The 113,332-nt window shown below is 59.8% G+C and carries 106 protein-coding genes, 1 rRNA gene and 2 pseudogenes (2 of these 109 only partly in view); 57 read left to right on the top strand and 52 right to left on the bottom strand.

Annotated elements, in window-relative coordinates:
* Positions 1 to 115, bottom strand: a 16S ribosomal RNA gene (locus ACOERD_RS20665) (it extends 1,347 nt beyond the left edge of the window).
* Positions 116 to 890: 775 nt separating this feature from the next.
* A complete protein-coding gene (locus tag ACOERD_RS20670) occupies positions 891 to 1,922 on the bottom strand; it encodes an IS110 family transposase (protein ID WP_419737763.1) in 1,032 nt (343 codons plus the stop codon).
* A 315-nt stretch (positions 1,923 to 2,237) separates the two neighbouring features.
* Between ACOERD_RS20670 and ACOERD_RS20675 the strand changes: the two genes are divergently transcribed.
* The 4 genes from ACOERD_RS20675 (at position 2,238) to ACOERD_RS20690 (ending at position 6,162) form a co-directional block, all read left to right on the top strand.
* Positions 2,238 to 2,984: a 5-oxoprolinase subunit B family protein gene (locus ACOERD_RS20675; RefSeq protein ID WP_419740286.1), complete on the top strand. Its 747-nt coding sequence runs from the start codon at positions 2,238 to 2,240 to the stop codon at positions 2,982 to 2,984.
* Entirely contained in the window at positions 2,984 to 3,982 is a 999-nt protein-coding gene (locus tag ACOERD_RS20680; RefSeq protein WP_419740287.1) for a biotin-dependent carboxyltransferase family protein, read from the top strand. Before ACOERD_RS20675 ends, ACOERD_RS20680 begins: the two co-directional genes overlap by 1 nt.
* Before the next feature lie 12 nt (positions 3,983 to 3,994).
* Complete coding sequence (locus ACOERD_RS20685; RefSeq protein ID WP_419740288.1) at positions 3,995 to 4,756, top strand: LamB/YcsF family protein; 762 nt, start codon at positions 3,995 to 3,997, stop codon at positions 4,754 to 4,756.
* 158 nt (positions 4,757 to 4,914) lie between these two features.
* The gene (locus tag ACOERD_RS20690) at positions 4,915 to 6,162 is read left to right on the top strand and encodes a hypothetical protein (RefSeq protein WP_419740289.1); all 1,248 of its coding nucleotides are present in this window, start codon (positions 4,915 to 4,917) and stop codon (positions 6,160 to 6,162) included.
* Between the two features lie 68 nt (positions 6,163 to 6,230).
* Here ACOERD_RS20690 and ACOERD_RS20695 read toward each other — a convergent pair whose 3' ends face one another.
* Positions 6,231 to 7,622: a D-alanyl-D-alanine carboxypeptidase family protein gene (locus ACOERD_RS20695; RefSeq protein WP_419740290.1), complete on the bottom strand. Its 1,392-nt coding sequence runs from the start codon at positions 7,620 to 7,622 to the stop codon at positions 6,231 to 6,233.
* Between the two features lie 280 nt (positions 7,623 to 7,902).
* Positions 7,903 to 8,604 carry an HAD family hydrolase gene (locus ACOERD_RS20700; RefSeq protein WP_419740291.1) on the bottom strand — a complete coding sequence of 234 codons (702 nt, stop codon included), beginning with the start codon at positions 8,602 to 8,604 and terminating at the stop codon, positions 7,903 to 7,905.
* 93 nt (positions 8,605 to 8,697) lie between these two features.
* On the opposite strand from ACOERD_RS20700, the gene clpS reads away from it, so the two are divergent.
* From clpS to ACOERD_RS20745, 9 genes are all read left to right on the top strand, one after another.
* Positions 8,698 to 9,039, top strand: a complete 342-nt coding sequence (gene clpS / locus ACOERD_RS20705) for an ATP-dependent Clp protease adapter ClpS (protein ID WP_170378718.1) — start codon at positions 8,698 to 8,700, stop codon at positions 9,037 to 9,039.
* A 26-nt stretch (positions 9,040 to 9,065) separates the two neighbouring features.
* Positions 9,066 to 9,194 carry a hypothetical protein gene (locus ACOERD_RS20710; protein ID WP_419740292.1) on the top strand — a complete coding sequence of 43 codons (129 nt, stop codon included), beginning with the start codon at positions 9,066 to 9,068 and terminating at the stop codon, positions 9,192 to 9,194.
* A 111-nt stretch (positions 9,195 to 9,305) separates the two neighbouring features.
* Complete coding sequence (gene istA, locus ACOERD_RS20715; RefSeq protein ID WP_419737605.1) at positions 9,306 to 10,814, top strand: IS21 family transposase; 1,509 nt, start codon at positions 9,306 to 9,308, stop codon at positions 10,812 to 10,814.
* Positions 10,801 to 11,532 (top strand): IS21-like element helper ATPase IstB, encoded by a 732-nt coding sequence (gene istB / locus ACOERD_RS20720; RefSeq protein WP_419737606.1) that lies wholly within the window; start codon positions 10,801 to 10,803, stop codon positions 11,530 to 11,532. The genes istA (ACOERD_RS20715) and istB (ACOERD_RS20720) overlap by 14 nt, the downstream gene beginning before the upstream one ends.
* A gap of 467 nt (positions 11,533 to 11,999) precedes the next feature.
* A complete protein-coding gene (locus ACOERD_RS20725; protein ID WP_419740293.1) occupies positions 12,000 to 12,389 on the top strand; it encodes a VOC family protein in 390 nt (129 codons plus the stop codon).
* A gap of 125 nt (positions 12,390 to 12,514) precedes the next feature.
* On the top strand, positions 12,515 to 13,303 hold the full coding sequence (locus ACOERD_RS20730; RefSeq protein ID WP_419740294.1) for an exodeoxyribonuclease III: 789 nt from the start codon (positions 12,515 to 12,517) through the stop codon (positions 13,301 to 13,303).
* Positions 13,304 to 13,379: 76 nt separating this feature from the next.
* Entirely contained in the window at positions 13,380 to 14,297 is a 918-nt protein-coding gene (gene trxA, locus ACOERD_RS20735; RefSeq protein ID WP_419740295.1) for a thioredoxin, read from the top strand.
* Positions 14,298 to 14,324: 27 nt separating this feature from the next.
* Entirely contained in the window at positions 14,325 to 14,966 is a 642-nt protein-coding gene (locus tag ACOERD_RS20740; protein ID WP_419740296.1) for an LON peptidase substrate-binding domain-containing protein, read from the top strand.
* Positions 14,963 to 15,148: a Trm112 family protein gene (locus ACOERD_RS20745; RefSeq protein WP_170460087.1), complete on the top strand. Its 186-nt coding sequence runs from the start codon at positions 14,963 to 14,965 to the stop codon at positions 15,146 to 15,148. Before ACOERD_RS20740 ends, ACOERD_RS20745 begins: the two co-directional genes overlap by 4 nt.
* Positions 15,149 to 15,173: 25 nt before the next feature.
* On the opposite strand, the gene ACOERD_RS20750 is transcribed toward ACOERD_RS20745, so the two are convergent.
* Complete coding sequence (locus tag ACOERD_RS20750; RefSeq protein WP_419740297.1) at positions 15,174 to 16,436, bottom strand: FAD-dependent monooxygenase; 1,263 nt, start codon at positions 16,434 to 16,436, stop codon at positions 15,174 to 15,176.
* 51 nt (positions 16,437 to 16,487) lie between these two features.
* Between ACOERD_RS20750 and ACOERD_RS20755 the strand changes: the two genes are divergently transcribed.
* Positions 16,488 to 17,816: an amidase gene (locus ACOERD_RS20755; RefSeq protein WP_419740298.1), complete on the top strand. Its 1,329-nt coding sequence runs from the start codon at positions 16,488 to 16,490 to the stop codon at positions 17,814 to 17,816.
* A 173-nt stretch (positions 17,817 to 17,989) separates the two neighbouring features.
* On the opposite strand, the gene ACOERD_RS20760 is transcribed toward ACOERD_RS20755, so the two are convergent.
* Entirely contained in the window at positions 17,990 to 19,171 is a 1,182-nt protein-coding gene (locus ACOERD_RS20760; RefSeq protein WP_419737600.1) for an ISNCY family transposase, read from the bottom strand.
* Positions 19,172 to 19,341: 170 nt separating this feature from the next.
* Between ACOERD_RS20760 and ACOERD_RS20765 the strand changes: the two genes are divergently transcribed.
* From ACOERD_RS20765 to ACOERD_RS20775, 3 genes are read left to right on the top strand one after another with little or no spacing between them, the layout of a single operon-like run.
* A complete protein-coding gene (locus ACOERD_RS20765) occupies positions 19,342 to 20,523 on the top strand; it encodes an aminotransferase class I/II-fold pyridoxal phosphate-dependent enzyme (RefSeq protein ID WP_419740299.1) in 1,182 nt (393 codons plus the stop codon).
* 14 nt (positions 20,524 to 20,537) lie between these two features.
* Entirely contained in the window at positions 20,538 to 23,471 is a 2,934-nt protein-coding gene (locus ACOERD_RS20770; RefSeq protein ID WP_419740300.1) for a DNA translocase FtsK, read from the top strand.
* A gap of 39 nt (positions 23,472 to 23,510) precedes the next feature.
* Positions 23,511 to 24,107 carry a LolA family protein gene (locus ACOERD_RS20775; RefSeq protein ID WP_419740301.1) on the top strand — a complete coding sequence of 199 codons (597 nt, stop codon included), beginning with the start codon at positions 23,511 to 23,513 and terminating at the stop codon, positions 24,105 to 24,107.
* 10 nt (positions 24,108 to 24,117) lie between these two features.
* Here ACOERD_RS20775 and ACOERD_RS20780 read toward each other — a convergent pair whose 3' ends face one another.
* A complete protein-coding gene (locus ACOERD_RS20780) occupies positions 24,118 to 24,699 on the bottom strand; it encodes a lytic transglycosylase (RefSeq protein ID WP_419740302.1) in 582 nt (193 codons plus the stop codon).
* Between the two features lie 60 nt (positions 24,700 to 24,759).
* Positions 24,760 to 25,641, bottom strand: coding sequence for an AEC family transporter (locus tag ACOERD_RS20785; RefSeq protein ID WP_419740303.1), 882 nt, complete (start codon positions 25,639 to 25,641; stop codon positions 24,760 to 24,762).
* Positions 25,642 to 25,721: 80 nt separating this feature from the next.
* Here ACOERD_RS20785 and hspQ point away from each other — a divergent pair, with 80 nt between their 5' ends.
* The gene (gene hspQ / locus ACOERD_RS20790) at positions 25,722 to 26,048 is read left to right on the top strand and encodes a heat shock protein HspQ (RefSeq protein WP_419740304.1); all 327 of its coding nucleotides are present in this window, start codon (positions 25,722 to 25,724) and stop codon (positions 26,046 to 26,048) included.
* A gap of 28 nt (positions 26,049 to 26,076) precedes the next feature.
* On the opposite strand, the pseudogene ACOERD_RS20795 reads toward hspQ, so the two are convergent.
* The 3 genes and pseudogenes from ACOERD_RS20795 to ACOERD_RS20805 all read right to left on the bottom strand — a co-directional run.
* Positions 26,077 to 27,651 (bottom strand): annotated as a pseudogene (locus tag ACOERD_RS20795) (gamma-glutamyltransferase family protein); the annotation flags it as partial.
* 228 nt (positions 27,652 to 27,879) lie between these two features.
* Positions 27,880 to 28,248 carry an ATP-binding protein gene (locus tag ACOERD_RS20800; protein ID WP_419740305.1) on the bottom strand — a complete coding sequence of 123 codons (369 nt, stop codon included), beginning with the start codon at positions 28,246 to 28,248 and terminating at the stop codon, positions 27,880 to 27,882.
* A 101-nt stretch (positions 28,249 to 28,349) separates the two neighbouring features.
* Entirely contained in the window at positions 28,350 to 28,688 is a 339-nt protein-coding gene (locus ACOERD_RS20805; RefSeq protein WP_419740306.1) for an STAS domain-containing protein, read from the bottom strand.
* A gap of 100 nt (positions 28,689 to 28,788) precedes the next feature.
* Here ACOERD_RS20805 and ACOERD_RS20810 point away from each other — a divergent pair, with 100 nt between their 5' ends.
* From ACOERD_RS20810 to rarD, 11 genes are all read left to right on the top strand, one after another.
* Positions 28,789 to 29,961, top strand: coding sequence for a thiolase family protein (locus ACOERD_RS20810; protein ID WP_419740307.1), 1,173 nt, complete (start codon positions 28,789 to 28,791; stop codon positions 29,959 to 29,961).
* 74 nt (positions 29,962 to 30,035) lie between these two features.
* On the top strand, positions 30,036 to 30,488 hold the full coding sequence (locus ACOERD_RS20815) for a GAF domain-containing protein (RefSeq protein ID WP_419740308.1): 453 nt from the start codon (positions 30,036 to 30,038) through the stop codon (positions 30,486 to 30,488).
* A gap of 141 nt (positions 30,489 to 30,629) precedes the next feature.
* Positions 30,630 to 31,199 carry a helix-turn-helix domain-containing protein gene (locus ACOERD_RS20820; protein WP_170375545.1) on the top strand — a complete coding sequence of 190 codons (570 nt, stop codon included), beginning with the start codon at positions 30,630 to 30,632 and terminating at the stop codon, positions 31,197 to 31,199.
* Positions 31,199 to 31,822, top strand: coding sequence for a LysE family translocator (locus ACOERD_RS20825; RefSeq protein ID WP_419740309.1), 624 nt, complete (start codon positions 31,199 to 31,201; stop codon positions 31,820 to 31,822). Before ACOERD_RS20820 ends, ACOERD_RS20825 begins: the two co-directional genes overlap by 1 nt.
* A 4-nt stretch (positions 31,823 to 31,826) precedes the next feature.
* Positions 31,827 to 32,207 carry a GFA family protein gene (locus ACOERD_RS20830; RefSeq protein ID WP_170375541.1) on the top strand — a complete coding sequence of 127 codons (381 nt, stop codon included), beginning with the start codon at positions 31,827 to 31,829 and terminating at the stop codon, positions 32,205 to 32,207.
* A gap of 16 nt (positions 32,208 to 32,223) precedes the next feature.
* Complete coding sequence (locus ACOERD_RS20835) at positions 32,224 to 34,671, top strand: GcvT family protein (protein ID WP_419740310.1); 2,448 nt, start codon at positions 32,224 to 32,226, stop codon at positions 34,669 to 34,671.
* Positions 34,672 to 34,768: 97 nt separating this feature from the next.
* Positions 34,769 to 35,821, top strand: a complete 1,053-nt coding sequence (locus ACOERD_RS20840; RefSeq protein WP_419740311.1) for an alcohol dehydrogenase family protein — start codon at positions 34,769 to 34,771, stop codon at positions 35,819 to 35,821.
* A gap of 12 nt (positions 35,822 to 35,833) precedes the next feature.
* Positions 35,834 to 36,727 (top strand): homocysteine S-methyltransferase family protein, encoded by an 894-nt coding sequence (locus ACOERD_RS20845; protein ID WP_419740312.1) that lies wholly within the window; start codon positions 35,834 to 35,836, stop codon positions 36,725 to 36,727.
* A 17-nt stretch (positions 36,728 to 36,744) separates the two neighbouring features.
* Entirely contained in the window at positions 36,745 to 37,728 is a 984-nt protein-coding gene (locus tag ACOERD_RS20850) for a helix-turn-helix domain-containing protein (RefSeq protein ID WP_170719704.1), read from the top strand.
* 89 nt (positions 37,729 to 37,817) lie between these two features.
* Positions 37,818 to 40,271 (top strand): GcvT family protein, encoded by a 2,454-nt coding sequence (locus ACOERD_RS20855; RefSeq protein WP_419740313.1) that lies wholly within the window; start codon positions 37,818 to 37,820, stop codon positions 40,269 to 40,271.
* 169 nt (positions 40,272 to 40,440) lie between these two features.
* Positions 40,441 to 41,427 (top strand): EamA family transporter RarD, encoded by a 987-nt coding sequence (gene rarD / locus ACOERD_RS20860; protein WP_419740314.1) that lies wholly within the window; start codon positions 40,441 to 40,443, stop codon positions 41,425 to 41,427.
* Here the strand turns inward: rarD and ACOERD_RS20865 are convergent.
* On the bottom strand, positions 41,418 to 42,128 hold the full coding sequence (locus tag ACOERD_RS20865; protein WP_419740315.1) for an SGNH/GDSL hydrolase family protein: 711 nt from the start codon (positions 42,126 to 42,128) through the stop codon (positions 41,418 to 41,420). The two genes, rarD and ACOERD_RS20865, sit on opposite strands and share 10 nt — an antisense overlap.
* Before the next feature lie 2 nt (positions 42,129 to 42,130).
* Complete coding sequence (locus ACOERD_RS20870; protein ID WP_419740316.1) at positions 42,131 to 42,541, bottom strand: nuclear transport factor 2 family protein; 411 nt, start codon at positions 42,539 to 42,541, stop codon at positions 42,131 to 42,133.
* A gap of 95 nt (positions 42,542 to 42,636) precedes the next feature.
* Between ACOERD_RS20870 and ACOERD_RS20875 the strand changes: the two genes are divergently transcribed.
* Positions 42,637 to 43,290, top strand: a complete 654-nt coding sequence (locus ACOERD_RS20875; protein WP_419740317.1) for an RluA family pseudouridine synthase — start codon at positions 42,637 to 42,639, stop codon at positions 43,288 to 43,290.
* Here the strand turns inward: ACOERD_RS20875 and ACOERD_RS20880 are convergent.
* Entirely contained in the window at positions 43,287 to 43,478 is a 192-nt protein-coding gene (locus ACOERD_RS20880) for a hypothetical protein (RefSeq protein ID WP_419740318.1), read from the bottom strand. The two genes, ACOERD_RS20875 and ACOERD_RS20880, sit on opposite strands and share 4 nt — an antisense overlap.
* Before the next feature lie 109 nt (positions 43,479 to 43,587).
* On the opposite strand from ACOERD_RS20880, the gene ACOERD_RS20885 reads away from it, so the two are divergent.
* The 4 genes from ACOERD_RS20885 to ACOERD_RS20900 all read left to right on the top strand — a co-directional run bounded on the left by ACOERD_RS20885 (position 43,588) and on the right by ACOERD_RS20900 (position 46,556).
* Positions 43,588 to 44,280, top strand: coding sequence for a helix-turn-helix transcriptional regulator (locus tag ACOERD_RS20885; protein ID WP_419740319.1), 693 nt, complete (start codon positions 43,588 to 43,590; stop codon positions 44,278 to 44,280).
* Positions 44,281 to 44,406: 126 nt separating this feature from the next.
* Complete coding sequence (locus ACOERD_RS20890; protein WP_170661536.1) at positions 44,407 to 45,078, top strand: OmpA family protein; 672 nt, start codon at positions 44,407 to 44,409, stop codon at positions 45,076 to 45,078.
* A 126-nt stretch (positions 45,079 to 45,204) separates the two neighbouring features.
* Positions 45,205 to 45,750, top strand: a complete 546-nt coding sequence (locus ACOERD_RS20895) for an NAD(P)H-dependent oxidoreductase (protein ID WP_170552461.1) — start codon at positions 45,205 to 45,207, stop codon at positions 45,748 to 45,750.
* An 11-nt stretch (positions 45,751 to 45,761) separates the two neighbouring features.
* Entirely contained in the window at positions 45,762 to 46,556 is a 795-nt protein-coding gene (locus ACOERD_RS20900) for an FAS1-like dehydratase domain-containing protein (protein ID WP_419740320.1), read from the top strand.
* Here ACOERD_RS20900 and ACOERD_RS20905 read toward each other — a convergent pair.
* Positions 46,548 to 47,582: an NAD(P)/FAD-dependent oxidoreductase gene (locus ACOERD_RS20905; RefSeq protein WP_419740560.1), complete on the bottom strand. Its 1,035-nt coding sequence runs from the start codon at positions 47,580 to 47,582 to the stop codon at positions 46,548 to 46,550. The two genes, ACOERD_RS20900 and ACOERD_RS20905, sit on opposite strands and share 9 nt — an antisense overlap.
* A 55-nt stretch (positions 47,583 to 47,637) precedes the next feature.
* Between ACOERD_RS20905 and mnmD the strand changes: the two genes are divergently transcribed.
* Together mnmD and ACOERD_RS20915 are read left to right on the top strand one after the other, a co-directional pair.
* Positions 47,638 to 48,303 carry a tRNA (5-methylaminomethyl-2-thiouridine)(34)-methyltransferase MnmD gene (gene mnmD / locus ACOERD_RS20910; protein ID WP_419740321.1) on the top strand — a complete coding sequence of 222 codons (666 nt, stop codon included), beginning with the start codon at positions 47,638 to 47,640 and terminating at the stop codon, positions 48,301 to 48,303.
* Positions 48,300 to 49,169, top strand: coding sequence for a DMT family transporter (locus tag ACOERD_RS20915; protein ID WP_419740322.1), 870 nt, complete (start codon positions 48,300 to 48,302; stop codon positions 49,167 to 49,169). Before mnmD ends, ACOERD_RS20915 begins: the two co-directional genes overlap by 4 nt.
* Here ACOERD_RS20915 and ACOERD_RS20920 read toward each other — a convergent pair.
* The gene (locus ACOERD_RS20920; protein ID WP_419740323.1) at positions 49,143 to 51,116 is read right to left on the bottom strand and encodes a transglycosylase SLT domain-containing protein; all 1,974 of its coding nucleotides are present in this window, start codon (positions 51,114 to 51,116) and stop codon (positions 49,143 to 49,145) included. The two genes, ACOERD_RS20915 and ACOERD_RS20920, sit on opposite strands and share 27 nt — an antisense overlap.
* A gap of 134 nt (positions 51,117 to 51,250) precedes the next feature.
* Between ACOERD_RS20920 and dapA the strand changes: the two genes are divergently transcribed.
* Positions 51,251 to 52,123 (top strand): 4-hydroxy-tetrahydrodipicolinate synthase, encoded by an 873-nt coding sequence (dapA, locus tag ACOERD_RS20925; RefSeq protein ID WP_419740324.1) that lies wholly within the window; start codon positions 51,251 to 51,253, stop codon positions 52,121 to 52,123.
* 71 nt (positions 52,124 to 52,194) lie between these two features.
* On the opposite strand, the gene ACOERD_RS20930 is transcribed toward dapA, so the two are convergent.
* The 5 genes from ACOERD_RS20930 to ACOERD_RS20950 all read right to left on the bottom strand — a co-directional run bounded on the left by ACOERD_RS20930 (position 52,195) and on the right by ACOERD_RS20950 (position 58,489).
* Complete coding sequence (locus tag ACOERD_RS20930) at positions 52,195 to 53,082, bottom strand: dimethyl sulfoxide reductase anchor subunit family protein (RefSeq protein ID WP_419740561.1); 888 nt, start codon at positions 53,080 to 53,082, stop codon at positions 52,195 to 52,197.
* Positions 53,082 to 53,831, bottom strand: a complete 750-nt coding sequence (locus ACOERD_RS20935; protein WP_419740325.1) for a 4Fe-4S dicluster domain-containing protein — start codon at positions 53,829 to 53,831, stop codon at positions 53,082 to 53,084. The genes ACOERD_RS20930 and ACOERD_RS20935 overlap by 1 nt, the downstream gene beginning before the upstream one ends.
* Before the next feature lie 91 nt (positions 53,832 to 53,922).
* Entirely contained in the window at positions 53,923 to 56,742 is a 2,820-nt protein-coding gene (locus ACOERD_RS20940) for a molybdopterin oxidoreductase family protein (RefSeq protein WP_419740326.1), read from the bottom strand.
* A gap of 27 nt (positions 56,743 to 56,769) precedes the next feature.
* Entirely contained in the window at positions 56,770 to 57,801 is a 1,032-nt protein-coding gene (locus ACOERD_RS20945; protein WP_419740327.1) for a YeiH family protein, read from the bottom strand.
* Between the two features lie 55 nt (positions 57,802 to 57,856).
* Complete coding sequence (locus tag ACOERD_RS20950; protein WP_419740328.1) at positions 57,857 to 58,489, bottom strand: phosphate acyltransferase; 633 nt, start codon at positions 58,487 to 58,489, stop codon at positions 57,857 to 57,859.
* Between the two features lie 80 nt (positions 58,490 to 58,569).
* Between ACOERD_RS20950 and ACOERD_RS20955 the strand changes: the two genes are divergently transcribed.
* Both ACOERD_RS20955 and ACOERD_RS20960 read left to right on the top strand, forming a co-directional pair.
* Positions 58,570 to 59,700: a tyrosine-type recombinase/integrase gene (locus ACOERD_RS20955; RefSeq protein ID WP_419740329.1), complete on the top strand. Its 1,131-nt coding sequence runs from the start codon at positions 58,570 to 58,572 to the stop codon at positions 59,698 to 59,700.
* A gap of 62 nt (positions 59,701 to 59,762) precedes the next feature.
* The gene (locus tag ACOERD_RS20960; RefSeq protein WP_419740133.1) at positions 59,763 to 60,809 is read left to right on the top strand and encodes a tyrosine-type recombinase/integrase; all 1,047 of its coding nucleotides are present in this window, start codon (positions 59,763 to 59,765) and stop codon (positions 60,807 to 60,809) included.
* A 432-nt stretch (positions 60,810 to 61,241) separates the two neighbouring features.
* Here the strand turns inward: ACOERD_RS20960 and ACOERD_RS20965 are convergent, their stop codons facing one another.
* Positions 61,242 to 62,423 (bottom strand): ISNCY family transposase, encoded by a 1,182-nt coding sequence (locus ACOERD_RS20965; protein ID WP_419737631.1) that lies wholly within the window; start codon positions 62,421 to 62,423, stop codon positions 61,242 to 61,244.
* A 41-nt stretch (positions 62,424 to 62,464) separates the two neighbouring features.
* Here ACOERD_RS20965 and ACOERD_RS20970 point away from each other — a divergent pair, with 41 nt between their 5' ends.
* Positions 62,465 to 62,731 (top strand): hypothetical protein, encoded by a 267-nt coding sequence (locus ACOERD_RS20970; RefSeq protein WP_419740330.1) that lies wholly within the window; start codon positions 62,465 to 62,467, stop codon positions 62,729 to 62,731.
* A 629-nt stretch (positions 62,732 to 63,360) separates the two neighbouring features.
* Here the strand turns inward: ACOERD_RS20970 and istB (ACOERD_RS20975) are convergent.
* Both istB (ACOERD_RS20975) and istA (ACOERD_RS20980) read right to left on the bottom strand, forming a co-directional pair.
* Positions 63,361 to 64,092 carry an IS21-like element helper ATPase IstB gene (gene istB / locus ACOERD_RS20975; RefSeq protein ID WP_419737606.1) on the bottom strand — a complete coding sequence of 244 codons (732 nt, stop codon included), beginning with the start codon at positions 64,090 to 64,092 and terminating at the stop codon, positions 63,361 to 63,363.
* The gene (istA, locus tag ACOERD_RS20980; RefSeq protein WP_419737605.1) at positions 64,079 to 65,587 is read right to left on the bottom strand and encodes an IS21 family transposase; all 1,509 of its coding nucleotides are present in this window, start codon (positions 65,585 to 65,587) and stop codon (positions 64,079 to 64,081) included. Before istA (ACOERD_RS20980) ends, istB (ACOERD_RS20975) begins: the two co-directional genes overlap by 14 nt.
* Before the next feature lie 1,013 nt (positions 65,588 to 66,600).
* Between istA (ACOERD_RS20980) and ACOERD_RS20985 the strand changes: the two genes are divergently transcribed.
* Positions 66,601 to 66,753, top strand: a complete 153-nt coding sequence (locus ACOERD_RS20985; protein ID WP_419740331.1) for a DDE-type integrase/transposase/recombinase — start codon at positions 66,601 to 66,603, stop codon at positions 66,751 to 66,753.
* Between the two features lie 297 nt (positions 66,754 to 67,050).
* On the opposite strand, the gene ACOERD_RS20990 is transcribed toward ACOERD_RS20985, so the two are convergent.
* Positions 67,051 to 68,793: an IS1634 family transposase gene (locus ACOERD_RS20990; RefSeq protein ID WP_419737624.1), complete on the bottom strand. Its 1,743-nt coding sequence runs from the start codon at positions 68,791 to 68,793 to the stop codon at positions 67,051 to 67,053.
* Here ACOERD_RS20990 and ACOERD_RS20995 point away from each other — a divergent pair.
* On the top strand, positions 68,786 to 68,935 hold the full coding sequence (locus ACOERD_RS20995; protein WP_419740332.1) for a hypothetical protein: 150 nt from the start codon (positions 68,786 to 68,788) through the stop codon (positions 68,933 to 68,935). The two genes, ACOERD_RS20990 and ACOERD_RS20995, sit on opposite strands and share 8 nt — an antisense overlap.
* Positions 68,936 to 68,995: 60 nt before the next feature.
* Positions 68,996 to 69,244: pseudogene (locus tag ACOERD_RS21000) on the top strand (IS6 family transposase); the annotation flags it as partial.
* Positions 69,245 to 69,388: 144 nt separating this feature from the next.
* On the opposite strand, the gene ACOERD_RS21005 reads toward ACOERD_RS21000, so the two are convergent.
* Positions 69,389 to 70,420, bottom strand: a complete 1,032-nt coding sequence (locus ACOERD_RS21005; protein ID WP_419737763.1) for an IS110 family transposase — start codon at positions 70,418 to 70,420, stop codon at positions 69,389 to 69,391.
* Between the two features lie 233 nt (positions 70,421 to 70,653).
* On the bottom strand, positions 70,654 to 71,292 hold the full coding sequence (locus ACOERD_RS21010) for a Crp/Fnr family transcriptional regulator (protein ID WP_419740333.1): 639 nt from the start codon (positions 71,290 to 71,292) through the stop codon (positions 70,654 to 70,656).
* 313 nt (positions 71,293 to 71,605) lie between these two features.
* On the opposite strand from ACOERD_RS21010, the gene ACOERD_RS21015 reads away from it, so the two are divergent.
* From ACOERD_RS21015 to ACOERD_RS21050, 8 genes are all read left to right on the top strand, one after another.
* Positions 71,606 to 72,640: an ABC transporter substrate-binding protein gene (locus ACOERD_RS21015; RefSeq protein WP_419740562.1), complete on the top strand. Its 1,035-nt coding sequence runs from the start codon at positions 71,606 to 71,608 to the stop codon at positions 72,638 to 72,640.
* Between the two features lie 47 nt (positions 72,641 to 72,687).
* Positions 72,688 to 73,785, top strand: coding sequence for an ABC transporter ATP-binding protein (locus ACOERD_RS21020; RefSeq protein ID WP_419740334.1), 1,098 nt, complete (start codon positions 72,688 to 72,690; stop codon positions 73,783 to 73,785).
* A gap of 6 nt (positions 73,786 to 73,791) precedes the next feature.
* Entirely contained in the window at positions 73,792 to 74,691 is a 900-nt protein-coding gene (locus ACOERD_RS21025; RefSeq protein WP_419740335.1) for an ABC transporter permease, read from the top strand.
* A 123-nt stretch (positions 74,692 to 74,814) separates the two neighbouring features.
* Positions 74,815 to 76,323, top strand: a complete 1,509-nt coding sequence (istA, locus tag ACOERD_RS21030) for an IS21 family transposase (RefSeq protein ID WP_419737605.1) — start codon at positions 74,815 to 74,817, stop codon at positions 76,321 to 76,323.
* Positions 76,310 to 77,041 (top strand): IS21-like element helper ATPase IstB, encoded by a 732-nt coding sequence (istB, locus tag ACOERD_RS21035; RefSeq protein WP_419737606.1) that lies wholly within the window; start codon positions 76,310 to 76,312, stop codon positions 77,039 to 77,041. Before istA (ACOERD_RS21030) ends, istB (ACOERD_RS21035) begins: the two co-directional genes overlap by 14 nt.
* 388 nt (positions 77,042 to 77,429) lie before the next feature.
* Positions 77,430 to 78,587 (top strand): aromatic ring-hydroxylating oxygenase subunit alpha, encoded by a 1,158-nt coding sequence (locus tag ACOERD_RS21040; RefSeq protein WP_419740336.1) that lies wholly within the window; start codon positions 77,430 to 77,432, stop codon positions 78,585 to 78,587.
* A gap of 18 nt (positions 78,588 to 78,605) precedes the next feature.
* Positions 78,606 to 79,079 carry a hypothetical protein gene (locus ACOERD_RS21045; protein ID WP_419740337.1) on the top strand — a complete coding sequence of 158 codons (474 nt, stop codon included), beginning with the start codon at positions 78,606 to 78,608 and terminating at the stop codon, positions 79,077 to 79,079.
* Between the two features lie 12 nt (positions 79,080 to 79,091).
* The gene (locus tag ACOERD_RS21050; RefSeq protein ID WP_419740338.1) at positions 79,092 to 80,150 is read left to right on the top strand and encodes a 2Fe-2S iron-sulfur cluster-binding protein; all 1,059 of its coding nucleotides are present in this window, start codon (positions 79,092 to 79,094) and stop codon (positions 80,148 to 80,150) included.
* 398 nt (positions 80,151 to 80,548) lie between these two features.
* Here the strand turns inward: ACOERD_RS21050 and guaD are convergent, their stop codons facing one another.
* The 5 genes from guaD to xdhA form a co-directional block, all read right to left on the bottom strand.
* Entirely contained in the window at positions 80,549 to 81,877 is a 1,329-nt protein-coding gene (gene guaD / locus ACOERD_RS21055) for a guanine deaminase (protein ID WP_419740339.1), read from the bottom strand.
* A 64-nt stretch (positions 81,878 to 81,941) separates the two neighbouring features.
* Positions 81,942 to 83,543, bottom strand: coding sequence for a xanthine/uracil/vitamin C permease (locus ACOERD_RS21060; protein ID WP_419740340.1), 1,602 nt, complete (start codon positions 83,541 to 83,543; stop codon positions 81,942 to 81,944).
* Positions 83,544 to 83,586: 43 nt separating this feature from the next.
* On the bottom strand, positions 83,587 to 84,465 hold the full coding sequence (xdhC, locus tag ACOERD_RS21065) for a xanthine dehydrogenase accessory protein XdhC (protein ID WP_419740341.1): 879 nt from the start codon (positions 84,463 to 84,465) through the stop codon (positions 83,587 to 83,589).
* Between the two features lie 3 nt (positions 84,466 to 84,468).
* On the bottom strand, positions 84,469 to 86,787 hold the full coding sequence (xdhB, locus tag ACOERD_RS21070) for a xanthine dehydrogenase molybdopterin binding subunit (RefSeq protein ID WP_419740342.1): 2,319 nt from the start codon (positions 86,785 to 86,787) through the stop codon (positions 84,469 to 84,471).
* Positions 86,788 to 86,802: 15 nt separating this feature from the next.
* Positions 86,803 to 88,266: a xanthine dehydrogenase small subunit gene (gene xdhA / locus ACOERD_RS21075; protein WP_419740343.1), complete on the bottom strand. Its 1,464-nt coding sequence runs from the start codon at positions 88,264 to 88,266 to the stop codon at positions 86,803 to 86,805.
* Between the two features lie 154 nt (positions 88,267 to 88,420).
* On the opposite strand from xdhA, the gene ACOERD_RS21080 reads away from it, so the two are divergent.
* The gene (locus ACOERD_RS21080) at positions 88,421 to 89,323 is read left to right on the top strand and encodes a LysR family transcriptional regulator (RefSeq protein WP_419740344.1); all 903 of its coding nucleotides are present in this window, start codon (positions 88,421 to 88,423) and stop codon (positions 89,321 to 89,323) included.
* 41 nt (positions 89,324 to 89,364) lie between these two features.
* Here the strand turns inward: ACOERD_RS21080 and ACOERD_RS21085 are convergent, their stop codons facing one another.
* Positions 89,365 to 90,597, bottom strand: a complete 1,233-nt coding sequence (locus ACOERD_RS21085) for a urate hydroxylase PuuD (protein WP_419740345.1) — start codon at positions 90,595 to 90,597, stop codon at positions 89,365 to 89,367.
* Positions 90,598 to 90,698: 101 nt separating this feature from the next.
* Here ACOERD_RS21085 and ACOERD_RS21090 point away from each other — a divergent pair, with 101 nt between their 5' ends.
* Positions 90,699 to 91,610 (top strand): LysR family transcriptional regulator, encoded by a 912-nt coding sequence (locus ACOERD_RS21090; RefSeq protein WP_419738671.1) that lies wholly within the window; start codon positions 90,699 to 90,701, stop codon positions 91,608 to 91,610.
* Positions 91,611 to 91,622: 12 nt separating this feature from the next.
* On the opposite strand, the gene uraH is transcribed toward ACOERD_RS21090, so the two are convergent.
* Positions 91,623 to 91,976, bottom strand: a complete 354-nt coding sequence (uraH, locus tag ACOERD_RS21095) for a hydroxyisourate hydrolase (RefSeq protein WP_419738670.1) — start codon at positions 91,974 to 91,976, stop codon at positions 91,623 to 91,625.
* Positions 91,977 to 92,122: 146 nt separating this feature from the next.
* Here uraH and puuE point away from each other — a divergent pair, with 146 nt between their 5' ends.
* Together puuE and ACOERD_RS21105 are read left to right on the top strand one after the other, a co-directional pair.
* On the top strand, positions 92,123 to 93,535 hold the full coding sequence (gene puuE / locus ACOERD_RS21100; protein WP_419738669.1) for an allantoinase PuuE: 1,413 nt from the start codon (positions 92,123 to 92,125) through the stop codon (positions 93,533 to 93,535).
* Entirely contained in the window at positions 93,532 to 94,017 is a 486-nt protein-coding gene (locus ACOERD_RS21105; protein ID WP_419740346.1) for an ureidoglycolate lyase, read from the top strand. Before puuE ends, ACOERD_RS21105 begins: the two co-directional genes overlap by 4 nt.
* A gap of 346 nt (positions 94,018 to 94,363) precedes the next feature.
* On the opposite strand, the gene ACOERD_RS21110 is transcribed toward ACOERD_RS21105, so the two are convergent.
* On the bottom strand, positions 94,364 to 95,065 hold the full coding sequence (locus ACOERD_RS21110) for a hypothetical protein (protein ID WP_419740347.1): 702 nt from the start codon (positions 95,063 to 95,065) through the stop codon (positions 94,364 to 94,366).
* Between ACOERD_RS21110 and ACOERD_RS21115 the strand changes: the two genes are divergently transcribed.
* A complete protein-coding gene (locus ACOERD_RS21115; RefSeq protein ID WP_419737624.1) occupies positions 95,058 to 96,800 on the top strand; it encodes an IS1634 family transposase in 1,743 nt (580 codons plus the stop codon). The two genes, ACOERD_RS21110 and ACOERD_RS21115, sit on opposite strands and share 8 nt — an antisense overlap.
* Positions 96,801 to 97,078: 278 nt before the next feature.
* Here ACOERD_RS21115 and ACOERD_RS21120 read toward each other — a convergent pair whose 3' ends face one another.
* From ACOERD_RS21120 to ACOERD_RS21135, 4 genes are read right to left on the bottom strand one after another with little or no spacing between them, the layout of a single operon-like run.
* Complete coding sequence (locus ACOERD_RS21120) at positions 97,079 to 97,675, bottom strand: hypothetical protein (protein ID WP_419740193.1); 597 nt, start codon at positions 97,673 to 97,675, stop codon at positions 97,079 to 97,081.
* Positions 97,665 to 97,841: a hypothetical protein gene (locus tag ACOERD_RS21125; protein ID WP_419737950.1), complete on the bottom strand. Its 177-nt coding sequence runs from the start codon at positions 97,839 to 97,841 to the stop codon at positions 97,665 to 97,667. The genes ACOERD_RS21120 and ACOERD_RS21125 overlap by 11 nt, the downstream gene beginning before the upstream one ends.
* 45 nt (positions 97,842 to 97,886) lie before the next feature.
* Positions 97,887 to 98,582 (bottom strand): DUF4376 domain-containing protein, encoded by a 696-nt coding sequence (locus tag ACOERD_RS21130; protein WP_419740348.1) that lies wholly within the window; start codon positions 98,580 to 98,582, stop codon positions 97,887 to 97,889.
* 43 nt (positions 98,583 to 98,625) lie between these two features.
* Entirely contained in the window at positions 98,626 to 100,743 is a 2,118-nt protein-coding gene (locus ACOERD_RS21135; RefSeq protein ID WP_419740349.1) for a hypothetical protein, read from the bottom strand.
* Between the two features lie 338 nt (positions 100,744 to 101,081).
* On the opposite strand from ACOERD_RS21135, the gene ACOERD_RS21140 reads away from it, so the two are divergent.
* Positions 101,082 to 102,113 (top strand): IS110 family transposase, encoded by a 1,032-nt coding sequence (locus ACOERD_RS21140; protein WP_419737763.1) that lies wholly within the window; start codon positions 101,082 to 101,084, stop codon positions 102,111 to 102,113.
* Between the two features lie 6 nt (positions 102,114 to 102,119).
* Here ACOERD_RS21140 and ACOERD_RS21145 read toward each other — a convergent pair whose 3' ends face one another.
* The 13 genes from ACOERD_RS21145 to ACOERD_RS21205 all read right to left on the bottom strand — a co-directional run.
* A complete protein-coding gene (locus ACOERD_RS21145) occupies positions 102,120 to 105,557 on the bottom strand; it encodes a host specificity factor TipJ family phage tail protein (protein ID WP_419740350.1) in 3,438 nt (1,145 codons plus the stop codon).
* The gene (locus tag ACOERD_RS21150) at positions 105,554 to 106,018 is read right to left on the bottom strand and encodes a hypothetical protein (RefSeq protein WP_419737945.1); all 465 of its coding nucleotides are present in this window, start codon (positions 106,016 to 106,018) and stop codon (positions 105,554 to 105,556) included. Before ACOERD_RS21150 ends, ACOERD_RS21145 begins: the two co-directional genes overlap by 4 nt.
* 13 nt (positions 106,019 to 106,031) lie before the next feature.
* Positions 106,032 to 106,535, bottom strand: coding sequence for a DUF1833 family protein (locus ACOERD_RS21155; protein ID WP_419740351.1), 504 nt, complete (start codon positions 106,533 to 106,535; stop codon positions 106,032 to 106,034).
* Positions 106,532 to 106,936, bottom strand: a complete 405-nt coding sequence (locus tag ACOERD_RS21160; RefSeq protein ID WP_419737943.1) for a hypothetical protein — start codon at positions 106,934 to 106,936, stop codon at positions 106,532 to 106,534. Before ACOERD_RS21160 ends, ACOERD_RS21155 begins: the two co-directional genes overlap by 4 nt.
* A complete protein-coding gene (locus ACOERD_RS21165) occupies positions 106,936 to 108,249 on the bottom strand; it encodes a phage tail tape measure C-terminal domain-containing protein (protein ID WP_419740352.1) in 1,314 nt (437 codons plus the stop codon). Before ACOERD_RS21165 ends, ACOERD_RS21160 begins: the two co-directional genes overlap by 1 nt.
* Positions 108,250 to 108,791: 542 nt before the next feature.
* Positions 108,792 to 109,562, bottom strand: coding sequence for a hypothetical protein (locus ACOERD_RS21170; RefSeq protein ID WP_419740353.1), 771 nt, complete (start codon positions 109,560 to 109,562; stop codon positions 108,792 to 108,794).
* A 147-nt stretch (positions 109,563 to 109,709) separates the two neighbouring features.
* Positions 109,710 to 110,237 (bottom strand): DUF6631 family protein, encoded by a 528-nt coding sequence (locus tag ACOERD_RS21175; RefSeq protein WP_419737939.1) that lies wholly within the window; start codon positions 110,235 to 110,237, stop codon positions 109,710 to 109,712.
* 4 nt (positions 110,238 to 110,241) lie between these two features.
* The gene (locus tag ACOERD_RS21180) at positions 110,242 to 111,024 is read right to left on the bottom strand and encodes a hypothetical protein (protein ID WP_419740186.1); all 783 of its coding nucleotides are present in this window, start codon (positions 111,022 to 111,024) and stop codon (positions 110,242 to 110,244) included.
* Positions 111,025 to 111,048: 24 nt separating this feature from the next.
* Positions 111,049 to 111,480 carry a phage tail terminator protein gene (locus ACOERD_RS21185; protein ID WP_419740354.1) on the bottom strand — a complete coding sequence of 144 codons (432 nt, stop codon included), beginning with the start codon at positions 111,478 to 111,480 and terminating at the stop codon, positions 111,049 to 111,051.
* Positions 111,477 to 112,046: a phage virion morphogenesis protein gene (locus tag ACOERD_RS21190; protein WP_419737936.1), complete on the bottom strand. Its 570-nt coding sequence runs from the start codon at positions 112,044 to 112,046 to the stop codon at positions 111,477 to 111,479. The genes ACOERD_RS21185 and ACOERD_RS21190 overlap by 4 nt, the downstream gene beginning before the upstream one ends.
* Positions 112,043 to 112,483 carry a phage protein Gp36 family protein gene (locus tag ACOERD_RS21195; RefSeq protein ID WP_419737935.1) on the bottom strand — a complete coding sequence of 147 codons (441 nt, stop codon included), beginning with the start codon at positions 112,481 to 112,483 and terminating at the stop codon, positions 112,043 to 112,045. The genes ACOERD_RS21190 and ACOERD_RS21195 overlap by 4 nt, the downstream gene beginning before the upstream one ends.
* Positions 112,480 to 112,998, bottom strand: coding sequence for a hypothetical protein (locus ACOERD_RS21200; protein ID WP_419740355.1), 519 nt, complete (start codon positions 112,996 to 112,998; stop codon positions 112,480 to 112,482). The genes ACOERD_RS21195 and ACOERD_RS21200 overlap by 4 nt, the downstream gene beginning before the upstream one ends.
* A 12-nt stretch (positions 112,999 to 113,010) precedes the next feature.
* Positions 113,011 to 113,332 carry the final stretch of a hypothetical protein gene (locus ACOERD_RS21205; protein ID WP_419740356.1) on the bottom strand. The gene runs 770 nt beyond the window's last position, so the window shows 322 of its 1,092 coding nt (coding positions 771-1,092); its start codon lies off the right edge, out of view — the gene reads right to left on this strand; the stop codon is at positions 113,011 to 113,013.

Here is a 113,332-nt window from a genome sequence, read left to right on the forward strand (position 1 = left end):
ATATTCCCACGCGTTACTAACCCGTCCGCCGCTCACCCCGAAGGGCGCGCTCGACTTGCATGTGTTAGGCCTGCCGCCAGCGTTCGTTCTGAGCCAGAATCAAACTCTCAAGTTGAAAAGCAGTTGCCTGCTTATCCTTGACGTTCGAACCTCTGCACATCTTTGATTGCGCTACCGCCTATTCGGCTACTTGAGCGCGATTAGGCAATACCCCTACCCGGCTAGGCAGGGTGCAACCAAAAGTCATCTGTTTGTCTGTGCTTCAGCTTCATAGAAACCAAAGTACCGAACAAACAGTGAAGCTGACACTGGATCATCGGCCCCGATCACTCGAGAAACCTACCAGCGCGATATACAGACATTCAATCCGTCGAAACGAACCAAACCGCCCACATATCTCTTCAGTTATCCATCAATGTCAAAGAACAAACACCCAGAGCCAAAAACCAGACCGTTGCGCCAATCCCTCAGCGCGCCCGCCTAAAACTCAACCTCAGATGCCCCCAGTCTATCCTGAGCGTCCCCGCCGCCTCAGCAGCGCCCCAGCGCCTCAGCAGCGCCGGTGAAGGGGGTTCTAAGGTTTACCCCAGAAAGCCGCAAGTGGAAAATTACATATCGGCGTATTTTTTTGCTATTTCTTATTTATAAGCATAAAATCAATGAGTTATATAATGGCTTCAAGCGCCAAAACAACCAGATTCAGGTGCGTCATCCAAGGAACACCATAGCCCGACCAGAACCCCACAATGGCAAACCACAACATCTTGGGCCAAGTTAACCCACGGATACAATAAAGCCCGACTCGCCCCCGCGAGTCGAATCCGGTGATAGGCTTCAAAAACTCCGTTTTGCGCGTCGGTGTAGATCACTCTTTCCTCCTATGATGATTGTCAAGCATGACATTGATTTTGTTTGATTTTAAATTCGACAAAATCGTCGAAGACCCAGCCGTTCTTGAGCGTGTCATAGATGATCTTGAGCAGCTTGCGGGCAGTGGCTATGATCGCCTTGCCCGCGCCACGGCGTTCCTTGATGCGCCGATAATGGCTGTTGAGATATCCCGAATAGCGGATCGCGATGAGCGTACATTGCACCAGCGTGGTGCGCATGAGCTTGTTGCCGCGCTTCGTGATCCGCCCGTGATGTTCGGTTTCGTTTGAGTTGCTCACCTTGGGCACGATGCCGACATAGGCGGCCAGCTTGTCCGCGTCGGAGAAGTCTTCAACCCTGCCGATCCCCGCCAGCAGGACCGCGGCAGATCGCGCACCGATCCCCTTGATGCTGGTGAGCCCCTCAAAGCCTTTCATGGCCGAGGCGGCCTCCTCGATGGCCTTGTCGAGACGGCTCAGGGTTTCGGTCAGGCCGAGCGCCTGGTCCCGCAATGCCGCCAGTTCGACCTGCTCAAGCGGTGTGAAGCGGCTGAGATCCAGGTCGCGCAGGCGCTTCTTGCTGGACAACCCTTCCTTCTTCAGCTTCATGCCGTGGCGGACAAACATCGCGTGGATGCCGTTCAGCAGCATGGTGCGCTGTTTGACCAGCATGTCACGCGTCCGGGTCAGCGAGGCCAGTTCGCTTTCCTGAGTGGACTTGAGCCGGGTTTCCGGCAGCATGTCCTTCGACAGGAAAAACGCCAGGGCGCGGGCATCGTTGCGATCGGTTTTCTTCACCGATGTGCGGATCACTTTAAACTGGCGCGGGTTGACCACAACGATCCGGCCGACACAGGGTTCCACCTCACCGCAGAACCAGGCCGTGTTGCCGGTGGCCTCGACCGCCAGTTCGTCATCCGCATCAAGGCTCTGACAGAACTGCTCAAGCGCCTGCGCGGACAGTTGAAAGGTTTGGAATGTTTCCGATCCGTCCGTCTCACGCCGACAGATCGTGAAGGAATTCGTATGAAGATCGACACCTATGTAAGCCATGGCTATACTCCCTGCTCAAGGAGGCGGAGCCCCCAATGGGGCGTGAACGGCCAAACCAAGCTCCTATGCAGGATCACCGGCCAAAACCGGGCCCTATGGGGGCTGTTCGGAAACAGGCGAAGGCTAAGCTCCACTACAGGGTCACAATGCCCTACGAAAACATCCAGCCTGAGACCTATCCGCCTCCCCGAATCCTCTAACAGATTCAGGGCGTTTGGCCGATCACAAATCATTCATACCCCCTCTACTTGCGCATTTCATTGGGATGCGGTCTGGTTCCCGAATGACAAGACACAACCCAATCTCGGCCCACCAATGACTGAATGTCTTTCCTACCCACTAGTACGCACCGTCGGGCTCGACGGGGCTTTGGTGACATTTGCAGACAAGATGGATGAGGCCGCAAACCGCGCGGCCCTGGCGTTTCGGGCGCAGGTGGACAGCTTAGCGCTGCACGGGCTTATAGAGACATCGGCCTCTCTGGGGTCTGCATATGTGCGCTTTGACCCTCAGGTGGTTTCACATCTCGAGATCACAAGCCAACTGCAGCAGATCCTGAACCAGCAGGACTGGTATAGTGCCCTTCTACCACAGGGCCGAAGACTATGGCGGGTGCCAACCTTATATGGCACGGACCTTGCCCCACAGCTGGAGGACGCCGCACATGTTGCTGGGCTGGACCCGGCCGAGGCTGTCCGGCGGCTTAGTCAGACACAAGTGCGGGTGCTGACCATCGGCTTTGCGCCGGGGCAACCCTATCTCGGGCCGCTGGGACCCGAATTCAACATACCGCGCCTGCAGGAGCTGACGCCCATGGTGCCCGAGGGCGCTCTCGTTCTGGCGATCTCACAATTTGTACTGTTCTCCGGCCCAACACCGACTGGGTGGCGGCATGTCGGCCAAACGGCGTTTCGCTGCTTTCAGCCAGACAAGGATCAAGCATTTACCTTGCGGCCCGGTGATGAGCTTCAGTTCACCTCTGTCTCGCGCGATGAGCTTGAGGCAATCCGCGCCAATAATGACGACGGCCTTGGTGGCGCAACCTGTCAGGAGATCGCCTGATGACTCTGATGGTTCATCGCATTGGACCGTCTTGTACGGTTCAAGATCAGGGGCGCATCGGCTATTTGGATCAGGGTCTCTCTCGGTCCGGAGCAGCCGATATTCTGGCGCTGCATGAGGGTGCAGCCCTGCTGGGACAAAGCCCCGATCTGGCCGCGCTGGAAATGGCAGGCATGGGTGGCACGTTCGAAGCGACGGAACTCACAAGGATCGCTCTGACCGGCGCATCGATGCAGGCGAGCATCGACGGCTCCCCGATCGTCTGGAACGCGTCACATGTTCTTGAGCAAGGGCAGACTCTGACAATCGGTGCGACCTTGCACGGCAACTACGGCTACCTGCATTTGGAGGGCGGCATTGAGGCCGAGCTGTTCCTCGGCTCGCGCGCGACACATCTGACCGCTAAGATCGGTCGCGCCGTTGCGGTGGGTGATGAGTTGCCCGCCGGGAAGACTGCGGGCGATGGCAGAATGAAGCTGCCCCCTTCGGACCGGTTCAACGGTGGCACTCTTCGCGTCGTCGCCAGCTTTCAAACCGCGTTGTTCGATGATGAAACGCTGGATCGCTTTGCGCAGACAGAGTTCACGCGTGGCGCGCGGGCCAACCGTATGGGGATGCAACTGGAAAGCGATGGACCGGGCTTTGCGGCCAAAGATCAGCTCAATATCCTGTCCGAGGTGATAACGCCCGGCGACATTCAGATGACCGGCACCGGCAACCCCTTCATTCTGCTGCCCGAATGCCAGACGACCGGAGGCTACCCCCGGATTGCGACCGTCTTGCCCTGCGACATGCCCAAGGCGGCGCAGACCCCGGCGGGCGGGACGGTACGATTTGAATTCGTGACTCTGGAACAGGCTGTAGAGATTGATGCTGCGTTTCGCGCGGATCTTGCGCGCCTTCCTGGCCGCGTGGAGCCTCTGGTCCGCAACCCTCATGACATCCCGGACCTGTTGTCCTACCAATTGATCGGCGGAGTGATCTCTGCCACCGACTAAGGAGACTATCTGATGCCGCGCGTGGATCTGAACGCCGATATGGGCGAGAGCTTTGGCCCCTGGAAGATGGGCGATGACGAAAGCCTGCTGAAGATCATTACATCCGTGAATATCGCCTGCGGGTTTCATGCAGGTGACTGGGACGTGATGGCCAAGACCATGACATTGGCCGCTGAGAACAATGTAGGCATCGGGGCGCATCCCGGCTTTCCCGACCTTCAGGGGTTTGGGCGGCGCAATATGAAAGTGCCCCATGACAGCCTGCGCAATCTGGTTCGCTATCAGCTGGGCGCGGCATTGGGTATGGCCACAGCAACTGGCACAAAGGTGCGACATCTGAAACTGCACGGCGCTTTGGCCAATATGTGTTCGGTCGACTTTGAAATGGCGCGCGCCTGTTACCAAGGTGCGCTGGATGTCGATCCGGATATCATCATAATGGTACTGGCGGTCACCAAGCAGGAAGAAGCCGTGCGAGAGCTAGGCTGCAAATGGGTGGGCGAGATCTTCGCCGACCGAGCCTACAATGACGATGGCACTTTGGTGGATCGCAGCGTGCCCGGCGCAGTGATCCACGACCCTGAGATTGCCGGCCCGCGCATCCTGAACATGGTGCTCGAAGGGGCCATCATCACCGAATCCGGCAAACGGCTGGAGACGTCCATCGACACGATCTGCCTGCATGGGGACGGCCCGACTGCCGTGCAGATCGCCCGTTCGGTCCGGGAAAACCTGCTCGAAGGCGGGGTCGAGGTGACAAAATTCACCCGATAGACATCAGCCCGTAATCCTGGGTCCCTATTCTATGGCTGTTGCCTGAATTCAGTTGAGCGCATAGCATGCCCGCAAGTGCATGTTCTGAATACCGTATTTCTAGCAACGCTATTGGCTGGCCCCGCGCTCGCCGCCAGATGCCCGGCAAGGAGGCGTACATGTCTTTCGATCTGATGTCTTACACACCCCGAGGTGACAAAAAGAACTCGGACTTCTTTCACGAATACCTTCCGATGATCTACGAGCGCAGGACCAACTCGGGCGTCGCGGATCAGGTCGGGCCGATGCGCGCGATTGTCATCCAGGTCGAATCCACGGCGCTGTTCGATACGATGGTCGAGCTTTATGTGATGACGCCCTACCGCCACTCGGCCAGCTATCTGGGGCGGACACACAAGTTCGCGGTCCTGCATTCGCATCCCGACTATCCGGCGCTGATCCTGATGGCCCCTTTGAGCGACAGTTTCGAGGACTTCATCCCGCGCATCAACCGGATGTACCCGCTGGCCCGCCCAACCCCGCAAACGCGGTATGTGGGTGAGGTTTTTGCCGCCTGCGATCTGAAAGATCTTGGCAAATCTCTCGAAGAGCAGAACATCCGGTTTGAATATGCAGGCGATACGGAAAACCCGTTCTACACGCTGGATGGCTTTCGCTTTACCACGCCGTCGGATTTCACCTGCAACCGCGTTGGCTATTCCACCCTGGATTTCAACGACCCCGACAGTTTGGGCCTCGGCGACCGCGTTTTGTTGAGCGATATCGAGAAAGCTCGATTGGAAGAGGCTGCAACCTTCGGCACGGATTCGAAAATTGCGCCGCTGATGTTAGGGATCGACCACCTTGCCACGCGGGTTCTGGCGGGCGAGCGGGAAGATGCGATCCTCGAGTTTCTGACGATGGTGCCCTATTATTTCTGGGGGGCGTACAACATCTTCGACATGAACTCGTCTACCAATGTGAATCGCAACGCCAATGTGGATGACGACAAGAAATCCCCGGCCAAGGTGTTTACGGCAAACAACACGCCGTCCTTCGTAAACTCATTTGCCAAGCTGCCAATGCCGACCGAGGATTTCGTGCGCAACTTCGGCCGGCGCCTGCATCACATGGCGGTTGAGATTCAGGACGGTGACCATGGCGCGGGCGAAAAGAACGTGGATTTCGTCGTAAATACGCTCAAGGACAAGGGCGTGCCGTTCCTGGCCCATGTTGTGGGGGAATGCAAAGACGATCCCAACCTGAAACAGATCTTCTCGAAACACTCAAAGAATACGCTTCTGATCACTGAGTATATCGAACGGTGCCACCATTATGACGGGTTCTTCACCAAGGACAACGTCGCCGCGCTGACTGCCGCCGCCGGGCAGGATGAGCAGTATGAGCACGGCCATGTGTTCGACTGAACTGGTTTCATAAAAAAGGGCTGCGAAACTTCGCAGCCCAGACCCATCAGGAGAGTATATGTCGGGTCTTATGACGGCCCGATCATGAAACAGGTGACATTGCGCGCCTGAAGCCGGCGGCATGCCAGATCGGCCTGTTCGCGGGTCATGCCCTGGAATGTGGCCTCGAACCCTTTGGAGCTTTGATTGACCTTGCGCAGCGTGCCGTCCAGCGCTGTCATCTCGGACAGAGCGGTTTTCAGCAGCACCTTCTCGGCTTCATAGCGCGTGGTGTAGCGGCCAACATTCACGCCCCACAGATGCCCGCCCGAGGTGGACAGCCGCGTGACGACCTCTTGTTCCGGCTCTGGCTGCTCGGTCGGTTGGGTCGAAGCCAGAACCAGATTGTCGGGCCGCAAGGCGGGACGTGTATCCGAGCTTTCGACCGGTGGTGCGGTCGGCGCGATATCCGCCTGTGCAATAGCTGCAGCGATCCCGTCCTTGATACGGTCGCGGTTTTCATCGGCAGCATCAACAACAGCACTGGCCACCTGTGTCGACGCTGTCGGACGCATCGCCGGGCGCAGGCTGATCTTCGGTGCGCCGGTCAAACGAGCAACTTTCGTGCCACCCAAACCGGCATTGCCCGCGTAAGCGGGGCGCGCAGGGCGACGGATCGGCGCGCGCGAGGGGGCGCGGCGGAACCCGAGATCCAACAGCTCAGCCACTTTGGCGTTCCGCGAGGCACCCGATTTGCCACCAAAGACCGTTGCGATGATACGCTCATCCTTGCGCTTAGCCGAGGCCACAAGGTTGAAGCCCGCCGCGCGGGTATAGCCTGTCTTGATCCCATCCGCGCCTTTGTACGCGGCCAACAAGCGGCGGTTGGTGTTGGGAACCGTCTTGATCCCAGCATTGGTCGATTGGCGCGAGAACAGGTTGTAATACTGCGGGTAATCATACAGCAGATGCCGCCCCAGCGTCGTCATGTCGCGCGCAGTAGACATATGCCCCGATTCCGTCAGGCCATGAGCGTTTTTGAAGGTTGTGCGGCTCATCCCCATTGCCTTGGCGGTGCGCGTCATGCGGCGGGCAAAGGCCGCCTCGGACCCGCTGATCGCAATCCCGATAGCGGTTGCGGCATCATTGGCCGATTTCACCGCCGCCGCGCGGATCAAATAACGGAACGCAATCGTCTGGCCCGAACGCAGGCCCAGCTTCGACGGAGGCTCGGCCGCTGCCGCCCGCGTTATGCGAACCTGAGTATCCAGCGTGATCTCTCCGTTCCGAACTGCCTCGAACGCGATATAGAGGGTCATCATCTTGGTCAGTGAGGCCGGGTGCAGGCGGGTATCAGCGTTGCGCGAGTGCAAGACCTCCCCCGTTCGCGCGTCAATCACCATTGCCGCGTAAGGTGCGGCCAAAGCTTTGAGCGGCGCGAAAGAAAGCACCAACAAAAACGCTGTGAGGAATACGCCCATCCGGGCCGGGACTGTCCACCGACTCTGCACGATCTTTGCCTCTGTCTGCCTCGTTCCGCCGGGTTTTCCCGGTCGGATGAAATTTATTGATTATCACCAAGGCTAACACAGGACCCCGGCAAAATAAACCAAAAGCTGGGATTTTCCCGGCGTCGTGAGGTGCACGAACACCTTCTATATATAGGCGCAGCCCCTATACCGACCCACCAGATGAGCGATGATGACGGGAACAAGGCAAAGGTTGCGCGGTTTTTTCCGGAACTGCGGCCGAACGGCAACATCAGCCTAGGGCGTGCACCAGATCCGAAAGTCCGCCTAGATCCGACAGCTCTCGGAATCGGGGATGGTGAGAGGGTGTTTCGGCATGCTCGACCTCCCACACCAACCCATGCGGGACATGAACGCCCCAGCACCCGGCGGCAATCGGCGCAACCACATCCGACCGCATTGAGTTGCCCACCATCATCGCGGTCGAGGGGCCATCGCCATGCTGTTCAAAGATCGTCCGATAGGTCTCGGCCGTCTTTTCTGAGACGATCTCGACCCCGTCGAACAAATCCCCCAACCCCGATTGGGCCAGCTTACGCTCCTGATCAATCAGGTCACCCTTGGTGATCAGAATGACGCGGTGGGTCTCGGCCACGCCCTCGACCGCCTCGCGCGCATGGGGCAGGAGTTCGATGGGATGGGCCAGCATCTCTTGCCCCGCGTCGATCAACTGGCGGATGACCGACGCTGGAACGCGGTCTTCGGTCACCTCAATCGCCGTTTCGATCATCGACAGGACAAAGCCTTTGATTCCATAGCCGTAGTGCTGGATATTCCGCTTTTCGGCGGCCAGCAGACGCTCCATCAGGTGGTCCCGTTCGGCGTGGTCTGCCAGCAATTGGGCGAAATGGGCCTGTGTGAGCTGGAAAAACCGCTCGTTATGCCACAGCGTGTCATCCGCATCGAAGGCGATCGTGGTCAGTTTATTGTCCATTCCGAAAGGGTCCGCTGCCTCTTTATTCTGACGGCGTCAACGTTATATAAGCCCTCAGATAAACCCAATGCCTGAATCGGACAGTTGCGCGCGATGCTGGAAAACCCCTGGATGATGTCTGACAAATCGGATGACGACGGCGACTCGTCCGTCCTGCTGCAGACGCGACCCAAAACAAAGCGCCCTCCGCTGTATAAAGTGCTGTTGCTGAACGATGACTACACCCCGATGGAGTTTGTGGTTCACGTGTTGGAGCGCTTCTTCGGCATGACCCACGCGCAGGCGTTCGAGATCATGCTGACCGTACATAAAAAGGGCGTCGCGGTGGTGGGTGTGTTCAGCCACGAGATTGCCGAGACCAAAGTGGGCCAGGTGATGGATTTCGCGCGTCGGCATCAGCATCCGCTGCAATGCACGATGGAACGCGAAGAATAACGCAGGCCGCCCCCCCGGAATTAAACATGTCCCCTCGTCTTGATCTTGCCCTGAACAGCGGTTTGACCCTGTCGCAACCGCTGGTCATGATCGGCCCGACCCCCGAAGAGGATCTGTCAGCCTTGCCGCGCGAGGCACAGGTGATTCAGCTGTAGAAAAGCGTGCAATTTTGACCCCCTAAGCGGGGAAATCGGCGTCCAAATTTGACCCCTCCCTATGGTTGTAGACATCCTTTTCATTGAGCAGTCGATGGAGAGGCAAGCGGGATGATTTGCGTGGAAACTATTAGAAAAGTGCGTCGCTTACACCTGATCGAAAAAAAGAGCATCAAGGAAATTTGCCGTTCGCTCAATTTGAGCCGTGCAACGGTTCGAAAGATAATCCGATCGGGAGTGACGGAGTTCAAATATGAGCGCAAATCGCAGCCATACCCGGTGCTCGGGCCTTGGCGCGCGCGTCTGGATGAAACGCTTGAGGAGAACGAGGCGCTTCCGAAGAAACACCGCAAGCGGATGACCAAAATCTGGAAGGAACTCTCCGATGATGGTTTTGGCGGCGGGTATGACAGTGTTCGACGCTACACAAAGAATTGGCGCATTGCGCACGGCCGACAACAGGCGCAGGCGTTCATCCCGCTGATCTTTGATCCTGGGGAGGCGTACCAGTTCGACTGGAGTGTGGAGACGGTTTTGATGGACGGTGCACTCACGACCGTGAAGGTTGCCCATTTCAAACTTTGCCATAGCCGCATGCCATTCTCCATTGCCTATCCGCGCGAGACGCAGGAGATGGTCTTTGATGCCCACGACGAGGCCTTCAAATTCTTTGGTGGAGGCTGCATCAACGGGATCTACGATAACATGACGACCGCCGTCGATGCGATCCTGTCGGGCAAGGAAAGAAAGTTCAACAAGGCATTCTCCCGGATGTGTTCTCATCATCTGGTGAACCCGATCGCCTGTACGCGCGCGGCCGGTTGGGAGAAGGGTCAGGTTGAGAATCTGGTCAAGGAGAGCCGCGCCTATAGTTTTACACCGCGTCTGGAGGTGGCCGACTTCGATGAATTGAATGCCCGGCTGCAAAAAGACGCGATCAAACGCGCAAAAGAACTGCGGCATCCGGAAAACCTGGAGGTGACGGTCTGGGAGGAGTTCCAGCAGGAAAAGCCGCTGCTGACGCATCTGCAGAAGCCCTTCGTCGGGTTCCGTGAAAAGACGGTCGCCGTGAGCCGAACCTGCCTGATCAACTTCGAAAGAAACAAATACAGCGTTGAGGCAAGAGCTGTTGGACGTCAGGTCCAGTTGCAGGTCTACGCCACGCGGATTGTCCTGCGCCAAGACGGTGAGATTGTCGGAGAGCACGAACGGTGCTTCGGCCGAGGAAAAACGATCTTCAACCCTTGGCACTATGTGCCCGTCCTCAAGCGCAAGCCTGGCGCTCTGCGCAATGGAGCACCGTTCCGTGACTGGGACCTACCACCGGCAATGACGCAGATCTGGACCCATCTGCGGGGCACATCCGACGGAGACCGGCAACTTGCCGATATTCTTTTCGCTGCTTACCAGCACGACATTGATGTGGTCGAGGCTGCCTGCGAAGAAGCTCTAAAATCTGGCCTGCGCAAGGCCGATGCGATCCTGAACATTGTCTCTCGGCGCACCAATCCCCCGCCGCCAAAGGCGATTGAGCCGCCTGCCCACCTGCAGCTGAAAATGGCACCGATCGCGGATTGCGCTCGCTATGACAGGCTTGGAGGCTCCCATGCAACTGCGTAAGGAAATTCTCGAACTTGCCCGTCAACTGAAGTTGCCAGGCATCGTCAACTGCTTTGACGAAGTGATGCAGGCCGCAGCCAAAAACAACTGGCGGCCCCAACAGGTCGTGGCCGAACTCCTCACGGCCGAACTGGCCGAAAAGACTGCGCGCTCGATCCGGTATCAGATGGGTGCCGCAAAGTTCCCGGTCTGCAAGTCCTTACCTGAGTTCGACTTCACGGTCAGCCCCGTCAACGAGGAAGTCGTGCGCAATCTTCATGACGGCGATTTTATGGACCAGGCCAGGAATGGCGTGCTGGTCGGTGGAACCGGATCGGGCAAAACGCATCTCGCAACAGCGATCGGGGGCCACGCGGTCAATAACCGCCGGCGGGTCAGGTTCTTCAGCGCTGTGGATCTCGCGAACAAGCTGGAGGCTGAACATCGCGAAGGCAACGCCGGGCGGCTCAGCGAGCAGCTGATCCGCGTCGACCTCGTGATTATAGACGAACTCGGTTATCTGCCGTTCGCAGAGTCTGGTGGACGATTACTCTTCCATCTCATCAGCAAACTGTACGAGCGAACGTCTATTCTGCTAACAACCAACCTCGCATTTGCTGAATGGCCGAGTGTGTTCACAGATGCCAAAATGACCACTGCTCTCCTGGATCGACTGACACACCATTGCGATATCATCGAAACCGGGAACGAAAGCTGGCGAATTAACCACCGCGACTAACCTCGAAATCGGGGAATAAATTCAAAACAGACAGCAGGTCAAACCTTCAGTCGAGCTACGCTCTCTTTTCGGTTTGACCTGCTGTCCACCCCCTCCTGAATCAACCTAAACACGACCCCCTCAACGCCCCTCTTAGCTCCAAGGGGGGGTCAAATTTGGACGCCGATGGGGGGTCATTATTCAATGCCGATTGACAGTCCGGGTAATGACATGTACCTCCCTGTTGGACTGCCGGGCCAGATGGCCCGGCTTTTTTCGTTGAGCGCCTTCGCAATCGCTCATTCCTGGGTTGTGGGCCGCTTTTCACTAGACGATCTGAAAAACTTAGTTTCCTCGGCTGGACGCGTCTTTTGAATCAGTGTCTGAGGCATGGGTCCTTTCACGGCCTCTGCATTTCGGGGGTTGCGCTATGGTCGACAGAATGGCATTTGTTCCCTATATGTTCCATCTATTTCGCGAGGTATTCTATGTCCCTAAATTACGTGATGATCGGTTCAAACGATGTAGCAAAGGCGAGGGATTACTTCGATGCCGTCCTGCCCTTGATTGGTGGAACGGTGGTCATGGAATTCATGCCCCATGGGTTTTGCTATGGTCTGCGCGGTGGTGGGCGGATTTGGGTCGCTCCGCCGTACAACAAGGAAGCAGCAACGCCAGGCAATGGGAATATGGTCGGTTTGCTGTGCGAAAGTGAAGAAGAAGTGCGGGCAGCCCATGCGGCGGCACTCTCTGCTGGTGGAACCAACGAAGGGGAGCCGGGCCCACGCCCGCAATATGGCCCTGACTTCTACGGAGCTTACGTCCGGGATCTTGATGGCAACAAAATGAGTTTCGTCTATTTCGGCGACGCGGACTGATCGTATCAGAAGCTCGTATCGCCCGCATAGCGGTCATTGACGAACCCTAGCCGTTTGTGGCCTGTTCTCGTGGCGCCCAACGCGGTGCCACGCCAAGCCCGGCTTCGACAGAGGATTCCCCTACTATGCCCTTTACCCTTGCCACCTGGAACATCAACTCGGTCCGCTTGCGCGAGCCTATCGTGCTGAAATTGCTGCAGGAAGAGGCTCCGGACGTGCTGTGTTTGCAGGAATGCAAGTCTCCTGTTGAAAAAATTCCGACCGAAGGATTTGCAGAACTGGGGTACACCCACATGGTGGCCCGAGGGCAGAAGGGGTACAACGGTGTCGCCATCTTGTCGCGCATTCCGATGGAGGAGGTCGGTGACAAGGATTTCGCTGGTCTCGGCCACGCCCGCCACATCGCCGCGCGGTTGGAAAATGGCGTCACCATCCAAAACTTCTACGTCCCAGCAGGCGGGGATGTACCGGATCGTGAGGTGAACGAGAAGTTCGGGCAAAAGCTCGACTATCTCAGAGATATGCGCGACTGGTTCCACACTGAGAAGCCCGAGAAATCCATTCTGGTCGGCGATCTGAACATCGCCCCGCGCGAGGATGATGTGTGGTCGCACAAACAACTACTCAAGGTCGTCTCGCACACGCCGATCGAGGTTGAGGCATTGGCTGAAACACAAGATGCGGGCGGTTGGATCGATATCACCCGGCAGGACATCCCTGAAGGGCAGCTTTATAGTTGGTGGTCCTCCCGGGCGCGCGATTGGGACGCTGCTGACAAGGGCCGGCGACTGGATCACGTTTGGGCCACGCCGGATATCTCGAACGCGGGGCATTCCAGCCGTGTCCTACGCGATGCGCGCGGATGGGAAAAACCAAGCGATCACGCCCCCGTTTTCGCCAGTTTCGACCTTTAGACCTGCAACTCGGCTCTTGGTTTCTGCAGCAAGGGACTGCATATAGGGCGCACGTTTGAACCGGAGAGTGAATGCCATGGACCTTCTGAGCGGCGCGGAAAGCACCTCAGCCACCGATCTGATCAAGGACAGCAGCGAAGCCACCTTCATGGAGGATGTTGTCGAGGCGTCACAGGAAATTCCGGTGATCGTGGATTTCTGGGCACCTTGGTGTGGGCCTTGCAAGACGCTTGGGCCCGCGCTTGAAGAGGCGGTGACCGCGGCAAAAGGCGCGGTCAAAATGGTCAAAATTAACGTAGATGAGGCGCAAATGATCGCGTCTCAGATGCGCATTCAGTCGATTCCGACCGTCTATGCATTCTTCAAGGGTCAGCCGGTGGACGGCTTTCAAGGCGCTTTGCCGGGGTCCGAGATCAAGGCCTTTATCGACCGCGTGATCGAGGCTGCCGGTGGCGAAAGCCCCGGTGGTCAACTGGAGGACGCCGTGCAGGCGGCCGAGGAAATGCTGGCAGAAGGCGCAGCCGTAGATGCGGCGCAGACCTTTGCCGCGATTCTGGGCGAAGACCCCAACCATGCCGCTGCCTATGGTGGGCTGGTGCGTGCGCATATTGCCTCGGATGATCTGGAACAGGCCGAGGCGATCCTGAACGGTGCGCCCGCCGAGATTTCCAACGCGCCGGAACTCGAAGCTGCCCATGCCCAATTGGAACTGGCCAAGCAGGCGGCGGATGCGGGCCCGGTGGCCGAGTTGACCGCAGCCGTTGAGGCCGATCCCGACAATCATCAGGCTCGGTTCGATCTGGCGCAGGCCCTGCACGCCAATGGCGATGTAGAAGAGGCCGTGACACAGCTGTTGGAGCTGTTCCGCCGCGATCGCGAGTGGAACGAGGGCGCTGCCAAAACGCAGTTGTTCACGATCTTCGATGCGCTCAAGCCCAACGATCCGATTGTTCTGAACGGGCGGCGCAAACTCAGCTCGATGATATTTGCCTAATTTCGGATCAGAGCTAGACTCGGGTCTATGATTCATCCCGCCGACTTGCCGGATACGATATCCGTTTTTCCACTGCCCGGGGCGCTGCTGCTGCCCCGGTCGCGACTTCCGTTGCACATCTTCGAGCCGCGCTACCTGCAGATGCTTGACGATGCCCTGAAAACAAAGGAGCGGCTGATCGGAATGGTTCAGCCGAACCCCTCGCTAAGCGATGACACAAAGCTGCATCGGATCGGTTGCGCCGGTCGCGTCACGCAATTCTCAGAGACTGAGGATGGCCGCTATCTGATCACCCTGACCGGCGTGTCCCGGTTCTGTATCAAGTCCGAACTGGACGCCTTCACGCCTTATCGCCGTTGCGAAGTGTCCTGGGAAGGGTTTGACCGCGATCTTGGCAAGGCCGAGAAGGACGATGTGTTCGACCGCAGCCGCTTTCTGAACCTGCTGGAACGCTTCTTCGACTCGCGAGATCTGTCGACCGATTGGGATTCGCTGAAAGAAGCAGATGATGAGCTTTTGGTGAATTCCCTGTCGATGCTGATGGATTTCGATCCGGAGGACAAACAGGCCCTGTTAGAGGCCCCTTGTCTACGCACAAGGCGTGAGACGCTGGTGACATTGATCGAATTCGCGCTGCGGGGCGGATCAAACGAGGAAAAACTGCAATGAGCGAGCCTGAACACGCTTTTGACCGCCACATGCTTGAGGCGCTGATTTGCCCTCAGACGCATACGACGCTTCACTATGATGCGGATAAGCAGGAACTGGTGTCAAAGGCCGCGGGTCTGGCCTTTCCGATCCGCAACGGCATCCCCGTGATGCTGGTAGATGAGGCCCGCGCGCTGGACTGAGCGGTTCTGAACGCTCAAGTGCGCCCTAGATTGCCCGTCCTTGCAACAGCTTCGGCAGGTCGCCGGTCAACCCGGCGGCTTCGCGAACAAAGCCCCGGCGCAGGCCGGGCAGGGATCCGACAATGCCCATCCCGATGTCCCGCCCAAGGCGCAGCAGCGGGTTGTCATTCGAAAACAGCTTGTTGAACATATCGGTTGCCATCGCCAGCGAGGCCGTGTCGAACCGCCGCCATTCCTGATAGCGCTCCAGCACCAGAACCGACCCGATATCCTCGCCGCGCCGTCCGGCCAAGGTCAGCACTTCGGCCAAGGCACCCACGTCCCGCAGCCCGGCGTTCAGGCCCTGGCCTGCAATGGGGTGCATCCCGTGTGCGGCATCCCCCACAAGGGCAAGGCGATCCGAGATGAAGGAATTGGCTATGGTCAGGTTCAATGGATAGGTGAAGCGGTCGCCCTGCAGGCGGATGTCGCCTAGAAAGTCCCCGAACCGAGGGCGCAAGACCTGCAGATACTCGGCCTCGGGTAGGGCGTTGATGCGCTGCGCTGCCTCGGTGCGTTCGCTCCAGACGATCGAGCTGCGATTGCCGGTCAGTGGCAGGATCGCAAGTGGGCCGGGGGGCATGAAGAACTGATGGGCAATGCCGTGATGCGGTAGGTCGTGTTCAATCGCGCAGACAAGGGCTGTTTGGCCGTAATCCCAGCCGGTACGCTTGATCCCTGCGCGGGACGCGGTTCCGCTGCTGCGCCCGTCGCAGCCTACGATCAGATGACCCTCAACACTCGCACCATCATCCAGCGTCAACGTCACGCCGGTTGCATCGACCTGTTGCGAAACGACCGTTCTGCCGTTGATCTGTGTGATCGCTTTGTCTTGCACCATCGCCTCAAGAAACGCGCGGCGCAGGTGGCGATCTTCGACCATGTAGCCCATCGGGCCTTCCTCGATCTCGGTATGGTCGAAATGCATGAAAAAGGGTGACGGCCCGATACCCGCATGGCCATCGGTTACCTTGATCTCAAGCATGGGCTGGGCATGTTCCTCGACCCGCTCCCACACACCGATTGCGTCAAGCAACCGCTTGGACGCCAGCGCCAGCGCATAAGACCGCCCGTCGAATGCCGCGTTCTTGCGGACCTTTTCGCCCAACGTGTCAATCACGCAAACAGAATGCCCGGTTTGCGCCAGTGCCAATGCAAGGGCCGCGCCGTTCAGGCCTCCGCCCACGATCAGGATTTTCGATGCCTGTGTCATGCCCTGCAATATGCGCGCCCTTTCGGGATTGTCCATGTGCGGTCCTGTCGCTACCGTCCCAGAAAGTCAGACGCAAGGAGGGGTGTGATGCAGGAATGGCTAACCATGACGGCCTGTGATTTGGGCCGTGGGATCGGTATGGGGCAAATCGACCCCGTTGAACTGACCGAGACCTATCTGGCCGCCATTGACGCCCATCCCCACCGCGACCGTATCTATGCGCGCGTCACCCATGACCGCGCCCGGGCTGAGGCGAAAGCCGCGAAAGAGCGCGCCGCCTTGGGCCTGCGTCGATCCTTGCTGGATGGCGTGCCGATCAGCTGGAAGGATCTGTTCGACACGGCTGGTATTGGAACCGAGGCGGGCTCGGCCTTGTTGAAAGGACGTATCCCGGACGCGGATGCTTTGGTCCTAAGAAACGCAACGGCCATGGGCACCGTGTGCCTCGGCAAAACCCACATGAGCGAACTGGCGTTTTCAGGGCTTGGTCTGAACCCGATCACAGACACGCCGCCCTGTGTGGACGATGAAGATGCCGTGCCGGGCGGGTCATCCTCGGGGGCCGGGGCCTCGGTAGCCTGGGGGCTGGCGGCTTGCGGGATTGGCTCCGACACGGGTGGGTCGGTGCGAATCCCTGCAGCCTGGAACAACCTGGTGGGGCTGAAAACTACGGCCGGTCGGCTCAGCCTTGAAGGGGTCGTGCCGCTCTGTTTGCGGTTCGACACGGTTGGCCCTCTTGCACGTTCCGTCGAAGACGCCGCGCATATGCTGGCCTTGCTGGAAGGCGGCACGCCGGCGGACATGCGTGGTGCCAGCCTGAAAGGCCGCCGCTTTGCCGAGTTGCAAAACGTCGCCAAGGACGACCTGCGCGATGCGCCGCGACAGGCGTTCGACGATGCGCTGGACCGACTTCGCGATGCCGGGGCCGAGATTGTACCGCTGGAGGTACCTGAACTGCACGACGCAATGGCGCTTTCGGGTGTTCTCTACACGACCGAGGCATACGGGCTGTGGAAAGACGTCATCGAAGCCAACCCCGAGGCGATGTATCCCGAAATTCTTGAACGGTTCCGCACCGGCAAAGATGTTTCAGGCCCCGACTATGTGGCCGCGTGGTCCAAGCTCAAGGCCTGCCGCGCAGCGTGGGATGCGGCGACCGCCGGGTTCGATGCGGTTCTGGCCCCAACCGCACCTATCTTACCGCCCAATCTGGAAAGACTCCTCAGCGATCACGACTATTACGTGACCGAGAACCTGCTGGCCTTGCGCAACACGCGTATCGGCAATCTGATGGGGCTTGCGGCACTGACCCTGCCGACGGGAACTGCGGGTTGTGGCTTGATGATGCTGGGCTATCCCGGCTCGGAAGAAGCGCTGCTGCGGTTGGGTTCGGCGGCGGAATCTGCATTGGCGTGAATGCCACAATCCCCTGATTCGGAACCTCTTTGTCTGTCGAGAACATTCTGAATTGTCCGGTGTAGGTAACATGCCAATTGTCCGCTTCAGTTGATTGCGCGGTGGCCCAATTCGGAGGGAGCCGTAGGCGACCGTAGATTTGGGCCACCGCGTTCGCGCCACGTCGAAGCGGGTCACGCGACTTTGTGTTTGCTATCCTCCTGTGTGATGGGTGATCCGTCAGGCTGGTAGCGGCCAATGCATCTCGGGCCGTGGAAGATGACCAGTTGACCATCGGGGTATTCGTGGACCCTGACCTTCGCCTTGACGAAATGATGACGGTGCCTGTCTGCCGCGATCTGCATGACCAGGCCCTTGTAGCGCACCGTATTGTCGTTGCCGACGACGCGGTCTTCCTGCACACACAGGGTGTCGCGCACATTGCCTGTAAACGGCACGAAGGCCGAGGTCGTATCCTCCGGCTCCCTTGCAAACAGGGCATTGTGTTCGGGAAGATAGACCTCTTTCAGGAACTGATTGGCCTCTTCAATGGTTGTGATCCCATGGGACCGCAGTTCCTGCGGCAATCGGTTCTGGAACGTGCCAAACATGCGTTCAGACCGTCCACGGGCCTGCGGTGAATAGGCCGGGATCAGCTCAATGCCGAGTTGCTGCAAGGCGCGCCCGACCTGGGTCAGATTGTCCTTGTCCACTTTGCCGCCCGCTTCGGGCGTATGCCAGTAATGAGAGCCCCGATCGGCATAGAGCGAGCAAAACAGACCTTGCGCCTCGATCACCTCTGTCAGCCCCTGAAAACTGCTCATCGTCCCTTCTTCCTCGACAAAGAATGCCGAATAAACCCGGTTGGTGGCATCGTCCATGGTGACGATCAGATCCCACCACTGACCCGGAACCCATTCATGGCTGGAGCCGTCCTGATGCAACATCATGCCAACCATCGGACGGCGGGGCCGCTTGCGCCGATGGGCACCTCGTCGGGGTGCTGCCTGAACCCGGCCGTGGCGCTGCAGTGTAAGCCGCACCCAGTTGTAGCTCTGTGTGAAACCATGGTGGGCCACCAGCTTCTCGTGGAAATGCTTCGGCGTGTAATCCCAGTACTTGGTATCAAACAGTTCAAGCATCTCCATGACCTTATCCGTGGCAACACGATTGTTGGCCAGTTTGCCAAGCCGACGGTCGTACAGACCTTCTGCACCATCCGCCTCAAATCGATCCTCCCAACGCCTGACGGTGCGCACGGATACACCCAGTATCTCAGCCGCCTGTTCTTGCGTCAGCTTGTTCGCGCTTCGCCGCGAATACACATCTTCAAACTTCATCAGTCGAACTTCCTGTAACACTTCTGCTCGGTTCATAACGCCTCCTCTCAGAGACAGAATAGAACCGGACAGATCGCATGTTACATACACCGGACATATCGCGTGTTAGCGACATTCGGAACCTCTTTGTCTGGACGGGACGGGGTCTGATCTGTAATCTGCCAATCAAACGGGGCGAAAACGATCCCGATATTGAGGCAGTAGATATGAATTTCCCCGAGCGGTTTTCGAACCTACCGGAATACGCATTCCCGCGTCTGCGCACCCTGTTGGACCATCATCAACCGGGTGGAGACGTGATTCACATGACCATCGGCGCGCCGATGCATGATTTCCCCGCTTGGGTCACAGACGTCATCACAGAAAACGCGGCCGGGTTTCAGGGCTACCCCCCGAATGAAGGCTCGCCCGAGCTGCGAGGTTCGATCACCGACTGGATCAAGCGTCGCTATGGCGTGACGATGGACCCCGATACCAACGTGATGGCCCTGAACGGCACGCGTGAGGGGCTTTACAATGCTGCCATGGCGCTGTGCCCCGAACAGAAGAACGGGCAATATCCCATCATTCTGTGTCCGAACCCGTTTTATCAGGTCTATATGGTCGCCTCGATCTCGGTCCGGGCGCAGCCTTATTTTGTGTCCGCTACCGCCGCGACCGGCCATTTGCCGGACTATGCCAGCCTGTCTGAGGATGTGCTGAACCGGACGGTTGCCGCCTATATCTGCTCGCCCGCGAACCCGCAGGGGGCTGTCGCCTCGCGCGACTATTGGGCCGAGTTGATCGGGTTGGCCGAGAAATACGATTTCCGCATTTTCGCCGATGAGTGCTATTCCGAGATATACCGCGATGAGGCCCCAACTGGTGCCCTGACCGTCGCACAAGAGCTGGGCGCTGATCCTGAGCGTGTCCTTCTGTTCAACTCTCTGTCGAAACGGTCGAATTTGGCCGGGCTGCGCTCGGGCCTGATTGCGGGCGGTCCGGACAGTATCAAACGGGTCAAACAGCTGCGCAACTATGCGGGTGCGCCGTTGCCGCTGCCGCTACAGGCTGCCGCTGTGCGCGTCTGGGCCGACGAGACTCACGTGGTCGAGAACCGCGCGCTCTATCAGGAAAAATATGCCATCGCGGATGAGGTCTTCTCGGGCCTGCAGGGCTACATGCCGCCCGAGGCCGGGTTTTTCCTGTGGCTGCCCGTCGAGAACGGCGAAGAAACAGCGTTGAAGCTGTGGCAGGAGACCGGCGTTCGGGTCCTGCCGGGTGCATATCTTTCTCAAGGAGATCCGGGGCAAAACCCGGGCGAGCAATTTATCCGGGCCGCTTTGGTGGCTCCAAAAAAAGAGTTGCAGCAGGGGCTAATCAAGCTTCGTGACTGCATCTATTCGTGAGGTACGAGGGCAAAATGGCATCATTGAACGCGCGCAACCGCGATCCATTACTGGACAGCACGACTCAGGCCGCGATTGAGCGGCGTACCAAGGAACTGATCGGGATCGCTCTGATTCTGTTGGGGCTGGCCGCTGCGGCAATGATCTGGTCCTACACACCGGAAGATCCGAACTGGATGGTCTCGACCGACGCGCCAGTGCAGAACTGGATGGGCCGGATCGGTGCCTCGATCGCTGCGCCGTTGTTCATGATCGTTGGCTGGGGCAGCTGGGGGATCGCGCTGGTTCTGATCGGTTGGGGTGTGCGTTTCGCCGGTCATTTTGGCGAAGATCGCGCCGTGGCGCGGCTGATTTTTGCGCCGATCTGGATCGCCATCGTCTCGGTTTACGCCGCCACTCTGGTTCCGGGCGAGGTCTGGCGCGCGACCCATAGCTATGGGTTGGGCGGACTGTTTGGCGACACCGTCATGGGGGCCTTGTTGACCCTTCTGCCGATCTCCTCCCACTTCCTCGTCAAGCTGATGTCGCTGGCCATGGCCGTCGGAATGCTGGCGCTGGGCATCTTTGTTCTGGGCTTCACCAAAGTTGATGTCGCGCGTGGAACGCGGGCGTTCCTGCTTGGGCTGGTCATGTCTTACGACATGCTGATGAACCTATTGGGTCGGGGTGCCTCGGCCACGGTACAGTCTGCGCGAGAGCGTCGTGAGCAATGGAAAGAAAACCGCGCCGCGCGGATCGAGCCCGTTTTCGACGACGAGATCGCATTCGAAGACCCAATCTTCGAAGAGGTCGAGGAAGAACCCGAACCCGCCCCCAAAACCGGCCTGCTGGCCCGGATGCCAGCGCTGATCCGTCGCCCCGAGCCGCTGCCAGAGCCTGAATTGGTCGAAGCCATGCCCGTGCAGGGTTTTGATGAAATGCCGGGTGAAGATCGTATCCGCTCGAAGATTTCGGCCGCTGTGCGCAATCGTAAGGTGGCGACGGGCGAGATGGCCCCTGAACATGACCCCAACCTGCCCCTGACCAAGGGCCGCGGTCGCGGGCCGGACCCGCTGATCTTCAATCCCAGAGGGGCGGGTGAACTGCCGCCCGAGCCGCCCATGACCGCTGCTGGCCTGCCGCCCGAACCTGTTTTGTCGGCTGAGCCGACGTGGCAAGACACGGCGCATGACTATCAGCCCGAACCCGACTATGTGCCCGAGGCGAACTACATGCCCGAGGATGACTACGCCGCCCATGCCTACGACGATGACGCAGTGTTCGAAGATACGGCGACACCTGAGCCGGTTGTGCCACAGCGCCCAGCCGTGAAGATCCCAGTGGCCGAGCCGCGCAAGCCTGTTGTTGCCCAACCCGTCCGACGCACTCCGCCGCCATCCCGTCGGGCGCAGGCCGAGGCGCAGCCGACCCTGTCCTTCGAAGAACGGCATTCCGATTTCGAACTGCCCCCCTTGGGCCTGTTGTCCAACCCGGCCAGCATTCAGCGTCATCACCTGAGTGACGAGGCGCTGGAAGAAAACGCGCGGATGCTGGAGAACGTGCTAGACGACTACGGCGTGAAAGGTGAGATCGTCAGCGTCCGCCCTGGTCCGGTGGTCACCATGTACGAGCTGGAACCCGCGCCGGGTCTGAAAGCGAGCCGGGTGATTGGTCTGGCCGACGATATCGCGCGATCGATGTCGGCGCTGTCGGCTCGTGTTTCGACCTTGCCGGGCCGCTCGGTGATCGGGATCGAACTGCCCAATGAAAACCGCGAGATGGTGGTGCTGCGTGAAATCCTCGCCAGCCGTGATTTCGGGGATGGCAACCATGCGCTGCCTCTGGCGCTGGGTAAGGATATCGGCGGTGAGTCCGTTGTGGCGAACCTGGCCAAGATGCCTCACCTGCTGATCGCGGGTACGACCGGCTCGGGTAAGTCTGTGGCGATCAACACCATGATCCTGTCGCTGCTTTACAAGCTGTCGCCGGACGAATGCCGCCTGATCATGATCGACCCCAAGATGCTGGAACTGTCGGTTTATGATGGCATTCCGCATCTGCTGTCCCCCGTTGTGACCGACCCGAAAAAGGCGGTTGTGGCTCTGAAATGGGTCGTGGGCGAGATGGAGGATCGCTATCGCAAGATGTCCAAAATGGGTGTCCGTAACATCGCCGGCTACAACGGTCGCGTGAAGGACGCGCTGGCCAAGGGCGAGATGTTCAGCCGCACGGTCCAGACGGGCTTTGACGATGAAACCGGCGAGCCTACTTTTGCGACGGAAGAGTTTGCGCCCGAGGCGATGCCCTACATCGTCGTTATCGTAGACGAGATGGCCGACCTGATGATGGTCGCGGGCAAAGAGATCGAAGCCTGCATCCAGCGCCTGGCGCAGATGGCACGGGCTTCGGGTATTCACCTGATCATGGCCACGCAGCGCCCCTCGGTCGACGTGATCACCGGTACGATCAAGGCGAACTTCCCGACCCGGATTTCGTTCCAAGTGACATCGAAGGTCGATAGCCGCACCATCTTGGGTGAGATGGGCGCCGAGCAGCTGCTGGGGCAGGGCGACATGCTCTATATGGCGGGTGGCGCCAAGATCACCCGCTGCCACGGCCCGTTTGTCTCGGACGAAGAGGTCGAGGAAATCGTCAACCACCTGAAGCAATTCGGTCCGCCCGATTACATGAGCGGTGTGGTCGATGGCCCTGCTGAGGAAAAGGCAGACAATATCGACGCCGTATTAGGCCTGAGCACTGGTGGCAACACCAACGGCGAGGATGCCCTGTACGACCAAGCGGTGGCGATTGTGATCAAGGATCGCAAATGCTCGACCTCTTACATCCAGCGGAAACTTGCCATCGGCTATAACAAAGCTGCTCGGCTGGTTGAGCAGATGGAGGACGAAGGCGTTGTTTCGGCAGCAAATCACGTTGGTAAGCGGGAAATCCTCGTCCCTGAGCAGTAGGATATTTAATAACAAGGGCAGAAGCCTTATCTGAGTCGTATGAAACAGATTGCTTTTGCCCTTGCTTTGACACTGGCCGCGCCTGCCGCATGGGCGGCGGACAAGCTGCCGCTGTCGGAGATCTCCAATTATCTGAACAAGATGAAAACGGTTCAGACCAGCTTTACCCAAGTAAATGATGATGGCTCGATCAGTACCGGCAAGCTATGGATTCAACGGCCCGGTAAGATGCGGTTTGAATATGATCCGCCAGACAGCGCGGTTGTCCTTGCGCGTTCGGGGAGTGTTCAGATCTTTGACCCGAAATCCAACCAGCCGCCCGAACAATACCCGCTGAAGCGAACGCCACTGTCACTTGTTCTGGCTCGGAACGTGAATCTGGGGCAGGCCAATATGGTCGTTGGTCACGACTTTGACGGGACCGCAACCGTTGTGACGGCACAGGACCCCAAAAACCCTGAGTCGGGGCGGATTGAGCTGATGTTTACAGACAACCCCGTCGAGCTGCGGAAATGGGTGATCCACGACAATGCAGGCGCGCAAACCACGGTCCTTCTAGGGGAACTGACCGAGGGGGGACGCCTCGATCAGAGCTTATTCTCAAACGGAAAGCGGGTCGGGTCCAGCGACCGCTGACCCGCCCAAGTCAGTAGCGGCAACTGGCCAGCTGAGCCTGATACAGGTTGGCCCGTGCATCGACATCGCTGGCCACATTCAACAGCCAGGATTTCTGGTTGTAGCTGCCGCGCGCGTAACCTGTATGGCCTTCGTGATAGGCCAGGTACTGGTTCCGCGTGTCGCCCAGGTTGATGCCGTTCCGCTCGTATGTCTTGTTCATGTACCAGCCGATAAAATCGGACGCGTCGCGAATACGATCTCGCTTGGCACGGCGTTTGCCGGTTTCACGCTGGTATTCTTCCCATGTGCCGTCCAGGGCTTGGCTGTAGCCAAAGGCGCTGCTCTGCCGCCCCATCGGGATCACGCCCAGCACATAGCGGTGCGGGGTGCGCGCATCGTGGCGGTAACGGCTTTCCTGATAGATCGTCGCCATCTGAACGTGAACGGGAACATCCCATTTCCGCTCGGTTTTTTTGAAGGCTTTGATGTAATCAGGTTTCTCGCGCGCAATGCTGCACGCGTCATTTAGTCTGCTGGGGGGCTGTTTAGACCCGCCACCACACGATGCCAAAAGCAGCACCCCTAAGAGTACGAATAGAATTCTGCTCATGTGCCTCGTGCCTTTTTTTGGCATTCTAGCGCAGATTGAGCGCTGAGGAAATCACAATCGTTACAGAACGATAGCCAAAACACCCGGTAACGCGGCGACAGACAGCACTGTCGAGACCATCACCATGCCCGCAACGGCGTCTGCATCGGCCTCAAACCGCTCGGCCAGCAGGTATGACGTGACAGCCACCGGGGTACACATTTGCAAGACCAAAACACCGAATGCGATCGTTTCAAGCCCGAAGAGGATCGCAACGCCCCATCCGAGGGCAAAGCAGACCGTAAGCTTGAGAAGCGACAGCCAAATGGCCTGGCGAAGACTGCGAGAGGTCAGGCGCGCGATCGCAACTCCGACGGTCACAAGCATCATCGGAACAGCCATTTGCCCCAGCAAATCCAAGGTGTTGGTTAGGAACAGAGGCGTTTCCCAGTCTTGCCACAAGAACAACGCCCCCAGCAGCGTGGCCCAGACCATGGGCTGACGGATGACCTGTCCGAAAGCGCCTTTGCCCGCGACCAGATAGATCCCGTAGGTAAAGGAAAACAGCGCGGTCACGGCCAGAAAGATAACCGCGTATCCCAAACCGGCCTGACCAAATGCAAAGATGCATAGGGGAAGGCCCAAATTGCCGGTGTTTCCGAAGATCAGGGGTGAAAGGTAGGTGCGTTGATCAAGCTTTAGCACCTTTACAATGAACCAGAACACGACAGCGAGAACCAAATTGGCCGCAATGGTGGCTAGAGTGAACCGTGACAGATCACCACCCGGAATTTCGGTCTGCATCAAGGCCACGAAAATCAGACTGGGGACTGCCAGCGTCATCGCGAAACGCGTCACAAATTGTAGGCGGTATTCAAAGCCAAGCTTGACCCAGACAAAGCCGATTGCTGACAAAAGGAACACGGGTGCTGCAATTTCGAACACTGTCAGTAAGAGGTTCACAGACTGTTTCCCTTAATTTCACATCAATGATTGGCTTTTCTGCCCGGAAAGAGGTAGTAACTTCTTTGGGGGCTGAAACAATGCTAAAGACACATGCCAAGTACGGCCTGGGACAAGTTGTGCGACATAAGAAACATCCCTTCCGAGGGGTGATTTTTGACGTGGATCCAGAGTTTTCAAATACCCAGGAATGGTACGAAGCCAACCCAGAAGACAGTCGGCCGATCAAGGATCAGCCGTTCTATCACCTGTTGGCTGAGAATGACCAATCCTTCTATGTAGCTTATGTTTCAGAACAAAATCTGATTGAGGACCGATCGGGTGAGCCGGTTGAGCATCCTGACATCCCCAACATGTTCGGCCCATTTGAAGATGGGTCATACCCGCTGCACTTCCATCTGAACTGAGCGGGGCGACGCGTCTGCGCGTTGATCTATATCCCAACGCGCAACCGTCCTTTCTGGGGTCGCTCGCCCCCTCCAAAACACCGTCTTCACGGATTCGTATGGCCTGTGCGCCACCCAGTGGAGTTTCTGGTGTTTCGACAGTGTGACCCATTTCGCTTAATTGTTGAGCAACCGCTTCGGGGAACCCGCGCTCGAGCTTGAGAATGCCTCCGTCGGCGAAGGCACGGGGGGCGTTGATGGCCTCTTGTAGGTCAAAGCCGAAATCCATCAGGTTTGACACGAACCGCGCATGTCCTGTGGGTTGATACGCCCCACCCATAACGCCGAAGGGCATCACCACGCGGTCGTTCTCGGCCAGCATGCCGGGAATGATTGTGTGCATCGGGCGTTTGCCTCCGCCCAACTCATTTGGGTGCCCGGCTTGTAGGGTGAAGCCTGCGCCTCGGTTTTGCAGCAAGATGCCATATTTCTCGGACGCGATCCCCGAGCCGAAGCTGTGGAAGATCGAATAGATCAACGACACGGCCATCTGATCGCGGTCGACGACGGTAATGTAGACGGTGTCCTTGTGAATCGCTTCGGTCAGCGGGGCGGCGGCGGGCATGGCCCGTTTGGGGTCGACCAAAGCCGCGAGGGATGCGGCGATGTCTTTGTCCAAAAACCGCTCGGCCCGCGCCATTTGGTCGGGATCTGCGATGAAACGGTTGCGTGCGTCATAGGCCAGTTTTGTCGCTTCGGCCTCGATATGCACTCGCTCCGCGCCCAATGGGTCCATGCTGGCAAGGTCAAAATGCTTGAGAATATTGAGCAGCAAGATCGCCGTTGCGCCTTGGCCGTTGGGGGGGTGCTCGACCAGATCAACGCCGTGATAGGTGCCGCGCATCGGTTCGGAGGGGGTGTATTGGGTCGATTGGAAATCCTCGGCGGTGTGGAGGCCCCCCAAGGCGGAAAGGGCGGCGATCATATCCTCCGCGATTTCACCTGAGTAGAAGGCATCCCAGCCATCCTTTGCGACCCTTCGTAGAACCTCGGCCTGTTTTGGCGCGCGGAAGAACTGACCTGTCTTGGGGACTTGCCCATGGATCAGATAGTGATTCCGCGCGGCCCCCTGGAGGGTCGGTTCGCCGTTACGCCAGTCAAAAGAAACGCGTGGAGCAACCGGCACACCCTGTTCTGCATAGTGAATGGCCGGTTGCAGAATTGCATCCAGCCCCAGTCGGCCTTCGGTTTGGCTAAGATGACAGAACGCGTCGACCGCGCCCGGGATCGTAACCGCGTCAGGGCTGGTCAAAGGCACCGAGGTCAAGCCTCGTTCCCGCAGTGCGCTGGCTTGCGCAGCAGCAGGTGCCCGGCCTGAGCCATTCAAAGCGCGAATCTGGGTTTCTCCCGCGCGATTGTAGAGGACAAAGCAATCGCCGCCCAAACCGGTCATCTGCGGCTCGCAAATTCCCAGCAAGACCGCCCCGGCAATGGCTGCATCCATGGCGTTGCCGCCGCGTTCCAGAATGTTGACGGCGACTTTCGCTGCAAGGGGCTGCGAAGTCGCACACATCCCGTTTGTGGCCAGAACTTCGGACCGGCCCGGCTTGTGTAAATCCCGCATCATCATCCCCTTACTTTGAACACCGCGAAACTATCGCGCAGGGAATGATTGTCCAGTTCTTCAATGAGGGGAGGGAGGTTCCTCGGCGCCGTTCACTGGGTGGGGGCTGTGACACTTGGCGCCGAGGGAAGCTATCTGAGCTACGGTGACATGTTTGACAGTCGTTTGGGGCGGCGTAATGGTTCGAAAAAGGCCTTATTGTGGCCATTTCGCGTCAAATCCCTCAGGTCATTCGGGTATTGGGACGTCGAACCGCAGTGACAACAGATTGCAGCCATCGCGACGCTCATACCGAATCTCGCTGGTCAGTTCGTGAATCAGATACCACCCGAAACCCCCTTCTGGCAGGTCCTGCAGGCTGGTCTCAACCGAGGCCGGTGTCCCATCCGGGGGTTTGCAGCCGGGCAGCGGATGCCCCGTATCCGATATCAGAATGTCCAGCTGGTTGTGCTCCAACCGGCAACAGACCTGCACTTTGGCGGGTTCAATACCAGAATAGGCATGCTCGACGACGTTGTTGATGGCCTCCGCCAAGGCAATCTTCACGTCATCCGCTTTTTCAACAGGCAAGCCGTGGCGGGCCAGGCCTGCGCTCAATTTCGCAATGCCAGCGCTGGCTTCCGTTTCTATCGCCGGAAAACTCAGTTGCAGGCAGGTTTGATCATTGGATGGCGTTAAACACATCTACGTTGGCCGCGTTACTCTGCTTGCGCCGACAGCGCGTCGTCGAGGGAATCGAACAACCTAAAAACGGTGTCCATTCGCGTCAGGCGAAACACTTTTTCGACCACGGGTTGCAGCCCGGCCAGATCCAGCCGGCGTTCGCTTCCGATTTGTTTCATCGAGGCGACGATGGCCCCCAATCCGCTTGAATCAATGAATTCCACGCCTGCCAGATCCAGAACGATGCGAGCTGCGTCGGTTTCTGTTTCGCGGCGCATGTCTTCCTTGAACTGGATCGCGATGGCCGCATCTATCCGTTCCGAATGAACGGTGATGATCTGTGCCCCTTCGGTAGTTGTGCTGGTCAGCCCCATGATTGACCGCCCTTTTCAGCTGAAATTGCGTCGTAGAAATACGCTAGACGGCAAATCTTACCATTCGGTATTCAAGTTCCGGCAAGAGGAGGGATTTCTGATGAAAGACGTTGTGATCGCAGGCGCGGCCCGTACACCTATGGGAGGGTTCCAGGGCATGTTTGATGGCGTTCCCGCTGCCGAACTTGGCGGAACCGCGATTCGTACCGCCTTGCAGCAGGCCGGCGCGGAAACCGTCGACGAAGTCCTGATGGGCTGTGTGCTTCCGGCGGGGCAGGGACAGGCCCCAGCGCGTCAGGCGGGATTTGCCGCCGGGTTGGGCGAAGAGGTGCCCGCCACGACCCTCAACAAGATGTGCGGTTCGGGTATGAAGGCCGCCATGATCGCCTATGACCAGATCGCTTTGGGCCACACAGATACCATGATCGCGGGCGGGATGGAGAGTATGACAAACGCGCCCTACTTGCTGCCCAAAATGCGCGGCGGTGCGCGGATCGGGCATGGGCAAGTTGTGGACCACATGTTTCTGGACGGGCTTGAAGATGCCTATGACAAAGGCCGTCTGATGGGAACTTTTGCCGAAGACTGCGCCGAGACCTATCAGTTCACCCGCGAGGCACAGGATGACTACGCGCTGCGATCCCTCTCAAACGCGCTGGCCGCTCAGGACAGTGGCGCGTTTGATGACGAAATCGCCGCGGTCACGCTGCAAACCCGCAAGGGGGCGCTGGTGCTTGACGCGGATGAGCAACCAAAATCCGCCCGACCCGAGAAAATCCCGACGCTGAAACCAGCCTTCCGTCAGGATGGAACGGTGACGGCGGCAAATTCCTCCTCCATTTCTGACGGAGCGGCTGCTCTGGTTCTGGCCTCTGCAGACGCCGCCGAGGCGAAAGGGCTGACCGTCCGCGCGCGCGTTTTAGGCCACGCGAGCCATGCGCAAGCACCGGGCCTGTTCACGACCGCTCCGGTTCCTGCGGCGCAAAAGCTGTTGGATCGTCTGGGCTGGACCAAAGATGATGTGGACCTGTGGGAGGTGAATGAAGCCTTCGCCGTGGTTCCGATGGCTTTCATGCACGAAATGGGCCTGCCGCGCGACAAGGTCAACGTCAATGGTGGAGCCTGCGCCTTGGGTCATCCAATCGGCGCATCTGGTGCCCGGATCATGGTCACCCTTCTGAATGCCCTGGAAAAACGCGACCTGAAACGCGGGATCGCAGCGATCTGTATCGGTGGCGGAGAGGGCACGGCAATCGCCATCGAACGCGTTTGACCCTCTGCGCTTTTGCAAATACTCCGGGGACTGGGGACGTCGCCCCCCAAGACCCGGATCGGAGCAACGCCCACATGACTGTCGACTATGACACCCTCGCCAAAACAATCGCCTCACTGACCGACGGCGAAACCGATCAGGTCTCCCTGATGGCGACCATCGCGTGCGAGGTGCACCATGCCGATGATCGCTTTGACTGGACAGGGTTCTATCGCGTCACCGAACCGGGCCTGCTGAAAATCGGCCCGTATCAAGGCGGTCACGGCTGTCTGGTCATCCCATTCGAGCGCGGCGTGTGCGGCGCAGCCGCGCGCACGGGTGAGGTGCAGCTGGTTCCGGATGTGGATGCCTTTCCGGGTCATATCGCCTGCGCATCTTCCACAAGGTCAGAGCTTGTTTTGCCGGTGCGCGATGCCTCGGGCGCAGTTATTGCCGTGTTTGACATCGACAGCGACCAGCCGCATGCTTTCACGGATGTTGACGCGTCCGAACTAACCAAAATTCTTCAAAACGTTTTCTCCGCCTAGCGGCAACCCTAACTAAATCCTTGTGGTTCTTGGATTTGGTCGCTGACCTACGATTTGTCGTGAAAAAATGCTTTGAAATTTCACGGAACTGAGGCATCGTGAAAAACGTAAAAGGAATTTCACGAGAATCGGAGTCTGGCTTTGAACACGCAAACCCCTCAGCGCGCGACGCTCGGAGCGGACTTGCGGGCCTTGCGCAAGGCAAGGGGTTTGACGCTGACTGAAATTGCCGACCGCTTGAACCGCTCGGTTGGTTGGCTGAGTCAGGTCGAGCGGGACATGTCCGACCCTTCAATCTCGGACCTGCGTCAGATCGCGGAATGTCTGGGTGTTCCCATGTCGATGCTGTTTTCGCATTCTGCCGCTCCGGTTGAGGAGCAAGGCTATGTGGTTCGCGCCGTTTCACGACGTCCTATGGGCTCGGGTGAAGAAGGTCTGATCGAAGAACTGCTGTCGCCAGACCTGACCGATGATTTCGAGATGGTGCATTCCACGTTTGAGCCCCGATCCAAAATGCAAAAACCCGCGGACCGGCCAACGCAGGAGGTCGGATATATGATCTCGGGCCAACTGGACCTGACGATCGGTGCACGGCACTTCACGGTCGGGCCGGGTGACAGTTTCCGCATCAAACACGAACCCTATCAATGGGCAAACCCCTATGATGAGCCCGCCGTGGCCATCTGGGTCATTGCACCACCGGTATACTGATGAGCTTTGAGGCCTGGACCATATTCGCGCTGTTCTGGGTGGTGTTCGTCACCACTCCAGGACCGAATGCGGTCAATTGTATCTCAAACGGTATGAGCTTGCCCTTCTCAAAGGCGATGCTTGGTGTTCTTGCGATCCTGACACAGGCCAGCGCGTTTCTGATCTTGTCGGCGCTGGGTGTAACGGCCCTGATCGCAGCCTCACCTACCGCTTTTTTCATTGCCAAACTGATCGGGGCGGGGTTCCTGATCTGGGTCGGTATTCGCGGATGGATCAACGCGAAACGGCCGGCGCCTGCCACTGAGCGCCCTGCGCGGCATGTCTATCTGCATGCGCTTGCGGTGGCGACAATCAATCCAAAAAGCGTTGCTGGCTATCTGGCGGCCTTTTCGCAATTCGTGCAGCCCGACGTGCCGATCTGGCAGCAGATGGGGGTGATCATGCCGACCGCTCTGATCATCACGACACTCAGCTATACCGGCTTCACCCTATTGGGCGCGCTGATGGGCAAGGCGGCGTTGGGGGCTGTGTTCAATATCTGGGTCCGCCGGATCATGGCGACCTGTTTCATCATCTATGGCGTGTTGCTGGGTGCCAGCTCAGCGCCCGCAGCAAGGGGATAGCTATATGCAGACGGGATCCTGCCTTTGCGGCAAAGTTGCGTTTACGATTGACGGAGACCTCTCGCCGCCCTCCGCCTGCCATTGCGGTCAGTGCCGCAAACAATCGGGTCATGTCTGGTCATCGACATGGACACATCAGGACAACCTGAGCTTCACCGCCAGTGACACGCTGCGTTGGTTCCGCGCCTCAGAGACCGCCCGGCGCGGGTTCTGCAGCGAATGCGGCTCATTCCTGTTCTGGCAGCACAATGAAGAAGACACGATTTCGATCTCGATGGGCGCGCTCAGCGAACCGACGGGCCTGAAACTCTCAAAGCACATCTTTGTCGCGGACAAGGGTGACTACTACGACATCTCAGACGATCTGCCCCAGCGGGCACAGTAACAGAGGATCAAAACACATGAGTGATTTTCCAACCAAGGCCCGTGTGGTCATCATCGGTGGCGGCGTTGTCGGCTGCTCGTCCCTGTATCATCTGGCTAAGAAGGGCTGGACCGACTGCGTTCTGCTGGAAAAGAACGAACTGACTGCGGGGTCTACATGGCACGCAGCGGGTAACGTGCCGACCTTCTCGACTTCGTGGGCGATCATGAACATGCAGCGCTATTCGACCGAGCTGTATTTGCGTCTGGCCGAAGAAGTCGACTATCCGATGAACTACCACGTTTCGGGGTCGATCCGTCTGGCGCACAGCAAAGAGCGGATGCAGGAATTCGAACGCGCGATGTCGATGGGTTTGTATCAGGGCATCCCGATGGAGATGTGGACTCCAGAGCAGGCGAAAGAGCGCTACCCGTTCCTCGAAACCCATGATCTGGAAGGCGTGCTGTATGACCCGACCGATGGCGACATCGATCCGGCGCAGTTGACGCAAGCCTTTGCCAAAGGCGCGCGTGATCTGGGCCAGAAGATCATCCGTTTCTGCCCGGCCACCGATGTAACGCAGCACGATGACGGCACTTGGACCGTTCACACCGAAAAGGGCGATATCGCCTGTGACTATGTGGTCAACGCCGCTGGCTACTATGCGCAGCGCGTTGGTGAGATGTTCAAACCCTATGGCGGCCGCATGGTGCCTGCCATGGTCATGAGCCACCAGTACCTGCTGACCGACGAAGTCCCCGAAGTTGAGGCGTGGTCGAAGGAAAACGGTGGCAAACTGCCTCTGCTGCGCGACGTGGATATCTCATACTACCTGCGTCAGGAAAAGAACGGCTTCAACCTTGGCCCCTACGAGCCCAACTGCAAGGGCGAGTGGATGACCGAAGACGATCCGATGCCCGAGGATTTCAGCTTCCAACTTTGGAACGACGATCTGGACCGGATTGAGGACATCATCACCGACGCGATGGAACGGGTTCCGCTGATGGCAACCTCTGGCGTTGGGCGTGTGATCAACGGCCCGATCCCTTACGCGCCGGACGGTCTGCCGATGATCGGCCCGATGCCCGGTGTGGAAAACGCGTTTGAAGCGCACAGCTTTACCTTCGGTATCGCGCAGGGCGGTGGTGCAGGTAAAGTGCTGGCCGAATGGATCGTCGATGGCCATACCGAGTGGGATATGTGGGCCGTCGATCCGCGCCGCTACACCGACTACACAGATCAGGACTACTGCAACCAGAAGGGCATGGAGGTCTACGGCAACGAATACGCCATGCACTTCCCGCACCACGAATGGCCTGCCGCGCGCGACAAGAAGCTGTCGCCTGTCCATGCCAAGGTCAAAGAACTCGGCGGTGTCATGGGGGCTTATAACGGCTGGGAACGTGCCAACTGGTTTGCCAAGCCGGGCGACGACACCTCGCTTGAGGCCACGCATACATGGGGTCGCTCGGGCCCGTGGGAGAGCCGCATCAAGGAAGAGTGCGAAGCTGTCCGCGACAATTGCGGCGTGCTGGACCTGCCGGGCTTCTCGCGTTTCATGGTCAAAGGTGAAGGAGCGGCAGAAGCTCTGCGTGGCCTGATCACCGGTGGTCTGCCCAAGATTGGCCGCATCAACCTCGTCTACATTTCGGACGACCGTGGCCGTATCCTGACCGAGATGTCCTGTATCCGACTAGGCGAGGATGAGTTCGTGATGATCACAGCCGCCACCGCGCAGTGGCACGACCGCGACATCCTGATGTCTGCCATGCCAGCAAGTGTTTCGGTCGAGGACGTCACCACCACTCGTGACACGCTGATCGTGACCGGCCCGAAATCGCGCGAGATCCTCTCGGGCCTCAGCGATGCGGATCTGTCCACTGGCTGGCTAACGCATCAATCCGCGACGGTTGCGGGCAAACCGGCCTTCCTGATCCGCGTCTCCTTCGCCGGAGAGCTGGGGTGGGAGGTTCACGCCCTCAACGAAGACATGCCAGCCATCTACGAGGCTATCCTCAACGCCGGTGCTACGCCGTTCGGCATGTACGCCCTGAACTCGCTGCGTATCGAGAAAGGCTACCGTGCGTGGAAGGGCGATCTGTCGACCGACTACTCGCTGCTGGAAGGTGGGCTGGCACGCTTCGTTAAACTGGACAAACCGCAGGACTTCCCCGGCAAGGCCGCGATCCTGAACGAAAAGCAACAGGGCGTGAAGAAATCCTTTGTCACGCTGACCGTAGACGCAGGCGATTGCGACGCGCCTTACATGTCCTGCATCTGGCAGGGCGATCAGATCGTAGGCGAGACCACCTCGGGCGCATGGGGCTACCGGGTTGGCAAGTCCATCGCGTTGGGCATGGTCAAGACCGAGGTCGCAAACCCGGGCACGGAGCTTGAGGTTGAGATCTACGGCCAGAAGTATCGCGCCGTTGTTCAGGAAGACCAACCGCTTTGGGATCCCGCCAACGAGCGTCTGCGCGCCTGATCCCTTTGGGGATTGCCAAATTGGCACAAAACTCCAAGCTGGGGCCCATGGCGGGCCCCAGTCTGCCTTTCACCAAAGTCCAAATCGGAAGGCTGAAATGACGATCCCTGCACATATGTCCGGCGTTTACCTCACTCATCACGGCGGGCCGGAGGCTCTGCAGTGGCGCGAGGATATTCCCGTTCCAACGCCCGGTCCCGGGCGGGTTCTAGTCCGCGTCGCAGCTGCCGGGGTCAACAACACCGATATCAATACGCGGGTCGGGTGGTACTCTTCGGACGTTACCGGGGCCACCGATGACGTCGATCAGGATGTCGACGCCGGTGGGTGGGGCGGCGCACTGCAGTTCCCTCGAATACAAGGCGGCGACCTGTGCGGTATTGTCGAAGCAGCCGGTCCGGGTGCGAGATTCCGCCCCGGTCAGCGCGTGACCTGCCCAATCAATCTGCCGCGCCCAAGACCCGGCCATCCGCAGGGATTCATTGCCTTAGGTTCGGAGATCGACGGAGCCTTTGCCCAATACTGTCTGGTCGAGGTAGATGATCTCTACGATGTCTCTGCCTCGCCCCTGTCAGATACCGAGATCGCGGCCATTCCCTGCGCCTTTGGCACGGCCGAGAACCTTTTGACCCGCGCCGGGGTCACCGCTGGCCACAAGGTGCTGATCACAGGCGCTTCGGGCGGTGTCGGTCTGGCCGCCGTGCAACTTGCCCGTCTGCGCGGCGCGTCCGTCTGGGGCATAACCGGTACCGCCAAGGCCGAGGTTGTGAAATCCCAAGGTGCGGTTGAGACCTTTGATCGCGATGCTGCACTGCCTGCAGACATGTTCGACGTCGTGATCGACGTGGTTGGAGGCCCCAAATGGGCGGGCCTCATGCTGGCCCTGAAACCCGGCGGGCACTACGCTGTATCAGGTGCGATTGCAGGCCCGATGGTGCAGGCCGATCTGCGCGACATCTACCTGCGCGATATCACCATTCACGGCTGCACTCACCAACCGCCTGAGGTGTTTGGCAGTCTGGTTGAGCTGATGAATGCCGGTCGGATCAAGCCTTTGATTTCCCGCACCTATCCCCTAAGGGATATTGCCAAGGCACAAGAGGATTTCCAATCCAAAGCGTTGCCGGGGAAATTGGTGCTGATCCCGTAAGGAGTTTATGACATGGCCGAAATTACTCTGTTGGATGGCTCGATCGGGCAGGAGCTGGTCAAGCGCAGCGGCAAGCAACCGACGCCGCTCTGGTCGACGCGGGTGATGATGGATCAGCCGGAATTGGTGCGCGATGTTCATGCGGAATACTTCCGACGCGGGGCCACTGTTGCAACAACCAACACGTATGCCGTCCACCGCTCGCGCCTTGTGCGCGAAGGGATCGAGGATCAGTTGGCGCAATTGATCCACACCGCCGTATCTCAGGCCGATCTGGCGCGCGCGGGAAACGGAGGGCGCATCGCTGGGGCGTTGGGGCCGCTATTGGCCTCCTACAGACCCGATCTCGAGCCTGATCCGGAGGAGGCCGGACGCAAATTCGCTGAACTGGTCGCGCTTATGGGGGATGGTGTGGACCTGATCCTGATCGAAACCGTCTCGTCGGTGATGGAGGCCGAAGGCGCCCTGAGGGGTACTGCTGGCTGCGGGAAACCTGTGTGGCTGGCGCTGTCTCCGATGGACGAAGACGGAACGCGTCTGCGATCTGGTGAGCCTTTGGATCAGATTGCCCCCTTGGTCGAGCGTTACAATCCGCAAGCGGCGCTTATCAACTGCACCCGTCCCGAAGCGGTTCCAGCCGGGCTTGAGATATTGTCAGGGATGGGGCTGCCATACGGCGCCTATGCCAACGGCTTCACCCATATCGCCGAGGGGTTTTTGCAAGACGCCCCCACGGTTGATAGTCTCGCACAGCGCCACGATCTCAGCCCCGAGGCCTATGCCGACCACGCGATGGCCTGGGTCGAGCAAGGCGCAACAATCGTTGGCGGATGCTGCGAGATCGGCCCGGATCATATCGAGGACCTCGCGCGTCGCCTGGAATCAGCCGGTCATCGGATCGTCTGAACCGACAAGGGAACGGTATGTCCGAGACACCATCGCCAGCCCCCACCAAGCGTCAGACCGGTCCAGTGCATTTCGACATTCTGGTGGCGCCGGGCTTTGTGCTGCTGGAACTCGCGTCGCTGGTAGATGTTCTAAGGATTTCCAATCGAGTGTCTGCAACGCCGCCGTTCACCTACACCTACCGATCCCTGCGTGGCGGTCCGGTGGCAAGCAGCAGCGACGCAACGGTTCAGACCGAAACCATCCCGAACCAACCCGATGCCACCTATCTGTTTGTGATTGGCAATTCGGACCCGGATCACCCCGACTTGTCCTTGGGCCGGGTCGTGTCGAACTATACCTATCGCGGTGCACAGGTGTTTTTGCTGGCCGAAGCGGCAAGCCGGTATATCGACGAACAGGGTACAGCCGATCTGGCAACCCATTGGGAAAACGCCTCATTCCTGCGTGAGCGCGGTGCACGGTTCGAGGCGAAACTGTCCATCGCGACCGAGCGCGGCGCAGTCGTCACCTGTGCAGGTATGGGGGCCACCACCGATATTGCACTGGTCGTGATCGGGCGGCATATCTCGGGGCCCACGCAATTGACCGTGGCAGACGTCATGCTGCATGAAAACATCCGCGATTTTTCGTCGATGCAGCCGTTCTCGGGCGCGAAAAACACCGCGACTGGGGACAAGAAACTGGATCAGTGCATCAAGCTGATGCAGGCCAACATCGAGGACCCTTTGCCGATCCAGGACCTTGTGGACAGTCTGAATATCTCGAATCGATCGCTTGAGCGGAAGTTCAAAGCGTTCTTCGGTACCACACCCAACGGGTTCTATCGTGAAATGCGACTGGCCAAGGCGAACAACCTTTTGCTGAACACCACCATGAGCGTGCGCGAAATAGGCTTGGCCTGCGGTTTCCCGAACGGGTTCTCATCAGTTTACCGGAGTTTTTTCGGTGTGACGCCCTTTGTGATGCGCCAACAAAAGAGACAAGCCGCGCAGAGATGATTTTTGCGGATGCGATGACGTTTTTGATGGATTCCGCGCTGATTTTTCATGCCATTCAGGGACAAACCTGAACGAACGGAGTCTTCACTATGGTTGATCTTCCCAGCAAGGCCCGCGTGGTCATCATTGGCGGCGGCGTGATCGGATGCTCGGTTGCCTATCACCTGACCAAGAAGGGCTGGAAAGATGTCGTGTTGTTTGAGCGTAAGCAGCTGACCAGCGGCACCACCTGGCATGCAGCCGGTCTGATCGCGCAGCTGCGCGCGACGGCGAACATGACCAAGCTGGCGAAGTACAGTCAGGAGCTCTACGGCTCGCTCGAGGAAGAAACCGGTGTTGCGACAGGTTTCAAACGCTGCGGTTCGATCACTGTCGCGCTGACCGAAGAGCGTAAGGAAGAGATCTACCGCCAGGCCGCCATGGCCCGCGCCTTTGGCGTCGAGGTCGAAGAGATCTCGAACGAGCGCGTGGCCGAGCTGTATCCGCATCTCAACATCGAAGACGTCAAAGGGGCTGTGTATCTGCCGCTGGACGGGCAGGGTGACCCGGCGAATATCGCGTTGGCTCTGGCCAAAGGTGCGCGCCAGCGCGGTGGCATCGTGAAAGAGCGTGTGAAGGTCACCGATGTCGTCAAACAAGGACGCAAGGTCACCGGCGTCGACTGGGTGGCCGACGATGGCAGCGCCTCGGGCCATATTGAATGCGATATGGTGGTGAATTGCGCCGGGATGTGGGGCCACGAAGTGGGTCGCATGGCGGGCGTGAACGTTCCGCTGCATGCCTGTGAGCATTTCTACATCGTGACCGAGGGCATCGATGGCCTGACTCAGCTGCCGGTTCTGCGCGTTCCGGATGAATGCGCCTACTACAAAGAAGACGCGGGCAAAATCCTGCTGGGTGCGTTTGAACCCAACGCCAAGCCCTGGGGCATGAATGGTATCCTCGACAGCTTTGAGTTCGATCAACTGCCCGAGGATTTCGACCACTTTGAACCAATCCTCGAAGCTGCAGTAAATCGGATGCCGATGCTGGCCGAAGCCGGGATTCACACCTTCTTCAACGGACCTGAATCTTTCACTCCCGATGATGCCTATCACTTGGGTCTTGCGCCCGAGATGGACAATGTCTGGGTTGCGGCAGGCTTCAACTCGATCGGTATCCAGTCGGCCGGTGGCGCGGGCATGGCGTTGGCCGAATGGATGGACAGCGGTGAGAAGCCGTTTGATCTGGGGGATGTCGACATCAGCCGGATGCAGCCGTTCCAAGGCAACAAGCGGTACCTGTTCGAGCGCTCGAAAGAGACGTTGGGTCTGCTCTACGCCGACCACTTCCCCTACCGCCAGAAAGCCACCGCGCGCGGCGTGCGGCGAACTCCGTTCCACCACCACCTGTTGGAACAGGGCGCGGTCATGGGGGAACTAGCCGGTTGGGAACGGGCCAACTGGTTCGCCAATGAAGGTCAGGAACGCGAATACCAATATAGCTGGAAGCGTCAGAACTGGTTCGAAAACTCTGCCGCAGAACACCGCGCCGTGCGCGAGAATGTCGGCATGTATGACATGTCCTCCTTCGGGAAAATCCGCGTCGAAGGCCCCGACGCCGAGGCATTCATGAACTACATCGGCGGCGGCGACTACTCGGTGCCGAATGGCAAGATTGTTTACACCCAGTTCTTGAACCGCACCGGCGGGATCGAGGCTGACGTGACCGTGACCCGCCTGACCGAGACCGCCTATCTGGTCGTCACGCCAGCCGCGACCCGTCTGTCAGATCAAACGTGGATGCAGCGCCATGCAGGCAACTTCAACGTCGTCATCACGAATGTGACCGCCGGCGAAGGCGTTCTGGCCATCATGGGACCGAACGCGCGCGCTTTGCTCGAGAAAGTCTCGCCCAACGATTTCTCAAACGCGACCAACCCATTTGGTACCGCACAAGAGATCGAGCTTGGCATGGGCCTCGCCCGCGCGCACCGCGTCACTTATGTGGGAGAGCTGGGGTGGGAGATCTATGTCTCCTCTGATATGGCAGGTCATGCCTTCGAAACGCTGCACGCAGCCGGGCAGGATATGGGTCTTAAGCTGTGCGGCATGCACATGATGGACAGCTGCCGCATCGAAAAGGGCTTCCGTCACTTTGGGCATGACATCACCTGCGAAGACCACGTGGTTGATGCCGGGCTGGGCTTTGCAGTTAAGGTCGACAAGGGCTGCGACTTCATCGGTCGCGAAGCCGTGATCGCGCGCAAAGAGAGTGGCCCCAAAAACCGCCTCGTGCAGTTCAAACTGACAGAGGCCGAGCCGCTGTTGTTCCACAACGAACCTATCGTGCGCGATGGTGAGTATGTCGGGTACCTGAGTTCGGGCAACTACGGCCACACTCTGGGTGGTGCAATCGGTCTGGGCTATGTGCCGTGTGAAGGCGAAAAAGCTGCGGATGTGCTGGGGTCGAGCTACGAGATCGACGTTTGTGGTGTCAAAGTGAAGGCCGAGGCGTCTTTGAAGCCCATGTATGATCCCAAGTCCGAGCGCGTGAAAGTTTAACCCGCAGAGCAGGGGCTCTGCCCCCGCCGCGGCAAGCCGCGACTCCCCCGGGATATTTAAGGCCAGATGAAGCAAGGGATCCGGTCTTCATCTGGCTAAAACATCCCGGAGCACGAGGCAGAGCCTCGCTTAAAAGCGCGGTTTCGAAGTCGACCCATCACAACTCGTTATGTGCGACTTCACTGTTTTCAGAGTTTTCAACCCTTCAGGAACTGCCGTAAATGGGTCCGATACTTGTCGGAGATTTCCCGTGGCGACTGCCGCCTCACCTTTACAGCATACGGACACCCCAAAAGGGTTTGTTCTGGCGGTTTCTTCATATGTCATGTGGGGTTTCCTGCCTCTCTATATGAAAGCGCTGAGCCATATTGGCCCGGTTGAAGTTGTGGCGCATCGGGTCATCTGGTCGGTGCCGGTGGCGGGGCTTCTGCTGGTCATTCTGGGGCGGACCAGAGACCTAAGGGCGTCGTTGGGCAATCCCAAGATGTTGGGCATGGCGGCTTTAACTGCGGCGCTGATCTCGGTGAACTGGGCGATTTACGTCTGGGCGATCTCAACCGGGCATGCGTTGGATGCGGCGCTAGGGTATTACATCAACCCATTGTTCAGTATCGTCTTGGGCGCTGTGCTGCTGCGAGAACCTCTGACGCGCATGCAGCTGTTCGCCGTCGGTCTGGCAGCTTTGGGTGTGCTGGTTCTGGTGTTCGAGGCTGGGCGTCTTCCCTGGGCGGCGCTGGGTTTGATGGTGAGTTGGGGGTTCTATGCCTTCTTTAAAAGGTCTCTGCCGATTGGCCCCAATCAGGGTTTTCTGCTTGAGGTTCTGATCCTTTTGATCCCGGCGATCGTTTATGTGACGTGGCTTGGGGTTCAGGGAACCGGGCATTTCGGAATGTTGGCCTCGGATACTGTGTTGCTGTCTTGTGCCGGTGTCGTGACGGCGGTGCCTTTGCTGGTCTATGCCAACGGGGCCAAACTCGTCAGGCTGTCAACGATGGGCATCCTGCAATACATCGCGCCAACCATGATCTTCATCACCGCAGTCGCCGTGTTCGGAGAACAGATCGACCGGGCCCGTATGATTGCCTTTCCTCTGATCTGGGCAGCGCTTGTGGTGTATTCGATCCCGATGATCCGGCAGGCGCGGGCTCAGGCCTGAAGCAGAAGACGCGCGGCGCTTTCGGCCCAAATAGCGTAGGTTTTGGGGCTGGGGTGGTATCCATCCGGCGCGGCCAGAGCGGGATCATCCGGTAAATCCAGCGACAAGTGTCGGAGTTGCGGATGGGCGGCAACGACCTGTTGCAGACCACGATCCAGGCGCGCGGATTGTCGACCCAAAACCCAAGCCAAGGGATGGGGCAGGGACGGAAAGCGGTTCATCTGCGGTACAGCCGTTACCACAACGCGTCGTGCGCCGAGGTGTTGGGTCAGCATCCTGGCCAACTGATTCTGCCGTTCGACGAAACGTTTGTAGGTCACGCCTCGGGTCACGTCGTTCACGCCGAGCGCGGTGACGACCGCATCGAATGTGCCGTCAATCGCTTGCAACCTCTCAAGCGTGTCTCGGGTCGTGTGTCCGGTTGTTGCCTCCAGCCGCCATTCGACCGAGTGATGCCGCGCCAAGTGTTTGACCAAATGGCCTGAAAGCGCCTGATCCTGTGTTCCTGCGCCTACGCCGGCGGCAGAACTGTCGCCCGCAATCAACAGTCGCAGGCGAGGCCCACGGCCCGTTCGCCCTTCGCGCGGCCCGATTGGTTCCGGCAGCAACTGGGCTTTGCGGCGCACAGCCAGGCCCTGAGCCGCCAGAACCGGCAGAAGGGGCACACGCAGAATCTGATCGGCGGCAAGCGGATTTGACATGATCAGCTCAGGGCGGATTTGAATTCCAGAAACCGCGGGTCGGTCATCACACGGGCCATCATCGCCTCACGCAGGGCGCCGATGGTCTTATGAGGGCGCATGACGACCTCGAATTGCTGGATCAAACCGTCGTCATTCAGCGTGATCAGGTCCACTCCGACCGCATCCAGATCTCTGACCTTGCATTGAAACTCGAGCGCCCAGTCATTACCACTGCCCATGATCCGTCTGTAGCGAAAGTCGGAAAATACCTTGCCCACATGGCCCAACACGGCGGCAACCGGCGCGCGGCCGGTCCATGTGCTGTAGTAAGTGGGCGGCATGAAACGGACGTCCTCGGCCAAAAGCTCGTGAATGAGGGCTTCGTCCCCTTTGGCGACAACCTCTTGCATGCGTTCGATTGTTGGATGCATGTCCTCTCCCCTTTTTGCCTCAACGGTTCACGATACGCGCGCCGCACGCAAGGACGACGTTGCGGGAAGTGGCGCTGTGGGATAGGCACGCGAGCATGAGCGAGACCTACGATCCCCCCCAGACGCCGCTGGATGTGCTGCATGAAGATGCGCAACTCATTGTGGTGAACAAGCCCTCGGGCTTGTTGTCGGTTCCGGGGCGCGGTGCGCATTTGGCGGATTGCCTGCTGACCCGCGTGCAAGAGGTGTTTCCTCAGGCTCTGCTGGTGCATCGGTTGGACCGGGATACCTCGGGCGTGATGGTGTTTGCGCAGACACCCCACGCGCAACGCAATCTGAGCATGCAGTTCGAGCAGCGCCAAACCCGCAAAACCTACATTGCCCGTGTTTGGGGGCGGCTGGAAGCCAAGACGGGCACGGTTGATCTGCCGCTGATCGTCGACTGGCCGAACCGACCGCGCCAGATGGTGTGCCATTACACGGGCAAACAGGCCGTCACGGATTGGCGTGTCGTCAAATACGAAGGTGATACGACGCGCGTGCGGCTGTTTCCGAAAACCGGTCGCTCGCATCAGTTGCGCGTTCACATGCTGACCTTGGGCCACCCGATTCTGGGTGACCCGTTTTACGCCGAAGGCGCCGCGCGCGATTTCCCACGCCTCATGCTGCATTCCGAGGAATTGCGCCTGAAAAGCCCCGAAGGGGGCGTTGCGATGAAGTTTCGCGCCAAGGCGGATTTCCAGGTTTAGGCCACGTTGGTCCACAACAATTTCAGGTTCCCGAGGGAAAACTTACGGGATCTTTTGCGGCGAGCGGGTTGTGCGCGGTGTCGATCTGCGGCTAGTTCACGCTCGATCTCATAGGCGCGAAGGGTGTGATCCTGCGACCAGCGTTCAAGTTTCAGATGCATCAGAACATGGTTGTCCAGATTGGGCATATCGGGCCTCCGATTTTTTGAAATCTGACCCAATCTCGCGCACCACTCCTGACACCCCCTTGTCAGGGGGATGTGCTAGGCTGTCAGCAGTTTGACAGGAGACCCCGACATGAGCCGCTCGACCCGGTTGTTCGAAATCATCCAGATGTTCAGGGCCGCAGATGCGCCCGTGACGGCCGATCAACTGGCCGAAAAGCTCGAGGTGTCCACGCGCACGGTCTACCGCGATATTGCCGAGCTACAGGCGCAGCGCACACCGATCGAGGGCGAGGCAGGCGTGGGCTATCTGATGCGGCGCGGCTATGATCTGCCGCCACTGAATTTCGACGCCGAAGAGGTTGAGGCGCTGTGGGTCGGGCTGTCGATGCTGGCGCGTACCGGAGACAGCCATCTGCAACGGGCGGCGCGGCGCATCTGTGACAAGATCGACGCGCTCCATTGTCCTGCCGATTGGCTCCAGGTCTCAACCTGGGGCGCACCGGTTGATGATCCCGCGAAAGGATGCATCCCTGTGGCCAGTTACCGCGAAGCCATACGGGCCGAGCAGAAACTGCGCATCACCTATGTAAACGGTGCGGGCGAACGCTCTGAGCGAGTCATTCGGCCTGTGGCTCTGATCTACCACATCGAATGCACGATGCTGGCCGGGTGGTGCGAGCTGCGGGGCGGGTTCCGGCACTTTCGGACGGACCGTATCTGGGCCTGTGAAGACACGGGCCAAAGTTTCCGTGGCCAAGGCAGTTCGCTCCGGGATTTGTGGAACGAGCAGGAGGGCAAAGATCCGGCCGCGCAGACCGTCTGAACAAGTATGGGCGGGGATTCGCCGACTTCACCGCTTTGTTGCTTGAGCCCGCGCAACGCTGCCGTGATATACTGATCTGCAACAAGGCAAACCCGATCAACGGGTGCCCGAGCAGAAGGTGATACTATGACGATTTCCAAGTTTTTTCTGGCAACCGGGCTATGCTCGGCCATGGCTTTGGCGGCCTGTACCGATCCGGGCACGTTGAACCTGCCCTCAGATCCGAATCAGAATGCCAAGCAGGGCGCGGTTTTGGGAGGTTTGGTTGGTGCTGGTGTCGGCGCAATCGCGAATAATTCGAACCCTCTTTTGGGCGCGGTGGCAGGCGGTGCGATCGGCGCGGCTGGCGGAGGCCTGATCGGCAACCAACTTGATAAACAGGCCGCAGAATTGCGTCAGCAGCTGGCCAATGATGGGATCACCATTGTCAACGCGGGCGACCGGTTGATTGTGACCGTTCCCAATGACATCACCTTCGACACTGACAGTGCGACGGTCCGCCCGGCATTGCGCGCCGATCTGGTGCGAGTTGGTCAGAACCTCGTGAACTATCCGAACTCGAACGTGCAGATCATCGGTCACACCGACAGTGATGGCGAGGCCTCCTACAACCAAGGCCTGTCCGAGCGTCGCGCCAATGCGGTTGCTGACGTCCTTCAGGCGAACGGTGTGAACTACAGCCGGATCGTCACCATCGGACGTGGTGAAAACAACCCGGTTGCCTCGAACCTGACGCCGGAAGGCAAATCACAGAACCGGCGGGTCGAGATCGTCATCGTACCCAGCGCAAACTCGTAATTCTATGTGCATTGCGGGCGGCCTTAGGGCTGCCCTTTTGCGCGCACGATCTGTGCAAGAAATGGGGTTTGGATCGGGCGCGTCTCGGTCTACCTATTGGGAAACACTGAAACGGAGTTTCCCGCAATGTCCCAACCGACCCTTCTTGGCCTGTCCGGTTCCCTGCGTCAGTCAGCAACAAACCGTAAGCTTCTGCGCGAGGCGGCACGCCTATTTGATCCTGCCAGCTTTGTCGAAGCGGATCTGAACCTGCCCCTCTATGATGGGGATCTGGAAGAGGGTGAGGGCATCCCAGCCGCCGTGCAAACGCTGGCTGACCAGATCGCGCAAGCGGATGCGGTGATTATATCCACACCGGAATACAACAAGGGGCCGTCGGGCGTGCTGAAGAATGCTCTGGACTGGGTCAGCCGCACGTCGGGCAAACCTTGGGCCGACAAGCCGGTTGCGGTGATGTCCGCTGCGGCGGGTCGGGCCGGAGGGGAGCGCGCCCAGATGGTCCTTCGCGCCTATTTGGTGCCGTTCCAACCGCGCATTCTGCAAGGCCCCGAGGTCCATCTGGCCGACAGCTCAAACGCGTTTGACGACGGGGGACGGCTGACAAGTGAGCGCTACGAAAAGACCATACATGCGTTGATGCAAAAACTGCGGGCTGAGGTCGGGCGTCTTTAGGCGGTTACGGTATGCATGAAGATCGGCAAAGCGATGTGATGGACCCGGCCCGGGCGGCGACCTTGCAAGTTGCGCTGGGTTTGGAGCCTACGATCTCTGGCGGTTCAGCGTTGCCACCGTTCTTTCATCAGCTTTACTTCTGGTCCCCGCGTGCACCATCTGATCTGGGGCGCGACGGGCACCCTCGGGTCGGGCTTGATCTGATCCCGGACATGGGCCTGCCGCGCCGGATGTGGGCCGGGGGGCGGTTGGACTTCCATACCCCACTGCGCGCAGGTGTGGAGGCCGAGCGGTACTCGGCTCTGGAGAAACAGAGCCGCAAAACCGGGCGCACTGGGCCATTGGGGTTTGTCACGCTCAAGCATGAGATCTGGCAGGATGGGGCGCTCTGCGTCACTGAATGGCAGGATCTGGTCTATCGCGAAGATCCCGCTCTGGACGAGGTGAAGCCAACGCCGCCCATGGCGCGACGTGACGAAACGGAGCGCCGCGAGGTGCGCTTCGACAGCGCCCTGTTGTTCCGATATTCCGCACTTACCTTCAACGGCCACCGGATCCACTACGATCTGGACTATGCGCGTGATGTCGAAGGGTATGGCGGGCTGGTCGTACACGGGCCGCTATTGGCGCAGTTGTTGATGCTGTTTGCGGAGGAGGTGATCGGCCCGCTGACGTACTTTTCCTTCAGGGCAACCGCGCCGCTTTTGCATTTCGAGACGGCCACACTCTGCCGTAAAGGACAAGACCTGTGGGTTCGAGGCCCCGATGGGCGACAGTGCATGCAGGCAGAAGCGCGGTCAGAGTGATGCTTCGGGCCGGAAGTCCGCAGGGATTTCATCTCGACCGTCCAGCATCAGGTCCGCCATCACCTCGGCCACTTTCGGAGCCATGCCAAAGCCGATCTTGAAACCACCATTGGCAATAAACTGACCGTCGTGCAGCGGGTGTGTACCCAGCATCGGAGCGCGGCTTTTGCTGCGAGGGCGGACACCGGCCCATCGCTCGATCACCTCGGCACCGTGCAGCACGGGAACCGCGCGAGTGGCGCGGTCGATCACGTCCTCAAGCGCGTCGTCGGTGCTGGTTGGATCATCATAATCCCGCTCCGAGGTCGAGCCGATCGCAAGCGTGCCGTCTGCATGCGGCACGATATGGATCGCATCTGCAAAAAGCTGCGGCACCGCGCCCGCATCAAAGCGCAGCAATGCCGCCTGTCCCTTGACGCCATTGCCGATAGTTTTTCCGAAACTTTGGCTGAGCTCCTGCAACCCGGCGACACCTGTCGCGTGCAGTACATGGCCCTTGTCCGGGGCCTCGGCGACCACCTCAACCCCCATGACCGAGAGCGCCGCAACCAGCGCGGCACAGGCCCTGCGCGGGTGCATCCGCGCGGTCAGGGTGTCTTGGATGACATAGCCGGTCGGGCTGGGCGGGCACCACTGGCCTGTCTCCGACGTGGGCAGCACCTGCCACTCGGCCAGGCCTTGCCAGAGCTCTTGCGCGGTGGCATGCCGTTGGTGTGCCAGCTGCAGGCTGCGCTCATCCATGATGGGTTGAAGACGCCCCAGACGCCCATAGCCGGCTGAGACCCCTCCGGTCGCTTCGACCTGCGCCCAAAAGGATTCGGCCATGATCAGGCTGTCGAACTGAAAGGCCTTCTTGGCATTCCAATTCTCGGGGACATGCGGAGCCAGGGCGCCGACCAACCCTCCGCTGGAGCCCGCGCCGGGGCCAAAGGGATCGACAACCTGCACCTTCGCGCCGCGTCGGGCGCAGATCCAAGCGATGGAGAGGCCAAAAATGCCAGCGCCGCGTACCGTCACATCGACCATTGCCAAACCCCTCTTCCTTGTTCAGTGTCGCGCCGCTTAGCTACAGGATTCCCCGATGGCAGACCAGCACGCCGAATTGACATGGAGAGAGGACCGGATTCCGGTCTCAGAACAGTTCGATGACCCCTATTTCTCGTTGCAGAACGGGTTAGAGGAGACGCGGCATGTCTTTCTGTCGGGCAACGACCTGCCCGCGCGCTTTGCGCCAGGGTTTCATATTGCCGAGCTCGGCTTTGGCACCGGCCTGAATCTGCTGACCGTGTGGTCCGCATGGGAGGCCGCAGGCCAGACCACCCCGCTGCGATTCACCAGTTTTGAGGCCTTCCCTATGGCCCCCGAGGATATGTCGCGCGCGCTGGGTGCTTTCCCCGAAGTGCAGCCCTGGGCCGACCGCTTCCTGTCGCAATGGCGCGGCGGATCCTGTCAGTTCGACACGCTGCACCTTGAGGTGATTGAAGGCGACGCGCGTCAGACGTTGCCCGGCTGGACAGGCAAGGCCGATGCGTGGTTTCTGGACGGCTTCTCGCCCGCCAAAAACCCCGAACTCTGGGGCGCGGAGTTGATGCAGCATGTGGCCGATCACACGGTACCAAGCGGCACCGCGGCCACCTACACCGCAGCGGGTTTTGTCCGTCGCGGGTTGGAGGAGGCCGGTTTCGCAGTCACTCGCGCGCCCGGATACGGTCGCAAACGGCATATGACACGGGCGGTGAAGGCGTGACGCAGCAGAACAATATCTCGGCCGGGATCGCGCTGATGGTCGCCTCAACGGTGGTTTTCGCCTTGCAGGACGGGATCTCGCGCCATCTGGCGGGGACGTATAACACCTACATGGTGGTGATGGTCCGCTATTGGTTCTTCGCGGCTTTTGTCATCGCACTTGCGGCCCGCGCTCCGGGTGGGTTGAAGGCGGCGGCGCGCACCGACCAGCCAAAACTGCAGATTTTTCGCGGCGTTCTGCTGGTGACTGAGATTTGCGTCGCCGTTTTCGGGTTCACCAAGCTGGGTCTGATCAACAGCATGGCGGTCTTCATCTGCTACCCCCTTCTGGTCGCAGCCCTCAGCGGCCCGGTTCTGGGTGAAAGCGTGGGCTGGCGGCGTTGGACTGCAATCGGGGTCGGCTGCGTCGGCGTGTTGATCATCCTGCAACCAGGGGTCGGCGTGTTTAACCCCTGGGCGATCATTCCGCTGATCTCGGCCTTTCTATTTGCGGTCTATTCGCTGCTTACCCGCTATGCCGCCCGCCGTGACAGCGCCGCCACCAGCTTTTTCTGGACCGGCGTCAGCGGAGCCGTTGCCATGACGCTGGTCGGCATGTGGTTCTGGGAGCCGATGGCAAAGACAGATTGGGCTTGGATGGCAACGCTTTGTGTCAGCGGTGCGTTTGGCCATTGGCTGCTGATCAAATGCTACGAGGCGGCCGAGGCCAGTGCGGTGCAGCCCTTTGCCTACCTCCATCTGGTATGGGTCGCGATCCTTGGTATCGCGATCTTCAACGAGGTCCTCCGCCCCGAGGTCGTCATCGGCGCAGGGCTGGTTGTTGCTGCGGGGCTGTTCACCCTATGGCGCGAACGCCGCAAGGGTTGATCCTGTCAGCTCCTGTGAGAAGGGCACGGGCAGGGCGGGTTTCCCCAGACGCGCGCGGTAGACCGGAAGGCTTTCGGTCACGCGCATCACATAGTTGCGCGTTTCGCTGAAGGGGATGGTCTCGATCCAGTCGACCACATCCACCTCACCGGCACGGGGGTCTCCGTAGCGCTCCATCCATGAGATCGGCCGCCGTGGTCCGGCATTATATCCGGCGGCCATCATGACCACATTGCCGTTGAAATCCGCCGCGAGGCTGGACAGGTAGTTTGCCCCCAGCTTGGCATTGTATTCCCAGTCCGAGGTCAGCCGCCCGGTCTGATGTCCGCTTAGGATCCCCAACTCCTGCGCGACCAGTTTGGCGGTCGCTGGCATCACCTGCATCAAGCCTCGCGCGCCTGCGCCACTGATCACCACCGGATCAAATTCGCTTTCACGCCGGGCGATGGCCAAGGTCATCTCTTTAGCCATCGGCAGGCCGATATCTGCGACCGGATGCACGGGGTAATAGGCTGCGGGCAGAACTGTTCCCGTGGTCGCGGCGCGTTTGGCGATCATCACGGCCAGATGCGGCTCTTTCAACTCGATGACCAGATCGCCCAGCTGATTGGCTTGCGCTGTATCGAGGCTTTCGACCAGGTGGGTCAGAAACCGTTCGGAGAGGTTATCCTCCCCAGCTTTCAACAGCAGCAGACCGGCCTCCAAAACGCTGGAGTTCGCAAATTCGGCTTGTCGCCAATGCGCGGCGCGGGGCGGGTTGGCGAGGGTGTTGTCGAACGGTCGCCCGATCTGCTCGGCTGCGAGAATGCCGTAGAAGGATGTCTGATAATCTGCACCCATTGCATAAGCGTCATAGGCTTTCTCGGCATCCCCTTGTGCCGCGTAAGCGCGACCCAGCCAATAGCCAGCGCGACCCCGTGAAATCGGCGATTTTACCGCGCCTTCAAAGTTCTGAAAGTGCCGAACCGCCGTTGCTGGGTCGTTCAACTTGCGCAAAGCCAGGAACCCGGCTAGCCATTCCAGATCGGCATAGCCATAGCCCATCTCGGGCGTCATGTGGTGATTGGCGGCAACCTCATAGGCACGGGACGCACTGCCCTGCCGCATCTCAAGCCGGGCCAGTCGGCGTCGCCCTTCGGCCCATTTGTCCGGCTCACCCAAGGCGTCTGGGCCGGTCGATCGCGCCAGCATCAAATCAATGGCGCTGTCGTCCAACTCTTTCTTGTCGCGCCAGACAAAGCGATAAAACGCTAGCCCCGGAGACCCTGCCAGAGCCTTGGGTACGGCAGAAATCTTGCCATCCACGCCCGGTTCGCGTTTTTGCAAGGCAATTCGGGCTTCCGCCAGCTTGCGCTGATCGGCGCTGACCAGAGGCAGCATACGCCCGGCGCTGACCAGATGATTGTCCCACAGCATCCGATCTAGTCGCGCTGCGTGGTGCGGTTTTAGCAATTTGCCGAAATTCTCAAGATAGTCCTGCTGCAACCCTGACCCCATGGGCATGGTGCGCCAGGCTGTGACGATATCCGCCTCGGCGTCCCCAATCCGACCCTTGGCTTTCAGAGCGACCGCATAGTTGAGCGCGCCTTCGGCCGTTTGCGGTGGCTGATCGGCATAGAAGTTCACCACTCGATCCGGATCAGCCCCGGTAAAGGACGGCTCGCTCTTGCGGCGCAACCAGGCCAGTCCGGGCCAATCAGGGCGACGCTCCAAAAACACCAGCACATCGCCAGAGCTGCCAAAGCCCTCGCGCAGCCAGTGCCACACGATGATGTCACGGGACACCGCGCCGCGCGCGCCAGAAACCGCTAGCGCTTCGTTCCAGTCACCTTTGCGCATTTCGGCCAGCCCGGCGCGCAGATCACCGGCAGCATCGGCCCGCGCGGCGCTTGCCTGCATCCCAAAACACAGAATCACTGTTGCCAAAAAGGCCAGAACGCGTGTCATCCCTTGCATTTCCCAACCAACCGAGGATAGAGCCATTCAGGATAAACCTTGCGCCGCCAGTATCAACTCACAAAGCCAAAAACGTGAGCGAGGATGGCGCAAATACTGCAACCGCACTTCAAGGAGCGCGACCCATGTTCAAAGGCTCAATGCCAGCCCTCGTCACCCCGTTCAGCAACGGCGAGTTGGACCTGGATACGCTCAAACACTTGGTAGAATGGCAGATAAAGGAAGGCTCGACCGGTCTGGTTCCCGTAGGCACCACAGGTGAAAGCCCGACGCTGAGCCATGAGGAACACGAAACCGTTGTGGCCGAAGTGGTCAAAGCTGCTGCGGGTCGGGTGCCGGTGATTGCGGGCGCAGGTTCAAACAACACGGTCGAGGCAGTTCGATTCGTCCAGTTTGCCAAGAATGTCGGGGCCGATGCGGCATTAGTGGTCACACCCTACTACAACAAGCCGACACAGAATGGCCTGTTGGCCCATTTCCGCGCTCTGCACGATTGCGCCGAGATTCCGATCATCATCTACAACATCCCGGGCCGTTCGGTCATCGACATGACCTCCGCGACCATGGGTGAACTGGCAAAACTGCCACGGATTGTCGGTGTCAAAGACGCGACTGGCGATCTGGCGCGCGTCAGCCAGCAGCGCGCAAGCTGTGGTGCCGACTTCTGTCAGTTGTCGGGCGAAGACGCCACCGCGCTAGGCTTCAACGCGCATGGCGGCGTGGGCTGTATCTCGGTCACGGCCAACGTGGCTCCGAAACTTTGCGCCGAGTTCCAACAGGCCACGCTTGCGGGCGACTATGCCAAGGCTTTGGACTATCAGGATCGCCTGATGCCTCTGCACGAAGCGATCTTCATCGAGCCCGGCCTGGTAGGCGCTAAATACGCGCTGAGCAAGCTGGGCCTATGCAGCACCGAAGTTCGCTCGCCTCTGACTGAACTGGAAGACAGCACCAAGGCTGCGATTGAAGCCGCGATGGCGCATGCAGGTCTGATCTAAATTATACGTTCTAATGAAAAGGGCGGCCTCGAATATCGAGCGCCGCCCTTTTTTGTCTGCTGCAAAGGTGCTCACCGCTTGCCGTAATAGAGCCCAACCACATGCTCCGCCTGCGCGAAGAACAGCCAGCGTGACGCGGCGACACCAGCCAGGTGAGAAACCACGGCCAGCAGCGCAAGCAGGTGTTTTAGCGCGAACCCTTCTAACGGGATCGCGATGAACACGACGGGCAGCGCAAAGGCCAGCAGGAACGAGATGATCCGCAGCTTCTCGGCATGTTTGCGGCCAACCACGTGGACGAACTCTCGTAGCAAGTAGTTGGTCCCGGTATGCGGAGGCTCAAACGCCCGCACAGACCCGCGCTGACCCAATCCTGTTGCTGTCCCAAGGTCAGTCCCTGAGTTGGCAAGCGCCTTGTCCCCCTGACGCCAGTACAGAATCTGCACCAGAGCGGCGATCAACAGCAAAGGCAGAGCGACTGAGGTCTGCCCGGCCATCAAGGCCCCTCCGGCCAGGCTGAAGCTGAGAAACATGGCTGGTGTCAGCTTCATGTTCCAACGAGGGATTGTCTTGAGCTGGGTGTAGATCATTGATGTGGTGAACACCGTGGCCAGCGAGAACAACGCGCCGAGCCAACCCAAAAGGCTCCAGCGTTCGCCCATGAAAACTGAACCGATTGCGAACAGGCCCATTAGGACCAGTGCGATCACCGCGCACCAGCCCTCGCGGCTGAGCCAGCTAGAGCGCCATTGCGTGAACGCTTTCCACGCCCGTTCCGGGTGGCCGAGGTGGAAGGTCGATGCAAGCAATCCGCCGACAGCTAACCCATAGGCGATCAGGAAAAAGACAAAGGCGACCCAGCCTGTAACCTCGGGCATTCCGAGGCCAAGGAAGAACAGCAGCCCAAAGCCTAGGCCGGACAAGGTGGTGAAGATGATAACGGAAGGGGCCGGATGCATCAAAGCTTCTCCAGAGTTTTGTCGAGCCAGCCGAGGAACCCTTTGGGCTCTTCCGCGACGGGGGCCAGCAGTGGGGCCAGAATGTCGATCTGGTCCTCGATCTGATCCTTGGGGCGGGGCGGCAGGTATTTGTTGACAGGTTTGGTGCCCATTTCTGGCATCAGGTCCATACCGTCTCGTTCAGCGACCAGCTTGCTGACGTCGCTGTTAGGATCGCCGAGGTCCCCGAAATGACGTGCTCCGGCTGGGCAGGTGCGGACGCAGGACGGCACCCGATCCACTTCGGGCAGGTTTTCGTTGTAGATGCGATCGACGCAGAGGGTGCATTTCTTCATCACGCCCTCGGCCATGTCCATTTCACGCGCGCCATAGGGGCAGGACCAGGCGCAGAGGCCGCAGCCGATGCAGTCGCTTTCGTTGACCAGCACGATCCCATCCTCGACGCGTTTGTAGCTGGCCCCGGTTGGGCAGACCGTAACGCAGGGAGCGTCTTCGCAATGCAGGCAGGATTTGGGGAAGTGAACCAGTTGGGAGTGGCCCTCGGCCGGAGTGACCTCGTAGGAGTGGACACGGTTCAGGAATGTGCCCGAGGGGTTGCCGCCATAGGCATCCTGATCAGACAAGGGTGCACCGTAGTTTTCGGTGTTCCAGCCTTTGCAGGAAATCACGCAGGCGTGGCACCCGACACAGGTGTCGAGGTCGATGACGAGGCCCATTTTGCGTTCGGTAGATTGGGGGAGCTGGGTCATTTTTTTTGACCTCCGCGCTGATGGTAAGGGCGGGAGCGAGGGGCCAGCCCCTCGCGCTCCCCGAGATATTTTTGGCCAGATGAAGATTGGATCATTTGCCTACCTTCCACGCGATATCCTTCGGGCCGGTGCCGACGGGGGAATTGATCGGGGCAAATTCGGGTTGGCTTTCGGCATCTGCCGGAGGGTTGGCTTTTTCGATCCTGACTTTCAGGTCGAACCACGCGGCCTGACCGGTGATCGGGTCCGAGTTGGCCCATCGCATACCGTCCCCCTTGGGCGGTAGCAATTCGTGGATCAGGTGGTTGAGCAGGAAACCCTTGGTGGCCTCCGGCGCGTCCTCTTGCAGCGCCCAGGCACCTTTGCGCTTGCCGATGGCGTTCCATGTCCAGACGGTGTTTTCATTCAGCGCGGCCATTTCCATCACGGGTACGGTGATCTCGCCGTGGGGAGAGGTGACCTTGGCCCAGTCGCCGTCTTGCAGCCCGTGTTCGCGCATCAGCTTGGTGGGGACGTAAAGCGGGTTGCGCCCGTGAAGTTGCCTTAGCCACGCGTTTTGGGTGCCCCAGCTGTGATACATCGCCATTGGCCGCTGGGTCAGGGCGTTGACTGTGAAGCCTTCGTTGCCCTGCTGATCGGTCTCGTACCAAATGGGCAGAGGGTCCATGGAGTCTTTGATGCGTTGTCGCAGGTGGTCGGGGGGCTGGTTCGGTCCGTGTCCTTCGGCGGCCAGTTGGAATTTGCGCATCGGTTCTGAATATAGCTGGAACAGGTAGGGCTGCGGGCTGTCGTAGAGGCCCATTCCAACGGCCCAATCCTGATAGGCGGCGTTCCAAGGTTTGTAATAATCCGCGCCTTCGGGAATATGCGCGACGTAGAAGCCTCCGTTTTCGATATATCGGTTCAACTGGTCCGGATTGACCTCTCCGCGTCCTTCCTTGGTGCCATCTTCGCCTCTGAACCCGGCCAGTGGGCCGATGCCGGGTTTGCGCTGGTGATTGACGATATAGTCGGCATAGTCTTTCCACTTGGGTGTGCCGTCTTCGTTGGTGAAGCCCGGCAGGCTCATGCGGTTGGCGAGTTGGATCAGCACCGACTGGAACCCGCGCACGTCGCGATCGGGTTCGACCACCGGCCAGCGGATGGCATCTGCGGCGGCGTCGGCCTCGCAGATCGGGCGATCCAGCAGCGAGATGCAGTCGTGCCGTTCCAGATAGGTCGTATCCGGCAGGATCAGGTCGGCGTAGGCAACCATTTCCGAGGAATAGGCATCCGAGTAGATGATATGCGGGATGACGTATTTGCCGTCTTCGGTCTTGGCCGACAGCATCTCCATCACACCTTTGGTGTTCATAGAGGAGTTCCACGACATATTCGCCATATACATGAACAACGTGTCGATCTTGTAAGGATCACCGGCGGCGGCGTTTGAGATCACCATGTGCATCAGCCCGTGGGCCGACATCGGGTTTTCCCATGTAAAGGCTTTGTCGATGCGCTGAGCGGTGCCGTCTTCATCTAGCAGCAGGTCCTCGGGGCCGCGCGGGAAGCCAAGGTGGGGGCCTTCCAGCGGGCGGCCTGGGCGGCGGTCTCCGTGCGGTGTCGGGTGCGCCTCGACGGGTTTGGGGTAGGGCGGTTTGAAGCGGAAGCCGCCGGGGACCTCGACCGTGCCCAGCAGGATCTGCAGCACATGCAGCGCGCGACAGGTCTGGAAGCCGTTGGCATGGGCCGAGATCCCGCGCATGGCGTGGAAGCTGACCGGGCGGCCTGTCATCTTGGCGTGCTTTTCGCCCCGGAAGTCGGTCCATTCCTGGTCGAGCTCGATGGCCTCATCAAAGGCGACGCGGGCGATTTCGGCGGCGATGGCGCGGATTTTCTGGGCCGGTATGCCGCAGCGCTCGGCCACATTTTCGGGGGCGTGATCGTCAGAGAGGTATTTCTCGGCCATCTGATGGAAGACCGGGCGGTGAGTCACACCGTCCTTGTCGTAGGTGGCGGACAGATCCGGGCGCACGCCGGGTTTGTCAAAGGCGGTCGGTTCACCGGTCACACGGTCGATCACCAATGGCTTTCCGTCGGCATCGCGCAGGAACAGACCCTTCTCCGGGCCGTTAGTAGCATTCACCAGAACCGGCGCGTTGGTGTAGCGGGCAAGGTAGTCGAGGTCGATCTTGCCAGCCTTCATCAGCACATGGATCAGTGACAGGATGAACAGCCCATCGGTGCCCGGCGTGATCCCGACCCAATCGTCAGCCACCGCGTTGTAGCCCGAGCGGATCGGGTTCACCCCGATCACCCGCGCGCCGCGCGCCTTGATCTTGCCGATGCCCATCTTGATCGGGTTGCTGTCATGATCCTCGGCCACACCGAAAAGCATGAACAGCTTTGTATGGTCCCAATCGGGCTGGCCGAACTCCCAAAACGCGCCGCCCATTGTGTAGATGCCGCCCGCTGCCATGTTGACCGAGCAGAACCCGCCATGGGCCGCATAGTTGGGTGTACCAAAATTCTGTGCCCAGAAGCTGGTGAAGCTCTGGCTCTGGTCGCGCCCAGTAAAGAAGGCCAGCTTGTGCGGGGCGGTCTCGTGCAATTCGTTCAGCCAGCCGACGGCAGTGCTGATCGCCTCGTCCCATTCGATCTCGCGGAACTCACCCGAACCACGAGGACCGACCCGTCGCAGTGGCTTGCGCAGGCGTGAGGGCGCGTTGACCTGCATGATGCCGGCGCTGCCCTTGGCGCAGAGAACGCCTTTGTTGACCGGGTGGTCGCGGTTACCCTCGATATAGGCAACCTTTCCGTCCTTCATGTGAACATTGATGCCGCAGCGACAGGCGCACATATAACAGGTGGTGCGCCGGATCTCGTCCGAGACTTTCGGGCTGGTGTCGATCTTCGGTTGCTGGATTGTCATCTGGCGTCCTTATGTCGGGGCGGCGGGTCAGGTTAAGAATGTTAGTCCGGCGAGGATAATTCCTGCAATAAAAAGAGTTTCCACGACGATCAGGGCGATGGCTGCGCCTCCGACCGAGAGGATTTGCTTCAGGTTCGTCTTCATTCCAACCGCAGCGATCGCGATCAGAAGCAGCCAGCGGGAGGTCTGGCTGAGCAACTCGGATAGGAAGGCCGGGATCAGGCCGAACGAGCTGGCCGCAGCCAGCACCAGAAACCCGATCACAAAGCCGGGCAGGATGGGAGGGCGCTTGCCCGCTTCGTCCATGTCGGTGACGCTGCGGATGATCAGCGAGGCGACCAGAACCACCGGGGCCAGCATCGCCACACGGAACAGTTTGACCAGTGTGGCGGTGTCGCCGGTCTGTTCCGAGATTGAAAACCCTGCACCGACAACCTGGGCCACGTCGTGGATCGTGCCACCCAGAAATACGCCGCCTGCCAAGTCATCCATGCCCAGCGTCCGCACCAGAATCGGATAGGCGATCATGGCGATGGTCGACAGGACCGTAACGCCCAGAACGGTGAAGATCAGCCGCTCTTCTGAGCGTTCGTCTTTGGGCAGTATGGCGCTGATCGCCATTGCCGCAGACGCGCCACAGATTGCGACAGAGCCCGCCGTCAGGAACGCGAAACGCCATTTGTGACCAAAGAACCGTGCGATCAAAAGACCGAACGCAATGGTGGCCAATACGCCGCCAACCACAAGGGCGATCAGGTCCCAACCCAACCCCATCATCAGCGTCATGGAAATCCGCACACCCAAAAGCGCCACTCCGAGGCGCAGCAGGGATCTGGCTGCAAAACCGATGCCGGAGACAGTCTTGCCCTCTTCGCCCAGAAAGCTGAGTGCGATGCCAAGCAGCAAGGCCATCAGCATGGCTGGGGTCGCGTAATGCTCGGACAGGAATTTCGCCGTCACGGCAACAGTGATGGCCACCATAACCCCGGGGAACAATGTTCGAGCCGTCTGGGCGATATCCGCGCCGAAGGAGCTTTTGAGTTCAGTCTTACCCAGCATCGGTTCGTTGATCTTTCTTGAACACGTTTACAGTTAAGCGGCAAAGCCGCAGAGGTTATGCAGTAGCTGGATGAACTGGCTCTTGCGATGAACCCACTTGTTGTGCCTGCACGGCGGTCACGGCGATCATGTGCAACACATCGTCTGATGAACAGCCGCGCGACAGGTCGTTTGCGGGTTTCGCCAAGCCTTGAAGAACGGGCCCAATGGCCTCGGCCCCGCCAATGCGCTGGGCGATCTTGTACCCCGGGTTGCCCGCATCGAGGTTGGGAAAGACAAACACGTTTGCTTTCCCTTCCAGAGGTGAGTTCTTGGCCTTTTTACTGGCGACCTCTGGCACATAGGCAGCGTCGAATTGCAACTCTCCGTCGATGATCAGGTCCGGATTGGCGGTTTTGGCGATTTGTGTGGCCTCAACCACCTTTGACACTTTCGGATGGCTGGCGCTGCCGCTGGTAGAGAAAGATAGCATCGCAACACGAGGCTCTTTTCCGGTGAGTGTGCGATAGGACGCGGCCGAGGCCTGAGCGATCTCGGCCAACTCGCGTTCGTTTGGATCAACGACCAACCCGCAATCGGCAAAAATATGTGCGCCCTGAACTGTGTGGTGGTCGCGGTCATAGATCATCAGAAAGAAACTGGACACCATATGCCGCACCTTCGGTTCTAAATCACTGAAACAGTGCATGTTTTATCCTCTCTATGTCGAGGTTTCGGGCGAAACCCTGCGTGGTTTTGTCCGGGATTGCAACCGGATGGAGGGATATTATGCCGAGATTGACGGACGCGCGCGTGCGCGACCTGCGCGCCAGAAAAACCACACGCAATGTCAGAGACACCACCCTTGCGGGCTTTGGTGTCAGGGTTCTGCCCGGCGGCGGGAAGCGGTTCTTTTTGCACAGCCAGCACGAGGGGCAGCGTGTCTGGAAGATTTTGGGCGATCCGGCCACTATGTCGGTTGCCGAGGCCCGCGCGCGGGCGCAGGCCCTGCTGGTCTCGCTCCGGTCGGGGCAGCGCGACGGGGAGATGCTGTTTGAGAGCGTTGCGGAAGAGGCCTTCCGCCGCCATGGCCGACAGTGGAAGCCGGGCACGCTCATGGTCAACCGGAGCTATCTCAAGAACCACATTCTTCCGCGCTTCGCGGGGCAGCGCATTGCGGATATCACGCGGCAGGACGTGCGGGACTGGTTTGCCGCGATGCACGCAACGCCGGTATCGGCGGATCGCTCGATGCCAGTGCTGTCGGTCATCATGACGGTGGCCGAGATGGACGGGCTGCGCCCGGAAGGGTCCAACCCCTGCAAGGGGATCAGGCGCTACCGGCGCAGGAACAGGGAGAGGTTTCTGTCGGAGGCCGAGTTCGGACGCCTTGGCGCGGCGCTGTGCTGCGCGGCCCCATCCCCGGCCGTGCCGCTCATTCGGCTGCTGGCGCTGACGGGATGCCGGTCGAGCGAGATCAGGACACTTCGCTGGGCAGAGTATCGCGACGGGCATATCTTTCTGCGCGACAGCAAGACGGGTCCGCGCACGGTGTGGCTGTCGGAGGCGGCGCGCAGGGTCCTTGACGCGCTTGCCCGCACATCGCCTTGGGTGTTTCCGTCCGTCCGGGGTGCGGGCCCGATGCCGGGTGCGACGCTCACCCGGGCATGGTTCAGGCTGCGCGTGCAGGCCGGTCTGAGAGATGTGCGCCTGCATGATTTGCGGCACTCCTATGCAAGTGCGGCCATCGCGAGCGGGGAAACCGTTCTGGCAGCGGGTCGGCTTCTTGGGCATAACAGCCCCGAAACCACCCTCAAATACGCCCATCACACGCAAAGTGATGTGGAGAATGCCGCCGCCGCGATGGGGGCGGTTCTCGGAGGAACGCGGAGAGGAACAGGGGGAGGAACCCGGCCATGAGCAAGGTTCGGTTGACGGATGCGCGGGCACGGAGGTTCAGACCGTGTGCGCGGGAATATTGCGTGCAGGACAGCGCGGTGCCGTCCCTGAGCCTTCGGGTCTATCCCACGGGGACGAAGACATGGACCTGCACGGTGGCGGGACGCAAGGTCTCGCTGGGCCGGATTGAACTGATGCCCGCCTGCGCCGCGCGCCGGGAATGTCACCGGTTGCAGGTCGAGGGGGTCGCGCCGGTCCGGGACCTGCCCACCTACCGGGGCTTTGCGCTGGATGTGTGGCACAAGACATGGTCCACGCGCTGCAAGCCATCCACGGTCAGGGGGCGGGATCACATTCTGGCGCGGCAGCTTCTGCCCGCGTTCGGAGCGCTTCGGATTGACCGGATCACGCGACAGATCATCGAGGACTGGTTTGCCGCCTATAGCGCCTCTGCGCCCGGCGGCGCGAACCATGCGCTGAAACTTTTGCGCCAGAGCCTGAACTTTGCCCTTGAGCGCGGCCTCATCGACAGCAACCCGGCGGGTTTTGTGCTTCCGAACCGGCGCGCCAAGCTGACGCGGTTCCTGTCGCGGGATGAAATCGCGCGGCTGAACGCGGCGCTTGACCGGCACAGCGCAGGGCGCACTGGCGTGCAGGCTGACATCATCCGGCTTCTGCTGCTCACGGGCTGCCGCAAATCGGAAATCACCCATCTCAGGCGCAGCGAGGTCGATGGCAGCCGCCTCAGGCTGGAAGACAGCAAGACGGGTCCGCGGATTGTGTATCTCAGCGCCGAGGCCCGCGCCATCGTTGAGAGGCGCATGAGGGGAGCCGGGGCATATCTGTTCCCCTCGCCGCGCAACCCGGCGCGGCCCGGCTCGGGAGAGTTGAGGCTCTGGTACAGGATCAGACGGGAGATCGGCATTGAGGACGTGCGTCTGCACGACCTGCGACATTCCTATGCCAGCCAATCTGTGATGGCGGGTATTCCCCTGCCGGTGGTGTCGAAGCTCCTGGGTCACAGCCAGGTCACGATGACGCTGCGCTATGCCCACAGCGCAGACAGGGACGTCGAGGCCGCAGCCGAGCGGGTCGGGGCGCGCATTGCCGGGCTGTTGTGGTCTGGCTGAGCGCTTTGCCTGTCTTATGATGCGTGGAGGCGTCCGGTTTATTGGAAGCCCCTTCCAGTTTGCCATTCAGGGCGGGCCGTTCTGGCGGTTGGATCGTAATATGCCTGGTCATTGATGGGACCGTCTTGAAGGGCATATGCCTGGCTGGCCTTGGGTTTTGCCACAGTTCAGCCGCAGTTCTGACAATATTTTGACACTGTGGGAAATTTCTGCAACCTTTGATTGCGGCTCGTCAATAAACGCGGCGAACAAAGAGAGCAGTATGGGGATGGGGATTTTGCGCAGATCAGCGCTGTCGAGAACATTCTGAATTGTCCGGTGTAGGTAACATGCCAATTGTCCGCTTCAGTTGATTGCGCGGTGGCCCAATTCGGAGGGAGCCGTAGGCGACCGTAGATTTGGGCCACCGCGTTCGCGCCACGTCGAAGCGGGTCACGCGACTTTGTGTTTGCTATCCTCCTGTGTGATGGGTGATCCGTCAGGCTGGTAGCGGCCAATGCATCTCGGGCCGTGGAAGATGACCAGTTGACCATCGGGGTATTCGTGGACCCTGACCTTCGCCTTGACGAAATGATGACGGTGCCTGTCTGCCGCGATCTGCATGACCAGGCCCTTGTAGCGCACCGTATTGTCGTTGCCGACGACGCGGTCTTCCTGCACACACAGGGTGTCGCGCACATTGCCTGTAAACGGCACGAAGGCCGAGGTCGTATCCTCCGGCTCCTTTGCAAACAGGGCATTGTGTTCGGGAAGATAGACCTCTTTCAGGAACTGATTGGCCTCTTCAATGGTTGTGATCCCATGGGACCGCAGTTCCTGCGGCAATCGGTTCTGGAACGTGCCAAACATGCGTTCAGACCGTCCACGGGCCTGCGGTGAATAGGCCGGGATCAGCTCAATGCCGAGTTGCTGCAAGGCGCGCCCGACCTGGGTCAGATTGTCCTTGTCCACTTTGCCGCCCGCTTCGGGCGTATGCCAGTAATGAGAGCCCCGATCGGCATAGAGCGAGCAAAACAGACCTTGCGCCTCGATCACCTCTGTCAGCCCCTGAAAACTGCTCATCGTCCCTTCTTCCTCGACAAAGAATGCCGAATAAACCCGGTTGGTGGCATCGTCCATGGTGACGATCAGATCCCACCACTGACCCGGAACCCATTCATGGCTGGAGCCGTCCTGATGCAACATCATGCCAACCATCGGACGGCGGGGCCGCTTGCGCCGATGGGCACCTCGTCGGGGTGCTGCCTGAACCCGGCCGTGGCGCTGCAGTGTAAGCCGCACCCAGTTGTAGCTCTGTGTGAAACCATGGTGGGCCACCAGCTTCTCGTGGAAATGCTTCGGCGTGTAATCCCAGTACTTGGTATCAAACAGTTCAAGCATCTCCATGACCTTATCCGTGGCAACACGATTGTTGGCCAGTTTGCCAAGCCGACGGTCGTACAGACCTTCTGCACCATCCGCCTCAAATCGATCCTCCCAACGCCTGACGGTGCGCACGGATACACCCAGTATCTCAGCCGCCTGTTCTTGCGTCAGCTTGTTCGCGCTTCGCCGCGAATACACATCTTCAAACTTCATCAGTCGAACTTCCTGTAACACTTCTGCTCGGTTCATAACGCCTCCTCTCAGAGACAGAATAGAACCGGACAGATCGCATGTTACATACACCGGACATATCGCGTGTTAGCGACACGCTTGACAATGCGCAGGTGGGCGATATCGTCGCTCGTCGCTCGTCGCTCGTCGCTCGTCGCTCGTCGCTCGTCGCTCGTCGCTCGTCGCTCGTCGCTCGTCGCTCGTCGCTCGTCGCTCGTCGCTCGTCGCTCGTCGCTCGTCGCTCGTCGCTCGTCGCTCGTCGCTCGTCGCTCGTCGCTCGTCGCTCGTCGCTCGTCGCTCGTCGCTCGTCGCTTCATGTCTGTTGAGGGCCTGTCAGATTGGGGCGCGGTCTCACGGCGGGTAGAGCGCGCCCGGTTCGGGCTTTTCCGATATTGTGATCCCTGTCGTTGCGCTGGCGATTTTGTGCCTCGCGCAAGCTTTCGTTTGTGTTGTGCTGCATGTGTCCGGCAGACCTTGAGCCGGCATGCGGCTGCAGGCGCGTTGGCGCTCCAGCGCAGGGAAACCTGCACGACCTCGATACATCGCGTCTGTGCGGAATGGTTGAGGTTTCATTGCGTGTCAGTCGTCGCGGCTTCGGGGGCACGCTTTGCCACCCCCTTTGGCTCTCTGGCTGTCCTGCTGCTTCCGTCTTTGTTGGACAAGACAGAAAACAAAGCGTTTGCTGGCCCGATTGAGGCAGCCTTCGCTGTCTTTCGTCGCTGCTTCAGGCGCGCCCTCTGCCAATCCCACTGTCATCAGGTGTCAATCGGCATTGAATAATGACCCCCCATCGGCGTCCAAATTTGACCCCCCTTGGAGCTAAGAGGGGCGTTGAGGGGGTCGTGTTTAGGTTGATTCAGGAGGGGGTGGACAGCAGGTCAAACCGAAAAGAGAGCGTAGCTCGACTGAAGGTTTGACCTGCTGTCTGTTTTGAATTTATTCCCCGATTTCGAGGTTAGTCGCGGTGGTTAATTCGCCAGCTTTCGTTCCCGGTTTCGATGATATCGCAATGGTGTGTCAGTCGATCCAGGAGAGCAGTGGTCATTTTGGCATCTGTGAACACACTCGGCCATTCAGCAAATGCGAGGTTGGTTGTTAGCAGAATAGACGTTCGCTCGTACAGTTTGCTGATGAGATGGAAGAGTAATCGTCCACCAGACTCTGCGAACGGCAGATAACCGAGTTCGTCTATAATCACGAGGTCGACGCGGATCAGCTGCTCGCTGAGCCGCCCGGCGTTGCCTTCGCGATGTTCAGCCTCCAGCTTGTTCGCGAGATCCACAGCGCTGAAGAACCTGACCCGCCGGCGGTTATTGACCGCGTGGCCCCCGATCGCTGTTGCGAGATGCGTTTTGCCCGATCCGGTTCCACCGACCAGCACGCCATTCCTGGCCTGGTCCATAAAATCGCCGTCATGAAGATTGCGCACGACTTCCTCGTTGACGGGGCTGACCGTGAAGTCGAACTCAGGTAAGGACTTGCAGACCGGGAACTTTGCGGCACCCATCTGATACCGGATCGAGCGCGCAGTCTTTTCGGCCAGTTCGGCCGTGAGGAGTTCGGCCACGACCTGTTGGGGCCGCCAGTTGTTTTTGGCTGCGGCCTGCATCACTTCGTCAAAGCAGTTGACGATGCCTGGCAACTTCAGTTGACGGGCAAGTTCGAGAATTTCCTTACGCAGTTGCATGGGAGCCTCCAAGCCTGTCATAGCGAGCGCAATCCGCGATCGGTGCCATTTTCAGCTGCAGGTGGGCAGGCGGCTCAATCGCCTTTGGCGGCGGGGGATTGGTGCGCCGAGAGACAATGTTCAGGATCGCATCGGCCTTGCGCAGGCCAGATTTTAGAGCTTCTTCGCAGGCAGCCTCGACCACATCAATGTCGTGCTGGTAAGCAGCGAAAAGAATATCGGCAAGTTGCCGGTCTCCGTCGGATGTGCCCCGCAGATGGGTCCAGATCTGCGTCATTGCCGGTGGTAGGTCCCAGTCACGGAACGGTGCTCCATTGCGCAGAGCGCCAGGCTTGCGCTTGAGGACGGGCACATAGTGCCAAGGGTTGAAGATCGTTTTTCCTCGGCCGAAGCACCGTTCGTGCTCTCCGACAATCTCACCGTCTTGGCGCAGGACAATCCGCGTGGCGTAGACCTGCAACTGGACCTGACGTCCAACAGCTCTTGCCTCAACGCTGTATTTGTTTCTTTCGAAGTTGATCAGGCAGGTTCGGCTCACGGCGACCGTCTTTTCACGGAACCCGACGAAGGGCTTCTGCAGATGCGTCAGCAGCGGCTTTTCCTGCTGGAACTCCTCCCAGACCGTCACCTCCAGGTTTTCCGGATGCCGCAGTTCTTTTGCGCGTTTGATCGCGTCTTTTTGCAGCCGGGCATTCAATTCATCGAAGTCGGCCACCTCCAGACGCGGTGTAAAACTATAGGCGCGGCTCTCCTTGACCAGATTCTCAACCTGACCCTTCTCCCAACCGGCCGCGCGCGTACAGGCGATCGGGTTCACCAGATGATGAGAACACATCCGGGAGAATGCCTTGTTGAACTTTCTTTCCTTGCCCGACAGGATCGCATCGACGGCGGTCGTCATGTTATCGTAGATCCCGTTGATGCAGCCTCCACCAAAGAATTTGAAGGCCTCGTCGTGGGCATCAAAGACCATCTCCTGCGTCTCGCGCGGATAGGCAATGGAGAATGGCATGCGGCTATGGCAAAGTTTGAAATGGGCAACCTTCACGGTCGTGAGTGCACCGTCCATCAAAACCGTCTCCACACTCCAGTCGAACTGGTACGCCTCCCCAGGATCAAAGATCAGCGGGATGAACGCCTGCGCCTGTTGTCGGCCGTGCGCAATGCGCCAATTCTTTGTGTAGCGTCGAACACTGTCATACCCGCCGCCAAAACCATCATCGGAGAGTTCCTTCCAGATTTTGGTCATCCGCTTGCGGTGTTTCTTCGGAAGCGCCTCGTTCTCCTCAAGCGTTTCATCCAGACGCGCGCGCCAAGGCCCGAGCACCGGGTATGGCTGCGATTTGCGCTCATATTTGAACTCCGTCACTCCCGATCGGATTATCTTTCGAACCGTTGCACGGCTCAAATTGAGCGAACGGCAAATTTCCTTGATGCTCTTTTTTTCGATCAGGTGTAAGCGACGCACTTTTCTAATAGTTTCCACGCAAATCATCCCGCTTGCCTCTCCATCGACTGCTCAATGAAAAGGATGTCTACAACCATAGGGAGGGGTCAAATTTGGACGCCGATTTCCCCGCTTAGGGGGTCAAAATTGCACGCTTTTCTACACTCCGGTCCTTCTCCATCAGGTGTAGGAGAGACGTGATCCAATTGATCTAGCCCCCATTCAGACAGCACTGCACGTGGAAGAACTAATTCGACCCATTCCCCGTTCGTCCACATGTGGTGGTAGTCGTTTGAGTACGCGCCGACAAAGAGTTGACCGGGCCCTCGGGTGTACACATCTCCATTTCGAGATGAGGAGACATAACCCGACCGCTGAACGCGAAGTTGCCAGTGATCAACACCGGTGCGAACGCACTCTTCCTTTGTTCGCAACATTTGGCGCGCAGGAGCTGTCGACGTATGCACCAAGGCACCGCCTATTTCCCATACTTCATTCCGGGCTTTGAATTCTGCTGTTTGGTTCGGTTGGACAAAAATTTCGCCAATTGGCCGAAAATGCTCCCGCCAGATTTCAAACTGACGCCCACGCTCAAGCTGAGTCGTGGAGAATATCCGCGATCCGACGCGTTCTAAATCGGCACCGTTCAAGGCACTTAGAGACGAGTGTTCGTATCTCATAGCAAATACTAGCGTAGTCGATTTTGCGCAAAATGTGTCATTTGCAACAATTCATTCGCGTTTACCGTCTCCTGTCAAAGAAAAAGCGGAAATCGAAGCCAGAATACGAAGGAAGGTTCTTGTCAGAAGAATTTGTTTTGAGGCGGGTAAGGGACATAACCTCGTTCCATGAACATGCCAGCGCCTTCAAGTGCTTTAAAACCAGTCCCTAGATCATCCGTTTGGCTGTGATACTGTAGATCCGGTTCTCACTATCACTTCGAACGGGGAAGACTTATTGAACAAGTGAGACCTCGACATGAGCCACAAAACTATTCGATGTTCATGAAACAAGTTTGGGCCGGTGTTTTCTCCTGAGATAAGGCGGATTGTGTTTGGCAGATGCGCGCGTTCTCCAAAAGGAAGTGGTGCGTTGAAGAGGTTTTCCTGAGGGTAAAATACAAGCGGCAGTGTCTTTGGCGTGCCGGTGATCACGAAGGCGAGGTGATGGAGGCCGTTGTCACAAAACGCCCTAGGAAAGCTTCAGCACAATAATTCCTTGAGAGATTAAGGAAGCGGCATGGTTACGCCTAAGAAGTCATTGGCGACCTTTTGGCATGCTTTGAGGCTGCGCTCTGACAATTGTGCAAACACAAAAAAAGGACAGGCAGCTGGCTCAATGATTGCGTCGAGAACTCGCACTTGCCGTTTCGACGAAGTGAGCGCATGGTGCAGTGTTTCCTGACTTCCGACATTTTTTCGTATAAGTCATTGATATTATTATGCCTTGGTTGCCAAAAGGCACTACACGGACTTTTTTCGCCAGCGATTGTTTCGGAGTGTTGAGGGAGCTCAGGCTTTGGTCTGGCCAGTTTTTCGGGTGCGCCCGGGGGGTATCTTGAAAGGGGCTTCGTTCCAGGTCAGGCCGACGCAGGTGAGGATGCGTCTGGCATCGACCGTGGCATGGCTTGGCATGCCGTAGCGGTCAGGGGTGCCTTTGTGGCGCAGGATCGAGAGCTGCAATGCGTTCAACTCGTTGCGGATACGAGCCGGGCTCATCGGGTGTCCGAGCAGGTCCAGATGCTTGCGCAGGTGCTGCAGGCAGCAGAAGGCCATGTAGCAGATGGCGATATGGGCCCGGACCCGACGCGGCGACCAGTGATAGATGGGCCGGATTTTCAGATCGTGCTTGTTGGTGCGGAAGCAGGCTTCGATCTCCCACAACTGGTGATAGCGGGCAATGACGTCCTGTGCCTCCAGTTCGTCCGCACCATGAACAACAATGGCATGCAGCCCGTCCCATTGTGCCGCTGCCTTGATCTTTGCATCATCCAGCGTGACGTCCCCGCTGTCGGGGAAGGCCAGGAAGCGGCCATATCCCCGGCTGCTGAAGCTGCCGGGTTTGCGAGAGCGCTTGAGCTTCTTGTGCAGCTTTTCGATTGCCTTGTCGCGCTTGTGGGCATCATTGCGTGCCCGGGTGGGTGACCAGGTCACAATGACCCGCGCTCCCTCCTGGTCGATCACCTTGTACCAGCCCTTCTCGGTTGCCTCTTCAGAACCGTGTCCAGCCCAAGGCTGGCGTCCCTCCGGGCTCAAAATGTTCGCCTTCACGGCGGCCGGGGCGGACTTCATGCGATAGCCGAGGATGTAGGGCAGACCCTTGTTCTGCAACATCTGCTGGTTGTCCTTGCTGAGCATGGCGGCATCGGCCACGAACGTGACCCTGGCCACGTCGAAGCGTCCCTCCAACGCCTTCAGCGCAGCTTCCAGCGTATGACCTTCCCAGGTGTTTCCCGGGAAGAGTTCATAGCCCACAGGCAGCCCATCGGAGGTGACGATCAGCGCCAGCATGACCTGAGCGCGGTGATGCTTGCCATCCTTGCTGAAGCCCTTGGCCAGAAGATGATCCTGCTCGACCCCGTCCGCATCCTCGGCCGGGTCCTCGCGCTCGGTGTCAAAGGCCAGGGTCGTGCAATCGTAGAACAGCACGGTCACTGGCCCGCCCAGCAACTTCTCTGCCGCCGCGTGAGAGGTTTTGCAAATCCCGTCTATCACCGGCGTATTGATGTAATCCATGCTCCGATAGACCACGTCCAGATTGAGCGTGATGCCTGCCTGGTTCTCCAACGCCTCCACGGTCGCGCGCTTGCTCTCGGGCTGTGCGATCCGCGCCATAACCAGCTCTTTCACAATGCGATTGGCACTTTTACGCGCCGCCCCCAGAAGGGCCCCCCAACCCAGTTGGTCATACATCGTCCCCATGACATCCCGCAGACCCAGAGAGACCCGCGCCTCCTCACGGCACTCGGCAAGATCAACGCCAAGCTTGTCCGGCCGCGGAGCGCGGCGCACCAGCGCCTGCAGATCGGCATATTCCGTGGGCGTGAACAGTTCCATTTGCGGCGAGCGATCAATGCGTAATTGCTCCATCAAGCGGCCCGCCAGACGCTTGATATCCTCAATCTCGCTGTCGTTATGGGCCACACCCACATGGCGCAGGATCTTCTGGCGTACCTTGGAGCCGGTGCGGACGGATTCAACGATCTGGATCCGTGTGCGGTTGAGCTTTGCGTCATGTTTGGTGCGGATGAACATGGGCGAAGAGGTTAGCCATCTGAAGGCCCATGTCAATACTTTTTATAATAATGGGGCACTACAACGCGCCTCTGAGCAACCACACCTGAAAACAAACCAAAAACCCAGTCAGATCAACAAAAAGGTCGGAAGTCAGGCCTAAGAAGTCATTGGCGACCTTTTGGCATGCTTTGAGGCTGCGCTCTGACAATTGTGCAAACACAAAAAAAGGACAGGCAGCTGGCTCAATGATTGCGTCGAGAACTCGCACTTGCCGTTTCGACGAAGTGAGCGCATGGTGCAGTGTTTTAGGCGCATGCGAAGCCTCCCAAAATTCGCCTCCGTCCTTTCCTCCGTCTACAACCATTTCAACCAAGAGCGATCGCAAACCAGACGGGGTACCGTCAAACTGACGCATACCACTGCTCTTGCCGAGTGGCGCGAACTAGGTGTAGCTGCAAATTGCAGCTGAACTGTCCTAGCTAGTGCTCGTTTGGTTGGATCTGACAACACCCACTGGCTAGTGGGTTTCGGTAGCCGCCTCTACTTTGGAGATATCGAGGATAGTGAGCCGCCCGTACTTGGTCTCTATGGCGCGTGTCTCCTATGATGATTGTCAAGCATGACATTGATTTTGTTTGATTTTAAATTCGACAAAATCGTCGAAGACCCAGCCGTTCTTGAGCGTGTCATAGATGATCTTGAGCAGCTTGCGGGCAGTGGCTATGATCGCCTTGCCCGCGCCACGGCGTTCCTTGATGCGCCGATAATGGCTGTTGAGATATCCCGAATAGCGGATCGCGATGAGCGTACATTGCACCAGCGTGGTGCGCATGAGCTTGTTGCCGCGCTTCGTGATCCGCCCGTGATGTTCGGTTTCGTTTGAGTTGCTCACCTTGGGCACGATGCCGACATAGGCGGCCAGCTTGTCCGCGTCGGAGAAGTCTTCAACCCTGCCGATCCCCGCCAGCAGGACCGCGGCAGATCGCGCACCGATCCCCTTGATGCTGGTGAGCCCCTCAAAGCCTTTCATGGCCGAGGCGGCCTCCTCGATGGCCTTGTCGAGACGGCTCAGGGTTTCGGTCAGGCCGAGCGCCTGGTCCCGCAATGCCGCCAGTTCGACCTGCTCAAGCGGTGTGAAGCGGCTGAGATCCAGGTCGCGCAGGCGCTTCTTGCTGGACAACCCTTCCTTCTTCAGCTTCATGCCGTGGCGGACAAACATCGCGTGGATGCCGTTCAGCAGCATGGTGCGCTGTTTGACCAGCATGTCACGCGTCCGGGTCAGCGAGGCCAGTTCGCTTTCCTGAGTGGACTTGAGCCGGGTTTCCGGCAGCATGTCCTTCGACAGGAAAAACGCCAGGGCGCGGGCATCGTTGCGATCGGTTTTCTTCACCGATGTGCGGATCACTTTAAACTGGCGCGGGTTGACCACAACGATCCGGCCGACACAGGGTTCCACCTCACCGCAGAACCAGGCCGTGTTGCCGGTGGCCTCGACCGCCAGTTCGTCATCCGCATCAAGGCTCTGACAGAACTGCTCAAGCGCCTGCGCGGACAGTTGAAAGGTTTGGAATGTTTCCGATCCGTCCGTCTCACGCCGACAGATCGTGAAGGAATTCGTATGAAGATCGACACCTATGTAAGCCATGGCTATACTCCCTGCTCAAGGAGGCGGAGCCCCCAATGGGGCGTGAACGGCCAAACCAAGCTCCTATGCAGGATCACCGGCCAAAACCGGGCCCTATGGGGGCTGTTCGGAAACAGGCGAAGGCTAAGCTCCACTACAGGGTCACAATGCCCTACGAAAACATCCAGCCTGAGACCTATCCGCCTCCCCGAATCCTCTAACAGATTCAGGGCGTTTGGCCGATCACAAATCATTCATACCCCCTCCACTAATTGCTCAATTGCACGCCTAAAGGTGGCGCGGCTCATTCCGACAAGTTTTGCCAAGTCTTCCTGCTTTGACATGACGTTTCCGTCTTTCTTGTGCAATCGCATCAGTTGGCGTGCGACCCTTGCCTGTGGAGGCAAGGCTATCAACGTGCTCACGAGGTCTGCAGCCATCATCATTCTGTTGGTCGCAAGATGAAAGAGATACCGCCAATCAGCGGGTTGGCGAGCCAGATGTTGCCTCAGGCTTATCTGCGGTACATTAAAAATGCGAACTGGTGTCACAGTCTCCAAAGAGAGCTGTCGTGCTTCGCCGAACAATAGTCCGCCGTCTCCGAGCCAATCGCCCGGTCCTGCACGATAAAAGGTGCACTCTTTTTCGCCCGAAATTGCAATTAGAACGTCAATATTTCCCTGCTCCAATCCGATCAAAGCGTCGGATGGGTCACCAGCAGAGTAAATTCGAGTTCCTGCTGGTAGGGTCACCCACCGCCCCAAAGATGAAATTGTCTCTTGGAATCCAGGCGGCTGTGTTGAAAGCCATCCGATGGTAGCAAGCTTGTCGAGATACTTCAGATTTGCGTTCACCCTACTCTGGGGACCAGAGCTCGAGAAATAGTCTTCCATCGTAGGCGCCTCCGAACCTTCGCCTTTGCCAAAGAGCTAGAGTTCTAATCAAAAGTGTCTAGTGATCTGTCTCGTATATGTTGGTATTTGTATTTTTAAGTAATTGATTTTATTTGTGATAAGTTAGTCGGACTAGCTCGAAGATGTTCTTTGGTGTTACCATGATGCCCGATAGTAGAATCAAATACCTTCTTCTTTGCGTCATTTGAAACAATCTCGCACTCTACTGTTGGGCCACGATGCTCATGGGCCGGCTGCCAGTGAAAAGGTACTCAACATGCAAAGAAATTCGTTTTTTTGGTTAGGGCTATCCGTGTTGGTATTGGCGCTGCAATTACCAACCTTGGCGGCGCATTCCTCTCCGATAACCGTTGTTTCGGCAGGCGGAAGCTATGGTGAAGCTCAGGACAAAGCGCTTTTTGAGGACGCGGCCAGAGCTACGGGAATTGAGATTTTACGCGAGTCCGGGGCCAGCATGTCCAAGACCTGCTTACAAGTGGCATCGGGCTCTGTGACTTGGGATTTGGTTCTTGCGGGCTCGGCAGGGGCTGCCTCGGCCGCCGCCAATGGTTGCCTCGAGAAAATCGATTTTGGTCTGGTTGATACCTCTGATTTCTTGGAAAGAACCTATACAGACCATTGCGTCGGCACAGACGTTTTCGCGACAGTAATGGCTTGGAACACCGAAAAGTTCGGGGAACCCGGCAGCGAAGGAGCGCCCCAAAACTGGGCTGATTTCTTTGATGTCGAGAGATTTCCAGGAACACGCGCGTACCGAGCGAACAACGTGAATGGCGTTCTTGAGCCAGCGCTTCTTGCCGATGGTGTGGCGCCAGAGGACGTGTACGCTGTACTTTCGAGCCGAGAAGGAAAAGAGCGTGCTATCAATAAAATTCGCGAGCTCAAACCGCACATCGCAGTCTTCTGGGAGACCGGCGCCATGCAAGCGCAGCTGGCTAAAGATGGGTCGGTAGATATGCTTACGGGTTGGAACGGTCGGTTCGAAAACGTGAAAGAAGACGGCTCGAATGTTTCTTATACATTCAACGAAGCTCTGTTGGACTATAGCTGCTTCGCCATTCCGAAAGGATCGCCTAACAAAGAGACTGCGATGCAGTTTTTGGCTGAGATTTCAAAGCCGAAGTATCAAGCTCAATTGCCTACTTATATCCCCTATGGCCCTACAAACACGCGTGCATATGAGTTGGTTGATCTGCCACCCGAACGTGTTTCAATGCTACCGTCGAGCCCGGCCAATGTTTCCTCGATGATCCCTATCGACGTCACTTGGTATGCAGAGCACCGCGAAGAGGCGCTTGAAATGTATATGAATATGTTGAGCGAGTAGGCCGTTTGCACTAAAATCTCGAGTGATTTCAATATTTGAGCTCAATTGTGACGTGGCGCCAAAGAACGAAGAGCCCAGATCCCATACAAATACGGGCGCTTGCCAAGCGCTATGACTCAGACTTCGCGTTGAAGTCTTTTGATCTGGACGTACAGGGCGGCGAGTTTCTGACCGTTCTCGGACCCTCTGGTTCTGGGAAGACGACCCTCCTGATGGCAATTGCTGGGTTCATACGTCCAGATTCTGGCAGTATAAAATTTGGCGCCGATGAGGTTGTTTTAATGCCACCACACCGACGAGACGTTGGCGTGGTTTTTCAAAACCACGCTTTGTTTCCCCATATGACTGTGGCGGAAAACATCGCGTTTCCGTTGAAGATGCGGGGCATTGGAAAAAGTCAACGCAAAGCACAAGTCGAAGACGCACTGGACATGGTGCAACTTTCGGGATTTGGGCAGCGAAGGATTGACGAGCTTTCAGGTGGCCAAAGCCAGCGCGTCGCTTTGGCGCGCGCGGTCGTGTTTCAACCTCGTGTGGTTTTAATGGACGAGCCGCTTTCAGCTCTGGATCGCAAGTTGAGAGAGAGCATGCAGTTCGAACTCAAGCGACTCCACCATACTCTTGGTTTTACGACAATTTACGTAACCCATGACCAGCGCGAAGCGCTGACGATGTCGGATCGAATTGCCGTAGTGAATAGCGGAGAACTTGTCCAATTGGGGACACCCGAAGAAGTCTACAATCAACCAAAAAATGCGTTTGTAGCGAATTTTGTTGGTGAATCCGCGATGATACCACTGGTCAAGGAAAGCTCAGGTAATCTGACTTATAATGAGCAAATCATTGGGCGTACCGAGATAAACGCTGGTGACCCGGATTGGTTTCTTGTTGTTCGACCAGAGAAGCTCTTCCCTTTACAGCGCGACGACCAAGTGAGCGATCAAACCATTGTTTTTCAAGGTACTATCTATGACTCATTTTTTGAAGGTGGGTCCAATGCTCTGGTAGTCGAGATAGATCACCTAGCGAACATCAGGGTAAAACTGGATACGCCGTCCGGTGCTAACAGAAAGGAGGTCCAAATTGGACATCGGGTTTCCTTTGGTCTTCATCGGAAAGATGTAGTGATTGTTCCGAGAGAGTAGTTGAAAATGCAGCAGGATTTTTCCGAAATCGGTTTTGCGAACAGTCAACTGCTCCACCGTCAGCAGGTCAGGGAAAAGTGGCTGTTGTGGGCTCTTGCTCTGCCATCCTTATTGATCATTTCTTTCGCTGTGCTGACACCTCTATCGTGGCTTTTCCATCTATCTTTCATAGGAGATGACGGGAATTACTCTCTTGAGAACTATCGAACAATTGTCGAGCAGAGATCCTACGCCCGAACATTTGCAACGACGTTTCAGGTGAGTATTTGTACAACACTTATTTGCATCGCTTTGGGGTTTCCGTTTGCCTATTTTCTTGTTCATTTGCCGAAACGGTTGGCGAGTTTAATTTTTGTTGTTGTTCTTCTGCCCTGTCTGACATCGCTGCTTGTGCGGACTTATGCTTGGCTTGTTCTCTTGCAGAAGGATGGTTTGATCAACACCTTCGCGCTGACCATCGGTCTAGTGGACGCTCCTTTGCAGCTGGTCTACAATTTTACCGGCACGCTTGTCGGTATGGTTCACATCATGCTGCCGTTTTTCGTCCTGCCCGTATACAGTTCCATTTCGAAAATTGATCAAAAACTCCTCCCAGCGGCAGCCACTCTCGGAGCCCGCCCTTCAATTGCATTTTGTTATGTGTTTTTGCCTTTGGCGTTTCCGGCAATAGCGGCTGGCGGGCTAATAGTCTTCATTCTCTGCCTTGGATTTTATGTCACTCCCGCCGTTCTTGGTGGGGGGCGTGTCACCATGGTTTCAAACCAGATCACCGCCATTCTCGAGAACCGGTTTGATTGGGGTGCGGCAAGCGCACTTGGCGTTGTCCTATTGCTGACAACCTTTGCTACGCTCTTTCTGTTGATACTAATTTTTCGTTTCAGCACTCGTTTTCTTGGGAGAGGCTGAATGCGCTTGTAGAAAAGCGTGCAATTTTGACCCCCTAAGCGGGGAAATCGGCGTCCAAATTTGACCCCTCCCTATGGTTGTAGACATCCTTTTCATTGAGCAGTCGATGGAGAGGCAAGCGGGATGATTTGCGTGGAAACTATTAGAAAAGTGCGTCGCTTACACCTGATCGAAAAAAAGAGCATCAAGGAAATTTGCCGTTCGCTCAATTTGAGCCGTGCAACGGTTCGAAAGATAATCCGATCGGGAGTGACGGAGTTCAAATATGAGCGCAAATCGCAGCCATACCCGGTGCTCGGGCCTTGGCGCGCGCGTCTGGATGAAACGCTTGAGGAGAACGAGGCGCTTCCGAAGAAACACCGCAAGCGGATGACCAAAATCTGGAAGGAACTCTCCGATGATGGTTTTGGCGGCGGGTATGACAGTGTTCGACGCTACACAAAGAATTGGCGCATTGCGCACGGCCGACAACAGGCGCAGGCGTTCATCCCGCTGATCTTTGATCCTGGGGAGGCGTACCAGTTCGACTGGAGTGTGGAGACGGTTTTGATGGACGGTGCACTCACGACCGTGAAGGTTGCCCATTTCAAACTTTGCCATAGCCGCATGCCATTCTCCATTGCCTATCCGCGCGAGACGCAGGAGATGGTCTTTGATGCCCACGACGAGGCCTTCAAATTCTTTGGTGGAGGCTGCATCAACGGGATCTACGATAACATGACGACCGCCGTCGATGCGATCCTGTCGGGCAAGGAAAGAAAGTTCAACAAGGCATTCTCCCGGATGTGTTCTCATCATCTGGTGAACCCGATCGCCTGTACGCGCGCGGCCGGTTGGGAGAAGGGTCAGGTTGAGAATCTGGTCAAGGAGAGCCGCGCCTATAGTTTTACACCGCGTCTGGAGGTGGCCGACTTCGATGAATTGAATGCCCGGCTGCAAAAAGACGCGATCAAACGCGCAAAAGAACTGCGGCATCCGGAAAACCTGGAGGTGACGGTCTGGGAGGAGTTCCAGCAGGAAAAGCCGCTGCTGACGCATCTGCAGAAGCCCTTCGTCGGGTTCCGTGAAAAGACGGTCGCCGTGAGCCGAACCTGCCTGATCAACTTCGAAAGAAACAAATACAGCGTTGAGGCAAGAGCTGTTGGACGTCAGGTCCAGTTGCAGGTCTACGCCACGCGGATTGTCCTGCGCCAAGACGGTGAGATTGTCGGAGAGCACGAACGGTGCTTCGGCCGAGGAAAAACGATCTTCAACCCTTGGCACTATGTGCCCGTCCTCAAGCGCAAGCCTGGCGCTCTGCGCAATGGAGCACCGTTCCGTGACTGGGACCTACCACCGGCAATGACGCAGATCTGGACCCATCTGCGGGGCACATCCGACGGAGACCGGCAACTTGCCGATATTCTTTTCGCTGCTTACCAGCACGACATTGATGTGGTCGAGGCTGCCTGCGAAGAAGCTCTAAAATCTGGCCTGCGCAAGGCCGATGCGATCCTGAACATTGTCTCTCGGCGCACCAATCCCCCGCCGCCAAAGGCGATTGAGCCGCCTGCCCACCTGCAGCTGAAAATGGCACCGATCGCGGATTGCGCTCGCTATGACAGGCTTGGAGGCTCCCATGCAACTGCGTAAGGAAATTCTCGAACTTGCCCGTCAACTGAAGTTGCCAGGCATCGTCAACTGCTTTGACGAAGTGATGCAGGCCGCAGCCAAAAACAACTGGCGGCCCCAACAGGTCGTGGCCGAACTCCTCACGGCCGAACTGGCCGAAAAGACTGCGCGCTCGATCCGGTATCAGATGGGTGCCGCAAAGTTCCCGGTCTGCAAGTCCTTACCTGAGTTCGACTTCACGGTCAGCCCCGTCAACGAGGAAGTCGTGCGCAATCTTCATGACGGCGATTTTATGGACCAGGCCAGGAATGGCGTGCTGGTCGGTGGAACCGGATCGGGCAAAACGCATCTCGCAACAGCGATCGGGGGCCACGCGGTCAATAACCGCCGGCGGGTCAGGTTCTTCAGCGCTGTGGATCTCGCGAACAAGCTGGAGGCTGAACATCGCGAAGGCAACGCCGGGCGGCTCAGCGAGCAGCTGATCCGCGTCGACCTCGTGATTATAGACGAACTCGGTTATCTGCCGTTCGCAGAGTCTGGTGGACGATTACTCTTCCATCTCATCAGCAAACTGTACGAGCGAACGTCTATTCTGCTAACAACCAACCTCGCATTTGCTGAATGGCCGAGTGTGTTCACAGATGCCAAAATGACCACTGCTCTCCTGGATCGACTGACACACCATTGCGATATCATCGAAACCGGGAACGAAAGCTGGCGAATTAACCACCGCGACTAACCTCGAAATCGGGGAATAAATTCAAAACAGACAGCAGGTCAAACCTTCAGTCGAGCTACGCTCTCTTTTCGGTTTGACCTGCTGTCCACCCCCTCCTGAATCAACCTAAACACGACCCCCTCAACGCCCCTCTTAGCTCCAAGGGGGGTCAAATTTGGACGCCGATGGGGGGTCATTATTCAATGCCGATTGACAGGTCTGGGGGCTGCTCTTCCTGTGGTGGACCATTCCGACCATCCTGAATGGTCAGGCTTTTCTGGTATTCGAGATCAATCGAGACGACGATCCAGTTCTATTCTGGGCCATTGTCTGCCTCTGGGCTTTGTCAGGACTGATGATGCTCGCCGCCAGCCTTTTTCCGCAATACGCCCATCTGATGACCTGAGGGATGAAGATGACCAAAATGTATCATCACCTGCCTGTCGAAGCTTATACCTCGCAGGATTGGTTCGACCGAGAACAACAACAAATCTTCTCACGCACCTGGCGTTTTGCGGGACTGGTTGAAGATATCGAAGGCCCCGGGCACTATCTGTCGGTGCAGGCAGGTTTGAACAACCTGTTTGTCGTTATGGGGCGCGATCACCGGCTGCGGGCCTTTCACAATATTTGCCGCCATCGCGGTACACAACTGATCCGCGCGGTTGGAAAGACGCAAAAAGCGCTGACGTGTCCTTACCACGATTGGACCTATGATCTGGAAGGCAATCTGATCTCCGTCCCCGATGAGGCGTCGGAATTTCCCGGTGGTATCGATAAATCCTGCCTTGGCCTCAAACCGGCGAGCGTAGACGTCTGGCGCGGTATGTTGTTCGTCCATCCTGATCCGAACGCGCCCACGCTTGCGGAGTGGTTTGGCGAGGTCGATCCATTCCTTGGCCCGCACAAGCCCGAGGAATTGGTAGAATACGCTGAAGGCCGGAACACCTATGAGATCAAGGCAAATTGGAAGATCGTTGTCGAGAATTACATCGACGTCTATCACCTGAGCCACCTGCACTCGAACACCCTGCACATGTATGATCATGCCAAAGCAGAATACGGGTGGAAGGGGCCGCATTATCATTTTTGGGAGCCTCCGTCCGCGGAGTACGCCAAGGACCACGAGGCGAACCTGCCGATGCCGCGCGCGATTCCAAAACCCCATGTTGGCGCCTGGGTTCCAATGCTCTTTCCCGGCATTGGTATCGGGGCCAGTGAGGAAAGCTGGAACCTGTTTATCATTACGCCACTGGCGCCGGACCTGACGCGTATCGAAAACCGCTCGAAGCTGGCCAACGCATCAGACTGGGCGTTTCAGAAACAGCAGTGGAAAAGCTGGGGCTTTTGGAAGGACTTTGGCGGTGCGAAGTACCAAGGGGACGACGTCGCTGGCGAAGACGATCCGATGGCATCCGGAGATTTCACGACCGAGGATATCTATGCCTGCGAACAACAACAGAAGTCTCTGAAAAGCCCTTATCTGGAAATCGGCCCGGCCGGGATTGGTGAAAGCCCGATTACCCAGCACCAGAAAGCCGTGTTGGAGTTCATGAAGGATGATTGAACAATGCGGAGATCGCTCATGACGCCCGTTCAAGCCACCCTGACAGGCGTGGTCATCGCGTCGGCTTTGGTGCTGACAGCGCAAGCAGAAACGCCTGAGGAGATCTCTGCCCGTGTCATTGCGGCTCAAGACGAAGATAGCCTTCTGGCTACGTGGGACAGTTGGCATCCCGAAGCCACACACCGGATCGTCCTCAAATACGGTACCGAGCAGGAAGATGATGTCTTCACTTACCGTGTGGGGGACGTTACCGCCGCTACCGATGCTGAACTCCCCAAGGATCTGGAGGACTATAAGGTAACTGAGCGATCCAAGCCTAAATTGACCACCCGCACCGAAGATGAGGTCCACCACGTAACCGCGGTTACGGATGTTGAATATGATTGGCAGGGATATGCCGGAAAAATGCGTCAAACAGATGAGTTTGTCTTTGAACCTTACCTTGGCGGGATAGTGATCCGGTCATTGACCACAACCTATGACTACCGGTGATTGGGTGATTTAATGCGACGCGACTTCTATCCATTGAGCGTATCTGACATCCGCACAGAGATCGGCGGTGTAGCCACAAGTGTCACTTTAGATGTCCCTGCCAGACTGGCTGATCTGTTTAAATGGACAGCGGGGCAACATCTGACTGTCAGTTTTCTGATCGAAGGACGGGAGCATAGGCGCAGCTACACCATCTCAAACCCTCCTGGATCCGCACTGCGTATCACTGTGAAACGTGTGAAAGGCGGGATCGTGTCGAACCATATTGGTGATGCTCTGTCGGTAGGGGATATCATCGAAGTCATGCCCCCCTTTGGAAAGTTCACCTTAACGCCCGGACCCCTTAAACGCCGCACGCATTATTTCTTTGGCGCGGGCAGTGGTATCACGCCCCTATACGCGATGATCAATGCCGTTTTGACGGCAGAGCCGCATTCCGTCGCGCATTTGGTTTTCGGCAACACCAACGCGGACAGTATCATTTTTCGGGACGAGTTGGAGCATTTTCAAGCTCGATACCCGAAACGCTTTTCTGTGCGACATGTTCTGTCACACCCGTCATTGCTCAGTTGGTTCAGCCCTTGGCGCACGGGTCGGTTGGATGCAAACGCCGTTCAGGCCGCTATTGCCGAGACCCCACCTGTAGCGCAGGACGTGCAGTACTGGATCTGCGGTCCGGGCAGCATGAACACGGACCTGCGGGCCGCGCTCAAGAATTTGGACGTGCCAGACGATCGCATTCACACGGAAAGCTTTGGTGGCAATGTTGAGCCCGACCTCAGCACATCAGGGGTAGCGGCGACAGCCCGCATAAATCTGCATGGTGCATGGCATGACGTACCGGTGGCTGCGGGTCAAACCATACTGGAAGCTGCTCAAGCGAAAGGCTTGAACCCACCATACAGTTGCCAGTCCGGTGTTTGTGGTGCCTGTGTTGCCCGGCTTACTGAAGGGGCCGTCCATATGCGGAACCGAGTTGCACTCGAAGACGACGATATCTCAAAGGGACTCGTTCTGTGCTGTCAAAGCGTAGCGACGCAAGAGAGCATCACGTTGAAGTTTGAGGAGTAGAGTCGGGATCACGACAATCGCAGATAAAAACGAAGCAATCAAATCAAAACCCTGCACCGCAGGTTAAGGGATTTTTCGTGTTTGCGGCAAGAAAATCAAAGCTCCTTACTGACCCGCATCCTGACTTAACTTACTGGTATTCGTGGCCAATTCGCACAAGATGATACCGTCACCTGCCTTTCTACTCGATGTGTGGAATGGCGGGTAACAGATCGGTTTGTCATGGGAACTAAAGGATTTACTGGGCACCTTAGGAATCCCGCGCTAGTTGTCTAATGCGGTGAGGAACTTGGTCGCGCGTTGCTGCTGGGTCTAGCCCGGATCGAGCAAGTCAACTGATCCGGGCTTTCTATCAAAGACCGTCGCGGGCTGGAAATGGGCCCGCGTTACAGGTGCCGCTAGGCAGGGACTTTGGCTAGTTCAGGTTGCGGCCCTGTAACCTTACTGGGTGTTCCCGACACATAGACTTCCTCAATCGAGCGGTCGTCTCCCATCATCTGCAGGACGAACAGCTCTTGTGACAGGTTGTCTACGCGGTCCATACGTAGGGCCATGGCCGGGGTGCTGCGTGCGTTCAGAACAACTACGTCGGCTTCGCTTCCTGGGGCGAGCGTACCGATTTTGTCTTCGAGGCCCAGAACGCAGGCATTGCCGCGGGTTGCCCAATGGAACGCTTGCAGAGGGTGCAGGGCTGTCCCTTGCAATTGCAGGACTTTGTAACCTTCGTTCAGGGTTTGCAGCATTGAATAGCTGGTGCCAGCACCAACATCCGTTGCAATCCCATTGGCGATTCCGCGCGCGCTTAGCCTGGCATGATCAAACAGGCCGCTGCCTAGAAACAGGTTCGAGGTCGGGCAGAACACGGGATGCGCGCCGGTTTCGGCCAGCACGTCAATCTCTCGCGGCTCAAGATGAATGGAGTGTCCCAGCAGGGTTCTCCGTCCCAGCAAACCGTAGGACTGGTAGACATCCAGATAGTCCCGCGCCTGCGGGTAGAGTTGTCTGGTAAAAGCAATCTCGTCCTTGTTTTCCGACAGGTGTGTCTGGATGTGGCAGTCGGGATGCTCTTGCGCCAGCGCCTGGGCCATCGCCATCTGGTCCGGGGTTGAGGTGATCGCAAACCGGGGCGTGATGACATAGCCATTGCGCCCTTTGCCATGCCAGTCGGCGATCAGGGCTTTGGTGTCGTCATATCCGGTTTGCGGCGTATCCTGCAGCGCCTGAGGCGCGTTGCGGTCCATCAGGACCTTGCCTCCGATCATACGCATGTTGCGTCTGGTTGCCTCGGTAAAGAACGCGTCAGCCGAGGGTTTGTGGACCGAGCAATGGGCAACCGCCGTCGTGGTGCCATGCGCGATCAACTGGTCATAGAACGCCCGCGCCATGGTCGCGCTGTGCCCGTCCGAGGCAAAGCGGGTTTCTTCGGGGAATGTGTAGGTGTTGAGCCAGTCCAAGAGCTGTGCGCCCCACGAGGCGATCACCTGCACTTGAGGGAAGTGGATATGGGTGTCGATAAACCCCGCCATCATCAGATGAGGGCGATGGTCCGTCACAGGCACGTCTTCGGCCTTTGCGCTGATCGTCGAGAACGGGCCGGTGTCCTGAATGATCCCGTCCCGGATCAGCAGCGCGCCGTCCTCAAGATAGGTATAGGCGCCGGTATCTTCGCCGTTCTGGGGCTCACGATGAAAGGTCAGCAGACGACCGCGCAGCAATCTCTGTGTCATGGAATGTCTCGTATGTCGTGGGAAAACGGGTAGGGGGGCAGCCCTGAGGCTGCCCCATCATGGATCAGGCCTGTTGTGCAGGTGTATCGTCGTCGATCAGATCGGGCTCATCTGGAACGATCACGCGATGCTCAAGATCCTCTTTAGGGGCGAGCATCGGGTAGAGATACAGGAACCCGCCGACGATCAGATAGCCGATTGTAATCCCGTCGAACTGCGGCATCTGCAGCGTGTAAGAGTGGATGATCCCCACCGCCGACATCAGCCCGCCGGCGACGGCAAACGCCCCTGCCATACGGAACCGGCCGTCAATCACGTCGGCCACAATGGCGCCCCAAATCAGACCTGTGATGATCGCACCCTGGCTTAGCGCCAGATGTCCTTCGTAATGGGCCCCCTCCATCAACAGCGCCGCGGTCAGGCCTTCGTCACCCAGCGCAGGCAAGCCTTCGACACCGCTACTGCGCAGCGCGTTCATCAGTGACCCCCATTTGACCATCAGGAAGGCCGAGATATGGGGCAGGATCGCGAAAGATACCGCAGCCATGTGCATTGGCTTCACTGCCCAGGCCGTGTTGGTGATCAGGCTAACCGAGACAAAGACCAGAACGGGTGCCGCAGCCGCGATCGGGATAAGACCCGCGAGGAAGGACAGGAAGCCCAGGAAAGCGGCAGCCGCGATCACAACGGCCACACCCACGATGTAGCCCGCATGTGCATCAAGCCGCTTGTAGGCCGGATGACCGATGTAAACGGTCGTCGGGAAAGGAGAGCCAAACAGTGCGCCCAGCATCGTGCCCGCGCCATCCGTTACCTGGCACAGCCCGACGGGGTAGTGATCGCCCGCGGCCTCGGCGGATTCCACGTTGTTCATGGTTTCGATGAAGTTGTAGATCTGCACCGGGATCAGCACCAGAAACAGCTCAGGGTTGGCGAACAGGTACTGCACACCGGCGACAAGGTCACCGAAATAGGGGATCGGCGGGTAGAAGCCGATGCCGCTTGTGTCGATTGTCGATTCACCAATGATGATGGCGATCACCGTACCAGCCGCAATCGCGACCAGACCGGCAGGCACATTCCCCGGCAGGCGGAACCGCCCGATCAGACCCCAAAGGATGAACAGCAACGAGGTAAAACCGATGATCGGGCTCTCAAACACCTCGGCCAGGGGGACGGAGCCGATAAAGACCAGCGCAATGCCGCACAACGTGCCGAGCATCCCGGCGCGCGGTGTAATGCGTTTCAGGTAGGGACCCACAAACGCCCCAAGGGCTGCAACGATCCCGCCCATGAAGCCCGCGCCGATTCCTACCTGCCAGGCCAGCATCGGGTCATTGGTGGCCCAGTAAATGGGTCCAATTACGCCGAAAAGATAGACGAACATGACCGGCGTCGAGATGCCGTAGGGCAGGGCGGTGACATCTTGGCCCTTCCTGGTGGCCGCCCATTTGGCGAGAGCCGTGTAGACCCTGACACCGGCCAGGATTGCTATGGCGGCACCGGGTACGATGCGGCCAAAAACGATCTCGGCTGGCATTTGGAACACGAACTGACAGACCCCGGAAAGGATCAGCAGGTTCACTAGGTTATCCGTAAAAAGCGCCCAGAAAGCGCTGAAGTCGCTGCGGGTAAAAAGCTTGTATTCGTAGGTCCTCCCGTCCATGACGGTCTCCTCCTCTGATAGGACCGGAATTGCCTGGTGGATGTCAGGCGGATCTCCCTCTCCGGTCGTGATGTTGGCCCGCATGGGGCGCCTTGGTTGCCCCGGTTGGGGCGGTCGCGGCAGTTTCAGAGGTCAGTTCAGCCATCACCTCGGCCACCACAAAGGCGGCGATGACGCTGGGCCGCTTGTCGCGGCTACCGCTTGCCCCGATGGGGCATCTCAAATGTTCGATGGATTGTCCGTCACACTGTTTGTGTGCCCAATTCCTCAGCTTGATCCGCTTGGTCGCGGATCCGATCATGCCAACATAGGCCGCATCCTGACGGTCAAGCGCGGCGGTGGTCAGCAGGAAATCCAGCCCGTGATCATGGGTCAGGACGATAAAGGCGCTGCCCGCAGGCGCACTGAGGATTTCGGCTTCGGGGATTGCACTCAGCCGGGTTTCAACATCCGCGGTGCAGAGGTCAATTTCCTCGGCCCGTGTGTCGACAAGGATGCAGCGCACAGGCAAGTGCTGAAAAAGATCCGCAAGTGCGCGCCCCACATGACCCGCCCCCATCACGTAGACATGCGGCAAGGCATTTTCGCGCAGCGCCGCCCGGTCGGTTGCGGCCCCCTTGTCCGAGGACCGCATGCGGGTCAGTTGCAACTCGACCCGTCCCCCGCAGCACTGGCCAATTTCGGGTCCGAGCGGTACATCCATTTCCCGGTGTAGCGACCCGTCTCGCAGCATGTCCCGCGCGGCGTTGATGGCCATGAACTCCAATTGCCCACCGCCGATCGTCCCCCAAAGCGCGCTTGGCGATACGAACATCTCAGTCCCTTCGTTGCGCGGCGAAGACCCGCGCACACGCGTCAGCGCGATGCGGATTACGCTGCTTTGTTCGGACAGAAACGTCTTCAGGGATTGCGCTGCAGGCATCGTTTAGGCACCGTTTTGCAGGCGGGCAACGGCCATCAGGACACGCTCGGGCGTGGCCGGGGCGTCCAGTCGAGGACATTCCCGGTAGTCGGCGACGGATGCCACGGCCATCGACAAGGCCTCGAACACCGAAATACCCAGCATGAAGGGCGGCTCGCCCACGGCTTTGGAGCGTTTGATCGTCAACTCTCGGTTTTCCGACCAATCGGCGAGTTTGACGTTGAAGATACGCGGGCGGTCCGACGCCAGCGGGATCTTGTATGTCGACGGAGCATGGGTGCGCAGGCGACCGGCATCATCCCACCAAAGCTCTTCGGTGGTAAGCCAGCCCATGCCCTGAATAAAGGCCCCCTCAACCTGACCCTTGTCCAGAACGGGATTCAACGAGCGTCCGACATCGTGCAGCACATCCGTGCGGTCGACCTGGTATTCTCCGGTCAGGGTATCTATGGTCACTTCCGAACAGGATGCGCCATAGGCGTAGTAGTAGAACGGGCGGCCTTGGCCCTTATCACGATCCCAGTGGATCTTGGGGGTTTTGTAGAACCCGGCTGCCGACAACTGCACACGCGCCAGATAGGCCCGTTTGATGAAGACATCGAAGGGCAGAACCTCTTCGCCGATATGAACATGGTTGGTGAGAAAGATCACCTGCTCGGGGCTTACTTCCCATGTTTCCGAGGCGAATTTCACCAGCCGTTCCTTGATCTGCTCAACCGCGTTCAACGCGGCCATTCCGTTCAGGTCGGTGCCGCTAGAGGCTGCGGTGGCGGATGTGTTTGGGACCTTCTCGGTTGTTGTCTTGGTGATCTTGATCCGGCTGAAATCAACCTGAAAGGCCGCAGCCACCACCTGCGCGACCTTGGTGTTGAGGCCTTGCCCCATTTCAGTGCCGCCGTGGTTAAGATGGATCGAGCCGTCTTTGTAGACATGCACCAGTGCACCGGCCTGATTGTACCACGTCGACGTGAACGAGATGCCGAATTTCACCGGCGTCAGCGCGATCCCCTTTTTCAGGATCGGGGAGGATTGGTTGAAAGCGATAATGTCCTGACGGCGCTGGCGGTAGTCTGAGGTCTCCTCCAACTCTCCGACCAGCCGGTCCAGAATGCTGTCTTTGACCACCTGATGATAAGGCGTCACATTCCGCTCTTCGGTGCCATAGAAATTGGCCTTTCGCACATCCAGAGGGTCCTGACCCGTGGCGTAGGCAATTTCCTCGATCATCCTTTCCGCCGCGATTACCCCTTGCGGCCCGCCAAATCCGCGGAAAGCGGTGTTTGAGACCGTGTTGGTTTTCATCGGATGGCTGTCAAGGCGCACATTCGGGTAAAAATAAGCGTTATCTGCGTGAAACAGCGCACGGTCGGTCACCGGCCCCGACAGATCTGCCGAGAACCCGCAGCGCGCGGCAAAGCTGCTTTCAACAGCTTGAATGCGACCGGCATCGTCAAAGGCCACGTCATAGTCGATCACAAAGTCATGGCGCTTGCCGGTTGCCGTCATGTCCTGATCCCGGTCGGGTCTGATTTTGACGGCCCTGTTCCACTTCTTCGCGGCCATGGCGGCCACAACGCAGAACAGGTTCATCTGGCTTTCCTTGCCGCCAAAGCCACCACCCATGCGACGGACATTGACCACAACCGCATTGGACGGTACCCCAAGAACATGGGCCACCATATGCTGCGCCTCAGATGGATGTTGGGTCGAACAATGCACGACCACATCGTCATCTTCGCCCGGAATGGCAAAGGCGATGTGCCCTTCAAGGTACATGTGGTCCTGACCGCCAACGCGCATCCGGCCTTGGATCCGATTGGGGGCCGCAGCCTGAGCGGGGGCAACATCCCCGCGCTCTAGCTTGAGAGGGGCGGTGACATACGGGTAGCCAGCGTTTTGGGCCTCCGTGGGGTCAAGCGCATGGGGCAGGGTTTCGTATTCGATGTCTGCCAGCTCGGCGGCACGGCGTGCGATGTCGCGAGTCTCGGCTATGACGGCAAACAGGGGTTGGCCGTGAAATTGAATGGCGTCAGTTGGGAAAACCGGCTCGTCGTTCAGATGCGTTGGGCTGATGTCATTGACCCCCGGCACGTCATCTGCCGTCAGAACACCAACAACGCCGGGTGTCGCCAGAACCTTCGCAAAATCGATGCCCAACAGTTTGGCATGGGCCACATCGGACACGCCAAGATAGGCGTGCAGCGCGCCTTGGGGCAGGGTGATATCGTCGGTGTAATCGGCCCCTCCGGTAACATGCTTGATCGCGCTGTCGTGGTTGACGTCGGTGTGGGCGGCCCCAACGATGGAAACGGTGTCTTTCATTGTGTCGTCTCCTTGTTACGCACAAGCCAGTTGAACGGGGGTGTCTGTCTGGGCGTCATGTTCGAGGAAGAACCGACGCAGCAGGTTCTGGGCCGTCAGCATCCGATAGTCGGACGAGGCTCGCCAATCGGTCAGGGGGGAGAAATCCTGAGACAGCGCAGTTGCCGCCGCTTCGAAACTTTCCCGCGACCAGGGCTGACCGTTCAGAGCAGCCTCGGCAGCAGACGCGCGCTTTGGCGTCGCGGCCATGCCTCCCATTGCGATGCGGGCGTCGCGGATGATACCGTCTTCAACCGACATATGAATACCAGCCGCGACCGAGGATATATCCTCGTCCCGGCGCTTCGAGATCTTGTAGGCGGCGTTCAGGGCCTTTGGCTGAGGCAGGGGGACGCGGATGCTTTCGACAAATTCGTCCGGTCGGCGATCCTGTTTCCCGTAGTCGATGAAGAACGCTTCCAGTGGCAAAGTCCGCGCGTCGGACCCTCGGCGTAGCGTGATTTCCGCTCCAATCGCGATCAGCACAGGTGGCGTGTCCCCAATGGGAGAGCCGTTTGCGATGTTGCCGCCCACTGTGCCCATATTGCGTACCTGCCACCCGGCAATACGATCCCAGTATGAGGTCAGGTGCGGTAGATGCTGGGACAGCAGATCCTGGCAATCGGTGTAGCTGGCACCTGCGCCGATCAGCAGGTGTCGGCCCTGTTTTTCAACTGTTTTCAGGTCTTCGAGATGTCCAGTAAAAATCGCCGGTCCGATCTTGCGTAGGAATTTCGTGACCCAAAGGCCCACATCCGTTGCGCCCGCGACGATAGTGGCTTCTGGGTAAGTCTGCAGGCACTCGGCCAGATCATCCACGCTGGAGGGAAGGATGCTTAGATTGTCCTTGGGCCCCGAGACAACGCGCCGCCCGTCTTTCAACGCTGCCAGACGCGCGGTCATGGCCTCACGTTCGGTGTTCAAGTAGTCCGAGGCTGGGGTGCCATAGCGACTGACTGCAACGGCCGCCCGAATGATCGGCTCATACCCGGTGCAACGGCACAAATTGCCCTGCAAAGCGGTTTCGACCTGCGCCTCTGTTGGCTCAGGCGTTTGCATCCACAGCGCATAGAGCGCCATCACGAAGCCCGGCGTGCAGAACCCGCACTGACTGCCGTGATGGTCCACCATAGCTTGCTGTACCGGATGCAGGCGACCTTCGTGGCCGGACAGATGCTCAACCGTCACGACATGGCAGCCGTCTAAAGAGGCGAGGAACCGAATGCACGCGTTCACCGGAGCATAGGCAAGTCCTGTCCGCCCAAGCCGCCCGACAAGTACGGTACATGCGCCGCAATCGCCTTCGGCGCAGCCTTCCTTGGTGCCGGTCAGTCGTCGTTCGAGACGTAGAAAATCCAGAAGAGTCTGGTCGGCTGATACGTCTGGAACGGATACATCCTTGCCATTCAGGACAAATCGGATGTCAGTGCGCGGCGTCATGCTAATCTCCCTCTACACCTGCCTTCGGGTGGGTCGCCGCTGGACCATAGAGTCAGAGATTGAGTCTTAAAATTGTCGGAAATGACAAATACTTTCAACAAAACGTTGAAAAAGAAATCCCGCCGTCGCAGTCTTCCCGCAGTGGGAGGAATGAATGTCATACATCGAAAGCTTGCGGGTCTTCGTTAGGGTGATGGAGCTTGGCAGCATCACGTCCGGCGGCCGGGATCTGAGGCTGACGCCGGCAGTGGCCAGCAAACGTTTGAAAGAGCTGGAAAACCATCTGGGCGTGCGTCTGTTCAACAGAACGACTCGCTCGATAACGGCAACAGAGGTCGGCGAGGTTTTCTATGATGAGGCCAAGGCCGTTTTGCTGGCGTTGGACCACGCCGAGGCGCGCGTCGCCAGTTTTTCGGACGCCCCCCGCGGCGCGATCCGCATTACCGCGCCGTTGGGGGTGGGACGCAGGATCGTAGCGCCTCTGGTCCCCGATTTTTCGGAGCGTTATCCAGAGACCGAGATCCGCATGCGCCTGTCTGACCGCAAAGTGGACATGATGGCCGATGGTCTGGATATTGCGTTCTTTATCGGAGAGCCGGGCGATTCCACCATGAAGCTGCGGAAATTCGCGGATTGTGATCGGCTGCTATGTGCCTCGCCTGAATATCTTTCGAATTTCGGCGTGCCAAAAACGCCGGATGATCTATTGCACTCTCAGCACAATTGCCTGCTGCTGCGCTATCCCAGATCGCCCGAGTATTTCTGGACCCTGAACACCGACATGGGTCCGCGCAAACTTGAGGTTCGGGGCAAATACGATGCGGATGATGGCGATGTCTTGACGGATTGGGCTTTGGCAGGCAAGGGGATCGTCAACAAACCGCGCTTCGATGTGAAAGAGTATCTCGTGTCAGGCCAGTTGGTTGAGGTTCTGCCCGCGACACCACCCTTGCCAACTATCTTCGGCTGCCTCTATCCGCATAAGAAACTTCAGGACCCCAAGATACGCCTGTTCGTGGAACACATCGCGAAACACAGCAAAAGGTTCTTTGGATAAAGCAGCAGGAGGGGCCTGTATCACCTGCTACACGTCGGGGCTTACTGGCCTCTAACCTCGCGCACCCAAGCGATGATGGTCTGGCGGGCTTCGTCATCCATTTGAACCGCGGCTGGTGGAGGCATCGCATGGCTGATCCCGGCCTGCAGATAGATTTGATCAGCCTGACGGGCGACATCGCCGGGCGTTTCAAGATAGACCTTCTTGGGAGCCCATTTCATTGTGCCATAAACTGGCTCGCGCGCATGGCACATGGAGCAGTTGCCCAAAACCGCGTCATAGGCGGCCTCGAACCCCGCGGCCGAGGCGAATTTCTGTTCATAGGGTGTCAGCTCGCGCGCTTCGGCCTCTTCCCATGTCTCACCAGATCGGACCGAGGAGAGCCATGCAATCGCGATCATCAGAAGGACCGTGACTGCCCAGGTCCAATGAGGGCCTGTTCCAGTCGCATGCATCGTGTTGAAGTAGTGGCGAATGGTGACCCCGGTCAGAAAGATGAGACTTGCAATGATCCATGAATACTCGGTGCCGAAGGCCAGCGGGTAGTGGTTCGACAGCATCAGGAACACGACCGGCAAGGTCAGATAGTTGTTATGCGTCGAACGTACCTTGGCGATCTTGCCGTATTTTGCGTCCGGGGTCCGACCGGCCTTGAGATCTGCGACTACGATGCGCTGGTTCGGCATGATCTGGAAGAACACATTGGCCGTCATGATCGTTGCAGTAAACGCCCCAAGATGCAGTAGCGCGGCCCGTCCGGTGAATATCTGGTTATAGCCCCAGGACATGATCACCAGGATTACGAACAACAACAGCATCAGAATGGTGGGATGATCGCTCAGCTTGGATTTGCACAATTGGTCATAGAGCAGCCAGCCAATGGTCAGTGACCCGCCCGAGATCAGAATTCCCTGCCACAGCGCCAGATCGACCTTGGTCGGGTCCAGCAGGAACAGCTCTCCTCCGACCCAGTAGATGATCATCAGGAGCGCAGCACCGGACAGCCATGTCGTGTAGCTTTGCCATTTGTGCCAGGTCAGATGTTCGGGCATCCGGGCGGGGGCCACGAGGTATTTTACGGTGTGGTAAAACCCGCCGCCATGGACCTCCCATTCCTCGCCATAGGCCCCATCCGGCAGCGCAGGGTTTGGCTTAAGCATCAGGTCCAATGCGATAAAGTAGAAAGATGCCCCAATCCACGCCATCGCAGTGATCACGTGCAGCCAGCGGACCGAAAAGGCGATCCACTCCCACATTACGGCCAGATCATACATGGGTTTGCTCCTAAGATTCTTTGCTTCCGCTCACTCTATGCGAGACTGCTTTGTTCTGGTATTGCTAGCAAAGACCAAGCAGTATCAAAAAATGCAAAAAAATGTCCTATCTAGATAACATCAGAACCTTTGTCCGAGTCTACGAGTTGGGCAGCATGTCCGCCGCAGGCCGTGATCTGAGGGTTTCTCCGGCTGTCACCTCAGCGCGGATATCGCAATTGGAGGAGCATCTGGGCGTGCGGCTGTTTCAACGCACGACGCGCAGCCTGACGCCGACCGAACAGGGGCAATCGTTTTATCGGGGGGCTGCTGAGATTCTCGAGGCCGTCGAAAACGCCGAGGCGCAGATCGTCAATATTACCGAGAATCTAAAAGGATCTCTCTATGCCGCTGCGCCATTGGGCGTCGGTCGCAGGCTGATCGCGCCGCAGGTGCCAAAGTTTTTGGCCGAGTACCCCGAGGTCAATGTCAGGCTGAGGCTGACAGATCGCAAAGTCGACCTGACAACAGAAGGTCTGGATCTTGCATTTTTCCTAGGGCAGCCCGAGTACAGCAACTTGCGCATTCGCAAGATCGCCGATGTTGAAAGAGTGCTGTGCGCATCCCCAAAATACATCAAAAAACGCGGAATGCCGGCAAGTGGAGACGATTTGATCGCCGACAATCACGAATGCCTCAACCTGCGCTTTCCAGGCGCGACCGAGTTTCAATGGCTTCTCAGGACTCAAACGGGGCCAAAGCGATTCCGTGTCTCTGGTCGCTATGAATCGGACGATGGTGATGTGTTGACGGATTGGGCGCTTGCGGGTCACGGGATCGCGCTTAAGCCGATCTTTGAGATTGCACAGCACCTTAAGGCCGGAAATCTGGTTCCGGTCGCAACAGAAACGCCGCCGGAACCCATTCAGATGGCGTGTCTGTTCACACACCGTCGCATGCAAGATCCCAAAACGCGGCTGTTCATGGAGTTCATCATAGAGCGTATCGGATCCTCAATCGCCGCGAACACCTAGAACGGTAGGTTCTCAGCTGCCGCGGTAGGTCGAGTATCCAAAGGGGGAGAGAAGCAACGGGACGTGATAGTGAGACTGTTCGGACATCCCGAACCGGATCGGTATCACATCCAGAAAGCGAGGTTCCTCGGGCGGCGTGCCCGACGCGTCAAGGTACGCGCCGGCATAGAAGATCAGCTCATACTCGCCCGTTGAAAACTCGGATTGCGGCAGAATTTGTTCGTCGGTTCTGCCGTCGTCATTTGTTACCAGTGCTTTCAGCAAGGTGCGGTCTGTGCCATTGATGCGGTACAGCTCGATTTTCAGTCCTTCGGCGGGACATCCCCGCGCAGTATCCAGGACATGTGTGGTAAGGTAACCGGTCATTTGTGCCACTCCTAAAGTTGCTTATTTCTTAGTCTGTTTTCTCGTCCGAGGGCAAAGCCAGACTGTCCGAAACTGCTTTTCGTATTTTTTGAAAAATTTCTTTGATTATCCGGAGTATTGAGGAACTCAAGAAGAAGGAAACAGATGTGAAGCCTTATCCACGAGATATGACCGGCTACGGCAGCGAAATGCCCAAAGCCAACTGGCCCAACGGGGCCCGGATCGCGATTCAGATCGTATTGAACTATGAGGAAGGTGGCGAAAACAACATCTTGCACGGTGACGCTGCATCCGAGGCGTTTTTGTCCGAGATCACCGGTGCAGCCCCATGGCCTGGGCAACGGCACTGGAACATGGAATCGATCTACGAATACGGCAGCCGTGCCGGGTTCTGGCGTGTTCACCACCTTTTGCAGGACCTGCCAGTGACCGTTTATGGCGTGGCAACCGCTTTGGCGCGTGCCCCGGCGCAGGTTGCGGCGATGAACAATGCTGGCTGGGAGATCGCGAGCCATGGGCTGAAATGGATCGAACACAAGGATATGGACCCGCAAGACGAGCGTGCCCAGATCCGCGAAGCCATCCAGCTGCACAAGGAAGTCACCGGTCAGCCTCCGCGCGGTTGGTACACGGGTCGGTGTTCGATGAATACAATCGGTCTTGCCGCAGAAGAGGGTGACTTTGCCTATATCGCGGACAGCTACGCCGATGATCTGCCCTATTGGATCAAGGCAGGCGGCAAGGATCAGTTGATCGTACCCTATACGATGGATTGCAACGACATGCGTTTCGCGATTCAGGCCGGATACACAAATGGTGAGCAGTTCGAAAGCTATCTGAAAGATAGTTTCGACATGCTCTATGCCGAGGGCACAGCGGGTATGCCGAAAATGCTCTCGATCGGGTTGCACTGCCGCTTGATCGGTCGTCCGGGTCGCGCCATGGCGCTGAAACGCGCGCTTGAGTACTTTAGAAAACACGACGGCGTCTGGTTCGCGACACGTGAACAGATTGCCGATCACTGGGCAAGGGAACACCCACCGATGCAACGCCTCACCCCGTCCGAAATGGACCAGCCCACCTTTGTATCCGAATTTGGCGGCGTGTTCGAACACAGCCCATGGATTGCCGAAGGCGCGTTTGACCTTGAACTGGGACCGACCCATGACAATGCGGCTGGCGTCCACAATGCGCTGGCCCGTGTTTTTCGCACCGCCACGCCCGAGCAACGCCTTGGCGTTCTGACGGCGCACCCGGATCTGGCGGGCAAGCTTGCCGCCGCCGGGCGGCTGACCAAGGAAAGCACGGCGGAACAGGCCGGGGCCGGTCTGGACATGCTGACGGATGAAGAACGCGAAACCTTTACCGCGTTGAATGAGGCCTACACGACCAAATTCGGCTTTCCTTTCATCATCGCCGTTAAGGACAACACGAAGGCCAGCATCCTGGAGGCCTTTCACCGCCGCATTATCAGTGACCGGGATACCGAGTTCGACGAAGCCTGCCGTCAGGTCGAACGGATCGCCGAGCTGCGCTTGATCGAGAAGTTCTCGGAATGACCATCGAAATTAAGCTGCAGCCCCTGACCCCCGAAGCCTTTGCGCCGTTTGGAGATGTGATCGAAGCGGCGGGTGAGGTGGACAAATACATCAATCAGGGCAAATGCGCCCGCTATCATGACCGTGCCGCGTTGGATTTCCAGGACGGCCGTGCGGGGATCAGCGTGTTCCAGTCCGAGGCTTTCAGCCTGCCGATCAGGCTGGATATGATGGAGCGTCACCCTGAGGGCAGCCAGGCGTTTCTACCATTTTCCGAAAAGCCGTTCGTTGTGGTTGTAGCTACCGATGAAGATGGAAAACCCGGCCACCCGATTGCGTTCATAACTGCGCCGGGGCAGGGGGTGAACTATCATCGCAACACTTGGCACGGGGTACTGACCCCGCTCCATGATCCGGGGCTTTTTGCGGTCGTGGATAGAATTGGAACTGGACCCAACCTACAGGAGCATTGGTTCGAGATACCATTCGTTATCGTCGAATAAATCGCCTGAAGACGCGCGGGTATCACAATATCCGTGCGTATGAGGTCGGAATTGCAACGAAAATCCAGCGCCTAGCAACATCTTCCGGGTGGAGCCACATTGGCCGGGACGGTAACCCCGGCCGTTGTAGTCCGAGGCGCGACTTGTCGCTCGGAACCAGGTATCAGTGTAGCGCGACAGAATTATTGCTCAATCCGCGACAGTTTCGTGCTCAATCCCTGTGATTTTCGCGTTGATTTCTGGCGCGACAGTTTCGTGCTCAATTTGGTGTTTGATGCGACGGTATTGTGTGCTGGAACCGGCTGCAGTCAAATTACGGGGGCGGGAGTTGTGATCGGCCTTTTCTTCATCGGAGGGCAGAAAACGGCTCGGTGAGAGCGCGGCAGAAGTCGCCGGACCAGTTCGGGTTGCGGTTCTGAAGGTGTACTGGCGCGATATCATCAAGGTGCAGGCGGTTTTGCGTTCTGAAGAACCTGATCGTGTCGCAGAGTTCCCTGATCACGGGTGATACGAGGCGTTCGGCTTCTGCATATGGCCCGCTGCCGTTGTGAAAGCTGCGTGTGGTTGCGGTATTCTGGAACCAGGTCGCGATACCTTCTTCCATTACACTGGCAACGCCTTGCCCGGGATCAATGAGGTGAACGCATTCGTGGGCGAGTTGCCAGCGCGCCCTTGCCCCGTCCTGCATTGCGGACCGGTTCAAGTGCACAATGACATGCTTGCCATGAGGATGGGTGTCCGGGAACCATGTCTTGGGCATTTCATGGCATGTATCGACAAACTCGATGCCGAGGACAGTGAAGGCGGGATCTCTGGGCCCCAGCATGGCTTCGATGTCGGACAGGAACACGCCGAGCCATCGCGTGAAGGTGCGGGGCTCAAATCTGCTGGTCGCGCCCTCCTCCTGACTTCCGACCTTTTTGTTGATCTGACTGGGTTTTTGGTTTGTTTTCAGGTGTGGTTGCTCAGAGGCGCGTTGTAGTGCCCCATTATTATAAAAAGTATTGACATGGGCCTTCAGATGGCTAACCTCTTCGCCCATGTTCATCCGCACCAAACATGACGCAAAGCTCAACCGCACACGGATCCAGATCGTTGAATCCGTCCGCACCGGCTCCAAGGTACGCCAGAAGATCCTGCGCCATGTGGGTGTGGCCCATAACGACAGCGAGATTGAGGATATCAAGCGTCTGGCGGGCCGCTTGATGGAGCAATTACGCATTGATCGCTCGCCGCAAATGGAACTGTTCACGCCCACGGAATATGCCGATCTGCAGGCGCTGGTGCGCCGCGCTCCGCGGCCGGACAAGCTTGGCGTTGATCTTGCCGAGTGCCGTGAGGAGGCGCGGGTCTCTCTGGGTCTGCGGGATGTCATGGGGACGATGTATGACCAACTGGGTTGGGGGGCCCTTCTGGGGGCGGCGCGTAAAAGTGCCAATCGCATTGTGAAAGAGCTGGTTATGGCGCGGATCGCACAGCCCGAGAGCAAGCGCGCGACCGTGGAGGCGTTGGAGAACCAGGCAGGCATCACGCTCAATCTGGACGTGGTCTATCGGAGCATGGATTACATCAATACGCCGGTGATAGACGGGATTTGCAAAACCTCTCACGCGGCGGCAGAGAAGTTGCTGGGCGGGCCAGTGACCGTGCTGTTCTACGATTGCACGACCCTGGCCTTTGACACCGAGCGCGAGGACCCGGCCGAGGATGCGGACGGGGTCGAGCAGGATCATCTTCTGGCCAAGGGCTTCAGCAAGGATGGCAAGCATCACCGCGCTCAGGTCATGCTGGCGCTGATCGTCACCTCCGATGGGCTGCCTGTGGGCTATGAACTCTTCCCGGGAAACACCTGGGAAGGTCATACGCTGGAAGCTGCGCTGAAGGCGTTGGAGGGACGCTTCGACGTGGCCAGGGTCACGTTCGTGGCCGATGCCGCCATGCTCAGCAAGGACAACCAGCAGATGTTGCAGAACAAGGGTCTGCCCTACATCCTCGGCTATCGCATGAAGTCCGCCCCGGCCGCCGTGAAGGCGAACATTTTGAGCCCGGAGGGACGCCAGCCTTGGGCTGGACACGGTTCTGAAGAGGCAACCGAGAAGGGCTGGTACAAGGTGATCGACCAGGAGGGAGCGCGGGTCATTGTGACCTGGTCACCCACCCGGGCACGCAATGATGCCCACAAGCGCGACAAGGCAATCGAAAAGCTGCACAAGAAGCTCAAGCGCTCTCGCAAACCCGGCAGCTTCAGCAGCCGGGGATATGGCCGCTTCCTGGCCTTCCCCGACAGCGGGGACGTCACGCTGGATGATGCAAAGATCAAGGCAGCGGCACAATGGGACGGGCTGCATGCCATTGTTGTTCATGGTGCGGACGAACTGGAGGCACAGGACGTCATTGCCCGCTATCACCAGTTGTGGGAGATCGAAGCCTGCTTCCGCACCAACAAGCACGATCTGAAAATCCGGCCCATCTATCACTGGTCGCCGCGTCGGGTCCGGGCCCATATCGCCATCTGCTACATGGCCTTCTGCTGCCTGCAGCACCTGCGCAAGCATCTGGACCTGCTCGGACACCCGATGAGCCCGGCTCGTATCCGCAACGAGTTGAACGCATTGCAGCTCTCGATCCTGCGCCACAAAGGCACCCCTGACCGCTACGGCATGCCAAGCCATGCCACGGTCGATGCCAGACGCATCCTCACCTGCGTCGGCCTGACCTGGAACGAAGCCCCTTTCAAGATACCCCCCGGGCGCACCCGAAAAACTGGCCAGACCAAAGCCTGAGCTCCCTCAACACTCCGAAACAATCGCTGGCGAAAAAAGTCCGTGTAGTGCCTTTTGGCAACCAAGGCATAATAATATCAATGACTTATACGAAAAAATGTCGGAAGTCAGGAATTATTGCTCAATCCGCGACAGTTTCGTGCTCAATCCCTGTGATTTTCGCGTTGATTTCTGGCGCGACAGTTTCGTGCTCAATTTGGTGTTTGATGCGACGGTATTGTGTGCTGGAACCGGCTGCAGTCAAATTACGGGGGCGGGAGTTGTGATCGGCCTTTTCTTCATCGGAGGGCAGAAAACGGCTCGGTGAGAGCGCGGCAGAAGTCGCCGGACCAGTTCGGGTTGCGGTTCTGAAGGTGTACTGGCGCGATATCATCAAGGTGCAGGCGGTTTTGCGTTCTGAAGAACCTGATCGTGTCGCAGAGTTCCCTGATCACGGGTGATACGAGGCGTTCGGCTTCTGCATATGGCCCGCTGCCGTTGTGAAAGCTGCGTGTGGTTGCGGTATTCTGGAACCAGGTCGCGATACCTTCTTCCATTACACTGGCAACGCCTTGCCCGGGATCAATGAGGTGAACGCATTCGTGGGCGAGTTGCCAGCGCGCCCTTGCCCCGTCCTGCATTGCGGACCGGTTCAAGTGCACAATGACATGCTTGCCATGAGGATGGGTGTCCGGGAACCATGTCTTGGGCATTTCATGGCATGTATCGACAAACTCGATGCCGAGGACAGTGAAGGCGGGATCTCTGGGCCCCAGCATGGCTTCGATGTCGGACAGGAACACGCCGAGCCATCGCGTGAAGGTGCGGGGCTCAAATCTGCTGGTCGCGCCCTCCTGCATGACAAGCCGTGTGACGAACTGCCCGTCAGCGGCCATTGAGGAGGATCTCTGAAAGGGCCAGATCGGCGGCTTCATTTGGCAGGCGACGGCCGAAAGCCTCAAGCAGGGTCTTGTGGAGCGCCTCGAGCGCCTCGAGTTCCTTGCGCTTGTCGTCGATTCTGGCGGCGAGATATTCCATTGAGGACGGTGTGTACTGGCTCATGTCCGATCTCCGTTGTACGTGTTTTAGCATATCCGCGCGGGCGCGTCATTGGGGCTGGGTGGCGTGCTCCGGCCATCCTTGTGCGACGTTTATGGCAAGGATTGCCTCTGCGGTTGTGGCGGCGGTGATGGCATCCTTGAGTGTGCGGGCGTGGATGCGGCGGGCGCTCTGCCAGGCCGAGAGGGCTTTGGCGAGGGCTGTGATGTCCTCTGCGCGCATGGGGACGCGGGTGTTTGCGGCATCGATCCAGACGAAGTCTTTGGGCCAGTTGGGTTCTGCGGCGGCGCGCAGGGCGGCGGCGGTGATGGCTGCGGCGCTTTTGGTATCGCCCTGCCAGGTGCGGGCGTTGTGGGTGAAGGTGGTGCGGCGTGCAAGCTCTGCGGCCAGTTGGGCGTGCTTGTGCTGCCGGGCCTCTTCGCAGGCCTGGTGCACGGCGTGCCGGGTGAGGCTGTCCCATGCGGGCTTGTCGCCGGCCTTTGCATCTTCGCGGCCATAGGGGTCGGGCTGTGTGGCGGCGGCGAATTGCGGCGGGTTCCATGTGTAGCGGTCCCACATGGTTTTGGTGATGGTCTCCGGGGGCTCGGCCTCTTCGGGGAAAGCGGTCCATGGCAGGATGTCGTGAGGCAGGGCAAGACCTGTCTCGGTGAGGGCCAGGAGCGCCTGTGCGAAGGCGTCGTAGGAGAGCGTTTGTGGCGCGGGGTCTTGTGCGGTGGGGTCTTGTGTCACTGGGCTTTGTGTCACTGGGCTTTGTGTCCTGGGTCATATCCTGGGTCAGGCGACGGGATCAGGCGAAGGGGCGGGTTTCTCGTGCGGTGAGGGTGAGATATGCGGCGGCGCTCCATGCGACCGGTGTGCGGCCGCCTCTGATGCCCGCGACGCTCGCGCCCCCGGAGCTTACGGTTCCTGTTGCGCGCAGGGTGAGCCTTTTCTGCCGGCCGACCGGAGTGAGGCGGGCGGGCAGCACCCCGCTGAGAATGGCACGGCCAGCGGCGCCGGTGGTGACGCTGATGCTGCGGGTCCGGATGACGACATTGTCGAGCCGGACCTCGAGCCTGATCCTGAAGGTCGCGCTGTTGTATCTTGTGCCCACGGCCGATTCTGAGCCCTCGCTGTTTCGGCTATGTTCGTACCAATAGGACGAGGAAGGCGGGGTGAACCCCCCGCCCGAGACCTCGAGCGCGTAGCGGATGATCTCGTCGGCACTGTCCCTGCGCACCACGATATCGGAGCCGCCATCACTGCGGCGCGTGGAGAAGCGTTGGTTTTTTCTTGTGGCCCGCGTGCCCGATGCGTCCAGTCGCCAGCGCGCGCCCCGGGCCACATCACCGATGAGGCTGTCATCGAGATGGGTGAGGGTGATGAGGCCGGGGCCGATCTGGACGCCGCCGGTGATGAGCGCGGTGTCGGCGCGCAGATGGGTGCCGTCGATCTGGCCGGCGGCGAGGGCCTCGGCCAGCAGCGTGCCGGGGATGACGGTATTGCCGTTGATGACATGGGTGACGGGGAGCCATGCGGTGCCGGTCCAGGCGCGGGTTTCGGCCCAGCCTCCGGCGCTGTCGGTGAGGGTGACCACATCGCCGGTGACATTGGCGCCGGGGGTTGCGCGATCGGCGATGCTGTTCACCCAGCCGCGCGCGCTGACGCGCCGGGCATAGCTGCCCGCCCCGCGCGCGCCATTGCTGCCATCACGCCCGTTGATGCCGTTGCGCCCGTCACGCCCGTTGCGGCCGGGGTCTCCCTTGTCCCCCCTGTCTCCCTTGTCCCCCCTGTCCCCCTTGCCGCCGGTATCGCCTTTCCTGCCCGGTCGCCCCTGCCGGCCGGTATCGCCGGTATCGCCCTTCCTGCCCGGCCGCCCCGGGGCGCCGTCGCGTGCATATCTGGTCCATTGCACCGGTCGGGAAAACGCCCCCCAGTTGCCGGAGGAGCCTTTGCGCTGGCTGGCCCAGAGATAGGGTCTGGCGGCGCTGACGTCAGGGGCATCATCAACCCAGCCCTCGGGCACATGATCGTCGAGGCGCCGCTGGGTGGCTGTTGTGCGCGGGGTGGCGGGGCGGATCGGGGTGCTGGTGGCGCGAAAGATGAACTCGACACCCGGACCATCAAGGCCCGGTCGCCCCTGCCGGCCGGTATCGCCGGTATCGCCCTTCCTGCCCGGTCGCCCCGGGGCGCCGTCGCGTGCATAGCGGGCCCAAAGCTCGGGTGGCGAAAACGCGCCCCAGTTGCCCGAAGAGCCGGTGCGGCGACTGGCCCAGAGATAGGGCGCGTCGCGCGTGATCCCGACGGGATCATCGGACCAGCCGGGGGGCACATGATCATTTGCCCTGGACTGCGCGGGCGTTGTCTGCGGTCTTGCGGGCGCCCGGCGGGTGGCGGTGCGCCGGAAGATCATCTCGACCCCGGCGCCATCCTGCCCGTCACGCCCATCCTGCCCGTCGCGTCCCGGCTGCCCGTCCTGGCCCGGGTCCCCGTCGGTGCCGTCGCGTCCCGGCTGACCGGCGGCCCCCGGGATGCCGTCGCGTGCATATCTGCCCAGGAGCGCGGGGCGCGAAAACGCCCCCCAGAGCCCCGCGCGCCCGCGCCGCTCGCTGATCCATTCATATGGCTGCTCCACGGTGACACCCAGGGGCGTGGCGGACCAGGGCGGGGGCGTGTAGCCGGGCATCTGGGCCGGATCTGTTGCCGCCCCTGTTGCCGCCTCACCCGTTTGCGCGGGCGGGGTGAGGCTGAGGGTCATGGCGGTGACGGTGTCGCGGGAGCGCAGATTGTAGAAAAGCAGCCGGAAGGTGAAGCGCTCGCCGGCCCTCAGCGTGATGTCGAGATGATCATCTGCACCGCGGCGCGCGGCATTGCCCTTGGCGCTGAAGATGGCCCAGTCGGTGCCCTGGTCGGGGGCGCCGTCCATGGTGATGCGCCAGGTGCCGGCGCGTCCCCGGGGTGCGGTGAAGCGGAACCATGTGGCGGTCCAGGCCGGGCCCGGCGGGTCGAGGCCCTTGAGGAGGGGGTATGAATGATTTGTGATCGGCCAAACGCCCTGAATCTGTTAGAGGATTCGGGGAGGCGGATAGGTCTCAGGCTGGATGTTTTCGTAGGGCATTGTGACCCTGTAGTGGAGCTTAGCCTTCGCCTGTTTCCGAACAGCCCCCATAGGGCCCGGTTTTGGCCGGTGATCCTGCATAGGAGCTTGGTTTGGCCGTTCACGCCCCATTGGGGGCTCCGCCTCCTTGAGCAGGGAGTATAGCCATGGCTTACATAGGTGTCGATCTTCATACGAATTCCTTCACGATCTGTCGGCGTGAGACGGACGGATCGGAAACATTCCAAACCTTTCAACTGTCCGCGCAGGCGCTTGAGCAGTTCTGTCAGAGCCTTGATGCGGATGACGAACTGGCGGTCGAGGCCACCGGCAACACGGCCTGGTTCTGCGGTGAGGTGGAACCCTGTGTCGGCCGGATCGTTGTGGTCAACCCGCGCCAGTTTAAAGTGATCCGCACATCGGTGAAGAAAACCGATCGCAACGATGCCCGCGCCCTGGCGTTTTTCCTGTCGAAGGACATGCTGCCGGAAACCCGGCTCAAGTCCACTCAGGAAAGCGAACTGGCCTCGCTGACCCGGACGCGTGACATGCTGGTCAAACAGCGCACCATGCTGCTGAACGGCATCCACGCGATGTTTGTCCGCCACGGCATGAAGCTGAAGAAGGAAGGGTTGTCCAGCAAGAAGCGCCTGCGCGACCTGGATCTCAGCCGCTTCACACCGCTTGAGCAGGTCGAACTGGCGGCATTGCGGGACCAGGCGCTCGGCCTGACCGAAACCCTGAGCCGTCTCGACAAGGCCATCGAGGAGGCCGCCTCGGCCATGAAAGGCTTTGAGGGGCTCACCAGCATCAAGGGGATCGGTGCGCGATCTGCCGCGGTCCTGCTGGCGGGGATCGGCAGGGTTGAAGACTTCTCCGACGCGGACAAGCTGGCCGCCTATGTCGGCATCGTGCCCAAGGTGAGCAACTCAAACGAAACCGAACATCACGGGCGGATCACGAAGCGCGGCAACAAGCTCATGCGCACCACGCTGGTGCAATGTACGCTCATCGCGATCCGCTATTCGGGATATCTCAACAGCCATTATCGGCGCATCAAGGAACGCCGTGGCGCGGGCAAGGCGATCATAGCCACTGCCCGCAAGCTGCTCAAGATCATCTATGACACGCTCAAGAACGGCTGGGTCTTCGACGATTTTGTCGAATTTAAAATCAAACAAAATCAATGTCATGCTTGACAATCATCATAGGAGGGGGAAGATATCGAGCGCCCGGATGCCGAGCGGGGTGGTCAGGACATGGGGGGCCTCTTGCGTGCCTGAGCCGGTCAGCCCCGGCGGCGGTGGCGCGGTGGCATGGGCGGTGCGGGTGAAGAGCCGCTCGACGCTGGCGCCGTCCTGTCCATCCTGCCCGTCCTGTCCGTCCTGTCCGGGCCGGCCCTGCGCTCCCAGGGAGGACCAGAGCGTGGGGCTGCTCCAGCGGGTCCAGGGCCCGCCGCCGGTGCGGCCCTTGCGTTCGGTGATCCACTGGAAGGGGGCCTTGGATGTGAGGCTGACCGGTATGCGCTGCCATCCTGCGGGCAGATGGGTATCGCTGTCGCTGCCGCCAGGCCCCGGGCGGGCGGGTGGCGCGTTCTGCGTGGCGCTGGCGCGGAACGCATATTGGGTGACGGGCAGTTTGACCGCATCCGCCAGATCGACGGGGCCGGTGAAGGCGGCCTCTCCGGGCACGCCATCCCTGTTCAGGGCGGCGAGCGCAAAGCGCCAGCGCCCGGCGGGTGGCAGGCGTGTCTCGAGCGGCAGGGCGGTGATCCGGCCATGCAGGAGCGGGGTGAGCGCCTCCCATGTGGCCGCAGCGCGCGCGGGCCCGTAGCGCAGGGCGTAGCCGGCGACGCGCCCGTCAGGGGGCGGGGTGGCGGTAAAGCGGCGGGCGCCATCGCCCAGCATCTCGACCCCGAAGCCTTCGGGGGCGGCGATGGGGACGGTTTTGTCGCCGATGAGGGTATGGGTGGTGGTGAAGACGGGCCCGAGGGGGGCGGCGCGGGAGCCGGGGGTGATCTCGATGTCGATCTCGCGGCCGGAGGCATCATCGGTTGAGAAGATATATGTGGTGACGGCCTGCCGGTCGTCTGCCACGACGCGCCAGCCATGGCTGTCGCGGGCGCGGATGGTCGCGCCCTGCCAGGGGCCGGATGTGGTGAGCCGCAGGGTCACTTCGGTGGTTCCGTCGGCGCGCGCCCGATCGGTGATCGCGGCATCGAGCACGGCCGGGCTTTGGGGAGCGGGCAGCGGCAGGGGCGCGCTGAGATCGGCGGTGGCGGCGTTGTGATAGGCGGCCACCTCGTCGATGGCCTCGAGCCGGATGCGCGTGGCCGAGACCGGTTCAAAGCCCACGATGCGCAGGGGCGCGGGCGGGGCGTCACCGGGATAGACGCGCCAGAGCACATCCGACACCTCCGTCTCTTCGTGCTGCCAGTCATCGGGCAGGGCGCTGGCGGGGCGCACCAGGGCTCCGTCGGCGGTGATCGCGCGGGTGATGAGGCGACCATCGCCCAGGCGCAGCATCGCATACCAGCTCTCGTCTTGCGCGATCTCGAAGCTCTGGCCCAGGTCCCAGCGTTCGGGAAGGTTTCTGGCGGCGTCAGCCGGCAGGACCGTGACGAGCCGTCCGGTCTGGCCGCCATCGATGAGGGAATGGGTGAGGCGCACCACGTCGCCCCGGGCGATGGAGAGCCCTTCGGCGGCCATCTCCCATGTGAGACGGCGGCGGTGATAGAGCTGGCGGGCGGCCTGCAGATTGGCTTCGGTGGCGGCCTGGGCGGGCGTGGTGACGCCCGGCAGCGTGAGGGTTGCGGTGCGTTTGGGCGTGGTGACGCCCGGCATGGTGCGGCGCAGGGTCTGGAATTGCCAGTCGGCGTCCGGGTCGAGATAGCGCACGGCGATCTCGTCGGCGGGTTTTTCGCCGGACCAGGTGATCTCGAGGCTGCCCGCTATGATATTGCCGGGGGTGATGAGCGCGGTGGCGGGGGTTGCGGGGTCGTCCCACACCACGCCCAGCTTGCCGCTGGCCCATGTGGGGCTGGCCCGCCCGCATTGGCAGATGGTGCGGATGATCCGGGCCGAGGGAACGGGGCGGTCGAGGCTGAGATTGCAGGTGAGGTTTTGCCTCTCGCACCAGGCGGCCCAGGCGGTGAAGGAGGGCAGGTCGATGCGCCGGTCAGCCAGTCCCAGCCCCCAGGCAAGGCGGCCCGAGACAAAGCCGCCGCGCAGGAAGGCGAGCAGGATCCAGGCCGGGTTGGAGGTGGCGCGGGGTTTGGCGCGGCGCGAGACCGAGCGGGGCAGTAGATGCCGGGTGATGGCGTGGATGGCGGGCAATTGGCCGGAGGCCTGGGCCGAGGCGGGCAGGCGCAGCCGCAGCCGGGTCTGGCCGCTATAGTCGGCGGTATCGGGCTGGAAGGAGCGCAGCGCGGCCCAGGCCAGCGCGTCGATCTCGTTATCCGCGCCCGAGGGCGCGGTGCGGCGGCGCACGCGGACCTCCCACTGCGCGGTCGCCCCGGGGTGGATGCGGATGGTGCGGCGCAGCCCGTCGCGGGGGCTGTCGCCATTTGCGCGCAGCGTGACGCGGCGGCGGGTCCAGCCCTCGCGCACGCCCACCCTGCGATAGCTGATCACGATCTCGCGGGAGAGAGCGTAGGGTTTGCCGGAGCGTTTGCGCAGACCGAAGAGCTGCCCGGTGATGTCGAGATCGAAGCGGTTGGTGCCGGGGCTTGTACGGCGCGAGATCAGGCGGCGGCCTTCGAGCTCTGCGCCCTGGATGGTGTCGACATTGGCAGGCCATGTGGGATCGGGCCCGCGCAGGATCTGCGCCTGTGCGCCTGGAAAGTCCGACAGCGGCTGGTTGCCGATGCGCAGGTCGGCGCGCTCCAGATGCAGGTTGCCCAGGCCGAATGTGAGGCTGAGATTGAGGAACTGCGCGTCATCCTCGAACTCGGTCCAGGGTTTTGCGCCGAGATCGGGAAAGACGCGGTGGCGTCCGAAGGTGAGCAGGAGCGGCGCGTAGGGCCGGGCCCGGTTGGCACCGCCGCTCAGCGAATAATCGCGGCGGGCGGGCGCGTCCTGGTCCAGCCCGTCCGCGTCGCGCACGGGCACCAGCGCGTTGATGATCAGCCCGCCGGCGGTGGAGATGGCGGCCCCGGCCAGGGCGCCGGCAACCTGTGCCCCCAGGCTGCCGGCCCCAAAACCAAGCGCGCCGCTTGAGGCGATGGCGGAGGCGGCCCAGCCGCCGATGGCGATGGTGGCGATGGTCAGGATGGCCGCAAGCGGGTTGGAATCATCGCCCTGAAGGGCTGCGCGCAATGTGAGGCGCTGGCCGGGGCGCAGGGCCGTGTGCGCCCAGGCCCCGGGCGGCAGGGCGATCCCGTCAAGGCTTACGTTTACCGGCAGGGACCCCCGCGCGGGCCAGGCGAGATCCAGCGCCTGGGCCACGCTCAAGGGTTCAGGTGGGGCGTCATGGGTGCGCGCGGGCAGGGGCAGGATGATCTCCGGCACCCGGGCCTGCGCGGTCAGCGGGTGCGGCCACAGATCGGCGCTTGCAAAGCCGACCTGAGAGGCCGTCACAGGGGGTTTGAAGGGCGTTTGCGAGGGTGTTTTTGAGGGTGTTTTTGAGGGTGTTTTTGAGGTCATGATCCTGTCTCCCAGCGATAGAGCCCGACCACCACAAGCCCGCGTGCGGGCAATATGCGCAACCGGTGCAGCACCGTGCCCAGCCCCGGTTGCCAGTGCAGGCAGGCCGGCTCGGTCATGTCGGCATAAAGCCCGATGTGATGGCCCAGCCCCGCGCGGCGTCCGCGCGCCCGCATCAGCACACCGTCCCCGTCGCACGCCCTCTCGCGCGCACCCAGGCGCCGGGCGATCCCGCCTTCGGTTGCGCGCCCGGTTGCGCATCCGGTTTTGCGCCCGGCTTCACACATGAGCGCGTCCCGGATGGCCGCGTCATTGGCGCGGATGCCGCCCGGCGCGGCGGGCAGGGCGATGTCGGACCCGAACTCGACGCGCAGCACATGCGAGACCAGCGCGGCGCAATCTTCCGCCCGATGCCCGATCCAGCGCTCTGTCCAGTGCGTCTCCATCAGCTGAGCTTCCATCAGAACAGCCCCATCAGAACAGGCCGGGAGAGGTGGCGGGATCGTGGCGCAGGGTTACACCCGCGCGGCCCAGGAGCGGATCAAAGCCCAGCCGGGCGGTCACCGTGCGGCTGGTGGCGGTGATCTGCAGCACATCCATGGTGACGTCATAATCGGGGGTGGCAACGGGGGTGTTCTCGCGCGCGGTGACGATCATGACCCGCACGGTGATGCCATGGATGCCGCTGGCGGTGGCGCGCGCCCCATCGATCCAGGCGGTGATCTCGCGGCCCACATTGTCGATCGCCAGTTCCGCCGCCGGCACCCGGTCGGGCGCGTCCGTGGCGATGCGGGCCTCAAAGCCCAGGGCGATATATTTGCGCCCCCCGATCACCCGGTCGCGGCTCTGGCCGTCATTGATGATGCGCACCCGGGCGGAAAGCTCCGGGTGCGCGATTTCCAGCGCCGCCAACTGGCTGTCTTTCGGGCTTGCGGCAATGCGCGCGCGGGCGCGCGCGGCGTTTTCGGCTTTGCTCATGTGGTTTCCAGCTCCATCTCAAGTTCCCAGCTGCGCCGCCCGGCGGGCGCGACATGCGCGCGGTAGCTGATGCCGCCATCCCCGCCCACCACGCGCATCATGACCCGCGCCCCGGTCTCGTCGGGAAAGCGAAACGGGCGATGGGCATTGGCCCCGGCCCAGGCGCGGAACCGGATGAGGTCTTCATCGGGGCTGCGCGTGATACCTGCCTCCCGGCTGCCCAGGAGCCAGGCGCGGATCCGGCGGCGGGCGGGGGTGGCGGTAAAGCGGCGCACCTGGCGTATCGCGCCATCGTCGAACCCGGTGCGCTCGACCACGGTGACGGGCAGGATCTGCCGGGCCGGGTCGATCCGTGCATAGGCGGGCCATGCGGGCCTTGTGGGAGAGAGGGGGGCGGACATCAGTAGGGGCTCTCCCCGGTGGTGGTGCGGACGGCCTGGCCGATGGGGCCGTTTGTGAGGATGTCCTCGACGACGAGGCCGATCACCCAGCGATCGGGGCTGAAACTGGCGTGCGCCTCCACCGCCCGCTGCGCGGTGCCGCGATTGTCGATCGAGATATCAACGCGCGGTCCCGGCCCGGCCCCTGATGCCTCTGAACCGCTGCGCCCCGGCAGGCGCAGGCTGGGGATATCGTGGCCGCGCAGCCCCGGCACGCCCGGCACACCGGCCACGTCGCCGGCATGATAGCGCGCCGCCTCGCGCAGGATCTCCTGGGCCCGGGCCTGATCGGGGCCCTGGGCTACGCCGCCCAGGACCGCGCGCGATTGCGCCGGGGTCAGCACCGCCTCGCCCTCCATCAGCACCGCCGGCACCTCACCGGGAAGAAACGCGCCCGCAAGGCGGTCGGCGGGGGAGGCTTTCGGCACCCCGCCGATATGGAAGGGGCGGGCTTTGGGTCGCGGGGAGCTGCGGGGGGCTGCACCGCCCCCGAACACCCCGCCCAGGGCATCGGCCAGCGGCCCGGTGATGTTCCGGCGAATGGCAATGCGCGCCAGATCGGCGATGATGGAATTGGCCAGGTCGCCAAAAGACGCCTTGCCGGTGGTGACAAAGCGGGTGAGGGCGTCTTCCAGCCCCTCAAACCCCGCACCCCAGGCCCGTCCCACCTCGTCGCGGCTCTCGATGGCGTCTTTGGCATAGGTGCCCAGCGTCCGCGCCAGCGCGGTTTCCAGCTTGCGCGCCTCTTGCCGCGCCTTTTCCATCTCGCGGCGCAGTCTTGCCGCCGCGCGGGCGGCCGCGCGAGACCCCGCGCGCTCGGCGCTGCCTGCCGCACGCAACTGCGCCCCGAGCCGGGCGGTCTCGGCTGCCGCCTCCGCCGCAGCCTCCGCCGTCTCGCGCAAACCCCTTGTGCGCGCCCGCGCTTCCTCGGCCGTGAGGCCACCTGCCACATAGCCCTGTTCAACAGGCGCGATCTCGCGGTCAGATCTTTGCAGGCTGAGCGCGCGCGCCAGCGCCGCCGGATCGCCGCGATGCTGCAATCGCAGCCTGGCCTCGTCCAGGCGCGCATCGGCCGATCTGCCAAAGCGCTCCATCTCGCTTGCCGCCTGCCGCAACCGCTCGGCCAGGCGGTCGGCCACGAGAACCCCGCTTTCCAGCCCCGGCGCGATCTGCGCGCCGGCACCGGCCAGCGCGAGCACCTGGTCCTCGGCCTCCAGCACCTTGCGGATAAAGGCCTCAAGGGCGGCGCGCTGGGTCTCGCTCTGGCTCCGCACTGTCGCCCCCGTGGTGACGAGCGCTGCGCGCAGCGCCTCAAAGGCTGCCCTGCGCGCCGCGCCTCTTCCCCCTCACCCGCCCGCAAGCCCCGGAAGGCCTCGATCACCCGGGCGGCGGCCTCTTCGGTGAGACCGAAGGCCCGGGCCAGCTCTGTCTGTGCCGCGCGCGCCCGCGCGCCCAGATCGTCAATGTCGCGCGAGGCCCGCGCAAACGCCTCCGGTTGCGCCTGAAGGGCAATCTCCTCCAGCAGCTCCTGCACCGTGACGCCGAAGCGCCGCGCCGCCGCGTCGAGCTCGGGCCCCTCAAAGATCTGCGCCAGTTCCGCCTGCGCCGCTTCCCGTGTCTCGGTGACCTGGCTAACCAGGTCCTCAAGCGGGCCGGAAAACGCCGCCCGGGCCCGGGCGGCCAGATCTGCCAGCAGCGCCTCTTCATCGGCTCGTGTCCGGCGCGTGGCCGCAAGAGAGGCCGGGCCAGCCGCATCCTCCAGCTCTCCGATCACCTCCGCAACGGCCCGCGCCGCATCGCGCCGCGCCAGTGCCTCCTAGGCGGCAATCAATCCGCGCGCCTGGTCGGCGGCGGCCCCGTATCTTTCCGCCAGCGCCTCGACGTCGCGCGCCAGGGCGCGCAGGGACCGCAGCCGCTCGGCGGCCTCCGCCAGCCGCTCGGAGGCCTCACCCGCCTCACCCGCCTCTTCGCCCAGGTCAAAAAGCGCTCCCGCCAGCGGCAGGCCCACCGCGACCACGGCCCCCAGAACCGCCCCCAGGGCGCCAAAGCCGCCCAAAAGCTGCGGCAGGTTCTGCGCCAGCGCCACGCTGGCGGCTGTCCCGGCGGCGGTCTGCACCGCGAAATCCTGTACCTGGAAAGCCACGTTCTGTATCGCCGCGCGGCTGGAGCGGCCTGCGCCCGCAAGCGCGCGGTTGGCATTGGCCGCGCGGCTGGCAGATGCGGCCTGCATGTCCATCGCGCCCGCCGCACGGGCCGCGGCGCGCGCCGCCGCCTGCGTGGCACCTGCGGCCTGAACATTCGCGCGGGCTGTGCGCAGGGCGGCGCGGGCCAGCCGGTCCTTTGCGCGCGCGTCCTCCAGCGCTGTGCGCGCGGCGTCGGAGTGTTCGCGTCCAACTTCTGCCTGGGCGCGTTCCAGTTCATGCGCGGCGCGCGCCGCCACAACCGCCGATTGCGCAGCGACCGCATTGGCGCGCGCCACCTCCCGGCTTGAGCGTTTGATCACCCCGCCCAGCCGTTGCACCTGCGTCGCGGCCGCTTTTGTATCCGCCGTGATGCGCAGGGCCAGCTCAAGCGTGTTACCCGCCATCTCCGCCCCCTCCTCCGCTCTCTCCTCCGCTCTCTCCTCCGCCCCCGCCCATGAGCGCCGCCGCCATCATCCTCTCAAGCCCGCGCATCCGCTGCCGCTCGGCGGCGCGCCCGTAAAGCACCATCTGCCGCCAGGTGAGGGTCGCCATCAGCTCGTCGGGGCGTCCATGTCCTGCGCTGGCAAGAAGGCTGAGGAGCTCAGCGAGGCCCAATATGCGCTCATCGTCTCCCGGCCCAGGTGCTGGCCCAGAAGACGCGCGGTAAAAAAATCGGTGTTGACCTGCCAGACCGCCATCGTGAGCATCCCCGCCCAGGGCTCGCGCAGCGCCGCGATCCAGCCCGTCTCGCGACCCGTCGAGATCGCACAGATATCCGCCCAGAGATCGGCATGTGTGCCCAGAACTTCCGCCACCCGCGCCGGCGTCATGCCCTCGGGCTCCCCCAGAAGCGCGGCCAGGTCCTCGATGAGCCCCCGCGCGCGGGCCTGCACGTTCAGCCCGTCCATAAAGCGGAACTCGCGCACGGTTACGCTCACCTCAGCGCCGGTTTCGGGGTCCTGCAGCATCAGATCCATGTCCGGGAGCAGAACCGCCGCCTCACACTGGCGCGGATCGGGGGTCCCGGGTTCCGCTGTCCCGGGATCTGTCTCTGCGGTATGTTTGCGGGTTTTGCGCATCGGATCAGCCCTCCGGTCCGTAGATCACCAGCGCCGCGCCCGCATCTGGTTCGAGAATTTCCACCTGCAGCGGGATGCGCTGCGCCTGGGTCGGGTTTTTCAGGGCCATCTGCCCGTTGGGCGACACCGTGCAGCGCGGCGCAAAAAGGCGCTTGCCCACGCCCTCCACCGCATCCTCGATATAGCGCAGGCCGAACTCGCGCAGCTGTGCCTCCGAGGAGGTCGCGCGGGCCAGGGTCTGTGCCACCGGGGTGTAGCTCACGCGCACCGCCTTGGAGGCGCCGCTGATGGGCTCGAGATCGGTGAAGAGGATCCGGGCCCTGCCATGATCGATCCTGTAATGCGCCGCGTCCAGGGCGGTGTTGCCGCTCGCGCCTTGTTTGACCGTCACCGCCGGGGTGGCGGCGATGGCCGAGACCCCTTCGGGGCGCGCGCGGCTCACGCCCAGCTGGTACCAGACATCTTCGCGCAAGGCGGAGAGCAGCTCGCCTTCCACCACCTGCGCGGATTGCGCATCACGGCCGGTTTCGCCGAGGATGAAGAGCGCGAGGTTTTTTGCGCTCATATCCTCCAGTTCGATATCCATCCGCCGCGTCACGCTGCGGGGCTTGTGCACCAGGCGGCGGCGCACAGGCCCGTTGCTGCTTTCCACGGTGATATACTCGCTTGTCACGGTGACGGAACAGGAGGGCAGTTCGCCCAGGTACCGCTCACCGCCTTCCGGCTCGATCAGGTAGAGCCAGCCGGCCCCCACCACGATCTGGTTTTTATGGTGCTCCTCGCGCATCGCGTCTTTCCTTCCATGTGCTGTTCAGGTCTTCACCCACCAGATGAGATCAAACCCCTCCTCCCAGACCGCGCGCGACGGGGTCAGTTCCGCCAGGCGTCCCTCGCGCCAGATGAGCGGCTCTTTGGCGCCGGGCGGGCGAAACGCCGCAAGATGTGTGCGGATCGTCTCCAGGATCGGTGTCAGCTGCAATCTGGCCCTTGATCCTCCGGGATCGTTGCGCAGCGGGATGGCCACAACCACGGCCAGGCGGGTGATGATCCGGGCGGCAGCGCTCTGCCGGTTCACCGGATCGGCGCCGCTTTCGCGCAAGGTCAGCACCGCGATCACGGGTTTGCCCTTCATCTGCGGCACTCCGCGCAGGCTCTCGCAGATCTCGACACCCTCAAGCCCGCCCGCCTCGGAAAGCCGCTCCACGATGGCCCGGGGCGCCTCATGTCCCGTCACCCGGCTCATGGCAGCGCGGCCTCAAGCCAGTCCTGCATCACCCCGGCAAGGCCCAGGCGATCCTCCGCGTCGATCCCGAGAAAGGGGCGCGCGGGCAGTGTGATGCGCCGCGCGCCGATCTGCGCGATCGCAATGGGCACACTGCCCGTCTTGCGCCGGCGCGTGCTCTTGCGCGCGGCAAACCGCCCCTGCCCATCGAAGGCCAGAACCTGGGTCCGCGCGCTCTGTTCGATCTCGCCGCCGAACTGGTGAATGGCGGCGTATTCCACATTGGTGCCCACCAGCACGCCATCGGCCTCAACCGACCAGGTGATCGAGTGCTGCAAACGCCCGGTATCGGTCAGTGTCCTGCCGCCGCGCGCCCCGGCTTTTGCCCGTTCGCTTTCGACCCAGGGGGTGCCGTCGGGGTCTTGCGCGGCAATGAAGCGCCGCTGCACCCCGTCGGCCAGCAGCGCCCCGATTGCGTCATGGAGATCGGCGCGCTCGGCAGGCTCTCCAAGCCGTCCGGCCAGAGTGCCCAGCGTGGCGCGCAGCGCGCTGCCTTCCAGCGCGATCTCGATCCGCGCCCCGCTCATCGCCCGCGCTCCGGGCAGGATGTGTCGCCAAAGCCGTCCGCGACCGGGCCCTGCGGGGCCGCGATGCGCGGGGTTTGCGCCCGCCGTCTCACCGCTTTGCCGTCCGCGCGCACCAGAACGGCCTGGCCCCCGGCCAGGGCGCCAAGCTGCGCCCGCGCCCGCCGGGCGGCGTGTTTGACCGTATCGGACATCTCGTCGTCATAAAGACGCGCGCGGGCCAGATCACAGGCGATGGCGCGCAAAAGCGGGTAATCGCCCTCCGGCAGGGGCAGATCATAGAGGCGGGCAAGGCGCGCATCGATCGCCGCCGCCGCATCCGCAAGCACCGCCTCAAGCCGGCCGTCATCGGGCCGGCCGTCAGCGTCCTGATCCAGAAGCTGGTCGATCTCGTCCGCGCCAAAGCGGGCGCGCAGATCCGCTGCCGCCGCGTAGCTCATGTGGTGTCTCGCCCCGTCTCTGGCCCCGTCTCCGCCCTGCCGCCTTCTGCGGCCTGCGCGGCCTCCCAGGCCGCATCGCGCTCCGCCGCGCGGATGTCGCGCAGCCCGGTGATCTGAGCCAGCGCGCGGATTTCGGGCTTGCCGCCCCGCGTCCAGTGATCGGGATGGCCCGGCTCCAGGGCGGCCATCGCGCGGATCAGGGCCGCCCTGCGCTGCGCGGGCTCTGTGCGCTCCGTGCGCTCCGGGTCGGCAGGGGGAGCAGGGGCATCCGGGCCGGGCGGGCCGGGCGGGGCATCCGGGTCAGGCAGGTCGGTGTCGGCCCCCGCGCCGGGCTCCACCGCATCCCCGCCCGCGATGAGCAGCTCTGCGGCCGCGCGCGGCCAGGTCACGACCGCGCCCGCCGGGTAATGCAGCCCGTCATGTTTGACTGCGCTCAAAAGCCGGATCTCGAGATCACCTTTCTGAACGGCCGGGGCGGGATGTGCGCCTGCGTTCGCAGCTTGTGTCCGTGTCATTCGCCCCTCCTCTCACGCCACCGCGTTGCGGAAGAAATACCCCGCCAGTTTCGCAACCATCGCCTCGTCGCAACTGTCGACCACGCGCACCACATAGGTGCCGCGCACCCCGATGCGCGGATCGAACCCCACCATCACCTGGCGGCCCAGATAGGGGGCGGTGAAGCCCAGGCTGGGCGGGCCTTTATAGTCGGTGTTGGGATCGCGGCGATAAAGCAGCGCGTGCTTGCCCCAGCAGCGGGCCAGGTTGGCCGCCTGGCCGGGCCGGGCGGTGTTGACCCGGGCTGAGCCGACATGGATGCGCAGCATCAACACCCGCTCCATCGCCTCGCGG

This window comes from Ruegeria sp., from assembly GCF_965199275.1.
Lineage (GTDB): Bacteria > Pseudomonadota > Alphaproteobacteria > Rhodobacterales > Rhodobacteraceae > Ruegeria.

Coding starts and splice junctions, on each gene's coding strand:
- ACOERD_RS20670 (WP_419737763.1), bottom strand. CDS start 1,922: ATGGCTTACATAGGTGTCGATCTTCATACGAATTCCTTCACGATCTGT.
- ACOERD_RS20675 (WP_419740286.1), top strand. CDS start 2,238: ATGACTGAATGTCTTTCCTACCCACTAGTACGCACCGTCGGGCTCGAC.
- ACOERD_RS20680 (WP_419740287.1), top strand. CDS start 2,984: ATGACTCTGATGGTTCATCGCATTGGACCGTCTTGTACGGTTCAAGAT.
- ACOERD_RS20685 (WP_419740288.1), top strand. CDS start 3,995: ATGCCGCGCGTGGATCTGAACGCCGATATGGGCGAGAGCTTTGGCCCC.
- ACOERD_RS20690 (WP_419740289.1), top strand. CDS start 4,915: ATGTCTTTCGATCTGATGTCTTACACACCCCGAGGTGACAAAAAGAAC.
- ACOERD_RS20695 (WP_419740290.1), bottom strand. CDS start 7,622: ATGGGCGTATTCCTCACAGCGTTTTTGTTGGTGCTTTCTTTCGCGCCG.
- ACOERD_RS20700 (WP_419740291.1), bottom strand. CDS start 8,604: ATGGACAATAAACTGACCACGATCGCCTTCGATGCGGATGACACGCTG.
- clpS (WP_170378718.1), top strand. CDS start 8,698: ATGCTGGAAAACCCCTGGATGATGTCTGACAAATCGGATGACGACGGC.
- ACOERD_RS20710 (WP_419740292.1), top strand. CDS start 9,066: ATGTCCCCTCGTCTTGATCTTGCCCTGAACAGCGGTTTGACCCTGTCG.
- istA (WP_419737605.1), top strand. CDS start 9,306: ATGATTTGCGTGGAAACTATTAGAAAAGTGCGTCGCTTACACCTGATC.
- istB (WP_419737606.1), top strand. CDS start 10,801: ATGCAACTGCGTAAGGAAATTCTCGAACTTGCCCGTCAACTGAAGTTG.
- ACOERD_RS20725 (WP_419740293.1), top strand. CDS start 12,000: ATGTCCCTAAATTACGTGATGATCGGTTCAAACGATGTAGCAAAGGCG.
- ACOERD_RS20730 (WP_419740294.1), top strand. CDS start 12,515: ATGCCCTTTACCCTTGCCACCTGGAACATCAACTCGGTCCGCTTGCGC.
- trxA (WP_419740295.1), top strand. CDS start 13,380: ATGGACCTTCTGAGCGGCGCGGAAAGCACCTCAGCCACCGATCTGATC.
- ACOERD_RS20740 (WP_419740296.1), top strand. CDS start 14,325: ATGATTCATCCCGCCGACTTGCCGGATACGATATCCGTTTTTCCACTG.
- ACOERD_RS20745 (WP_170460087.1), top strand. CDS start 14,963: ATGAGCGAGCCTGAACACGCTTTTGACCGCCACATGCTTGAGGCGCTG.
- ACOERD_RS20750 (WP_419740297.1), bottom strand. CDS start 16,436: ATGGACAATCCCGAAAGGGCGCGCATATTGCAGGGCATGACACAGGCA.
- ACOERD_RS20755 (WP_419740298.1), top strand. CDS start 16,488: ATGCAGGAATGGCTAACCATGACGGCCTGTGATTTGGGCCGTGGGATC.
- ACOERD_RS20760 (WP_419737600.1), bottom strand. CDS start 19,171: ATGAACCGAGCAGAAGTGTTACAGGAAGTTCGACTGATGAAGTTTGAA.
- ACOERD_RS20765 (WP_419740299.1), top strand. CDS start 19,342: ATGAATTTCCCCGAGCGGTTTTCGAACCTACCGGAATACGCATTCCCG.
- ACOERD_RS20770 (WP_419740300.1), top strand. CDS start 20,538: ATGGCATCATTGAACGCGCGCAACCGCGATCCATTACTGGACAGCACG.
- ACOERD_RS20775 (WP_419740301.1), top strand. CDS start 23,511: ATGAAACAGATTGCTTTTGCCCTTGCTTTGACACTGGCCGCGCCTGCC.
- ACOERD_RS20780 (WP_419740302.1), bottom strand. CDS start 24,699: ATGAGCAGAATTCTATTCGTACTCTTAGGGGTGCTGCTTTTGGCATCG.
- hspQ (WP_419740304.1), top strand. CDS start 25,722: ATGCTAAAGACACATGCCAAGTACGGCCTGGGACAAGTTGTGCGACAT.
- ACOERD_RS20805 (WP_419740306.1), bottom strand. CDS start 28,688: ATGGGGCTGACCAGCACAACTACCGAAGGGGCACAGATCATCACCGTT.
- ACOERD_RS20810 (WP_419740307.1), top strand. CDS start 28,789: ATGAAAGACGTTGTGATCGCAGGCGCGGCCCGTACACCTATGGGAGGG.
- ACOERD_RS20815 (WP_419740308.1), top strand. CDS start 30,036: ATGACTGTCGACTATGACACCCTCGCCAAAACAATCGCCTCACTGACC.
- ACOERD_RS20825 (WP_419740309.1), top strand. CDS start 31,199: ATGAGCTTTGAGGCCTGGACCATATTCGCGCTGTTCTGGGTGGTGTTC.
- ACOERD_RS20830 (WP_170375541.1), top strand. CDS start 31,827: ATGCAGACGGGATCCTGCCTTTGCGGCAAAGTTGCGTTTACGATTGAC.
- ACOERD_RS20835 (WP_419740310.1), top strand. CDS start 32,224: ATGAGTGATTTTCCAACCAAGGCCCGTGTGGTCATCATCGGTGGCGGC.
- ACOERD_RS20840 (WP_419740311.1), top strand. CDS start 34,769: ATGACGATCCCTGCACATATGTCCGGCGTTTACCTCACTCATCACGGC.
- ACOERD_RS20845 (WP_419740312.1), top strand. CDS start 35,834: ATGGCCGAAATTACTCTGTTGGATGGCTCGATCGGGCAGGAGCTGGTC.
- ACOERD_RS20850 (WP_170719704.1), top strand. CDS start 36,745: ATGTCCGAGACACCATCGCCAGCCCCCACCAAGCGTCAGACCGGTCCA.
- ACOERD_RS20855 (WP_419740313.1), top strand. CDS start 37,818: ATGGTTGATCTTCCCAGCAAGGCCCGCGTGGTCATCATTGGCGGCGGC.
- rarD (WP_419740314.1), top strand. CDS start 40,441: ATGTGCGACTTCACTGTTTTCAGAGTTTTCAACCCTTCAGGAACTGCC.
- ACOERD_RS20865 (WP_419740315.1), bottom strand. CDS start 42,128: ATGTCAAATCCGCTTGCCGCCGATCAGATTCTGCGTGTGCCCCTTCTG.
- ACOERD_RS20870 (WP_419740316.1), bottom strand. CDS start 42,541: ATGCATCCAACAATCGAACGCATGCAAGAGGTTGTCGCCAAAGGGGAC.
- ACOERD_RS20875 (WP_419740317.1), top strand. CDS start 42,637: ATGAGCGAGACCTACGATCCCCCCCAGACGCCGCTGGATGTGCTGCAT.
- ACOERD_RS20880 (WP_419740318.1), bottom strand. CDS start 43,478: ATGCCCAATCTGGACAACCATGTTCTGATGCATCTGAAACTTGAACGC.
- ACOERD_RS20885 (WP_419740319.1), top strand. CDS start 43,588: ATGAGCCGCTCGACCCGGTTGTTCGAAATCATCCAGATGTTCAGGGCC.
- ACOERD_RS20890 (WP_170661536.1), top strand. CDS start 44,407: ATGACGATTTCCAAGTTTTTTCTGGCAACCGGGCTATGCTCGGCCATG.
- ACOERD_RS20895 (WP_170552461.1), top strand. CDS start 45,205: ATGTCCCAACCGACCCTTCTTGGCCTGTCCGGTTCCCTGCGTCAGTCA.
- ACOERD_RS20900 (WP_419740320.1), top strand. CDS start 45,762: ATGCATGAAGATCGGCAAAGCGATGTGATGGACCCGGCCCGGGCGGCG.
- ACOERD_RS20905 (WP_419740560.1), bottom strand. CDS start 47,582: ATGGTCGATGTGACGGTACGCGGCGCTGGCATTTTTGGCCTCTCCATC.
- mnmD (WP_419740321.1), top strand. CDS start 47,638: ATGGCAGACCAGCACGCCGAATTGACATGGAGAGAGGACCGGATTCCG.
- ACOERD_RS20920 (WP_419740323.1), bottom strand. CDS start 51,116: ATGACACGCGTTCTGGCCTTTTTGGCAACAGTGATTCTGTGTTTTGGG.
- dapA (WP_419740324.1), top strand. CDS start 51,251: ATGTTCAAAGGCTCAATGCCAGCCCTCGTCACCCCGTTCAGCAACGGC.
- ACOERD_RS20930 (WP_419740561.1), bottom strand. CDS start 53,082: ATGCATCCGGCCCCTTCCGTTATCATCTTCACCACCTTGTCCGGCCTA.
- ACOERD_RS20935 (WP_419740325.1), bottom strand. CDS start 53,831: ATGACCCAGCTCCCCCAATCTACCGAACGCAAAATGGGCCTCGTCATC.
- ACOERD_RS20940 (WP_419740326.1), bottom strand. CDS start 56,742: ATGACAATCCAGCAACCGAAGATCGACACCAGCCCGAAAGTCTCGGAC.
- ACOERD_RS20945 (WP_419740327.1), bottom strand. CDS start 57,801: ATGCTGGGTAAGACTGAACTCAAAAGCTCCTTCGGCGCGGATATCGCC.
- ACOERD_RS20950 (WP_419740328.1), bottom strand. CDS start 58,489: ATGCACTGTTTCAGTGATTTAGAACCGAAGGTGCGGCATATGGTGTCC.
- ACOERD_RS20955 (WP_419740329.1), top strand. CDS start 58,570: ATGCCGAGATTGACGGACGCGCGCGTGCGCGACCTGCGCGCCAGAAAA.
- ACOERD_RS20965 (WP_419737631.1), bottom strand. CDS start 62,423: ATGAACCGAGCAGAAGTGTTACAGGAAGTTCGACTGATGAAGTTTGAA.
- ACOERD_RS20970 (WP_419740330.1), top strand. CDS start 62,465: ATGTTACATACACCGGACATATCGCGTGTTAGCGACACGCTTGACAAT.
- istB (WP_419737606.1), bottom strand. CDS start 64,092: ATGCAACTGCGTAAGGAAATTCTCGAACTTGCCCGTCAACTGAAGTTG.
- istA (WP_419737605.1), bottom strand. CDS start 65,587: ATGATTTGCGTGGAAACTATTAGAAAAGTGCGTCGCTTACACCTGATC.
- ACOERD_RS20985 (WP_419740331.1), top strand. CDS start 66,601: ATGCGCGCGTTCTCCAAAAGGAAGTGGTGCGTTGAAGAGGTTTTCCTG.
- ACOERD_RS20995 (WP_419740332.1), top strand. CDS start 68,786: ATGAACATGGGCGAAGAGGTTAGCCATCTGAAGGCCCATGTCAATACT.
- ACOERD_RS20990 (WP_419737624.1), bottom strand. CDS start 68,793: ATGTTCATCCGCACCAAACATGACGCAAAGCTCAACCGCACACGGATC.
- ACOERD_RS21005 (WP_419737763.1), bottom strand. CDS start 70,420: ATGGCTTACATAGGTGTCGATCTTCATACGAATTCCTTCACGATCTGT.
- ACOERD_RS21010 (WP_419740333.1), bottom strand. CDS start 71,292: ATGGAAGACTATTTCTCGAGCTCTGGTCCCCAGAGTAGGGTGAACGCA.
- ACOERD_RS21025 (WP_419740335.1), top strand. CDS start 73,792: ATGCAGCAGGATTTTTCCGAAATCGGTTTTGCGAACAGTCAACTGCTC.
- istA (WP_419737605.1), top strand. CDS start 74,815: ATGATTTGCGTGGAAACTATTAGAAAAGTGCGTCGCTTACACCTGATC.
- istB (WP_419737606.1), top strand. CDS start 76,310: ATGCAACTGCGTAAGGAAATTCTCGAACTTGCCCGTCAACTGAAGTTG.
- ACOERD_RS21040 (WP_419740336.1), top strand. CDS start 77,430: ATGAAGATGACCAAAATGTATCATCACCTGCCTGTCGAAGCTTATACC.
- ACOERD_RS21045 (WP_419740337.1), top strand. CDS start 78,606: ATGACGCCCGTTCAAGCCACCCTGACAGGCGTGGTCATCGCGTCGGCT.
- ACOERD_RS21050 (WP_419740338.1), top strand. CDS start 79,092: ATGCGACGCGACTTCTATCCATTGAGCGTATCTGACATCCGCACAGAG.
- guaD (WP_419740339.1), bottom strand. CDS start 81,877: ATGACACAGAGATTGCTGCGCGGTCGTCTGCTGACCTTTCATCGTGAG.
- ACOERD_RS21060 (WP_419740340.1), bottom strand. CDS start 83,543: ATGGACGGGAGGACCTACGAATACAAGCTTTTTACCCGCAGCGACTTC.
- xdhC (WP_419740341.1), bottom strand. CDS start 84,465: ATGCCTGCAGCGCAATCCCTGAAGACGTTTCTGTCCGAACAAAGCAGC.
- xdhB (WP_419740342.1), bottom strand. CDS start 86,787: ATGAAAGACACCGTTTCCATCGTTGGGGCCGCCCACACCGACGTCAAC.
- xdhA (WP_419740343.1), bottom strand. CDS start 88,266: ATGACGCCGCGCACTGACATCCGATTTGTCCTGAATGGCAAGGATGTA.
- ACOERD_RS21080 (WP_419740344.1), top strand. CDS start 88,421: ATGTCATACATCGAAAGCTTGCGGGTCTTCGTTAGGGTGATGGAGCTT.
- ACOERD_RS21085 (WP_419740345.1), bottom strand. CDS start 90,597: ATGTATGATCTGGCCGTAATGTGGGAGTGGATCGCCTTTTCGGTCCGC.
- ACOERD_RS21090 (WP_419738671.1), top strand. CDS start 90,699: ATGTCCTATCTAGATAACATCAGAACCTTTGTCCGAGTCTACGAGTTG.
- uraH (WP_419738670.1), bottom strand. CDS start 91,976: ATGACCGGTTACCTTACCACACATGTCCTGGATACTGCGCGGGGATGT.
- ACOERD_RS21105 (WP_419740346.1), top strand. CDS start 93,532: ATGACCATCGAAATTAAGCTGCAGCCCCTGACCCCCGAAGCCTTTGCG.
- ACOERD_RS21115 (WP_419737624.1), top strand. CDS start 95,058: ATGTTCATCCGCACCAAACATGACGCAAAGCTCAACCGCACACGGATC.
- ACOERD_RS21110 (WP_419740347.1), bottom strand. CDS start 95,065: ATGAACATGGGCGAAGAGGTTAGCCATCTGAAGGCCCATGTCAATACT.
- ACOERD_RS21120 (WP_419740193.1), bottom strand. CDS start 97,675: ATGGCCGCTGACGGGCAGTTCGTCACACGGCTTGTCATGCAGGAGGGC.
- ACOERD_RS21125 (WP_419737950.1), bottom strand. CDS start 97,841: ATGAGCCAGTACACACCGTCCTCAATGGAATATCTCGCCGCCAGAATC.
- ACOERD_RS21135 (WP_419740349.1), bottom strand. CDS start 100,743: ATGGACGGCGCCCCCGACCAGGGCACCGACTGGGCCATCTTCAGCGCC.
- ACOERD_RS21140 (WP_419737763.1), top strand. CDS start 101,082: ATGGCTTACATAGGTGTCGATCTTCATACGAATTCCTTCACGATCTGT.
- ACOERD_RS21145 (WP_419740350.1), bottom strand. CDS start 105,557: ATGACCTCAAAAACACCCTCAAAAACACCCTCAAAAACACCCTCGCAA.
- ACOERD_RS21150 (WP_419737945.1), bottom strand. CDS start 106,018: ATGGAAGCTCAGCTGATGGAGACGCACTGGACAGAGCGCTGGATCGGG.
- ACOERD_RS21155 (WP_419740351.1), bottom strand. CDS start 106,535: ATGAGCAAAGCCGAAAACGCCGCGCGCGCCCGCGCGCGCATTGCCGCA.
- ACOERD_RS21160 (WP_419737943.1), bottom strand. CDS start 106,936: ATGTCCGCCCCCCTCTCTCCCACAAGGCCCGCATGGCCCGCCTATGCA.
- ACOERD_RS21170 (WP_419740353.1), bottom strand. CDS start 109,562: ATGGCGGGTAACACGCTTGAGCTGGCCCTGCGCATCACGGCGGATACA.
- ACOERD_RS21175 (WP_419737939.1), bottom strand. CDS start 110,237: ATGCGCAAAACCCGCAAACATACCGCAGAGACAGATCCCGGGACAGCG.
- ACOERD_RS21180 (WP_419740186.1), bottom strand. CDS start 111,024: ATGCGCGAGGAGCACCATAAAAACCAGATCGTGGTGGGGGCCGGCTGG.
- ACOERD_RS21185 (WP_419740354.1), bottom strand. CDS start 111,480: ATGAGCCGGGTGACGGGACATGAGGCGCCCCGGGCCATCGTGGAGCGG.
- ACOERD_RS21190 (WP_419737936.1), bottom strand. CDS start 112,046: ATGAGCGGGGCGCGGATCGAGATCGCGCTGGAAGGCAGCGCGCTGCGC.
- ACOERD_RS21195 (WP_419737935.1), bottom strand. CDS start 112,483: ATGAGCTACGCGGCGGCAGCGGATCTGCGCGCCCGCTTTGGCGCGGAC.
- ACOERD_RS21200 (WP_419740355.1), bottom strand. CDS start 112,998: ATGACACGGACACAAGCTGCGAACGCAGGCGCACATCCCGCCCCGGCC.